The organism is Paenibacillus sp. S150, assembly GCF_019352175.1.
Lineage (GTDB): Bacteria > Bacillota > Bacilli > Paenibacillales > Paenibacillaceae > Paenibacillus_AQ.
This window is the reverse complement of the sequence record NZ_JACBYI010000029.1, coordinates 1-81,102: the sequence shown is the minus strand read 5'-3', so window position 1 is coordinate 81,102 and position 81,102 is coordinate 1. Positions and strand designations below refer to the sequence as shown.

Annotated in this window: 72 protein-coding genes, 1 tRNA gene, 1 pseudogene and 2 CRISPR repeat arrays; of the genes and pseudogenes, 45 read left to right on the top strand and 29 right to left on the bottom strand. The window is 52.0% G+C overall.

Going from position 1 to position 81,102, the window contains the following annotated elements; genetic code table 11:
* Window positions 1-910: 910 nt before the first annotated feature.
* Window positions 911-1,843, bottom strand: coding sequence for a glycosyltransferase family 2 protein (locus HYD27_RS22335; RefSeq protein WP_219218772.1), 933 nt, complete (start codon window positions 1,841-1,843; stop codon window positions 911-913).
* Between the two features lie 233 nt (window positions 1,844-2,076).
* On the opposite strand from HYD27_RS22335, the gene HYD27_RS22330 reads away from it, so the two are divergent.
* The 4 genes from HYD27_RS22330 to HYD27_RS22315 all read left to right on the top strand — a co-directional run bounded on the left by HYD27_RS22330 (window position 2,077) and on the right by HYD27_RS22315 (window position 3,696).
* Window positions 2,077-2,223 (top strand): hypothetical protein, encoded by a 147-nt coding sequence (locus tag HYD27_RS22330; RefSeq protein ID WP_219218771.1) that lies wholly within the window; start codon window positions 2,077-2,079, stop codon window positions 2,221-2,223.
* A 63-nt stretch (window positions 2,224-2,286) separates the two neighbouring features.
* On the top strand, window positions 2,287-2,535 hold the full coding sequence (locus tag HYD27_RS32475) for a glycosyltransferase (protein WP_219218769.1): 249 nt from the start codon (window positions 2,287-2,289) through the stop codon (window positions 2,533-2,535).
* On the top strand, window positions 2,516-2,860 hold the full coding sequence (locus HYD27_RS32470; protein ID WP_219218767.1) for a glycosyltransferase: 345 nt from the start codon (window positions 2,516-2,518) through the stop codon (window positions 2,858-2,860). Before HYD27_RS32475 ends, HYD27_RS32470 begins: the two co-directional genes overlap by 20 nt.
* Before the next feature lie 113 nt (window positions 2,861-2,973).
* Window positions 2,974-3,696: a DsbA family oxidoreductase gene (locus HYD27_RS22315; RefSeq protein ID WP_219218766.1), complete on the top strand. Its 723-nt coding sequence runs from the start codon at window positions 2,974-2,976 to the stop codon at window positions 3,694-3,696.
* 97 nt (window positions 3,697-3,793) lie between these two features.
* Here the strand turns inward: HYD27_RS22315 and HYD27_RS22310 are convergent, their stop codons facing one another.
* From HYD27_RS22310 to HYD27_RS22295, 4 genes are all read right to left on the bottom strand, one after another.
* A complete protein-coding gene (locus HYD27_RS22310; RefSeq protein WP_219218765.1) occupies window positions 3,794-5,374 on the bottom strand; it encodes an oleate hydratase in 1,581 nt (526 codons plus the stop codon).
* A gap of 150 nt (window positions 5,375-5,524) precedes the next feature.
* On the bottom strand, window positions 5,525-6,106 hold the full coding sequence (locus HYD27_RS22305) for a TetR-like C-terminal domain-containing protein (RefSeq protein WP_219218764.1): 582 nt from the start codon (window positions 6,104-6,106) through the stop codon (window positions 5,525-5,527).
* 59 nt (window positions 6,107-6,165) lie between these two features.
* A complete protein-coding gene (locus tag HYD27_RS22300; protein WP_219218763.1) occupies window positions 6,166-6,561 on the bottom strand; it encodes a hypothetical protein in 396 nt (131 codons plus the stop codon).
* 30 nt (window positions 6,562-6,591) lie between these two features.
* A complete protein-coding gene (locus HYD27_RS22295; protein ID WP_219218762.1) occupies window positions 6,592-7,107 on the bottom strand; it encodes a hypothetical protein in 516 nt (171 codons plus the stop codon).
* Between the two features lie 175 nt (window positions 7,108-7,282).
* Between HYD27_RS22295 and HYD27_RS22290 the strand changes: the two genes are divergently transcribed.
* On the top strand, window positions 7,283-8,488 hold the full coding sequence (locus HYD27_RS22290; protein WP_219218761.1) for a threonine synthase: 1,206 nt from the start codon (window positions 7,283-7,285) through the stop codon (window positions 8,486-8,488).
* Window positions 8,489-8,635: 147 nt separating this feature from the next.
* On the opposite strand, the gene HYD27_RS22285 is transcribed toward HYD27_RS22290, so the two are convergent.
* The 5 genes from HYD27_RS22285 to HYD27_RS22265 all read right to left on the bottom strand — a co-directional run bounded on the left by HYD27_RS22285 (window position 8,636) and on the right by HYD27_RS22265 (window position 13,945).
* A complete protein-coding gene (locus HYD27_RS22285) occupies window positions 8,636-9,661 on the bottom strand; it encodes an RluA family pseudouridine synthase (RefSeq protein WP_219218760.1) in 1,026 nt (341 codons plus the stop codon).
* Between the two features lie 121 nt (window positions 9,662-9,782).
* Window positions 9,783-9,968 (bottom strand): CLC_0170 family protein, encoded by a 186-nt coding sequence (locus HYD27_RS22280; protein WP_219218758.1) that lies wholly within the window; start codon window positions 9,966-9,968, stop codon window positions 9,783-9,785.
* Between the two features lie 14 nt (window positions 9,969-9,982).
* Window positions 9,983-11,209: a Ger(x)C family spore germination protein gene (locus tag HYD27_RS22275; RefSeq protein ID WP_219218757.1), complete on the bottom strand. Its 1,227-nt coding sequence runs from the start codon at window positions 11,207-11,209 to the stop codon at window positions 9,983-9,985.
* Window positions 11,206-12,303, bottom strand: coding sequence for a GerAB/ArcD/ProY family transporter (locus HYD27_RS22270; protein WP_219218755.1), 1,098 nt, complete (start codon window positions 12,301-12,303; stop codon window positions 11,206-11,208). Before HYD27_RS22270 ends, HYD27_RS22275 begins: the two co-directional genes overlap by 4 nt.
* Entirely contained in the window at window positions 12,251-13,945 is a 1,695-nt protein-coding gene (locus HYD27_RS22265) for a spore germination protein (RefSeq protein WP_309242110.1), read from the bottom strand. Before HYD27_RS22265 ends, HYD27_RS22270 begins: the two co-directional genes overlap by 53 nt.
* A 72-nt stretch (window positions 13,946-14,017) precedes the next feature.
* Here HYD27_RS22265 and recQ point away from each other — a divergent pair, with 72 nt between their 5' ends.
* Both recQ and HYD27_RS22255 read left to right on the top strand, forming a co-directional pair.
* Window positions 14,018-15,853 (top strand): DNA helicase RecQ, encoded by a 1,836-nt coding sequence (gene recQ / locus HYD27_RS22260; protein ID WP_219218753.1) that lies wholly within the window; start codon window positions 14,018-14,020, stop codon window positions 15,851-15,853.
* 15 nt (window positions 15,854-15,868) lie between these two features.
* Window positions 15,869-17,788, top strand: coding sequence for a B12-binding domain-containing radical SAM protein (locus tag HYD27_RS22255; protein ID WP_219218751.1), 1,920 nt, complete (start codon window positions 15,869-15,871; stop codon window positions 17,786-17,788).
* Between the two features lie 641 nt (window positions 17,789-18,429).
* Here HYD27_RS22255 and HYD27_RS22250 read toward each other — a convergent pair.
* The 6 genes from HYD27_RS22250 to mnmL all read right to left on the bottom strand — a co-directional run bounded on the left by HYD27_RS22250 (window position 18,430) and on the right by mnmL (window position 22,995).
* On the bottom strand, window positions 18,430-18,513 hold the full coding sequence (locus tag HYD27_RS22250) for a putative holin-like toxin (protein ID WP_020427365.1): 84 nt from the start codon (window positions 18,511-18,513) through the stop codon (window positions 18,430-18,432).
* Between the two features lie 168 nt (window positions 18,514-18,681).
* On the bottom strand, window positions 18,682-19,644 hold the full coding sequence (locus HYD27_RS22245) for an alpha/beta fold hydrolase (RefSeq protein WP_219218749.1): 963 nt from the start codon (window positions 19,642-19,644) through the stop codon (window positions 18,682-18,684).
* A gap of 383 nt (window positions 19,645-20,027) precedes the next feature.
* Window positions 20,028-20,996 carry a type I phosphomannose isomerase catalytic subunit gene (locus tag HYD27_RS22240; protein ID WP_219218747.1) on the bottom strand — a complete coding sequence of 323 codons (969 nt, stop codon included), beginning with the start codon at window positions 20,994-20,996 and terminating at the stop codon, window positions 20,028-20,030.
* A gap of 44 nt (window positions 20,997-21,040) precedes the next feature.
* Window positions 21,041-21,433 (bottom strand): VOC family protein, encoded by a 393-nt coding sequence (locus HYD27_RS22235; RefSeq protein WP_219218746.1) that lies wholly within the window; start codon window positions 21,431-21,433, stop codon window positions 21,041-21,043.
* Entirely contained in the window at window positions 21,434-22,039 is a 606-nt protein-coding gene (mnmM, locus tag HYD27_RS22230; RefSeq protein WP_219218745.1) for a tRNA 5-(aminomethyl)-2-thiouridylate-methyltransferase MnmM, read from the bottom strand.
* Entirely contained in the window at window positions 22,039-22,995 is a 957-nt protein-coding gene (mnmL, locus tag HYD27_RS22225; protein ID WP_219218744.1) for a tRNA modification radical SAM protein MnmL/YtqA, read from the bottom strand. Before mnmL ends, mnmM begins: the two co-directional genes overlap by 1 nt.
* A 335-nt stretch (window positions 22,996-23,330) precedes the next feature.
* On the opposite strand from mnmL, the gene HYD27_RS22220 reads away from it, so the two are divergent.
* Window positions 23,331-23,513 (top strand): hypothetical protein, encoded by a 183-nt coding sequence (locus HYD27_RS22220; protein WP_219218743.1) that lies wholly within the window; start codon window positions 23,331-23,333, stop codon window positions 23,511-23,513.
* A 319-nt stretch (window positions 23,514-23,832) separates the two neighbouring features.
* Here the strand turns inward: HYD27_RS22220 and HYD27_RS22215 are convergent.
* Together HYD27_RS22215 and HYD27_RS22210 are read right to left on the bottom strand one after the other, a co-directional pair.
* Window positions 23,833-25,133 (bottom strand): annotated as a pseudogene (locus HYD27_RS22215) (IS1380 family transposase).
* Window positions 25,134-25,703: 570 nt separating this feature from the next.
* Entirely contained in the window at window positions 25,704-25,889 is a 186-nt protein-coding gene (locus HYD27_RS22210) for a hypothetical protein (protein WP_219218742.1), read from the bottom strand.
* A gap of 426 nt (window positions 25,890-26,315) precedes the next feature.
* On the opposite strand from HYD27_RS22210, the gene trmB reads away from it, so the two are divergent.
* The gene (trmB, locus tag HYD27_RS22205; RefSeq protein ID WP_219218741.1) at window positions 26,316-27,032 is read left to right on the top strand and encodes a tRNA (guanosine(46)-N7)-methyltransferase TrmB; all 717 of its coding nucleotides are present in this window, start codon (window positions 26,316-26,318) and stop codon (window positions 27,030-27,032) included.
* Between the two features lie 94 nt (window positions 27,033-27,126).
* Here the strand turns inward: trmB and HYD27_RS22200 are convergent, their stop codons facing one another.
* Both HYD27_RS22200 and HYD27_RS22195 read right to left on the bottom strand, forming a co-directional pair.
* The gene (locus tag HYD27_RS22200) at window positions 27,127-28,242 is read right to left on the bottom strand and encodes an MGDG synthase family glycosyltransferase (RefSeq protein WP_219218740.1); all 1,116 of its coding nucleotides are present in this window, start codon (window positions 28,240-28,242) and stop codon (window positions 27,127-27,129) included.
* A gap of 55 nt (window positions 28,243-28,297) precedes the next feature.
* Window positions 28,298-28,825 carry a phosphatase PAP2 family protein gene (locus HYD27_RS22195; protein ID WP_219218739.1) on the bottom strand — a complete coding sequence of 176 codons (528 nt, stop codon included), beginning with the start codon at window positions 28,823-28,825 and terminating at the stop codon, window positions 28,298-28,300.
* A gap of 407 nt (window positions 28,826-29,232) precedes the next feature.
* Here HYD27_RS22195 and HYD27_RS22190 point away from each other — a divergent pair, with 407 nt between their 5' ends.
* The 4 genes from HYD27_RS22190 (at window position 29,233) to rplT (ending at window position 31,910) form a co-directional block, all read left to right on the top strand.
* Window positions 29,233-30,474 (top strand): glycosyltransferase family 2 protein, encoded by a 1,242-nt coding sequence (locus HYD27_RS22190; protein WP_219218738.1) that lies wholly within the window; start codon window positions 29,233-29,235, stop codon window positions 30,472-30,474.
* 288 nt (window positions 30,475-30,762) lie between these two features.
* On the top strand, window positions 30,763-31,260 hold the full coding sequence (infC, locus tag HYD27_RS22185; RefSeq protein WP_020427376.1) for a translation initiation factor IF-3: 498 nt from the start codon (window positions 30,763-30,765) through the stop codon (window positions 31,258-31,260).
* A 57-nt stretch (window positions 31,261-31,317) separates the two neighbouring features.
* Window positions 31,318-31,518 carry a 50S ribosomal protein L35 gene (gene rpmI, locus HYD27_RS22180; protein WP_019912828.1) on the top strand — a complete coding sequence of 67 codons (201 nt, stop codon included), beginning with the start codon at window positions 31,318-31,320 and terminating at the stop codon, window positions 31,516-31,518.
* 32 nt (window positions 31,519-31,550) lie between these two features.
* Window positions 31,551-31,910, top strand: coding sequence for a 50S ribosomal protein L20 (rplT, locus tag HYD27_RS22175; RefSeq protein WP_038587257.1), 360 nt, complete (start codon window positions 31,551-31,553; stop codon window positions 31,908-31,910).
* Between the two features lie 120 nt (window positions 31,911-32,030).
* Here the strand turns inward: rplT and HYD27_RS22170 are convergent, their stop codons facing one another.
* The gene (locus tag HYD27_RS22170) at window positions 32,031-32,573 is read right to left on the bottom strand and encodes an acyl-CoA thioesterase (RefSeq protein ID WP_219218735.1); all 543 of its coding nucleotides are present in this window, start codon (window positions 32,571-32,573) and stop codon (window positions 32,031-32,033) included.
* A gap of 306 nt (window positions 32,574-32,879) precedes the next feature.
* Here HYD27_RS22170 and HYD27_RS22165 point away from each other — a divergent pair, with 306 nt between their 5' ends.
* The 5 genes from HYD27_RS22165 to HYD27_RS22145 all read left to right on the top strand — a co-directional run bounded on the left by HYD27_RS22165 (window position 32,880) and on the right by HYD27_RS22145 (window position 39,305).
* Window positions 32,880-33,953, top strand: coding sequence for a BMP family lipoprotein (locus HYD27_RS22165; RefSeq protein WP_219218733.1), 1,074 nt, complete (start codon window positions 32,880-32,882; stop codon window positions 33,951-33,953).
* A gap of 177 nt (window positions 33,954-34,130) precedes the next feature.
* A complete protein-coding gene (locus HYD27_RS22160; protein ID WP_219218732.1) occupies window positions 34,131-35,669 on the top strand; it encodes an ABC transporter ATP-binding protein in 1,539 nt (512 codons plus the stop codon).
* On the top strand, window positions 35,662-36,738 hold the full coding sequence (locus tag HYD27_RS22155) for an ABC transporter permease (protein ID WP_219218730.1): 1,077 nt from the start codon (window positions 35,662-35,664) through the stop codon (window positions 36,736-36,738). Before HYD27_RS22160 ends, HYD27_RS22155 begins: the two co-directional genes overlap by 8 nt.
* Window positions 36,739-37,689: an ABC transporter permease gene (locus HYD27_RS22150; RefSeq protein WP_219218728.1), complete on the top strand. Its 951-nt coding sequence runs from the start codon at window positions 36,739-36,741 to the stop codon at window positions 37,687-37,689.
* A 1,280-nt stretch (window positions 37,690-38,969) separates the two neighbouring features.
* The gene (locus tag HYD27_RS22145) at window positions 38,970-39,305 is read left to right on the top strand and encodes a hypothetical protein (protein WP_219218726.1); all 336 of its coding nucleotides are present in this window, start codon (window positions 38,970-38,972) and stop codon (window positions 39,303-39,305) included.
* Here HYD27_RS22145 and HYD27_RS22140 read toward each other — a convergent pair.
* Window positions 39,302-39,763 carry a GNAT family N-acetyltransferase gene (locus HYD27_RS22140; protein ID WP_219218782.1) on the bottom strand — a complete coding sequence of 154 codons (462 nt, stop codon included), beginning with the start codon at window positions 39,761-39,763 and terminating at the stop codon, window positions 39,302-39,304. The two genes, HYD27_RS22145 and HYD27_RS22140, sit on opposite strands and share 4 nt — an antisense overlap.
* A 589-nt stretch (window positions 39,764-40,352) precedes the next feature.
* Here HYD27_RS22140 and ilvB point away from each other — a divergent pair.
* From ilvB to HYD27_RS22120, 4 genes are all read left to right on the top strand, one after another.
* Window positions 40,353-42,101, top strand: a complete 1,749-nt coding sequence (gene ilvB / locus HYD27_RS22135) for a biosynthetic-type acetolactate synthase large subunit (RefSeq protein WP_219218725.1) — start codon at window positions 40,353-40,355, stop codon at window positions 42,099-42,101.
* The gene (gene ilvN / locus HYD27_RS22130; RefSeq protein WP_219218724.1) at window positions 42,098-42,586 is read left to right on the top strand and encodes an acetolactate synthase small subunit; all 489 of its coding nucleotides are present in this window, start codon (window positions 42,098-42,100) and stop codon (window positions 42,584-42,586) included. Before ilvB ends, ilvN begins: the two co-directional genes overlap by 4 nt.
* A 220-nt stretch (window positions 42,587-42,806) precedes the next feature.
* Window positions 42,807-43,799, top strand: a complete 993-nt coding sequence (gene ilvC, locus HYD27_RS22125; protein ID WP_219218723.1) for a ketol-acid reductoisomerase — start codon at window positions 42,807-42,809, stop codon at window positions 43,797-43,799.
* A 111-nt stretch (window positions 43,800-43,910) separates the two neighbouring features.
* Entirely contained in the window at window positions 43,911-45,452 is a 1,542-nt protein-coding gene (locus HYD27_RS22120; protein ID WP_219218722.1) for a 2-isopropylmalate synthase, read from the top strand.
* 156 nt (window positions 45,453-45,608) lie between these two features.
* On the opposite strand, the gene HYD27_RS22115 is transcribed toward HYD27_RS22120, so the two are convergent.
* A complete protein-coding gene (locus tag HYD27_RS22115; RefSeq protein ID WP_219218721.1) occupies window positions 45,609-46,757 on the bottom strand; it encodes a response regulator in 1,149 nt (382 codons plus the stop codon).
* Window positions 46,758-47,130: 373 nt separating this feature from the next.
* Here HYD27_RS22115 and HYD27_RS22110 point away from each other — a divergent pair, with 373 nt between their 5' ends.
* The 4 genes from HYD27_RS22110 to HYD27_RS22095 are packed head-to-tail and all read left to right on the top strand — an operon-like array spanning window position 47,131 to window position 49,778.
* On the top strand, window positions 47,131-47,673 hold the full coding sequence (locus HYD27_RS22110) for an RNA polymerase sigma factor (RefSeq protein ID WP_219218720.1): 543 nt from the start codon (window positions 47,131-47,133) through the stop codon (window positions 47,671-47,673).
* The gene (locus HYD27_RS22105) at window positions 47,670-48,125 is read left to right on the top strand and encodes an anti-sigma factor family protein (protein ID WP_219218717.1); all 456 of its coding nucleotides are present in this window, start codon (window positions 47,670-47,672) and stop codon (window positions 48,123-48,125) included. Before HYD27_RS22110 ends, HYD27_RS22105 begins: the two co-directional genes overlap by 4 nt.
* 44 nt (window positions 48,126-48,169) lie before the next feature.
* A complete protein-coding gene (locus HYD27_RS22100; RefSeq protein ID WP_219218715.1) occupies window positions 48,170-48,667 on the top strand; it encodes a hypothetical protein in 498 nt (165 codons plus the stop codon).
* Window positions 48,668-48,686: 19 nt separating this feature from the next.
* Window positions 48,687-49,778 (top strand): LiaF transmembrane domain-containing protein, encoded by a 1,092-nt coding sequence (locus HYD27_RS22095; RefSeq protein WP_219218713.1) that lies wholly within the window; start codon window positions 48,687-48,689, stop codon window positions 49,776-49,778.
* 178 nt (window positions 49,779-49,956) lie between these two features.
* Here HYD27_RS22095 and HYD27_RS22090 read toward each other — a convergent pair whose 3' ends face one another.
* The gene (locus tag HYD27_RS22090) at window positions 49,957-50,937 is read right to left on the bottom strand and encodes an aldo/keto reductase (RefSeq protein ID WP_219218710.1); all 981 of its coding nucleotides are present in this window, start codon (window positions 50,935-50,937) and stop codon (window positions 49,957-49,959) included.
* Window positions 50,938-51,187: 250 nt separating this feature from the next.
* Here HYD27_RS22090 and leuB point away from each other — a divergent pair, with 250 nt between their 5' ends.
* The 5 genes from leuB to HYD27_RS22065 all read left to right on the top strand — a co-directional run bounded on the left by leuB (window position 51,188) and on the right by HYD27_RS22065 (window position 56,802).
* Entirely contained in the window at window positions 51,188-52,270 is a 1,083-nt protein-coding gene (gene leuB / locus HYD27_RS22085) for a 3-isopropylmalate dehydrogenase (protein ID WP_219218709.1), read from the top strand.
* A gap of 239 nt (window positions 52,271-52,509) precedes the next feature.
* Window positions 52,510-53,049, top strand: a complete 540-nt coding sequence (locus HYD27_RS22080; protein WP_219218706.1) for a peroxiredoxin — start codon at window positions 52,510-52,512, stop codon at window positions 53,047-53,049.
* A gap of 227 nt (window positions 53,050-53,276) precedes the next feature.
* Window positions 53,277-53,684, top strand: coding sequence for a hypothetical protein (locus tag HYD27_RS22075; RefSeq protein WP_219218705.1), 408 nt, complete (start codon window positions 53,277-53,279; stop codon window positions 53,682-53,684).
* Window positions 53,685-54,023: 339 nt separating this feature from the next.
* A complete protein-coding gene (locus HYD27_RS22070) occupies window positions 54,024-55,127 on the top strand; it encodes an ATP-binding protein (RefSeq protein ID WP_219218704.1) in 1,104 nt (367 codons plus the stop codon).
* A gap of 73 nt (window positions 55,128-55,200) precedes the next feature.
* Window positions 55,201-56,802 (top strand): leucyl aminopeptidase, encoded by a 1,602-nt coding sequence (locus tag HYD27_RS22065; protein ID WP_483874577.1) that lies wholly within the window; start codon window positions 55,201-55,203, stop codon window positions 56,800-56,802.
* Between the two features lie 132 nt (window positions 56,803-56,934).
* Here HYD27_RS22065 and HYD27_RS22060 read toward each other — a convergent pair whose 3' ends face one another.
* The 4 genes from HYD27_RS22060 to HYD27_RS22045 form a co-directional block, all read right to left on the bottom strand.
* On the bottom strand, window positions 56,935-57,072 hold the full coding sequence (locus tag HYD27_RS22060; protein WP_219218703.1) for a hypothetical protein: 138 nt from the start codon (window positions 57,070-57,072) through the stop codon (window positions 56,935-56,937).
* A 110-nt stretch (window positions 57,073-57,182) separates the two neighbouring features.
* Window positions 57,183-57,365, bottom strand: coding sequence for a FeoB-associated Cys-rich membrane protein (locus tag HYD27_RS22055; RefSeq protein ID WP_219218702.1), 183 nt, complete (start codon window positions 57,363-57,365; stop codon window positions 57,183-57,185).
* 45 nt (window positions 57,366-57,410) lie between these two features.
* Window positions 57,411-59,423: a ferrous iron transport protein B gene (gene feoB, locus HYD27_RS22050; protein WP_219218701.1), complete on the bottom strand. Its 2,013-nt coding sequence runs from the start codon at window positions 59,421-59,423 to the stop codon at window positions 57,411-57,413.
* The gene (locus tag HYD27_RS22045) at window positions 59,423-59,662 is read right to left on the bottom strand and encodes a FeoA family protein (RefSeq protein WP_228745253.1); all 240 of its coding nucleotides are present in this window, start codon (window positions 59,660-59,662) and stop codon (window positions 59,423-59,425) included. The genes feoB and HYD27_RS22045 overlap by 1 nt, the downstream gene beginning before the upstream one ends.
* Window positions 59,663-59,896: 234 nt before the next feature.
* Here HYD27_RS22045 and HYD27_RS22040 point away from each other — a divergent pair, with 234 nt between their 5' ends.
* From HYD27_RS22040 to HYD27_RS22030, 3 genes are all read left to right on the top strand, one after another.
* Window positions 59,897-60,859: an aldolase catalytic domain-containing protein gene (locus HYD27_RS22040; RefSeq protein ID WP_219218700.1), complete on the top strand. Its 963-nt coding sequence runs from the start codon at window positions 59,897-59,899 to the stop codon at window positions 60,857-60,859.
* Window positions 60,860-61,007: 148 nt separating this feature from the next.
* Window positions 61,008-63,131 carry a putative bifunctional diguanylate cyclase/phosphodiesterase gene (locus HYD27_RS22035; RefSeq protein ID WP_219218699.1) on the top strand — a complete coding sequence of 708 codons (2,124 nt, stop codon included), beginning with the start codon at window positions 61,008-61,010 and terminating at the stop codon, window positions 63,129-63,131.
* Between the two features lie 76 nt (window positions 63,132-63,207).
* Window positions 63,208-63,281, top strand: a tRNA-Gly gene (locus HYD27_RS22030).
* Window positions 63,282-63,603: 322 nt separating this feature from the next.
* Here the strand turns inward: HYD27_RS22030 and HYD27_RS22025 are convergent.
* Window positions 63,604-64,959 (bottom strand): dipeptidase, encoded by a 1,356-nt coding sequence (locus HYD27_RS22025; protein ID WP_219218698.1) that lies wholly within the window; start codon window positions 64,957-64,959, stop codon window positions 63,604-63,606.
* Window positions 64,960-65,378: 419 nt separating this feature from the next.
* Between HYD27_RS22025 and HYD27_RS22020 the strand changes: the two genes are divergently transcribed.
* From HYD27_RS22020 to cas2, 11 genes are all read left to right on the top strand, one after another.
* Complete coding sequence (locus HYD27_RS22020; RefSeq protein ID WP_228745256.1) at window positions 65,379-66,332, top strand: TRM11 family SAM-dependent methyltransferase; 954 nt, start codon at window positions 65,379-65,381, stop codon at window positions 66,330-66,332.
* A gap of 62 nt (window positions 66,333-66,394) precedes the next feature.
* The gene (locus tag HYD27_RS22015) at window positions 66,395-67,012 is read left to right on the top strand and encodes an NUDIX hydrolase (RefSeq protein WP_219218697.1); all 618 of its coding nucleotides are present in this window, start codon (window positions 66,395-66,397) and stop codon (window positions 67,010-67,012) included.
* A gap of 203 nt (window positions 67,013-67,215) precedes the next feature.
* Window positions 67,216-67,368: a hypothetical protein gene (locus HYD27_RS22010; RefSeq protein ID WP_219218786.1), complete on the top strand. Its 153-nt coding sequence runs from the start codon at window positions 67,216-67,218 to the stop codon at window positions 67,366-67,368.
* Between the two features lie 474 nt (window positions 67,369-67,842).
* Window positions 67,843-68,753: direct repeats of the CRISPR family, unit length 33 nt; unit sequence GTCGCACTCCGTATGGAGTGCGTGGATTGAAAT.
* A gap of 111 nt (window positions 68,754-68,864) precedes the next feature.
* Window positions 68,865-69,637, top strand: a protein-coding gene (locus HYD27_RS22005) for an IS5 family transposase (RefSeq protein WP_219218694.1) whose coding sequence is annotated in 2 segments (ribosomal slippage) — window positions 68,865-69,195 and window positions 69,195-69,637 — 774 coding nt in all. Because the reading frame shifts where the segments join, the coding sequence is not laid out codon by codon here.
* A 504-nt stretch (window positions 69,638-70,141) separates the two neighbouring features.
* Entirely contained in the window at window positions 70,142-72,571 is a 2,430-nt protein-coding gene (gene cas3 / locus HYD27_RS22000) for a CRISPR-associated helicase Cas3' (protein WP_219218692.1), read from the top strand.
* Between the two features lie 45 nt (window positions 72,572-72,616).
* The gene (cas5c, locus tag HYD27_RS21995) at window positions 72,617-73,336 is read left to right on the top strand and encodes a type I-C CRISPR-associated protein Cas5c (RefSeq protein WP_219218774.1); all 720 of its coding nucleotides are present in this window, start codon (window positions 72,617-72,619) and stop codon (window positions 73,334-73,336) included.
* Window positions 73,333-75,261: a type I-C CRISPR-associated protein Cas8c/Csd1 gene (gene cas8c, locus HYD27_RS21990; protein ID WP_219218690.1), complete on the top strand. Its 1,929-nt coding sequence runs from the start codon at window positions 73,333-73,335 to the stop codon at window positions 75,259-75,261. Before cas5c ends, cas8c begins: the two co-directional genes overlap by 4 nt.
* A 5-nt stretch (window positions 75,262-75,266) precedes the next feature.
* A complete protein-coding gene (cas7c, locus tag HYD27_RS21985) occupies window positions 75,267-76,127 on the top strand; it encodes a type I-C CRISPR-associated protein Cas7/Csd2 (protein ID WP_219218688.1) in 861 nt (286 codons plus the stop codon).
* Window positions 76,114-76,773, top strand: coding sequence for a CRISPR-associated protein Cas4 (cas4, locus tag HYD27_RS21980; RefSeq protein WP_219218687.1), 660 nt, complete (start codon window positions 76,114-76,116; stop codon window positions 76,771-76,773). The genes cas7c and cas4 overlap by 14 nt, the downstream gene beginning before the upstream one ends.
* Entirely contained in the window at window positions 76,770-77,801 is a 1,032-nt protein-coding gene (gene cas1c, locus HYD27_RS21975; protein WP_219218686.1) for a type I-C CRISPR-associated endonuclease Cas1c, read from the top strand. The genes cas4 and cas1c overlap by 4 nt, the downstream gene beginning before the upstream one ends.
* Window positions 77,802-77,810: 9 nt before the next feature.
* A complete protein-coding gene (gene cas2 / locus HYD27_RS21970; RefSeq protein WP_219218685.1) occupies window positions 77,811-78,101 on the top strand; it encodes a CRISPR-associated endonuclease Cas2 in 291 nt (96 codons plus the stop codon).
* 235 nt (window positions 78,102-78,336) lie between these two features.
* A CRISPR array of direct repeats spans window positions 78,337-80,922; the repeat unit is 32 nt; unit sequence GTCGCACTCCATGTGAGTGCGTGGATTGAAAT.
* Window positions 80,923-81,102 lie beyond the last annotated feature (180 nt).

The window sequence follows — 81,102 nt, the reverse complement described above, 5'->3', positions numbered from 1 at the left end:
ATGCGATGATTCGAATCATTTACGTGATGCTTCGGGATAAAGTCCCCTATACCGAACGGGGGACCGAATATGTGAACACCCCAGAACAGACTGCGAGTTACCTAATCCAAAAACTGCAAAAGCTAGGGTTCCAAGTGGAACTGACGCCCACCACGGGATAACCATTTTAAAAAAAAATGAAGTTCCACGATAGGACCTCTGACAGTCAATTATCCTTTCGAGCTGTAAAGCGATAAAGCCTTTTTTCGTATAAATTTGACAAAAAACAACCGATACCGATCAACTTGTACGGATTAGGTATACTTTTCCCACTAGCTGCCGACTGACAGCCCAAGATCTCTGATTAGTTTTACTATTTCCACCTAGCTTTGGGGGGATGGAGAGGTTGATAGGTTCTGCTATGATTTGTAGCAAGCAAGCTTATACCAACTCCCGGCATATAGTACATGCAGGCGAATAGGAGCACCCGCTGTCTGCTACACAACGAATACAGGCTTACAGGAGTATTGGGCGCACTGCCAACAGCGCATGCTTAGCATATGCCAGCTTAGAGGAGCACCCGGCACACAGCTTGTACAGAGCAACACGAGGATATGCCGTGTGCCGGAATACAGCAGTGGCAGCAGTATGCAGCAACATGTCGGCACACAGTAACCTGGCAGCATACAGCAACACGCAGCAACATGTCGGCACACAGTAACCTGGCAGTATGCAGCAACACGCAGCACTCAGCGACATGTCGGCACACAGTAACCTGGCAGCATGCAGCAACACGCAGCACTCAGCGACATGTCGGCACACAAGTAACCTGGCAGCATACAGCAAACACTCCCGCTCCCTATTAGGGAAGCGGGAGTGTTTGCATTTTTGAATCCTGTGGGATTGTATCCCCTGTCTGCCTAGGTTCAGCTTAGTCCAGCATATACTCGCGATACTTGTCCTTGCGGGGGTTCAATACAAAGAGGATGCCGCTGACATAGCCCGAAACCGCATTGAAATTGCGCTTCAGCGTTGATTTGCCGGTCAGGTAGGTCAGCGTCCAGAGCAGGGCGGCGTAATTTTTTACCTTGGCTTTGCGCAGATTCAGCAGGTAATAATGATTGACCGCCGTAGCCCGCGCCACCCGCCCCGCTTTGTCGCGGGAGCTGGGAGACTCGTGGTGGGTAATCTTCATCTCCGGGTTGATTACAAGCTTGCCGTATTTGCCGGCCAGATGGCACATGTAAATATCGTCAGCCACGGCATAGCTGGTCATCCAGGGATAAGGCTTCATATCCTTCAATGCCGAGGCCCGGAACGACATATTGCAGCCATGGAAGAAATCCGTTTCAAAGGTATCCTGCGTCTCTCCCCAGAGCAGCAGTGATCCTGCCAGGGTGCTGGCGGACAGCCTGCCCGGTGAAGCTGACATTTGACAGGTCAGCATGCCGAGCAGTTTGCCGGCCCTGCTGCTGGACATGCCTTTGGCAATGCCGCCTACACCGACAATCGACGGGTCGGCCGCATAGGTATCCAGCATCCTGCGGATGTACAGGGGATCATCCAATTCGGCATCGTCGTCGAAGCTGAGCAGGATGTCTCCATCAATCAGTCCCAACGCCTCGTAACGGGACAGCCAGACGCCGGGTTTGGTTTTGCGGTAATAGCGCAGCTCCGCCCGGGGCAAACGATTCAGCACCTTGCGGAAATCATCCAGCACATTCTCCGGAGTGTCGCCATCGTCAACGATCAGCAGCTCGATCGACACATCCTCCAGAGCGGCCTGCCTGCCGATGGACTCAATGCACAGTGTAAGATCTTTGATCCGGTTGCGTGTGGGAATTACTATAGACACATCATGCATGCCGCCGACTCCTTCCGGGACGCCTTGAGCGCCTGCTTAGCTAGAATAAGAAATTCACCGGGAAACTCACGTTAAACCTAGTGTACTCTCCCTAGGGAGAGCCGTATATACCACTTTTGTTTACTTTTTTTATAGAGTTTGCGTTTATAATAACCAGGAAATTAGTTGCAGTTATTTTTAAGCCATATGAACTATATGGACAAAGCTTAGGCTTAAGCATTCATAAATGGATCATGCCGATTAAAAAGCATACACTGCACAGGGCAGCTTTTCTGACAACGCTTAATGAGGATGAGCAGAAAAGCATGGTCGGCCATTTTCCGCATATGGCGGACCGGATCAGGCTGCTGCCGAACTTTGTGGGCTCAGCGGTTTTTTAGCGAAATAAAGCGCAGGCGCTGGCTGCGCTTGGGCTGGACCCGGGCAGCAGATATATTATCACCGTGGGGCGTTTGTTTGAGCATCAGAAGGGCCATTCTCTGCTGGTTCAGGCGGCGGAGCAGCTGAAGCATATTCGGGACCTGAAGATCCTGATCGCCGGCGGCGGACCGGATGAGCAGAATCTGAAGGCGATGATTGCCGAAAAAGGCCTTGCGGACCGTATCCTTCTTCTCGGCACGATCCTTGGCAAGGACATCCTAGGCCAGCTACTACAGCGTATCCGAGCTTTTTGTGCTGCCTTCACGCTATGAAGGGCTGCCGCTGGTGATTCTGGAAGCCGGTGCCTGCGGCCTGCCGGCGGTTGCTTATAATGTAATGGGAGTGCGCGGGCTGGTGCAGCATGGGGTGAACGGCCTGCTTGCGGAAAGGCTGGAGCCATCCGCGCTTGCCGCCTCACTGGATATGCTGCTCGGAAATCCGGAGCTGTGCGCAGAGATGGGGGCAGCCGCCCAGCAGATAGTCCGCTCTGACTATTCCGAGGAGATTATTGGCGCCCGGCTGTTCAATCTGCTCCGGGAAAGTCTGGGTGCGGATGCTTCGGCCGCCACATTTGGCGGCGGCGGCTTCACGCCGTAGCTGGGCAATCCGCTGTAAGCAGGCCTATTGAAAGATACTTGTAATTTCCGGTTTTTAACTATACAATTGTAAGTGAGGTATATTTAGTCAGTTAAGAATCAGGAGGAATCCCTATGAGAATAGATATATGGTCTGATTACGCTTGCCCGTTCTGTTATATCGGCAAAAGACGGCTGGAGCACGCGCTGAGCCAGTTTGAAGGCCGTGACAAGGTGGAAGTGGTCTTCCGCAGCTTCCAGCTCGATCCGAATGCCCCGGTGCAGGCAACCCGGGATATTTATGATATGCTGGCTGCCAAATTCGGAATGACCCGTGAAAAAGCGATAGCGACGAATGCTCAGCTCGCTGAGCAAGCCAGGGGAGCGGGTCTGGAGTTCAACTTCGATACCGTGAAGCCTACGAACACTTTTGACAGCCACCGCTTGAGCCACTACGCCGCTGCCAAAGGCAAAGCCGCCGAGATGTCGGAACGGCTGCTGCGTGCTTATTTTACCGACGGGCTTAGTCTGGGGGACCGCAGGCAACTGGCTTCGCTGGCTGCGGAGGCTGGGCTGGATGAAGCGGAAGCTGCGGCGATGCTGGAAACGGACGCTTACGCGGAAGAGGTCAACGGAGATATTGCACAAGGAGAGCGGCTGAACATTACAGGCGTACCGTTCTTTGTCTTCAACAACAAATATGCTGTTTCAGGCGCTCAGCCCGGTCCGGTATTCTCCGAGGTGCTGGACACGGTCTGGGCCGAAGAGAATAATACACCAGTGCTTCAGGCAGTCGGTAAACCCGGGTCCAAAGCGGCGGATGCCGAAGGCTGCGATGACGGTTCCTGCAGCATTTAGGCGGCACACAGCTTCCTGACGGCATACAACAAAGCCTCGCTCCTTGGCAATCCAATGGAGCGAGGCTTTTTATATTTCATGCCATACCCGGCTCATGTTATCTGAACGAGGTCACAAAGCTCGTAAACAACGTCCGCACATCGTAGTGATACTGCCTGATCGGTTCAATGGGACGGTTCACATCCATCAGCGTATACACGGCAATTCTGGCTGCACGCACGGAATATTCCTCGGTGAAAACCACGTCGTCCGGAATCTCGCAGTATTGGCCGACAAAGGCCAGGTTGGTGGAGCCTTCGGGAACGACCTGCGGTCTGTCGCTGTTCAGTCTCGGCATGAACTGGGAGGTGATGTACGGCATCATGCAGGGGATGCAGTTCGCGGCCGCCATGATCTCTTCCTGATGCGCTTCGAAATGAAGATGTCCGAGCAGCTCCTGCATGATTTCTTCCCCGGTACAGTCGCACATTCTCTTCTGCACGAAATCGCCGGCCTTGTCCGGATACAGTCCATAGCCCCAGAACACCTTGACATGCTCCGGCTGATTGCGGAAATGCGGCTGGAAGGCCAGCACGACGGACATGAACCAGCTGGAGTCCTTGAAGGTCACGAGGGCGCCTGTACCGGCACGGTTGCGCGTGAATTTTTCCATCAGGTCAAAAAATTTCGAGTCCTGGAACGTTACGGTGAAGGATTCCCATTTCGAGCCGTCCACATGGTCGTCGAAGGAGGAAGGGTTGCCGAGGCCCGGTTTTTTGGCGGCAATGTTCTCCCACAGCTTCCAGGAGCTGCCCTTGCCGTTCAGGCGCGGAGCCGTTGTCATGGAGCCGAGGCTGGAGCCTTCGGTCATGGAGCCGTTCGTAATGATGACCCGATCCTCTTCGTTGACCTCAATCACATCCGCAACACCCTGCCGCAGCACATGCAGCCTGGTAACCGTAATGCCGTCGCCCTCTTTGAAATCCAGATCGGTGACGGTGCATCTCAGAGTGAAATCTACGCCGAATGGCTCCAGATACCTGTGCAGCGGCAGAATGATTGAATCATATTGGTTGTAGGGAGTGCGGGTGACCCCTTCCAGTGTCTGGATACGCGGGAATTCATGTATGAAGCGGATCATGTACCTTTTGAATTCGACTGCACTGTGCCAGGGCTGGAAGGCAAATGTCGTTGCCCACATGTACCAGAAATTCGTCTGGAAAAAATGCGGGCCGAACCAGTCGTTAATCCGCGCCTTGCCCATTTTGTCCTCGGGCGTGATGATCAGCTTGCCCATCGCCAGGCGGTCCGCCATATCGAAGCCCATTGAGGTCACATCTTCAACTCCGCCCCGGCGGTTAACCAGACGCGCATTGGAGTGAGTGGGATTGGCATTGTCGAACTCCGTGATCTCTTCCCGCAGCGATTGCCCCGGATGGTCGATTGAAGGAATGGTGCCCATAAGCTCCCACAGGTTCTCGTACGTTTCATCATTCAGCATCCGCCCGCCCCGGATGACATAGCCCTGTTCGCCGCTGCCTGCGCCGTCGTTGCTGCCGCCGAGGATTTTCATCTCTTCAATAATGTGAATGTTCTGTCCGGGAAAGTCACAGTCTCTGACGAGGTAGGCTGCACCTGCAAGGGATGCAATACCGCCGCCGACAAAATATACCTGGCTGTTTCCGTACTCTTTTTTCACTGCGTGTCGCCTCCATAGGGTTGCTGTTTGCTCTTACTGTCCCTAATGTAAACCAAGGCCGCCACAGAGGGTATGGTCAAAAGTCCGCGAGTGTATGAATTTTGGTCACTTGGGGCAAAGTGTATGGTTTTTTGACAAGTTCTGAGGCATTTAGAGCACAGGGAAGCCGTCTCTGCGGACATATTGGCGCAGCGCTCTGGCAAAATTCCCTTCGATCAGCACACCGAGCTTCCCGATGACAGCCTTGGGCTCCTCCTTCATCCCGTCACGCATCCACTGGATCACAAGCCCCGTAAAAGCCAGCGTATAAAAATTGGCAATAAACCGTTTGTCCCCGTCACTAACCTCCATCTCACCGGCAAGCTCTTGAATTACCCCCATAATCAGATCGTTCGTCACATCATACAGATAGGCATCAAGATGCGTTCTGCCCAGAGAGTCCAGCGTATTGCAGCAAAAGGCCCTGTTGGCCCCGATATAACAAAAGATCCGGTAAAAACCGTCTGTCCACGTGTTGTAGCTGCGGTACTGTGCTATGCTCTCCAACGCTTCGGTCTGGTATACCCAGCCCAGCAGCTCATAAATATCCTGAAAATGGTAGTAAAACGTCTGACGGTTCAGCCCGCAGTCGTCCACCAAGTGCTTAACGGAGATTTTGTTCAAGGGGACATGCTCCATCAAGGCTTTCAGTGAACGGGCCAGGGCTTTTTTGGTCAGAAGGGAATTGGACATGGAGTGCCACCTCATTTTGTGATCATGGTTAAGCGGATTGTGTGTGGGTCAAAAAAGACTCATGCGCTGCGCCGGCGTCTGATCAGCCAATAAATGCCCTCCGCAAGCAAGCCGGCCGCAAATCCGCCCAGCGTGAACATTGCAAATGCGAGAAAGCCCGCCAGATCCTCCCAGCCTGACATTTCCCGGTAGGTGTAAGCCATCATCAGCCCCAGCCCGGCCAGGATTCCGGCCGTGGTGATCAGCCAGAGCAGCCTTGCGCCGAGCCAGCCCAAGGCATTCAGGATAATGGAGATACCGGTGGCCAGGGCGGCATACCGCGCAAGAAGCGGCAGGCTGTAATCCTTATCCAGCAGAGCAAACCGGTGCACAATCAGCAGCAGCCACAGAACGAGCGCGTATACAGGAGCCCAGATGTACCAGCGTTTGCTTTTGGCGGTTGGCAGGAAGCTCATGAACCCTTCACCTCATTTATTCGAATCAGCTTAGATATCCTCCAGTTCCCCGGCACTCTGCAGAATAAAATTCAGAAGGTTGGGAATATCCTCCATCTGCTCTTCGGCAATTTGCCTGTTGAACTGCAGCTCGATGCAGTTATTGCAAGTGTCATCTTCCTGGCCGAACAGGCAGCTCAGGGATTGAACAGGCTGGAAATCCGGTCCCCAAATTGTGGAGAGGACATTCTCAATTGCCGGACACTGGACGTTCACATCATCAATTTCCATATAAAAGCGCAATAGAAGGCTGCAGCCGGGATTGCTGTCCGGAGTCTCCAGAATCTCATCGCTCAGCTCCTTCACCGAGGACAGCAGCACCACCTCGGACGTCACATTCCTGCCGCCGGTCAGCTTGAAGGACAAACTGAACTCCCGGGACATCAGCGCCAGATTCAGTAAATCGGCCCGGTCCGTCACCACAAGAATCCCATCCAGATTATCATAGTCGTAAATCTGATTCTCAAAAGCGGTTTTAATATTGTCAAAGACAGTGGGATGGAACATGAATGGCACCTTCTTACGTTTCTCTATATTGTACCATGACGCAAATTGGAGAGAAAATGTTGCCAGGCGGGCGGTCAACGGACGGAAGGGAAACAAATTTTGCCACATTGCTCATTCTGATTTATTCTATAGGAGAAGTAATTATATAGTGAAGCCGAGGGAGTGGAAATGCAGGATGCGTTATAGTTATTTGTCACATCTGGAATGTCCGCAGTGCGGGGAGACTTACGGGGCCGATGCTGTCCGGCAGCTATGCGCCTGTGGATCGCCGCTGCTTGTGCGTTATGATCTGGAGCAGCTGAAGCTGGAGTTGGACCGTGCGGAGCTGAGCGGCAGACAAGCTGATCTCTGGCGGTACCATGAACTGCTGCCGGTAGTCGGGGAACGCCATGTAGTGACTCTGGGCGAGGGCATGACGCCGCTGCTTGAGCTGCCCCGTCTGGGCGGAGACTACGGCATCAAGCAGCTGCTGATGAAGGATGAGAGCCTGGTGCCCAGCGGCAGCTTCAAGGCGCGCGGGGCGGCGGTCGGGGTGTCCAAGGCCAAGGAGCTGGGCGTAGCCGGTCTGGCTATGCCGACCAACGGCAATGCGGGAGCCGCTTGGGCGCTGTACTCTGCGAGGGCGGGCATTGAGGCGACAATCGTAATGCCGCAGGATGCGCCTAAGATTACGCGCAGCGAAGTCGCGCTCGCCGGAGCGCGGCTGTATCTGGTTAACGGCCTGATCAGCGATGCCGGCAAGATCGTTGCCCGGGAGGTGGCGGACAAAGGGCTGTACGATGCCTCCACGCTGAAGGAGCCCTACCGCATCGAAGGAAAGAAGACGATGGGGCTGGAAATTGCCGAGCAGCTCGGCTGGGAAATGCCGGATGTCATTCTGTACCCGACCGGAGGCGGGGTAGGGCTGATCGGCATTTATAAGGCGCTGCAGGAGCTGCGGGAAATCGGCTGGGTGCAGGGCAAGCTGCCGCGGCTTGTCGCCGTGCAGGCGGAGGGCTGTGCGCCGATCGTCAAGGCGTGGGAAGCGAAGGCCGAACGTTCCGAGTTCTGGCCGGATTCCGCTACCGCCGCGTTTGGCATCAACGTGCCGAAGGCGCTCGGCGACTTTCTGGTGCTGAAGGCGGTCTATGAGACGGACGGGGCCGCCGTTGCCGTATCCGACGAAGAGATGGGCATCGAGCAGGAGAAGCTTGCCCGGCTGGAAGGCTCGTTTGTTTGTCCGGAAGGCGCGGCTGCTTTTGCCGCAGCCCGCAGGCTGGCCCGGACAGGCTGGATCAAGCCGGACGAGCGGGTGGTTGTGCTCAATACGGGAGCAGGCATCAAATACCCCGACTCCGTGCAGGTCAATCCGCCTCTGCTGGAAATCGGCGAATATATTTAGTGCTTTAGCAGCTGACAGCCCTTGCTGTCATCCGGCGGTTCATCCTATAGGTTACCGCCGCTTATTTGGCGGCTGCTGCGAAGTAAGCTCTACGTGAATCAGCCTCCTTTTGAAGAGCAGGATCAATTCATGAATAGTGCGCTGTTTCTAGTTGGTTGGCGCGGGCGCGGTATATTTAAGAAATGTCCTGGGAATCGGGCTCTCAAAGGTCAGCAGCTCTCCGGTGACCGGATGAATGAAAGAGAGCACACGGGCATGCAGGCCAAGCCGGCCCACGGTCTTCGTCTCCGCGCCGTATTTCTTGTCACCGGCGATGGGATGGCCGATATCCGACATATGCACGCGGATCTGATTTTTGCGTCCGGTTTCCAGATGCACCTCCAGCAAGGAGAAGTGGCGATTGGCTTGAATTAACTTGTAATGGGTCACGGCAAGCAGCCCGTCCCCTTCGTGAGGGCTGGAATACATTTTGAGTGTTGAGGTTTCCTTCAGCCAGGAACGGACAGTGCCCCCGGGCTTCTTGACCGCGCCTTCCACCAGGGCCACATAGGAGCGTTCCTGTACGGTATCCTTCCATGTGTTCTGCAACGTCTGCTGGAGCTGCTCGCTTTTGGCGAACATCATCACGCCGGAGGTGTCGCGGTCCAGCCGGTGCACCACAAAGATGCGGTTTTTCGGATTGCTGAGCCGCACATGCTCCATAAGCTGCCGGTAGGCAGTCAATTCATTGTCCTCTCCGGTGGCGATGGAGAGCAGGCCCGCATCCTTTTGAATGACAATCAGATCATTATCCTCATGAACAATTGTCAGACCTGTCATTTCTTTGGCCTGAACCGGCTTTTCCTGGTCGACCGTTACGGTGTGTCCCGGATGAAGCTGGAAGTTATGCCGGGTTACCGCCCTGCCGTTCACGGATACCTGCCCGCGGGAGAGCATGGACTTGATGGAATTGCGCCCCTTGCCGGTGATCGTCTTCAGCAGAAAAGCCAGCAGCTCGGCAGGCTCGGCCACCGTATACGCTTTGGCAGTTGCGGGTGCCTTGGCTGCCGCCCCCGGCTTGCCGGCCGGTTTGCGGTTAGATCCTTTAGTCCCGGAATTAGCTTGTGTACCGGCATTTATTCCAGGCTTGGCGCCGCGCTTGGCACTCTCTTTGGGATTTCGTCTTGTATTCATGGAAGCATTCTCCGTCCTTTGCTGATGTACTCCTCAATATACCATGGGCAGTAAAGAAATACTACGGACACTGCCGGAGGAAAAACCTTTGAGACTGCGCAAGCAGCCGCACGCGGGACCGCTACAGAAAAATAATCAGGAAGACAATAATCAAGAGGGAGATCGCGGCATAGCCCCACCCCAGCGCAGAGGCATAGTTCTTTTCCCGGACCCGGCCGCAGGCCTGGTAGATATTTCTGTCCACCGTCAGCAGAAGCAGCGCGGAGAACATTATAATAGCGGCGGTGCAGGCAAATAAACGGACCACCTTCTTCCCCCCCTTTACGTTTCTTTAAGCCCGACTCTCCGCAGATGCAGAGTGAAATTGATGTCTAAGGTTACGGTGCTGTAGATGTGATCCTCCCAGTCGTTTTTGCCGTGAACATTCTGCTTCCAATAAGCAGGGTGGTGCGCGCGGATGATCTCGCCCATTCCAAAAATATCCGCATGATCACGCTGGGTTTGCCGGATCAGCCCTTTGACTATACCCTCTACCTGTTCTTTGAACTCAAGCTCGATCTCATGCAGCCTGGCAGACGAATCGGCAGGCTTCCCGCTGTCGTAGTGCTCTTCCAAATCACCCTCCAGATAAATGTTATAGGAAACGTGAGGCTTCCCGTCCCGGATGGAGCTTCGGGTTTTCGTATAGCGTTCATTAATTTTGGTCATTACAATTCCAAGCTCTCTTGTTTTGAAAAGTATGGAATAGCCGCCCGGGTCCATTCCCTGGACAGCCATGAATGCGCCAATTTCCAGCGGCTTCGTGCTGTTGACCATCTTGCTGTCCTTGAAATAGGCCAAACCTTTAATCATAACATTTTCTTTGTCGCGCAGTGACACATAGGGCAGATACGCGCTTTGCCCCCATTTGGAATCCGCCGACCAGAAGGTGCCGACATAATCAGGGGGGAATTTACCGGAAGCCACCGCTTTCTCCATCATGGAGAGGATATAGAGCGTCGGCACCCGCTGCAGCGGCGGGGTTACATCCATAAATTCCGAAGCCCTGCCTTCAGAGACCAGCATCCAGGTTCTGCGCCGGACTTCCGGATTGCGCCGCAAGTAATCGTTGAGATCATCCATCCTTCCCCGGGCGATCGCTTCGCTGATGACGATCACCCGCAGATGCACGAGATAACGCGGGTCGGCAATCTGCTGCTGCAGATTGTTCATGGCATCATCCAGCGTATGCCCCAGCACAGTCACTACCCAGACGGGGCTGGTTTTCCCGCCCTCGCTGGTGCTGCCGCTTCCCGGACCAAGCGGGACACGGCCCGGTACGGCAATCTGTGCCGTAACACTGAGCATTTCTTTCGGAAGCTGATTATTTTTGAGATGGGTGACCTCTTCCTCCCTGTTTGCCGACTCCTCGGGCGCCATATCGATAGCTAATCCAAGCACCAGCGCACGATCCTCAATTTCAACCTGATCCCAGCATCCGGCAAGAAACAGGGTAATGACAGCAAACGGCAACAATACCAAGAGGAGCTTTTGAAGCAGCTTGTTCATGCGGAGCCCTTCTTTCTGTAGCGGCGTAACAGGTAAACTGCCCATAGCAGCAGCGGATATCCCATTATTAAAAGCATGGATGCCTTTCCCAAAAGGAGCGACCAGCTATAGGTCTGAAAAACATTGGCCGGAAGCATGGCGATGATAAAAAGCACAGGAAGCAGCAAGCTGGAAGTCATCCGCTGATCCTCGAAAGCAAACAAATTCTGCAGCAGGCAGGCGGCTATATAATAATTAGTGTAGATTGTGGTATACACTGAAATCACCCAGATCACAATGAACAGGGCATCCAGCCGTTCCAGGAAGCCCTCCCCAACGGCTGCCGACCGTGCTGTTTCAAGTGTGGGATAAATCAGCAGCTTGGTTTCTTCCGCACCGAACAGGCCTACTGAAGCAATAACAATCAGCAGATATACGGCACCGGATACAAAAATGGCTAAAGCCCCCGCATGCACGGCCTGTTTTGGCTTTTGCATAAAAGGGATCAGCAGTGTAATGACAAAATAGCTCTGAAACAGGTAACTGGCTTCCCTTGCGCCATTCCAAAAGGTCGCGGTGGGCACGGTCAGGACAGGCTGCAGATTCAGCAGATCGACATTCTTCATAGAAATCAGGATCGTTACAAGCACGGAGCCAATGATTAGCGGCAGATAAAAGAAATGGATATAGGAAAATTTGATCAGATTTCTTCTGGAGGACAGCTGGCAGATCAGCAGCATCAGGAAAATCGTAGCTTCTACCGGTGTTTTTTTGAACAAAACGGTGGTAGCTACATCGCCGAACTGGCGTGCCGACAGGCCGGTCAGTACAATGAAGACCAGCAAAATCAACAGATTAAAAAAACCGCCCAGCTGCCGGCCGACCAGCCGGCGGCTGAACACAAACAGCGATTCTTTGGGGAAACGCCGGCACAACGTGGCCAGGACCCAAAAGCTCAAAAAGGAAATAATGACGCCGCTGAAGGCGACTAAGGGAGCACTGCTGCCTCCGGCAACGGCCATATGGCGGGGAAAGCTCAGGATGCCCACGCCAATGATCGTACTACTGATTACGGCCGCCGCGCGCAGTGTCGTGATTTGCCGGGAGTGCTTCACCGTCCTCACCTCCCTGCTCAAGAATTTGATCCGCATAAGCCGCCGGCACAGATTTCTCAAGCCGGGTGTCATCCTGGGTGTGCAAAAAGCTGGGGCGGCGGCGCATCCACCAGAGCGGAGCTCTCACCAGCGTATCTTTCCAGTCGCGCCATTTGCCCGGTATGAACGGCGACATATACGGCACACCGAAGGATTCCAGAAACAGCAGGTGGTTGACGATGGGAATCGTACCGATCATGACACCATAGAGTCCGAACATGCCGGCCAAAAGTATCAGCGGGAACCGCAGCATCCGCAGAGCAATCGCAGCGTTATAGGCCGGAGTGGCGAAAGAGCCGATGGTCGTCAGCGCGACAATAACCACGGTGATCGGACTGGCCAGCCCGGCGGATACGGCAGCCTGGCCGATAACCAGCACGCCGACAATGGACAATGCGCCGCCGATCATCTGGGGCAGCCTTATAGTGGCCTCGCGCAGCACCTCCATGGACACCTCCATGATCAGCACCTCCAGCACTGCCGGGAAAGGAACGCCTGCCCGCCCTCCGGAGATGGCGACCGCGAAATCCGTCGGCATCAGCTCCGGGTTATAGGAGATCACAGACACGTACAAGGCAGGGAAGAACAGAGAGAAGGCCAGTGCGATCAGCCGGATAAACCGGATCAGGCTGCCCATTATGAAGCGCTCGGTGTAATCGTCGATGGTCTGAAAGAACTGGTTGAAGAGCGCGGGTACAATCAGGGCAAACGGAGAACCGTCGACAAGAATCGCTACCCGTCCTTCCAGTAAAGCTGCCACCGTCTTGTCCGGCCGCTCCGTATTTTGCACCTGCGGAAAGGGCGACAGCGGCTGGTCTTCGATGAATTGTTCAATATAGCCGGCATCGATTATGCCGTCGGTATTAATGATGGAAATTCTGCGCATGGCTTCGGCCACGAGCTGCGGGTCGGCTATGCTGTCCAGATAGCACAGAGCTACCCGCGACTGGGTACGGGTGCCGATCGGGCTGATCTCAATCCGGAAATCGGTGCTCTGCAGCCGGTAGCGCAGCAGGGAGAGATTGTTCTCCAGCTTCTCCACATATCCTTCCCGCGGGCCGCGGATCACCTGCTCCGTCTGCGGCTGCTCTACGCCGCGCATATCGACCTGCCGCATATCCAGCACCAGGGCTTCGGCAATGCCGTCGATCAGCAGGATCAGCTGGCCTTTGACAACAGCGTCAGGCAGGGAGGAAAGCTCGGCTGCAGTGATTCCCTGCGTTACCTGGATTGCCGCATTCCAAATATAGCGGGACATGTCAGCGAGATCTTCAGGCATGCCGGGGTGCTCGGAGGAACGGGCCATGAGCGGTTTGAGGATATGCTCCTGAATCTGTTCCTGGTTAACGAGGGAGGAGAAGAAGACCATGGCCGCCTCATGCCTGCCAAAGAGCAGGAAATCACGTACGACAAGATCGCCGTTCTGGCCCAGCCGGGCAAGCAGATTTTCCAGATTGGCTGTCAGGCTTAGGCTCAGCCCTTCTCCGCCGGGAACGGGCGGCGGGGAATTTGGCTGCCGGTGCTGCTCTATATATGAAGCATATTTCTCTTTCCAGGCTTGCAGACGGGCCGCCTCCTTCAGATAGACAGTTTGGAAGATCACTATAAAGTGTTGGTTAGAAGCGGTTTTTTTATGTAAAATAAAGATAGAAAGCCTTAAGGAGTTTTGATAGAGATGAAGATGCAAGCACCTACCATGGAACAAGCGCAGGCTGAACTGCAAAAATATTACGGCTATCCCGACTTCCGGGAAGGCCAGAAGAAAATTGTCATGAATCTGCTGGAGGGCCGCGACACGCTGGGCATTATGCCGACGGGCGGCGGCAAATCCATCTGCTACCAGGTTCCCGCACTGCTGCTGCCGGGGCTCACCCTGGTCGTTTCGCCGCTGATCTCGCTGATGAAGGACCAGGTGGACGCGCTGACCACAGCGGGAATTCCAGCTGCGTATATCAACAGCACACTCAGCGGCAAGGAAGTGAATGAACGCATCCGCGCCGCGCGCCGGGGAGAGCTGAAGCTGCTGTATGTGGCGCCCGAGCGGCTGGAGCTGGACTGGTTCCGCCTGGAAATGGCGGGCCTGTCCATCTCCTGTGTCGCAGTGGATGAAGCGCACTGTGTCTCCCAGTGGGGACATGATTTCCGCACCAGCTATCTGGCCGTCTCCCCTTTTGTGGAGGAGCTGCCGCAGCGGCCGATTCTGGCCGCCTTTACCGCTACGGCCACACCGGAGGTCATGGAGGACATGGTCCGGCTGCTGCAGCTGCGCCAGCCAGGCGTTTTCATGACCGGACTTGGCCGGGACAATCTGGCCATGTCCGTGCTGCGCGGCGAGAACAAACGCGAGTTCGTGCTGGACTACACAGCGCAGCACGCCCATCAGCCGGGCATCGTCTATGCCGCGACCCGCAAAGAGGTCGATGACCTGTACACCCGTCTGCAGGCCTCGGGCGTTGCCGCCGGGCGTTACCATGCCGGAATGAATGACCAGGAGCGGGCGGAGAGCCAGGAAGGCTTCCTGTATGACGATATCCGCGTCATGGTGGCTACGAACGCCTTCGGCATGGGCATCGACAAGTCGAATGTCCGCTATGTCATCCATTACAATATGCCCAAAAATATGGAAGCCTATGTTCAGGAGGCGGGCCGTGCCGGCCGGGACGGGGAACCCAGTGAGTGTATCCTGCTCTTCAGCGCGCAGGATATTATGACGCAGAAATTCCTGATCGAGCAGAACCCGCAGGACGCGGACCGCAAGGCCAATGAATACCGCAAGCTTCAGCAAATGATCGATTACTGCTATACCACCCGCTGCCTGCGCAGCGCCCAGCTGGATTATTTCGGCGAGGAGCACGGGGACAAGCCGTGCGGAATCTGCAGCTCCTGTACGGACGAACGCGAGCTGGTGGATATGACCGTGGATGCGCAGAAGATTTTTTCCTGCATTCACCGCATGCGCGAGCGCTTTGGCGTGGCGCTGGTGTCCTCGGTGCTGAAGGGCTCGCGCAACCAGAAGGTGCTGCAGTACGGCTTCGAGAAGCTTCCGACCCACGGCGCGATGTCCAGCCGTACGGAGAAGGAGATCACCGAGAGCATCAATGTGCTGATCTCGGAAGGCTATCTGGCCCTGTCGGAAGGCCAGTATCCCGTAGTGCGGCTGCAGCCGCTGGCGGCCGAAGTGCTGCGCGGCCGGCGCCAGGTGCTGCAGCGGGTGGCAAGGCCGCTCCGCACCGGAGGCTCATCCGGTGCGCGGGACCGCAGCCGCGTGCGCGACCTGTCGCCGTCGGCGGTCAATGAGACGGTGTTCGAGCAGCTGCGCCTGATCCGCCGCGAGCTGGCGGGGCGCGAGCATGTGCCGTCCTACATTATTTTCAACGATGCGACCCTGCGCGAGATGAGCGTGGTTTGCCCGCAGAGCGAAGCGGAAATGCTGAGAGTCAAAGGGGTTGGCGAAGTGAAATACAAGAAATACGGCAAGCCGTTCCTGGATTTTTTTCAAAATGAATTGTAAAGAGGGTTATCAGGCATGAAAATCATCCTGGCGACATTAAATGCCAAATATATTCATACCTCGCTGGCTATCCGTCTCCTGAAGGCGTACAGCGAGCATGAGTTCCAGGATATCCATTTGGCAGAATACACCATCAAAGATCCTGTGATGAATATCGTGTCCGACCTATTCCGGAAGAAACCGGATGTGATCGGCTTCTCCTGTTATATATGGAACATCGAGGAGACCGTCAAGCTGATCGGGATTCTTAAGCAAGTCATGCCGGAGGCTGCAATTGTGCTCGGCGGGCCTGAGGTATCCTATGAGCCGCTGTATTGGATGAAACGGGAAGCCGGCATTGATTTTGTAGTCAGCGGGGACGGGGAAGAGACCTTCCACCATCTGCTGCAGGAGCTGCGGGAGGAACGGAAGTTTCATTTTGTCTACGGGGCCGCTTACCGGAAGGGCGGGGAGCTGATCGTCAACCCTCCGCGTCCCAAAAGCGATCTGAACACCCTGCCGACGCCGCACCGGTTCGCGGATGATCTGCCGGAGCTGGGCAAGCGGATCGTCTATTTTGAGACCAGCCGGGGCTGTCCTTTCAACTGCCAGTTCTGCCTGTCCAGCATTGAGGTGGGCGTGCGGTATTACGATATTGAACGGGTGAAGTCCGATCTGCTCTATCTGATTGAGCACGGGGCCAGGGTCATCAAGTTTCTTGACCGCACCTTCAATATCAACCGCAATTATGCGATGGAAATGTTCCGGTTCCTGATTGACAACCATCAGGGCTGTGTGTTCCAGTTCGAAATTACGGCGGATATTATGCGCCCCGAGGTGCTGGATTTCCTGGCCGTGAACGCGCCTCCGGGCATCTTCCGGTTCGAGATTGGCGTACAGTCCACCAATGATGAGACGAACGAGCTGGTCAAGCGCCGCCAGAACTTTGCCAAGCTCTCCCGCACCGTCATGAAAATCAAAGCCAGCGGCAATATCGACCAGCATCTTGATCTGATTGCCGGACTCCCCCAGGAGGATTACGCCACCTTCCGCAAAACCTTCAACGATGTATTCGCCATGGAGCCGGAAGAGCTGCAGCTGGGTTTCCTCAAAATGCTGCGCGGCACCGGGCTGCGCGCCCAGGCGGCCAAATACGGCTATACGTATATGGAGCATGCCCCATACGAAATTCTGAGCAGCCACGTGATGCCGTTCTCCGACATTATCCGTCTCAAGCGGCTGGAGGATGTGCTGGAGAAGTATTGGAACAGCCACCGGCTGGATCATTCGGTCAAATACCTCATCCGTCATGTATTTAAGTCACCGTTCGATTTCTTCCAGGAGTTCGGCGATTACTGGGAGGAGCGGGGCTGGCAGAAGATCGGCCATCAGCTGGAGGATCTGTTCACCCGGCTGCAGGCTTTTCTCACAGACCGCGGAACGGCTTCCATGGATGTGATTACCGGGCTGATGAAGCTCGACTACTTCCTGGGCCACAAATACAAGCCGCGCAAGATCTGGTGGGATATTACGCTGGATAAGTCCGGCTGGTCGCGTTATATGAAGGAAATCACCGACCATCCGGAGCGCCTGTCTGCCCAATTGGCGGAAGCAGGCTTCAGCGGGCGGGAGCTGCAGAAGTTCACCGTGCTTGAAGTGCTGCCGTTCCATCTGGAAGCGGTGCTGGATTCCATCAGCGGACTGCGCTTTGATCCGGCAGCCGGTGATGAGGCGGAGGCTGGAACTGCTGACGGAACAACGGACAACCTCAGCGTTCCTGCCGGCAAGATGGCAGGAACGCCAGCTGCCACGGCTCAGACAGGGGCAGCCGCCGCGCTGCAAAGTCCGGCCGCTCTGGCGGAAATGCTGCCGGTTACCGGCGGAAGCACACTGCTGATCGTCATGTACCAGCAGGACGAGAGCCAGCGGGCGCGGTATTACGCGCTGCCTATATAATCAAATCTCTCGCATAATGCAGGCAGGGAAGGGGGATACAGGATGAATGCCAATGGCCCGATCCATGGTCTCTTTATGGGGATAAGTACATTAAGGGGCTGACCGGGAGCGTGGGCAGGGAAGTGGAGCGGAGCAGAGCAGATTGAAGTGGAATTAGTGTACTTAAATGGACTGAAAGGCTTGCGGTAGAGGAAATAGCGGGAAAAAGGCAACTTAATTTCAGCGAATTCCCCCGAAGGAGAGAGAATCGGATGATTTAGGTATCCTTTTTCCCACTAACGCTTCCGAAAAAGGAGTGGAAGGAGATTTAAGTTTACTATTTCCACTTGGGCTTACCGCCGGGTCTCAGCAGGCCATTCTACACCGCCAAGGCGCAGAAATGGAAAAGCAAATGGCCGGAGCTGGAGGTAGTTCCTTGGGAACAACGAGGCTCCGCTTTCTTGCTGTTTGAAGACGTTAGCAAAGAGCGGCATCAGGATTACTTGGACGGGGTTTATTTCTGTAATAAAATGGATTATGCTATAATAAAATGAAAAAAGGAGCTGCGTCATCAGCACAGCTCTGTTGTACAACCACTGCTGAAGAGCAGCCGGTCATCCTTGTCTTGTGGTTGGAGTAGACCGTTACCTTGGCGGGGCGGTCTATTTCTTTTTAATGTAGCCAAGCAGCGCCAATATAAACATACCGAACATGAACATCAGGGTAATAGCATCTTTTACGTCCATTACGGACACCTCCTCTAAGGGAGAGTACCTGCTGCTCAATAACATTGTTGTACAAGAGAATCATATCACATTTACTATGTTAAAAAATGGATCATTAGTAGATTTATAGCGGAAAAATACAAAGACAGGCTTTCCGGTACTGACGGAAAGCCTGTCTTTTATAGTATGCTAGTTATCTGCGGGTTGAAGCAGCAGCGATTCCGCCGGAAGATGGCGGACGAGCCAATCCAGAACATCCGCAGTCACTTCATCCCGGTTCACCTCGTTCAGCATCTCATGCCTGCCTTCCGGGTAGAGCCTGCATTCCACATCGGAAATTCCCCGCTCCCGGTAAATCGCGGCCAGGCGGAGCACGCCCTGACCGTTCATCCCTACCGGGTCTTTGGCTCCCGCAAACAAGTATACAGGCTTATCCCTGCACAGCATAAGCAGGGTTTCGCGGGAATGGATATCCCGCAGCAGCCGGAAGAAATCGCGGAAGAAACGGGTGGTGCAGATCGCTCCGCAAAATGGATCGGCGATGAAGCGGTCCACCTCCTGCGGATCACTGCTGAGCCAGTCAAAAGCTGTCCTGGCCGGGGAGAAGGAACGGTTATAAGGGCCGAAAACAATACCGTTCAGCAAGATACTCCGGTGGCGAATCCCCTGCAGCCTGAACTGGAGTCCCGCCAGCGATTCCCCGAACCGAAGCATGCCCCGCGGCCCGTTGGTGCCGCTGAGAATGAAGCCGGCGTATACATCCCGGCCCTCCTCGCACATCAGCTTCTGCGCCAGAAAGGAGCCCATGCTGTGGGCCAGGAGGAAGACCGGCAGGCCTTCATGCCGGGAGCGGGCGATATCTGCGAGCTGGAGCAGATTGCGACGCATCCAGTAGAAGCCGTCCTCGCCGGTGTCGCCGAGCAGATCAATCCGGCCTGCGGTTAAGCCGTGACCGCGGTGGTCATTGGCATACACCGCGTAGCCTGCCCCGGTGAGCGCCGCCGCAAATCGGGCGTAACGGGCAGCAGTTTCACACATGCCGTGGGCAATCTGGACTATCGCCCTCACCGGTGCTTCCGGCTCCGGCAGCCATTCATACACATGAACAGCGACCCCAAGGGGATCGGTCATCTTAAAGCTGTTTTCCCTCATACCGTTCCTCCTAAAAGTTTTGTGAGCATTACTTCTTGGAGATGACACCGTACAAAACTCGCTTCGGAAGCATAGGCTTTAAGTTTTGTGAGCATTACTTCTTGGAGATGACACCGTACAAAACTCGCTTCGGAAGCGTGGGCCAAAGCTAAATTTATAATTTTGAGGTCTGGCCGTACCTGCGGGAAATGTTTGGACTTTCGGCCGCTGTTGTCCCCTGTGATTACTTGAATTTAACCGCTAATAGCGGCCGAAATCCGGTGACAAAGGCGGACGCGTTCGCTCCTGCAGTTCCAAACCTCCCCTCCGTCACTTCTGCCCTTTTAATAATTATTCTGGTTCTCCTTATGTTTTATGGCCTAGCGGGCCGGCTCCGGCATGGCTTATGGCAAATATGAGCGGAGCACCGTGGAGTGTCCTTCAATTCCGTAAGCGCCGAGGCTTGACGGAAGGAGGTAGCATTCTCCGGCGGAATAAGGCTGGGAGCCGCCTTCCCAGGTCAGATGCCCGCTGCCTTCGCAGACCACGAGGATTGTGAAGCTGTCCGGCGTTGTGGATAGGTTCCATTCTCCGTTAACGACGCCTTTTTCGACAATAAAATAGGGGGAGGCGGCAATTTGCAGCCATTCTCCGGCTACAGCGCCATCTGTCTTCATGGAGGCTGCGCCTGCGCCTTCATAGGCGGTCACGTTAAGCGAATCCTCGATATGAAGCTCGCGCGGCTTGCCGTCCAGGCCCGGACGGTCGTAATCGTAAATCCGGTATGTAGTATCGGAGTTCTGCTGGATTTCCGCTACAACCACTCCGGCGCAGAGCGCATGAACGGTTCCGGCAGGGATGTAGAAGGCATCGCCGGCGGAGACTGTGATTTCCTGCATGCTGTCCATGACCGTACCGCTTTCCAGAGCTTCACGCAGACTTTCGCGGGTTACACCGTCCTTGAGGCCGTAGATAATCTTGGCGCCCGGTTTGGCGTCCAGCACGTACCACATCTCTGTTTTGCCCAGTTCTCCCTTTGGCAATCCTTCATAATCATCCGTTGGATGCACCTGCACGGACAGATTGTCGTTGCAGTCAAGGAGCTTGATCAAGAGCGGGAAGCGGCTGCCGTCCTTAGGACTGCCCTTGCTCCCGAACCATTCATGGCCGAATTGCTCACGGATTTGATCCAGGCCTTGTCCGGCCAGCTCGCCGTTCACCACCGAAGAGGTGCCGTTCGGATGATCGGCGATCATCCAGCCTTCGCCAATGCGGCCTTCCGGCAGCTCCAGGCCGAATTTCTCCAGAGCCCGGCCCCCCCAGACACGCTCTTTGAACTCCGGTTGAAATTTTAAAGGATAAGGCTTACTCATCACTGTATCTTCCTTTCTGATTTTAAAATAATGTGCTGCTCTGCTTACCTGCCCCGTGTTGATTCGAAGAACTCAAGCTTCTCTCCGTCCGGCCCCTCAAAGAAGAAAAAGCGGCTGCCGTTCGCCAGTAGGGAAATGCCGGTCAGCGCGGGGATGCCTAGTCCGGCAATCCTTCTATGCTCTGCCTCGATGTCATCCGCTGTGAAGGCCACATGGCTCACTCTTCCCTCCTGCGGCAGCTCCTTAAACACCCGTTCAATCAGTTCAACCTCTACGCTGGCCTGTCCGGGGAAGCTGAGAAATGCAAGACGCACCTCGTCTCCCGGTTCGCCCAGAATATCCTGCAGATTCAAGCCAATTACCTCCTGGTAGAATTGCAGTGATCGCTCGAGGTTGTCCACTTTAATGCCAATATGCTCCATTTTGGTTACAGCCATTTACAGATCAGCTCCTTTTTTCTTCTCGATGGCCAGCGTGTAAGGGGCGGTGGCCCGCTGCAGCTGGCGGTAGACTATTGCTTGTGCCCGGCTGGACGGAAGGCCCGCTGCCCAGGCTTCCACGGCGGCGGCTTCCAGGTCCCCGCCTTGATGGCCGGGATAGAGCACCGCCGTAATGATGCCGCCCGGCCGCAGCAGCAGCAGCGCTGCCTCCAGCGCGGCCAGCGTGCTCGCCGGCTCGGTGATGATGGTCTTGTCGGCATCGCCCGCGGGCAGATAGCCGAGATTGAACATCACCGCCGAGACCGTTCCGCACCAGTCCGGCGGAACGGCTTCCGCCATTGCTGCGTGGCTGCGCAGCAGCAGCGTTACGGGAGGCAGCGCCGGCCGCGCTGCCTCCCGGGCCAGCCGCAGGCGCTCTTCGGCAAGAGCCAGCGCCGCAGGCTGGATGTCGAAGCCGTACACCCCGCCGCGCGGCCCGGCCGCCTTGGCGAGGAACAGGGTGTCGGCACCGGTGCCGACGGTGCCGTCGATGGCCCGGCCGCCAGGCTGCAGGCGGTCTTCAATTAATTTATGAGCAAAGCTGAGGACGGACATAAAGCCCATTAGCCCTTCCTCCAGTATTTACCCTGCCAGGTATCGCGGGCAGCGAGTTCATCGTCAATGGCGTTCAGCACTTCCCATTTCTTAAGGCTCCACATCGGACCGATCAGCAGGTCGCGCGGGGCGTCGCCGGTCAGCCGGTGCACGATCATCTCCGGCGGAAGAATTTCCAGGGAATCGGCGATCAGCTTCACGTACTCATCCTGCTCCAGAAAGCGCAGCAGCCCGGCCTCGTACTGCTTCACCATCGGCGTTTTGCGCATGAGGTGCAGCAGATGGATTTTGATGCCCTGCACATCCATGTCCGCAACGGCGGACACCGTCTCCAGCATCATTTCATGGGTTTCCTGCGGAAGTCCGTGAATAATGTGGGTGCAGACGCGGATGCCATGGCGGCGCAGCTTCCGGACAGCCCCGATGTAGCACTGCGTGTCATGAGCCCGGTTAATCAGCTCGGAGGTGGAATCATGAATGGTCTGCAGGCCCATCTCAACCCAGAGATAGGTGCGCTGGTTCAGCTCCGCCAGGTACTCGACCACATCGTCAGGGAGACAGTCGGGACGGGTGGCGATAGCCAGGCCGACAACACCCGGCTGCTGCAGAATCACTTCATAATATTCTCTCAATTCCTCCACCGGAGCGTACGTGTTCGTATAAGCCTGGAAGTAGCCGATGTATTTGGCATTCGGCCATTTCAAGTGCTGTCTGTCGCGTACATTGTTGAACTGGGTGACCAGATCGTCGCGGCGGCTGCCGGCGAAATCTCCGGAGCCTCTGGCGCTGCAGAAAGTGCAGCCCCCCTTGGCGATGGAGCCGTCGCGGTTCGGGCAGGTAAAACCGGCGTCCAGCATTACTTTGAACACCTTGGTGTCCATTTGCCCGCGCATTTCGTAATTCCAGGTATGGAAACGTTTATCCCCCCACAGCAGTGGAGAGGAGGTCTGTAGAAGGTTAGACATGGGATGCTCCTTTCTTTAAATATAAGGATTTATAGGTTCCAACCTTTCGATCAGCCTTATATTTATCGCGGGAACGGGACTGTCCTTTGCAGGGACGGTACAGCCGTTTCTACTTAACCTGTCTATTGTATCAAAAATCAGCGGTGAACGTAACATTCAGGCTGCGGAATTGCCATGGAAAATAGGCAGGGATAACAGCGTTTTCAGCTTGCTAATGCTTACACATTATGTTATATTTAAAGTGTAAAAAAGCCGCTGCAGCAACCACAATTTCTATTTCTTGAATTCATAATTTCGTGTCGCAAGGTCAATAATAAACCCAAGAGGTGATCACGATGAATTCGCAAACGGCCTATGCCGAAGGAAAAGGCTCCATTGATGTGCAGCTGACTCCCGACGAAGCGCTTGCGCTTACGGGCGTTGAATTTAACGGCAATCCCAAGATCAAGACAGAAGCCCAGCGGAAGATCCGCAGCGCCTTCGAGAAGACATTTGATTTTAAATCTTCCGCAAGGTAGACTATGAACTGCACCAAGAAAAATGGACCCCAATTCCAAATACAACAAAAAAGGAATTCTCCGTCCGGCCGGATTGGCCAGGCGGGGAATTCCTTTTTTTAAAGAAGGACGGCGAAGCCTTTTCCACTTGAAATATAAGAATTTATCCTGAATTTCGAAAGCGCGTATTTACAAGGAAACCAGAGACTAAGCTTGCGGAAAAACTGTAAGAATCAGGGATGATTAACAAGGAAAATATACCAAAGTGAATTGCCTTCCTAGAGTTTCCCCCTCCCCGGAAGACCGGGCATCTGAATGTCCATGTTAAATTCTGAACCCCTCATTCCAGCTGGGCGATTTGGAATTCCATCCGTTTCCAGGTGTAGCGGTTGGCAAATTCTTTCGTCAGTTTGAGTACGGTGGTTCGACTGTCACTCACCAGTGTCGCTGCACAGTGAAAGAACTCCAGACGAAACCTGGCAATGGTATAACCGGAATGAACCGGTTTGCAGCAATCTCGTTTGAAGCGCTCATACAGGTTATATGCCAGCAATTTGACGAGCAGATCGGTTTCATTGGCTTCGAAGGAGCCCGTTGCGATTGTGTCCATGGCAAACCCGCGCTTGGCTTCCTTGATGTAGTTCTCCATACGACACCGCTGGTTGTAAAAGCGCCACAAATCGGTGGCTTCCCAATCGAGAAGGGTGACCATCGCTTCGTACTGCCAATCGGTATCCAGGAGCAGGCAGGCCTGGTCGTCCTGAACAATTTTTGCTTTGCGGATGACAGCGACCCGCCGGGGCGTTGTCCAAGACGTAGCCTGATACCAAAGGGCGATGCCTTCAATGATCCACTCCTCGTCCACGTATCGCTTCCAAACGCGACACTTAGCCGCTTCCGCCGCCAGACGTTTTGTCCATTTCATTTTGCCGGCATAGCCGATCTTCTGCTTTTCCAAGAGCGCATAGAACTCTTCGCCGCCAAAGCCTTTGTCAATCCGGGCATACTTCACCTTCTGCTCTCCCAGCAGTTCGAAGGCTTGCTCCAAAAAAGGGCCGGCATTGATGGAGGGATGAACATTCCCGGTGCGCAGCTGCGCATAGACACACATCCGGGACTGTCCTTCAAAAGCCAACAAAGGATGGAAGCTTGGGTGTCCGGGTTTATGCGAGTTGACGCCTTTGGCTGCCTTCTCCTGATGGCCGTACACCGTCTCCACGGTCGAGTCCAAATCGAGAATCAGACTCGGGGGCAGGCAGGGACGGATCCGTTCGATTTGAAGTTTTTGAAGGTTCCTTTTCAGGTTGGGGTTGGTCTTGCCCAGCCGATTCAGCTCTTTGTAGAGCGGCGAGTGATGCGGACAAGGCCCGCCAAGAAAGCGTTGGATGAGCGAATCCTGCTGCCACTTCCGAAAGTGAAAGAGCCGTTCAGCTCCCAGAATCCAGCCCACGATGAGGTACAGCAAATGCGGTACACGGGAAACAACGCATTCTTCGCTTTCGTGCCGGAAATCTGCTGTAGCGCAGAGCCGAGCTTAATTTTTCCGAGATAGTCCAGGAAGATCTTGCTGCCTCCAACCGTCGTGGCGTGCGGCAATGAAAATTCGGTCTTGATTTTATGAAAGGGTGTGGTAGACTTCACCTAAAAGGTGCTCCTCTCTTTGGGTGATTTTGTTTTCGCAAACACCATTCTACCAAAGGTTTGAGCCCTTTTTTTGTTTTTTATGAGAAGTTACTTTCGAAATTCAGGATAATTTATCCTGAATTGAACCGGCGAACCTGAACAAGCTGATGGAACGCAAGGAGGTTCATAGGGAACGGAAGCGAAGTGGAAAAAGTAACACTAATGGGCTGGAATTCTGGCTTTAACGGGTTTTAGCGGGATTTTGTACACTTCATGGAGGCCCGCTCCCCCCATACGGCTGATTTCAGCCGGATTAGTTGTACTTTTTCCCACTAGGGATGATCCAGTCTCCGAAGGCGGTGGATTTGTTATCCTTTTTACCACTAAAATGGCTGCCCTTTGGATGAATGGTTCAAGTTCATCTGAAATTTAGGCGTATTCCTCTGCAAGGGGGAGAAACGGATTGATTAGGTCTCCTTATCCCCACTAACGCAAGTGAAAAAGCGGCTGGGGGAAAATGAAGTGACCGTTTCCACTTGAAAGATCAGAATTTACATGTTTTGGGGGAAGCGAAGCTTATCCGTTATTTCACGGCTGCGCTGTAAATGAAAGAATGGATCGGGACTTCGGCCAAGCAAACTGCGCGATTGCGTTGGCTGCAGCGGGCAGGTAGAGGGAATCAAAGGCAGGAGTGCCTTTGAATTCGCCCGAAGCCGGCTGGACGAGGGAATCAGCGCGAAATGATTCTTCTCCTCCCCACTGAAATGGCAGCATTCTTATACAGGACGCCGATAGGCGTCTTTCTTGAAAGATAAGAATTTATCCTGAATTTCGAAAGTGAATTGAACCATTCCAGATCGGACAAGGGATAAACCCTCTTTTTCCTTTCCCCACTGGGTGCAAGCTGTTTTTAGCAAGAAATCCCTTCGTGTAGAGCTTTTTAGATGATTTGTGGATACTTACTTTCGAAATTCAGGTTTATATGTTTTGGGGTCCCCGCAAAGTACCCGAGTAACCATCGAAGCCAAGGCCCCACTTTGTGGGGTTATTTTGTGAAGCTGAAGAATGCCATGGCTCCGCCCGTCCATTATTTCACGGCTGCCGCGGCATTCCTGGTGAAATTCCTTTACTTTTGCGGACAAGTTCGGCACAATATTGCAAGTGACAGTGTTTGTATAAGAGAAAGCGGAGGAATACTTTATGCGTTTACGCGGAAGAAAAGGAATACGTGAAAGTCTGGAAGGGCAGACCGATATGGTCATCCTCGATCCACGCAGCCTGAAGGGGCGGTGGTCGGAACTGTTCGGCAACGATCATCCCATTCATGTGGAATTCGGCATGGGCAAGGGTCAGTTCATCAGCCAAATGAGCCTCAAATATCCCGGTATTAATTTTATCGGCGTTGATATGTACGACGAATTGATCCGCCGTGCGGCAGAGAAGGCCAGAGCGGCCTGGGAACCTGCAGGACAGGAGACGCCGCCCAATCTCAAAGTGGCGCTCGCCAACATCAACTATGCGGAGGAGGTGTTTGCACCGGGAGAGCTGGAACGGATCTACCTGAACTTCAGCGATCCGTGGCCGAAGAGCAAGCATGCCCGCCGCCGCCTGACACATCCGCGTTTTCTTGACAAATACCGCGGGCTGCTCAGCCCGCTGGGCGAAATCCACTTGAAGACGGATTCGCGCAGCCTGTTTGAGTTCTCATTGAATTCCTTTGCCGACTATGGACTGCAAATGAAGAATATATCCCTGGATCTGCATCCGGACGGCGTCATGAACGAGGAGCATGTCATGACTGAATATGAAACCAAATTTTTCGGCCGCGGCGTCAGCATCCACCGCTGCGAGGCCATTGTCGGCGCGGAGGCGCTGGAGCGTTATCAGGCCACACGCCTGGACAAGTACCGCCTGTAGCCGCACAGATGCCAAAAGGCAGCCCAAGGAGATATCCCGGGCTGCCTTTTGGTTTCTCATTTTAAAGGGCGGATGGGCTGCGTTCTAGCCGGTGCTATTCCAGCATATCAATAATGCTCTGGGCACTTTGCAGGGGATGAAAGCGGGCGATTTCCTCCAGATGCCTTTGCCGTTTGGCCTGCACCTCGTCATAGCGGTTCAGCAGCCTTTCCATCCAGCCTTCAACCACCTGAAGCGAAGAAATGGGCTCGCCCAGCCCTGCGGCCGTGAAGTAGCGGCAATTTTCTTCTTCCTGACCGGGCAGAGGATCGTAAAAGAGCATGGGGATCCCTTTGGCCAGCCCCTCACTGCAGGTCATTCCTCCCGGCTTGGTGACCAGCAGATCGGAAATTTCCATCAGCTTGTCAATATCACGGGTGAAGCCGGTCAAGGAGATGTTGGGGTGTCTGTAGAGCGGGTTTTCCTGCATTCCGCGCAGCAGCTTCTCGTTTTTGCCAAGGCAAAAAATAAGCTGCACCTTGTCCCGCCAGCCGGCCAAGGCTCCGCTTACGACCTCGTCGTTCATCAAGCCCCAGCCGCCGCCCATCACAAGGACCGTTGGCATATTCTGAAGGCCGAACTGCCTCAGGATATCCTCTTTGCCCGGGTGCTCCCAGAAGCTCGGATGGACCGGCATGCCGGTGACCCGGATTTTTGCTGCGGCTACACTGCGGCAGCGGAGCTTGGCTTTGACCTCCGGAGTAGAGACCAGATAGCGGTCCACTTCAGGGCTGATCCAGGTGGCGTGGGCGTCGTAATCGGTTATAACCGTTACCAGCGGAGCCTTGAAGGCCGGGTCCACCCGTTTCAGGCGGGAGACTACGGCACTGGGAATGAAGTGGGTGCAGACGATAATGTCCGGTCTAAGCTGCTTCACAATATTTTGTGTATGTGTATAAAATATGCGGTGCAGGGCAAGTGTGGTAAGACGATTGAATGATTTCTGGTGACGGTACACATACCCCATCAGCCTGGGCTGGGAGGTTACCGTCTTGCGGTATGCCGATACAATCAGAGGTGCCATCTTGGGGTTCAGAAAGCTCCCTAGCTCCAGCACCTTCGTTTGCACATCAGGCGACAATTTGCGCAGGCTGCTCGACAGCGCGTAAGCTGCTTGCGTATGCCCTGCGCCAAAACCTTCCGACAGCAATAATATTCTTTTTTTGCGCAATGTATAGTCCACCTGTTTTCGTGAATAGGATTCGCGGCTTAAGTATCCGCAGGCTTTAGAACCATAGGGCGATCGTACCTGCTGCGACTCCGGTACCTATTACCGCACCTGCAAATACATCTGACGGATAATGCAGCCCGAGATAAATCCGGGAAAATCCGACAATGCAGGCCAGCGGCAGCAATATGGCGGTCAGGGCAGGGAAGGACGCCATATAAGGAACCGTAGAAGCGAAGATAGCTGTAGTATGGCCTGAAGGGAACGAATGATCCTTTAACGGATTATGGAACGTATTCGTTCCCGGAAGCGCCAGATACGGCCGCATCCGCGGGTATAGCTTCTTGGCCACGGCAACGGGCAGATGGCTGACAGCCAGGGCGGCCAGCGCCTGCAGCCCTGCAGTTCTCCAAGGCTGGGGCGACAGCGCCCAGATCAGCAGATTGATGCCGATGGCGCAGGTGGCGCCGCCCAGATGGGTAAGATAAAAAAGCCAGAAGTTCAAAAAAGGGTTGTGCAATCGTCCGTTGATCCACTTGAACAGGCGCCGCTCCAAGAGATGCAATTTCATAAATAAATGTCTCATATCTTGTCCCTCCGATAGTCCGGCTGAAGATAATTGGCGCAGCTGCAGCAAACCGGTCTATGCCATAAAGCTGTCTTTATCATACTTTTTTAAGGCAGTCCATTTCAAGGAAAAGCTCGGTTAAACTCGGAAATTGCCAGTTTTGACTTGGCGGCACCTTAAGCCGTACAATGATTCAAGCAGGCGGAACGCGTTTAAAAGGTAACAGAGAAAAGAGGAGCCGCAACAGCGGAATCCGGATAACCTTTTAACGCTATAAACATACAGCCAAGCCTGCCTTCGCGAAAAAGGAAACACTTGGTCTTACGTAAGGGATGCAACAAAAGGGTCTGAAGGAACGTTAACAAAGCTACAGAGAGAAAAAAACAAAAGAACATCAAGAGTGAAAAAGGGGGCATCAAAAGGTCATGACAGACGCACTGTTTGTTACGCTCCAAGTGATCTTGGCGGCAATTGCAGTCTATCAGTTTGTGTTTTCATTATTCGGACTGCACAAGCAAAAGGACAAGGCGCAGTTTGCTCCGCAAAAATCATTTGCCGTACTGGTTGCCGCACACAACGAGGAAGAAGTCGTCGGGGCGCTGATGGAGAATTTGAAACAGCTTAATTATCCCCAGGAACTGTACGATGTATTTGTCATCTGCGACAACTGTACGGATGGTACGGCAAGGATTGTAAGGGAGCACGGCATGAATGCCTGCGTCCGCACCAACACCAACCTGCGCGGCAAAGGCTATGCCATCGAATGGATGCTGAAGGAGCTGTGGGCCATGCCGCGGCAGTACGACGCCGTGGTCATGTTCGATGCCGACAACCTCGCGCACACTGAATTTCTGATGGAGATGAACAAGGATCTCTGTACAGGGGCCCGGGTCATTCAAGGCTACATCGATACGAAGAATCCGGAGGATTCCTGGATCACCGCCGCTTACGGCGTGTCATACTGGTACATTAACCGGCTGTGGCAGCTGTCGCGCCACAATCTGAAAATGGCCAACTTCCTTGGCGGAACGGGCATGTGCTTCGAGACCCATCTGCTGAAGGAAATGGGCTGGGGAGCGACAAGCCTGGTAGAGGATTTGGAATTTACGATGCGGAGCGCCTCCAAAGGCGTCTACCCAAGGTTCAACTACGATGCCAAGGTTTTTGACGAGAAGCCGCTGACCTTCAAGGCTTCCTCAAGACAGCGGCTGCGCTGGATGCAGGGGCATTTTACGGTAGCCCGCCGATATTTCTTTCCTTTGCTGTGGCAGAGCATCAAAGAGCGCAGCCTTACAAAGCTTGACCTTGCCCTGTATGGCGCCAATGTCTACATCGTGCTGCTGACCTTCCTGATGACGGCTGTCATATGGATTGACAACTCCATGTTCGGAGGTCCGCATATTGCCAACATATATGGCAAGCTCCCGCTGTGGCTCAGCTATTTCGCGATTGGGGCCAATGTCCTGACCTTTCTGCTGGCAATGGCGCTGGAGAAGGTCAAGTTCAAGAAGGTTTATCTCTATTTGCTGGTCTTCCCGATCTACCTGATCTCATGGTATCCGATCACGTTCTATGCGTTTTTTACGCAGAACAACAAGCAATGGAGCCATACCAAGCATACGCGTGTCGTGCGGCTTGAGGAAGTCCAGAGCAAGCAGGTTTCTTAAAAGCCAATGATTCTTTGGGAAAAGTGCAGTTGCAGCTATTGACACAGCTTGTGCTGTGATGTATAGTATTCAAGTATGCAAAACATAGGGATTGCAAGCAGAAGCACCGGCTTCTCACCTGACTGGCCTAAGCCAGCTGGTTTTGATCTCAATGCTTTATGGATGTTATAATTCATGAACGTTGATCAAACGGGGTGTCGGGAGTTGCCGGCGCCCCTTTTTTATGGAGAACCGCAGAACTGATTTCCCAAGTAGATCCGGAGGTGGAGTATTATCAGTAAGGAACATATGATCAATGATGAAATTCGGGCCAAAGAGGTCCGGTTGGTTGGAGCGGAAGGCGAGCAAATTGGCATCAAGCCGATCCGTGAAGCGTTGCAGATGGCGATTGATCTTAATCTGGATTTAGTCAACGTAGCACCGCAGGCGAAACCGCCGGTATGCCGCATCATGGATTACGGCAAGTTCCGTTATGAAACACAGAAGAAAGAGAAGGAAGCGCGCAAGAACCAGAAGATCGTGGATATCAAGGAAGTCTGGTTCCGTGCGAACATCGAGGAACATGATTATCAGACGAAGTTCCGCAATGTTATCAAGTTTCTGGGTGAAGGCGACAAAGTGAAGTGCTCCGTGCGTTTCCGCGGACGTGAAATTACCCATGCCAGCATCGGCCAGAAAATTTTGGAACGTGTAAAGAGCGAAGTGGAAGATATCTCTGTTGTGGAGCGCCAGCCGAAGCTGGAAGGACGCAGCATGATTATGATCCTGGCTCCCAAAGCCCAATAAATTTGGAGCCACTTGCTCAGCAATTTGGCGCCGCATAATATTCAAGGAGGAAACACCATGCCTAAAATGAAAACCCACAGCAGTCTGAAAGGCCGTTTCAAGATCACCGGATCCGGCAAAGTACTGCGCTACAAAGCTCACAAGAACCACTTGCTTTCCCATAAATCCAAACGCGCAAAGCGCGTATTGAACGGCAATCCGGTTATGGCCCCCGGGGATGTAAGACGCTTGAAACAAGGACTCGCTAATTTGAAATAGTTTTATCACACATTTTTGGGAGGTTTATTAATATGGCAAGAGTTAAAGGCGGATTTGTAGTTCGTCGTAGACATAAAAAAGTATTGAAGCTGGCAAAAGGTTATTTCGGTTCCAAACACCGCATTTTCAAAACTGCCAATGAGCAGGTAATGAAATCGATGGTATATGCATACCGTGACCGTCGTCAGACTAAGCGCAACTTCCGCAGACTGTGGATCGTTCGTATCAATGCGGCAGCCCGTTTGAACGGTTTGTCCTACAGCAAGCTTGTATTCGGCCTGAAGCTGGCTGGTGTAGAAGTGAACCGCAAGATGCTGGCTGACCTGGCAGTGAACGACCTTAACGCATTCAACTCACTGGCTGTAGTAGCCAAAGAAAAGATCAACGCTTAAGTATCGGATGTAACCGAAAAGCACCGCCTGCGGGGTATCCCGTGTGACGGTGCTTTTTTTTGGCCCTGCACACGATATGCGTGACGGGAACTGTGCCAGGCTTCCGCTTTAGGGACCTTGCTATTCCCAGTACTTCGTCGTGCTCAGTTGGGATGCCAGCAGCTTGCTGCTTGTTCTTCTGATCTTGCGCAGTTCGGAACGCTGATCTGCGGAAGCGCTGATGAGCTTTTCTTCATCGGTTTCGGCGATGATCGCCGGTACCTGTGCCGGAGTGCCGTCTTCATGCACGGCTACAAAGGTAAGGAAGGAAGTGGCGGCAACAGCGCGTTCGCCGGTGTACAGGTTTTCCGATATGATCTTGACAAATACCTCTATACTGGTTCTGCCTGTCCAAGAGACGAAGGATTCGAAGCAGACGGAATCTGTGGGTCTGATGGGCAGGAGGAAGTCTACGGAGTCCGCAGAGGCGGTTACCACATTGGTGCGGCAATGGCGCATCGCAGAGATGGATGCCACTTCATCAATAGTGCTCATCAGCTTGCCGCCGAACAGAGTCATGTGATTATTCACATCGTTCGGGAATACGCGGCCTGTTTTGAACACGCGGGATTCCCGGCAGTATTTGAAGTCCGGCGCGGCTTGGGGTTGATTTTGATCATCCATTTTTCAGTACTCCCTTTTCATACAATATGTAAACATACATGATAATAGAAAACCAATAACTGTGCAATAATAATTGTAATGCGCCTAAGGCCTGACTGGAAATCAAAGGAATTCTAACATCATCCGAACGATTTATTGACATGTTGTGTGATGGTAAACGGTTTCTTGCAGAAAAATGCAAATTTTTATTGACCTGAGGTCATTAATAGGCTGGATTTTAGGTTTTTTACCAGTTATAATTTGATCTAATGGTATGTCCAAGCAGAACACAGAAGGCATCCAATTTCTTAAGGGGGATCATATTCAATGAAAAAGCTATACCAACTATCACTGGTTATGCTGCTTGCATTCACTGTCATTCTGGCAGGTTGCGGAAACAATAACAACAATTCCGGCAACGCGGCAGCCACTAACTCCGGTGCAGCAACCAACGCACCGACAGAAGCTCCAACCGATGCTCCAAAAGCTGACGTGAAGATCGGTCTCGTTACCGACGTAGGCGGCGTAAACGACAAATCGTTTAACCAATCTGCCTGGGAAGCTCTTGAAGCTCTTAACAAAGAAGCCGGAGTTGAAATCAAATATCTGCAAAGTAAATCGAATGCAGATTACGAGCCAAACCTGAACCAATTCGTTAAAGGCGGCTACAGCCTGACTTGGGGTATCGGTTTTGACCTTGGCGATGCTGTTTTGAAGGTTGCTACCGAGAATCCGGATGCCAACCTCGCAATCATCGACAGTGTGGTAGAAGCGCCTAACGTTGAATCCGTTACTTTTGCCGAGAACGAAGGCTCCTTCCTGGTGGGTGTAGTTGCAGGTCTGACTACCAAAACCAACAAAGTAGGCTTCATCGGCGGTATGGAAAGCCCTGTAATCAAACGTTTTGAAGTCGGCTTCAAGGCAGGCGTAGAAGCTGTTAACCCGAATGCAACAGTAACCATTACTTATGCAGGTGCTTATGATAAGCCTGATACTGGTAAATCCTTGGCTGCTACCCTCTACAATGACGGAAATGACATTATCTTCCCTGCAGCCGGCGCAACCGGCAACGGTGTTTTCAACGAAGCTAAGTCCCGTAACAAAGCAGGCGGCGCCAAAGTATGGGTAATCGGCGTAGACAAAGACCAGTCCCTGGAATTTGGCGACGATGTAACTCTGACTTCCATGATCAAACGTGTTGACGAAGCGGTTAAGAAGGTTTCCCAACAGGTGGTTGACGGAACATTCCAGGGCGGAACGACAACTGTTCTGAGTCTGAAAGACAACGGCGTAGGTCTTCCTGAGACTTCCAAGGCCAACGTATCCGCTGAAATCCTGGCTAAAGTTGACGAATACAGCAAGCAAATCATTGACGGAACCATTACTGTTCCTTCCGAATAATGAATTGACGTTTCTTGCTTTACAATAATAGACAAGGGACAAGGCCGGTTATTGAGCCGGCCTTGTCCCTTGTTAACGACATGCATCATGCAGGTTAACACAGCGGTACCGTCCTTCAGAGGGCGGTACAGCCGTGTCTAGAAGGCAATTATATATTCTGGTGATGAGGGTGATTCCATGAGTGCTGCGGCTCCTGTCGTAGAGTTGAAGCAAATCACAAAACGCTTTCCGGGTATCGTCGCGAACGACTCTATCAGTCTGACGCTCGAAAAAGGAGAGATTCATGCGCTGCTTGGTGAGAACGGGGCAGGCAAATCCACCTTGATGAATATCGTATTCGGACTGTATCAGCCCGATGAAGGCAGCATCGAAATCGACGGGAAACCGGTTGTTATCGATAACCCCAATAAAGCGATTGAGCTTGGCATAGGGATGGTTCACCAGCATTTCAAGCTTGTAGAGCCTTTTACGGTAACCGAGAACATCGTTCTGGGCATGGAGCCGAAGAAAGGTCTTAAAATCGACTATAAATCCGCTGCGGAGCAGGTTCGCAAGCTATCGGAGCAGTATGGCCTTCAAGTTAATCCGAATGCCAAGATTCATGACATCTCGGTCGGCATGCAGCAAAGGGTAGAGATTATGAAAACCCTGTACCGCGGGGCGGATATACTTATATTCGACGAGCCTACCGCTGTGCTTACGCCGCAGGAAATTACGGAACTGATGGCGATTATGAAGCGGCTCGTCGCAGAGGGCAAGTCCATCATCCTGATTACACACAAGCTTAAAGAAATTATGCAGATTTCCGACCGGGTTACGATCATCCGCCGGGGCAAGGTTATCGATACAGTTAAGACTGCGGGCACGAATCCCAATGAGCTGGCCGAAAAAATGGTTGGACGCGGCGTAACCTTCAAGGTGGACAAGCAGCCTCCCCATATTGGTTCCAGCGTACTCAAGCTGACGGATGTCAGCAGCAGGAGCAAAGATGGGGTGGCCGTACTCAATGGCCTCAGCTTTGATGTGAAGGCTGGCGAGATTCTCGGCATCGCGGGAGTCGACGGCAACGGACAAAGCGAGCTGATCCAGGCCATTACCGGCCTGCGCAAGATTGACTCCGGTTCAATTACCGTATCCGGGAAAGAGATCGCCAACTTAAGTCCGCGCAAAATTTCTGAAATGAATGTCTCCCATATTCCCGAGGACCGCCACAAGCACGGTCTGGTTCTGGATTTTACGGTCAGTGAGAATATGGTTCTGGAGTCGTACTATAAGAGTCCCTACAACCAGAACGGGTTCTTGAACAAAGAAATCATTGATCAGCATGCCGAGGGTTTGATTAAGCAGTTTGATGTGCGCACGCCTTCAATTGAGAACAAAGCGCGTTCCCTGTCGGGCGGCAATCAACAGAAAGCGATTATTGCGCGGGAAATAGACAAAAATCCGACACTCCTGATTGCGGCCCAGCCTACGCGCGGACTCGATGTCGGTGCGATTGAATTTGTGCAGAAGCAGCTGATTGCCCAGCGTGACCAGGGCAAGGCCGTCCTGCTGATTTCTTTTGAGCTCGATGAAATTATGAATGTGTCCGACAGAATCGCTGTTATTTATGAAGGTCAGATTGTCGGTGAAGTATTCCCGCAGGATACGAATGATCAGGAATTGGGTCTGATGATGGCGGGAAGCTTGAAGCGGGGAGGCCAGACGGATGTATAGACTCAAAAAAATATTTGCGACAGACAGCTACATCATTCCATTGGCCGCTATTGTGATGGGCTTCCTCGTAGGCGCTATCGTAATGCTGATTGGCGGATACGATCCTGTTGCCGCCTATTCCGCACTGTTCAAACGTGTATTCGGCAGCACGTATGACTTTGGTGAGGCCATCCGCGAGATGACGCCGCTTATGTTCACAGGTCTTGCCGTAGCCTTTGCCTTCCGTTCAGGAATGTTCAACATTGGCGCGGACGGTCAGGTGCTTATCGGCATGACAGCGGCTTCTGTTGTCGGCATTAAGCTTGCCGGGACCCTGCCGAGCTTTGTGCTGGTGCCGCTCGCTGTGGTTATCGCCGGAGTCTGCGGCGGCCTCTGGGCGGGCATTGCCGGTTACCTGAAGGCAAAACGCGGGATTAATGAGGTTATTACCACGATTATGCTTAACTGGGTTGCGCTCTTTCTGTCCAATTATATTGTCAGAACATTTCTTCTGCTGCAAGGGCAGAACCGTTCGGAGGATATTCCGGCCTCGCTCTCCATGACTTTCCTGAATTCGATGTTTGATAATGCCCGCCTTCACTGGGGAACAGCGATCGCGCTGGCCGCAGCTGTGTTCTTCTACGTGTACCTGTGGAAAACCAAACAAGGATATGAAATGCGCGCTGTCGGTCTGAATCCGCATGCTGCGGAATACGCAGGAATGAATGTGGGCCGCAACGTGATCAAGGCCATGTTCATCAGCGGTGTATTTGCCGGTCTGGCAGGAGCAGGGGAAGTGCTTGGCGTATTCCACTATCAGTCTGTGTTTGCGGCATCTCCGGGCTATGGCTTTGACGGTATCGCCGTTGCATTGCTGGGCTTGACTCATCCGCTCGGTGTGATTTTGGCCGCTATTCTCTATGGTACGCTGACCTACGGTTCCGCAGGCATGAGCTTTGGAGCGGATGTGCCTCCTGAGCTCATCCGGATTGTTATCGGTTCGATTATTTTCTTCATTGCGGCACAGGGGATTGTGCGCTGGGTGCTTAAGCCGTTTTACTTCAAGCGCAAGAAAGAGAAGGTGTTATAGATGGAAGTATTAGGCCAACTGCTCAATACAACGCTTGTCTTTTCCACAGCGCTGATCTTTGCCGCCCTCGGCGGCATCTTCTCTGAACGCTCCGGTGTCGTAAACATTGGACTTGAAGGCTTGATGATGTTTGGCGCTTTTGCTGCAGCCGTCGGCGGATACTATGCCCAGGATGCCGGCATGGGCGAGTGGGCTCCATGGGTGGGGGTACTGTGTGCTATGGCAGTAGGCGTGCTTGGCGCGCTGATTCATGCTGTGGCGTCGATTACCTTCAAGGCGGATCAGACCATCAGTGGTACGGTCATTAACTTTCTGGCCGCAGGCAGCACGCTTTATGTCGTGAAGCTGATCTTTGACGGAGCCGGCGAAACTCCGCTGCTGGATGGCTTCAGCAAAGTAGCCATACCCGGACTCTCCAAGATTCCGGTTATCGGTGAGGGGATATTCAATTCCTACCCGACGACTTATCTTGCGATTATATTGGTTATTGTGATTTATTTTGTGCTCTTCAAGACGCCGTTTGGACTCCGTCTGCGCGCGGTCGGTGAGCATCCAAGCGCGGCGGACACTCTTGGCGTCAACGTTAACCGCATGAGATATATCGGTGTAATGCTCAGCGGGCTGCTGGCCGGTGTTGGCGGAGCCACCATCACACTTACAACCACAGGAACTTTTGCGCATAACACCATTTCCGGCCAGGGCTTTATCGCCATTGCGGCAATGATCTTCGGGAAATGGAATCCGCTTGGCGCTTTCGGCGCTGCCGTATTCTTCGGCTTGTCCCAAGCGATCCGCAATTATGTTCAATTGTTTGAATGGTCCAAGAGCATTCCGCAGGAGTTTATCTTCATGATTCCTTATGTGCTGACCATCATTGTTCTGGTTAGCGCGGTTGGCCGTTCTTCGTCTCCGAAGGCACTGGGCGAACCCTATGACCCAGGCAAACGTTAATCTTGGCTTATTAGCCGCTGCCATAGATTGATTAAAAAACGCATTTCCGGATAAGACCGGAAATGCGTTTTTGTGCAAAGATAAGAATTTATATGCTCGCTGAAACGCCTCGTCCCTAATAAGGACGGCGTAGCCGTTTCTGCTTGAAAGATAAGAATGTATATGTTTTGGGGTCCCCGCAAAGTACCTGAGTCATCATCGAAGCCAAGGCCCCACTTTGTGGGGTTATTTTGTCGTTTGGGAAATTATGCTTCTCGTCAATTGTGGATAAGGCAGGTATGAAGTTAGGGCAAAATTATAATGCGTCTTAATCGTGCTGAATGGTGCGGAGTTTGCTGAGTTGCTGGGTCGTGCTGAGTTTGTTGAATGGTGCGGAGTCTGCTGAGCCGTGCGGAGTCTGAGGGTTCTATGTTTTGCAGGAGGAAGCGGGAATAGAGCGGGTCCAACCGAGGCCGCTACCGGGTCAGGGACGTGAAGTGGAGTGGAGTAAAGTGGAATTCGCAAGAATTAGTACACTTAAATGGACGGAAAGGTCTTAAAGGTATCGTGTGAAAAAGCTGGCTTAATCTAAAATTAGGGGCCGGCACTAAGTGCGGACACAGCGGAGGGTCAGAGGAATTTCGGAGAAACGATAGTGTTCGCCTTTAAAGACCGGTCTCAACCAGTAATCGTATACCAATCAGGAAACCGGGCTTTAGCAGCGGGATCGGAAGAACCCTCTGAACCCGCAGCGGACTTCATTCACCTCGTCAACCGCTGATTTTGGTGTTGAGCCAAAAAGGTAATTGAATGTATAGGAATGGAACCGGCGAACCTGAAAACGCTGATGAAACGCAAGGAGGTTCATAGGGGACGGAAGCGAAGTGTAAAAAGTAACACTAATGGGCTGGAATTCTGGCATTAACGGACTTTAGTGGGATTTTGTACACTTAATAGAGGCCCGCTCCCCCCATACGGCTGATTTCAGCCGGATTAGTTGTACTTTTTCCCACTAGGGATGATCCAGGATCGGAATGTGCTGCCTTAGTTATACTTTTTACCACTAAAATGGCTGCCCCTTTGATTAATGTGTTTCAGGTTCATCTTAATGTAGGTGTGTTTTCAGGGAAGGCATAGCCGCTTTGTGCTGCAGCACTGCTTGATACCGGCCGGGACAGGTGTACAGGCGAACTGCGGCACACTCGAATAGACTGTTGTGAAGATGAAACCTTAACGCAGATGGCATTGGGTTTTATTGAGTTATTTATTTGAGCGGCTATACAACTTTTAGGAGGGATAATATGGCACAGCCGGTAACGAAAAAGCAAGTGATGAAGCTGGTAGGCAAAAATATTGTCGCGGTGAAAAAGGATGGCACCAAAGTAATGGGCAAGCTGCTGCGTGTTTCGGGCAACCGTCTGGTTTTACAACGGATCAGCGGTAAAAAAGTGCAAACGAAGGCGTTGATCCCGCTGGTGCTGTTCGACCTGCTGGCCATAGGCACGGCTCCTTACGGATATGGCGGAGGATATGGCGGAGGTTACGGCTATGGCCCCGGACCTTACGGCGGCTACGGACCTGGATATGGACCCGGGTATGGACCCGGTTACGGTGTTCCGCCCATCGGATTCTTTTAAGCTCTGAATCTGCTGGCCAAAGGCTTTTCAAATTCATAGCAGAAATTTTGCGGCTGGTAACGGGCTACGCTGTAGCCCAATTTTTGATAAAAGGAAATGCCCGGCGCATTGCCGGTATCCACAGAAACCTTGGCCCGCTGACACCCGCGTGATAGTGCAAACCGCTCCGCTCTGTCCATGAGCATATTTCCCCAGCGTTTGCGCCTCGCGGCAGGGGCTATGGCCAGCATGTCAATGTACAGCAAATCTCCATGCAGCATAAAGTGTACAAATCCCAGCGGATCGCTCTCATAATCCGGACAAGCCACAAGGGTGACTCCTTGACCCAGACGCCGGGGCAGATCTTTTCTGACCTGGCTGATTACGGTCTGCGGAAGATGCGATAATGGAACCAGCTGTTTTTCGATCAAGTCAAGAATGACGGCGTCATCCTGCCTGGGCCTGCGGTAACGAATCATATAAGCGCTCCCTTCACGCATTGTCGTACATCATATGCCGGCAGGGGTGTGGGCGTTCCGGCAGGGTTAGAACAACGTTTTGTGACGATTGCAGAAAAGATGGGTATTGACTAACCGTGTGAGGAATCATATAATGTGTCTAAACATTTTAACGAATATACATGTATCGGCAATGATGAGGACGAAGTTTTAAGGGCTCTTTTGTTCAGAGAGTGAGAGGAATTGCTGCAACCTCCACCAGAATCCCTTATATACGAGCTCACCTCGGAGCTGTTTCCCTGAAAGGTCCACAGGCAAGAGCTGTGGAATTATTAGGGGGAATCGTATGGTCCGCGTTAGGGACTTCAGGTTACAAAGATTTGGGCCCTGCCTACATCGATGGATTTTTGTTACCTGATAAGGCGTTGCATCGCGAGATGCAATGCAAACATGGGTGGTACCACGGAAGAACAACCTTTCGTCCCTCACGCGCTTCTCTTCTGCGCGTGGGAGGCGGAAGGTTTTTTTGTTGCCCGGAACCTTAACAGCTGCATAAACGACGGTCTGTCATTTTCATAATGAATGTTAACTATCGAAGGGAGGATTACTGATGAGCGCACAAATACCGGAAGCGCAGTCTATAGAGCAGTTACGTGATAAATGGAAAAATCCCGAGGTGATTACGGGTTCCGAAGTGCTGCTGCGCAGCCTTGTAATGGAAGGGGTAGATACCGTCTTCGGATATCCGGGGGGTGCAGTATTATATATCTACGATGCTCTTCATGGCTTCACCGATTTCAAGCATATCCTGACACGCCATGAGCAGGGTGCGATTCATGCGGCTGACGGTTATGCCAGAGCCAGCGGCAAAGCAGGGGTATGCATTGCCACCTCGGGGCCGGGGGCTACGAACCTGGTAACCGGCATTGCCACCGCCTTTATGGACTCCGTTCCACTGGTGGTCATTACCGGCAATGTCTTTTCCAGCCTGATTGGAACCGATGCCTTTCAGGAAGCGGATATTACAGGCATTACGATGCCGATTACGAAGCACAGCTACCTGGTGCGCGATGTTGAGGATCTTCCGCGCATTATTCATGAAGCCTTCCATATCGCCAACACCGGCCGCAAAGGTCCGGTATTGATCGATATCCCGAAGGACGTATCGGCTGCCAAGACTTTGTATAGTCCGGTGAAACAGCAAGGCGTTAATCTCCGCGGCTACAATCCGCGTACGGTTCCGAACAAGCTCCAGCTGGATAAGCTGATCCGTGCCATCTCGGCGGCGGAACGCCCGATCATTATTGCCGGCGGGGGCGTTATCTACTCCGGAGCCCACGAAGCCATGTACGAATTCGTGAAGCGTACGGAGATTCCAATCACGACAACCTTGCTTGGGCTGGGCTGTTATCCAAGTGCGGAAGAGCTGTGGATGGGAATGCCCGGCATGCACGGGACATACACGGCCAACAATGCCATTCAGCAATGTGATCTGCTGATTAATATCGGCGCCCGGTTTGATGACCGTGTGACCGGCAAGCTGGACGGCTTTGCCCCAAAAGCGAAAATCGTTCATATCGATATCGATCCGGCGGAAATCGGCAAAAATGTATCGCCTGATATTCCGATCGTCGGAGATGTGAAGACGGTACTGCAATTGCTGATCCCTGAAGTGGGCCGTGCGGCCAACGCCGATGCCTGGAGAACGCAGATTGCCGAGTGGAAGCTGAGCTATCCGCTGCGCTATAACGATTCTGACACCGAGCTGAAGCCGCAGTGGGTGATTCAGATGATCAACGACACCACCAGGGGCGAAGCGATTGTGACTACGGATGTAGGACAGCATCAGATGTGGGCCGCGCAATATTATAAGTTCAATCATCCGCGCTCATGGATCACTTCGGGGGGCCTGGGAACGATGGGCTTCGGGTTCCCGTCAGCTATCGGAGCGCAAATGGCGCAACCGGAACGGCTGGTTGTCTCCATTAACGGCGACGGCGGCATGCAGATGTGTTCACAGGAGCTGGCGATTTGTGCGATTAACAACATCCCGGTCAAAATTGTCGTAATCAACAACCAGGTTCTGGGGATGGTCCGCCAGTGGCAGAACCTTATCTATGAGAAGCGCTACAGCTATACTGACCTCGCGGGCAGTCCGGATTTTGTGAAGCTGGCTGAAGCGTACGGGGTAAAAGGACTTCGGGCAACGAACAAGGAAGAAGCAGGCGCTGCGTGGAAGGAAGCACTGGAAACGCCGGGACCCGTTCTGGTAGAATTCGTTGTTCCTAAGGACGAGAATGTCTACCCGATGGTAACTCAAGGGTCAACCATCGATCAAATGCTGATGGGGGATGAATGACAGTGATGAGGCATACGATTGCTGTGCTTGTGAATGACCAGCCGGGTGTGCTGCAGCGGGTATCGGGCCTGTTCGGCCGCCGGGGCTTCAATATTGAGAGCATCACCGTCGGGCAGTCCGAAGAAGCCGGATTGTCCCGCATGGTGATTGTTACGCTGGGCGACCAGCACACCCTTGAGCAGATTGAGAAGCAGCTCTACAAGCTGATTGATGTGATCAAGGTAGTGGATCTTGGCTCCAAGCCCATGGTTGCGCGTGAGCTGGCCCTGATCAAGGTCAAAGCGGACCCGGCCGAGCGGCCGGAAATTATGGGCGTTGTCGAGACCTTCCGCGCGTCTGTAGTGGATATCGGCACAACAACCCTGCTGGTGCAGGTGGTTGGAGATACCCGGAAGATTGATGCCATGATTGAGCTGCTCAAGCCTTACGGCATCAAAGAGCTGAGCCGCACGGGCGTTACGGCAATGATTCGGGGAAATGCCTGATTGTTACGGAAGCCGCCTCTTTAGGAGGCCGGCTAAGTTGTTTCCACTTGCAGCTTTAACGGATTGCTGCTTGTTTGCATTAATCTGATAAGATGATGGTAAGGCTTTTCCCGCGAAAGAGCGGGGGCTTGAAGAGCAGCCGATCCAGTCTTAAGGCAATGGCGGCTCTTGAAGCACCCGCTCTTTACGATGGGTCCCAAATTAAAGGAGGATATTGACAATGGCAGTGACAACGTACTATGAACAGGATGCAGAACTCAGTGTATTAAAAGGGAAGACAATTGCAGTAATCGGGTACGGCAGCCAAGGGCATGCCCAGGCGCAGAACCTGCGCGACAGCGGTCTTCAGGTTGTCATCGGCCTGCGTGAAGGCAAATCCTTCGAAACCGCCAAAAACGACGGCTTTGAAGTCCTGCCGGTAGCTGAAGCGGTATCCCGCGCGGATGTAGTGCAAATTCTGATGCCGGACGAAACACAGGCATCCGTATATAAAAACGAAATTGAACCCAACCTCAAAAACGGTGCGGCTCTGATGTTCTCCCACGGCTTCAACGTGCATTTCGGCCAGATTGTAGCGCCTAAGGATGCGGATGTGCTGCTGGTGGCGCCGAAATCCCCGGGTCACATGGTTCGCCGCACTTATGTTGAAGGCTTCGGCGTTCCCGGCCTGATCGCCATTGAACAGGATGCCAGCGGCAATGCCCAGGCGATTGGCCTTGCTTATGCCAAAGGCATCGGCTGTACACGTGCAGGGGTTATCGAAACCTCGTTCCGTGAAGAAACCGAAACCGATTTGTTCGGTGAGCAGGCGGTTCTTTGCGGCGGCGTATCCGCGCTGATCAAAGCCGGCTTCGAGACGCTTACAGAAGCAGGCTATGCTCCGGAAATGGCATATTTCGAATGTCTCCATGAAATGAAGCTGATCGTTGACCTTGTATATGAAGGCGGACTCGCCACTATGCGCGATTCCATCAGCAACACTGCTGAATATGGCGATTATGTAACCGGTCCGCGCATCATTACAGATGAGACCAAAAAAGCCATGAAAGAAGTGCTCAGCGATATCCAGCAAGGTAAATTTGCCCGCGACTTTATCCTTGAGAACCAATCCGGCCGCGCCTTCCTGACGGCAACCCGCCGTAATGAAGCCGCTCATCCGGTTGAAGTAGTCGGCAGCCAGCTGCGCGAAATGATGCATTGGATCAAGAAATAGGCTCATATACTTGCAATTAGAAGCTACTATAGTGTGATTCTCGAATGCGGCCGTAACTTTGCGGGCCGCATTTGAGGGTTTAAGCACAATTTTTTTCAGGAGGTGCTCAGCTTGCGGAAAATATATGTGTTCGACACGACGCTGCGTGATGGAGAGCAGTCGCCGGGAGTAAACCTGAACACACGTGAGAAGGTAGAGATCGCATACCAGCTGGAGAAGCTGGGAATTGACCGGATGGAAGCGGGCTTTCCCGCTGCTTCACCCGGAGATCTCGCTGCGGTGAACGCGGTGGCGAGAGCCGTGAAGAATGTTACGTTGATTGGCCTCTCCCGTTCCAGGGAGAGCGACATCGATGCGGTTAGAGAAGCGCTTCAAGGAGCGCAGGACCCTTGTATTCATATTTTCCTGGCAACTTCACCGATTCACAGGCAGCATAAGCTGCGCATGGAAAAGGCCCAGGTGCTGGAAACCGCGCAGGCGGCGATCCGCTATGCCAAGAAGTATTTCTCCAAGCTGGAATTTTCGCTGGAGGATGCCGGACGCACGGAGCGTGACTTCATGGCTGAAGTGGTCGCGATGGCGATCCGTGAAGGGGCAAACGTGGTTAATATTCCGGATACCGTAGGATACCTGAACCCGTCCGAATACGGGGCGATCTTCAAGTTTCTTAAGGACACCGTGCCGGATATTGAGAAGGTTCAGCTTAGCGCGCACTGTCATAATGACCTGGGAATGGCTACGGCGAATACGCTGGCAGCGATCCAGAATGGCGCGGATCAGATCGAAGGCACGATCAACGGCATCGGGGAACGCGCCGGGAACACGGCTATTGAAGAGGTGGCGCTGGCGCTGGAGACACGCAGCGAGTTTTTTAATGCGAGGACCTCGCTGGTGCTGTCCGAGATTTCCCGCACCAGCCGTCTGGTCAGCAAGCTGACCGGCATGGTCGTCCCCGGCAATAAGGCGATTGTCGGTGCCAATGCCTTTGCCCATGAGTCCGGGATTCACCAGGATGGCATGCTGAAGGAGAAAACCACCTATGAGATCATGACACCGGAAACCATCGGACTCAAGGAGAGCAAGCTGGTGCTTGGCAAGCACTCCGGACGCCATGCGTTTCGCGATAAGCTGGGTGATCTGGGCTATGCTCTTACCGAGGAAGAGCTGAATACAGCTTTTGCCAAATTCAAGGATCTGGCGGATAAGAAGAAGGAAGTTTCCGACGAGGACATTCTGGCCTTGCTGGAAGAAAAGCTGATTGATACACCTGAAGTGTTCAGCTTGCAGACGATTTATGTCACTTACGGCAATGAGGCTGTTCCAACGGCCAAGGTTATCATTAACGGGCCGGAGCCGCAGCCGATTGTTTCCGTTGCCGAGGGCAACGGCTCGGTAGACGCAATCTATAACGCCATTGATCAGGCCACCGGTGAGGAAGTTACGCTGGGAGACTACTCCATTAAGGCGGTAAGCCGGGGCAAGGACGCCCAGGGTGAAGTCCATGTTGTTTTGTCTCAGGGCGAGGTTGCCGCGCAGGGCCGCGGACTCAGCACGGATATCCTTGAGGCGAGTGCCAGAGCCTATTTGAACGCACTGAACAAACTGCTGGAGAAACGTAAAACCTATACCAGGCGTGATCATGCCAACCTGTAGAATCATGTGGCATGCCATGTAGCATGTTTTGATGAATAGAGCCATACCCCGCCAAAAAATCGCCAGCCCCAAAGCATATAAAGAGAATGCAAAGACACCCGCAGCCCGCGGGTGTCTTTGGCATGCACTATTGAACTGTGGCATGTGGAGGCCAGGTTATAGGCTTCGCAGATTATGCTGCTTCCATTTGTCATACCAGCGCTTGATATTGGCCGGCAGCTCGATGTTGAGCTCCCGGTTCAGGAGATCCGTAAGAATGTGATACTGCTCCTCAACTGCCGAGCGTTCGCCGATGCTGTCATAGACCTTCATCAATCCCAAATGGCCCTGTTCAAAATAGGGCTGGAGCTGTACAACCCGCTGGTATACCGTTACAGCTTCAGCAATTCTCCCGCTGGCAGTATAGAACTCGGCGATGCCCATCGCATGATGCAGCCAAATGGTCCGCAGCCGCTGCCTTTCCCCTTCAGCCCACAAATAATCGTAGTCGCTCAGGTAATCGCCCGAATAGAAATCGAACAACCGCTGATGTTCCCCATAGTTGTCCGGATTGATAGCATTCAGGGCAAGAATGTCCTTCTCCCATTCGTAGCTGTCAACCAGCAGAGCGCCAGTTTCCAGAGTATATCCTTCTCCTCCGCTGACATTGCTGATCTGCAGCTCAATCCCCCCCTGCTTCAGGCATTGCCGCACCTGATAGACAGTCGTATAGAGATGAGTGGAGGCTTTTTTGAGATTAAAATCCGGCCAGAGGAGCTCGATCAAGGTATCCTTGCTGACGAACCGGTTGCGGTTATGATACAAATAGGCGAATAATTCCTGGGCCTTGGAGGTGCGCCAGCGAATGTTGGGCAGCGGCTGGCCGCCGCGCTCAAAGCGCAAGGACTGAAAGCTGCGGATCATGATCTTATCCGCAGTCTTGCTGCTGTTCAACTTCGACTGGTTCAGCCGGTCTTCCAGCCGCCGGATGGTCTTGAGCAGGCGGTCCCGTCGTACAGGCTTCAGTACATAATCGAGGGCATACAGCTCAAAGGCCTCCACGGCATAGCTGTTATATGCGGTCACGAACACGATGCTTGCCCTTGGACACAGGCTTTGCATTACCTCCGCTGCCTGCACCCCATTCATTTCAGGCATATCAATATCGAGGAAAATAACATCCGGGTCCAGTCTTGAAGCCGCACTGACCGCCTCTGACGGATCAGTGTAGGCAGCGACCACATTTACAGTTTTCAACTCTTCCAGCATCAGCTTCAGCTTCATGAGGGCAAGCCGTTCATCGTCCACCAGCAGGGCTTGAATCATTTTTATCCCACCACTTCATTAAGGTTTGTTGTCTTCTCGGGTGATATTAAGCTATCCAGGGGAAGAATAAAGCTGGCCGCAGCGCCTTGATTCAGCCGCCTCTGCCTCTGCAGCCCTTTGCCGCCGCACGAGGCGCGTCTGGTGTTCAGCAAGCCGGCTGCTGCCTCTGGTAGGGTTGAAAATGCTATTTTTAGCCATAATCTTAGCTAAATTCGACACAAACGCCGGTTTTCCTTCTAAGCGGTGTGTTCCTGCTGTAGGATATAGTGGTTGGAGCAGTTATGAGGCAAACTCAAAAATTAATCGAAGCAGCTGCAGGGGATGCAGGATGTCCGGCGTCTAACATTATGAAGCTGAAGGAGGGGAGTACTACTTGGAAGAGGCGGAGTGGATTTCTGCCGTGCTGAACGGACAGCATCAGGCCTTTGGGCATTTGGTGTCGCGTTATCAAGGCATGGTATATCGGATATGCGTCAAGATTACAGGAGAAGCCGAGTCGGCCAAGGATATGGCCCAGGAGGTCTTCATCAAAGCCTATAAGGCGCTCCCTTCCTTCAGAGGGCAAGCATCATTCTCCACATGGCTGTACCGGATTGCTTACCGGACCTGCCTGGACTGGAAACGGGCCAATGACAGGGAATGGCGGCACCGCAGTATGGCGGATTATACCGAGAATGACTGGGTGACATCGCAGACGCCTGAGCATGCGCTGCTTCGCAAGGAAGCCTCGGAGGAGCTGGGCGAGAATCTTAACAATCTCACGGAACCGTACCGGTCGGTCGTGCAGATGTACTATTTTCAGCGGCACTCCTATCAGGAGATTGCCGAGCAGAAAGGCGTTTCGGTAAAAACAGTAGAATCGCAGCTGTATCGGGCCAGACAGATGATGCGCAAAAACGGGGAGGAATGGCGATGAATTGTGCAACAGTAAAAGAATGGATGCCGCATTATATCGAAGGCCTGCTGTCTCCTGAAGCGGAGCTGAGAATCCGTCTGCACACCGAGTCTTGTCCCGATTGCGCACGGTGGCTGGAGGAAGCGAGAGAAATGTCTGCCCTGTGGAATGAAATGGAGAGCGGACAGGACCCCTTGGCAACACTGGATGTTCCTGATATTACCGCCGGTGTGATGGCTCAAATTGAAAGGCTGGAGACAGGGCGCCGGGAACAGGCGGCAAGGGCGACAATGGCCAGACGCCGTACAGCTCCCAAAACCTCCTGGGTGCACTATGGAGTCGCTGTCGGACTGACCTTTCTGCTGCTGCAGCTTGGCGTGTTCAAGGATATGGCATACGGCATTACTGAGATTAACGGGCATATGTCCACATCGGTCAGCGCCTGGCTTAACCCTGACGGCTTAAATAAATGAATAAATCGGCAATTTCAAAGCAATTTCAAATAGGAGGATATTACATGATTAAGAAAAGACGCTGGCTCACTTTTTTTCTGGCTATGATCCCTGGACTCGGACATCTGTATTTAGGCTTCAAAAAAATGGGGCTGGAATATATGATTGGAGCATCACTGTGCATTATATTTATTCCTTCCATGCCTACGGTTTTTCCGTTCGCGCTGGCTGCCCTGTGGTTCTATCAATTATTTGATGCCCTTCAGAAAGCGGCCTGGATGAAAATATCCGCCGAAGAGCATGAACGCATGATGTTCCACCCGGACAGCTACGGGGTGCCCTGGAGCATGGGGATGCCTGCCGGTCCGGCTTATCCGAACGATGATGTGAATCCGGTCTGGGTAGGTTTCGGCTGTGTGGCTGCGGGAATACTGCTGCTGATTATTACCACCTTCCCGGGACTCTGGGATTTGCTTACCGACATGAATATCGGATCGATTCTGCTGTCGCTGGCCCTGATCGGCTATGGGCTGAGAATGCTGAAGAAAAATCCAAAAGTATAGAGAAATGGGGAAATGAACAATGGCGAGATGGAAGATCGGCAGTTTTACCGCAGCCTTGGGCTGCATCATCTTGGGAGTCATTATCGTACTGGCCCAATTTGATGTGATTAATTACGGGGCGCTGGGTTATCTCTGGCCTGCACTGCTTATATTGTTCGGGCTGGAGACACTGCTGCGGATATTCATCAAATCAGATGCCAAAACCCGGGTCAGCGGCTGGGCTATTGTCCTGATAGTGGTACTGGTTGCCGCCAGCGGGGCACAGACTGTGCTGGCCGGAGGCTCGCTCAGCGGGATTTTCGGGAACAGGCAGCTGGTTCCGGTGGAAGGAACAGCAGAGGTGCAGGCGGGGATCAAAAAGGTGAAGATTGAATTGCCGAACGGCAAGGTGAAGGTTGAAGGCGCGGATGAAGGCATATTGAAGTATGAGGGAAATCTTGAGCAGCCGGGCAGTTCCGCCGCCGAGGCCTCCAGCGCACTTGAACGGAATTGGACAGTTACTGCCGAAGGTGACACTTTGACTATGAAGCTGGATGGGCCTTCGGGCTGGCTGGCGAATATTCATATTGGAATTAATATCAATAATCCTTATCTGAACGTCACTCTCCCCCGGAATTTGGAGGTGGAGGTCGAAACCAGCGACGGATCAATAGAAGCCTCCAACCTGGAGTCCGGCATTGAAGTGGATACCAGCAATGGCAGGCTGGACATTCACGATGTGGCCGGCGGCGTGGATGCGCATACGAGCAACGGCACGCTCACTGTACAGAATGTGCAAGGGGAAGTGAAGCTCGTCACCTCCAACGGTGCACTCAACCTGGGCAATATCGATGGCTCATTGTCGGCCAAGAGCAGCAACGGCAAGATTACGATTAACTCGGCGGTCACAGGCGACTGGGAATGCGCATCCAGCAATGGCAAGATCGAGGTTGGCCTGCCGGCGGTAACGGATGCGACAATCACTGCAGACACCAGCAACGGTTCCCTGAAGGGCAATGTCAGCTGGGATGGCGGCGATGATAACCACGGAACCGCCGTACTTGGCAGCGGAACACATAAGGTGTCCCTGTCCACCAGCAACGGGTCGGTGACCGTGGATACGGCACAATAAAGACTGCCGCAGGCAGAGGGATAGTTTATGGCACGAGTTATATGAATTCTTATAAAATAAGGAGCGGCGGCCCCTGGCAGTATTACTGCCCCGGGCTTCCGCTCCTTTAGACTGTGAAGAAATGCAGCAGCGAATTAATCTGCAGCATCAGAATTCCTGATCGCGCCTGTTATGGCTCTTACCAGGCATACGCTTTAGGCGCTGCTCCCCCCGGACCGGGGAAGATCTCATCCAGACGCTTCAACACGGACTCGTCCAGCACGGTCTCCAGGCTGCGCAGTGCGCTCTCGAGCTGCTCCAGCGTACGCGGTCCGATGATCGGCGCCGTAACCGCGGGATTCGCCAGCAGCCAGGCGAGAGCGATGCTGTCCTGCGGTTCGCCAAGCTCAAGGCTCAAATCGGCAAAGGCCTCAAGCTGGCTTTTATGCTGTTCTACGCGCTCAGCGTTGCCGCCGCTGCGGCTGCCCTCGATTTTTTTGAGCGCATTGCGGCCAAGCAGACCTCCGTCGAGCGGGCTCCAGGGAATAATCCCAAGCCCGAGATTCTGGGAGGCAGGCAGCACCTCAAGCTCCGGCAGGCGGCAGGTGAGGCTGTATTTATGCTGCTCCGATACAAGCCCAAGGAACCCGCGGGCCTTGGCTTCCTGCTGGGCAACGGCGATATCCCAGCCGGCGAAGTTGCTGGAGCCGGCATAGCCGATTTTGCCCTGGCTGACGGCAAGCTCAAAAGCGCTCCACAGCTCGTCCCAGGACACGCTGCGGTCTACATGGTGCATTTGATACAGCTCGATATGATCGGTCTGCAGGCGCTGCAGCGAGCCCTCCAGGTGGCGGCGGATAATATAGGAAGAGAGACCGCTTTCATCATTCGGACCGTCAAGCTTGTCGCTCATGGCGCCATAGACCTTGGTAGCCAGCACGACCTTTTCCCGCCGTCCGCCGCCCTGCTTGAACCAGCGGCCAATAATCGTCTCCGTAAGCCCGGAGTTCTCCCCCCAGCCATAAACGTTAGCGGTATCGAAGAAGTTGACTCCGGCATCCAGTGCGGCGTCCATAATGCGGAAGGCTTCCTTCTCGTCCGTAATCGGACCGAAATTCATCGTCCCCAGACAGAGCCGGCTAACCTTCATACCAGATTTGCCAAGCTTAGCATATTGCACCTCATAACCACTCCTTTAAGTATAATGGCCAAGCCCCTAGCCCAACACTTGCATACTAATTGTAAACAACTTGAGAATGAAGAGCAAATTACCCGGAATGGCCGGCCGTTCCGCCGCTGAAAGCTTGTTTATAGGCTTAACCTATCACTTCCATAGAATCTATATCTTTGTCCTTTGCCCTTGGTTATGATACAACAGTATACAGAAGAACTATGTCTGCGAGCAGCAGTAAATCAGAGGAGTGACGGGAATGAGCGAGGTCAAAAAAATCGCCGTGATTGCCGGGGACGGCATCGGGCCTGAAGTTGTGGATGAAGCGCTAAAAGTATTGAAAAAAACAGAGGAGCTATTCGGCTACGCCTTCGAAACGGAGCGGGCGCTGTTCGGCGGAATTGCGATTGATGAACGGGGAACACCGCTGCCGGAGGACACGCTGGAAATCTGCCGCAGTGCAGATGCCGTGCTGCTGGGTGCGGTCGGCGGACCGAAATGGGATAACAATCCGAAGGAACTGCGTCCCGAAACAGGGCTGCTGGGTATCCGCAAGGCGCTGGGACTGTTCTCCAATCTGCGTCCGGCTGTTGTATTTGACTGCCTGAAGGATGCTTCGACACTGAAGCCGGAAGTGCTTGAAGGCACTGATCTCATGGTGGTGCGCGAGCTGACAGGCGGCATTTATTTCGGAGAGAAGCTGCGCCGGCAAGGTGAATCCGGCGAAGAAGCCGTGGATACGTGCGTCTATAACGTAACGGAAGTGGAGCGCATTGTGCGCCAGGCCTTTGAAATTGCCGGCAAACGCCGCAATAAGCTGGCGAGTGTCGATAAAGCAAATGTTCTGGAAACCTCCCGTCTCTGGCGCGAGGTTGTGAACAGGGTTGCCCCGGAATATCCGCAGGTGGAGCTGGAGCATGTGCTGGTGGATAACTGTGCAATGCAGCTGCTGCGCCGTCCATCCAGCTTTGATGTCATAGTGACCGAGAACATGTTCGGCGATATTCTGAGCGACGAAGCTGCAATGCTGACCGGATCGATCGGCATGCTGGCTTCGGCATCTCTGGGTGAAGGCAGCTATGGCCTGTATGAACCGGTGCATGGCTCTGCGCCTGACATCGCCGGACAAGGCCTGGCTAACCCGATCGCAACGATTCTGTCGCTTGCCCTGATGTTCCGTATGACCTTTGGCTATGAGGCGGCCGCGGCGGCGATTGAGACCGCTGTGGCTGAGGTGCTGGATGCGGGACACCGCACGAGCGATATTGCTGTAGACAAGAGCAAGGCCATCAGCACCACTGAGATGGGCGATCTCATTGTGGCGGCTATCCGCAAAGCGTAGGCCAATAACACAGCGGTTCTTGCTTTGACGCAGAAAAACAAAAAACTTCACAAAAAATTGCTTATTTATAATAATTATAAAAAAGTAATGAATGTAATATTGACTTTGATTTTGTACGATGATACCATTTGGTTTGTAGCAGCAAGCTAGTACCATTCATCCAAATCAAGAAAAGCATATTGCCCTGAAGTGTATTCTAACAATTGTTTTTCTTACATACTCAAAGGAGGATTTAAGCAATGGCAGAACGTTTGGTAGGTAAACCAGCCCCAGATTTCACGATGGAAACCGTAACGGGCGACGGTAAGGATTTCGGTAAGGTAAGCTTGTCCGACTATCGCGGCAAATGGCTTGTATTCTTCTTTTACCCGCTTGACTTCACGTTTGTATGTCCGACAGAAATCACAGCGCTGAGCGAGGCTGCAGCTGATTTCACCGCGCTTGATACCGAAATTCTTGGTGTGAGCATTGACTCGGTCCACAGCCACAAAGCATGGATCACTACACCTAAGGATTCCAACGGCCTCGGCCCGATCAGCTTCCCGCTGGCTTCTGATATTACGAAGAAGGTTGCCAGTGATTATGGCATTCTGATTGAAGAAGAAGGCGTGGCACTGCGCGGCTTGTTCATCATCGATCCTGAAGGTGAGCTGAAATACCAGGTAGTCAACCACAATGACGTAGGACGCAGCGTAGAAGAAACGCTTCGTGTTCTGCAAGCCCTGCAATCAGGCGGACTGTGCGCCATGAACTGGAAACCGGGCGACAAAAATCTGTAAATCCGGGCTGGCATAAACAGCGATCTTTGATATACTAAGAGAACCTCCTTGCGGGAGAAATTCCCGCCGAGGGGGTTTTTTGCACCAAACAGCCCGTAGTTAACGGCTTCCCGGTTTGAATTTGGGCATACAGGTTAATTATAGCTTCAAGGGAGAGGAATCTCTTCTGTCATTTTGTAATACACTAATACGAAATCAATGTAAAATGCCAAGGAGGGTGAACAAAAATGAGCTTTTGCTGTGGAGCGAGTATGGTTGGAACGAAGGGAACCCTAAAGCATTATCGCACGCAAGTCCATAATGTTCCCCTGCTTTTTTGCCCGGTCTGCCATCGGGTGGAGGTGCATTATAAAGTCGAAAACGAATATGAAATCCTTGCTGAATATGCCCATGGCGACGGTGTTACTGATGTTGATTTCCAGGATTATGTGATGGAGGACGAGGAAGCCATTTTCGAGAACGTGATCAATGTGGAGAGCGAAGATCCGCTGAGCATTATACGGAGCCAGATTGATATGGCTCTTGATCTGCTGGCCGTCGCCAAGCAGATTGAAGACACCAAATGGGAGCGTGAGCTGAAGAAACGGCTGGCAGTAATGAGCCAGCGCCGCCACCGCTTACAGCAAAAAGCCTGAACCACACAAGCTGCTCCTTAAAAAGCCTGTTAGGCTGAGCCTTCGCCATAGCGGAGGCTTTTTTTTGCAGCGTGGGGAGCCAACAGCGGAGGGAAACTGGTTTCACCGGATTTTTCAGTGTGCCTTTTGAATCATTTTAATAATATTTTTATGATTCGACAGTTTCTCTGATTGCGTTGTCTGCTTCACTTGGATATGATTGGAATATAGTTGAAACGGTTGGATAATATAAAACGATTTCCGAATGTTCTGGCGGCTTCGTCATATACTCAAATACATAGTAATTTGATGTCGCTTAAGCGTCTTCGTCAAATGCAGTAAAAGGGGGAACTTCGTATCGTGATAAGCCAATATCAGGAAAGCTTGCTTTTGCCGGCGAGAACGTTTCAATCTGGACCGATGAACACTACATATGAGGATGTACTCGAGCATATTGACAGCGGAATTTTGCTTTTTGATGAAGAGGGTGTCCTTACGTTTGTGAACAAGCAAATGTATGGCATTCTGGGATTGAGCAGGCATTCGCTTCTGGGCTGCACCTTGATTCATCTGTTGTCCCATATCCAGTTGAACCGTTTCAAGAAGAAGCTGGTGCTGCGCGGGTATCGTGAAATGATGAAGAAAGGTAAGCCAAGCTATGAGTTTGTAGATGAATACGGTCGTTATTGGAAGGTAACTCTGTGCAGCGGCGAGCAAATGAAGGGCTGCTACCTGTTCACGTTCAAGGAAATCTCCGATTACAAGCTGATTGAGCAAACTGCATATCAGAACGACAGTCTGGCGATGCTTGGCAAGCTGTCCGCTTCCATCGCCCATGAAATCCGTAATCCGCTGACGGCGATCCGGGGATTTATTCAATTGCTGCATCCCCATCTTCATCAACTGGGCAAAGAGGAATATGCGAAGATTATATTAGCGGAGATTGATCGTGCCAATGACATTATTCATGAATTTCTGACCTCCTCCAAACCTTCAGTGCCTCAGGTCGCAATGATCCCTGTATCGGCACTGCTCAAAGAAGTGGTGCTGCTTACAGAAAGCGAAGCTTTGATGAAAGGCTGTGAGATCAATCTTCATCCGCTTCAGGAGGATATGATTATTTCAGGCGATATCAAACAGATGAAGCAGGTAGTTCTCAATATGATAAGAAATGCGATGGAAGCGATTACCGAAAAGGTTGATGATTCCATGGGCAAGATTGAACTGGAGGCACGCAGAGAAGGTGCCGAGGTTCGTATTTTTATTACCGACAACGGCAAAGGAATGGATATCTGTACCCTGGACAGGTTGTTTAATCCTTTTTTCACCACGAAGGAAAACGGGACGGGGCTTGGATTGTCCGTCAGTGAGCGGATTATCAAGAACCATGGAGGCTACATTTCCGTCAGCAGCCGGCTTAACGAGGGAACGCGCTTTGTCATTTCACTGCCGCTGATTCATTAATACAATAACATACTAAACTGAGCTATAATGGTTCATGAGAGGCTGATTCCTGCGCAGCAAGTCTGTGCAGGAGATCGGCCTCGCTTGCGTTATTGGGAAGGAGCCATCATTTGAATTACAGCCAGGAGGGATTTCTATCGACATTCATTGGAGCAGCGGCAGCTCGTCAAAGACATTAAAGGGTGATGCACTATGTGTGATTATAGCCGAGACGGAACTTGAAGGTGGCAAGCAGGCTGGTGAATGGACAGGGAAAATAAATCTGCTCGCTCAAGCGGGGCTGTTTGCCGGCAAGCTGAACCAGACCTATGTTCTTCCGGCAGAAGGGCAGCCCGGGCCTGCGGCAGTTATTCTGGCAGGCAGCGGGAGCGCCCTTCTGGGAGCGGAAGAGCTTCGTGTTATAGCTGCCCAGGCAGCCCGCGCCGCACTCCGGCTGAAAGCAGCCAGGCTCATCATCCGGATTCCGGACAGCCTGAGCCTGCTGACCGCTATAGGAGCCGAAGCGGCCGGGCAAGCACTCGCGGAAGGTCTTGTTCTGGGAGCTTACCGCCGGACACACTACAAACGGGAACAGCCGGTTTATACAGGCCTGGAGTCTGCCGTATTTCATCTGGAGCGGAATGCCGTGGAAGCAGAGTCGAAAGAATGGACGCAGGGAATCGTACGGGGGAAGGCATTTGCCGAAGCAACCAATCTGGCGCGCAATCTTACCAATCTCCCCGGCAATCTGCTTACGCCCTCAGAGCTTGCGGTGGCAGCGATTGAAGTTGCCGAGCGGCATGGATTTCCGGCAGAAGTGCTGGATGAGCTTGAAATTGAACAAAAGGGCATGGGCGGCCTGCTGGCCGTCGGCAAAGGAAGTGCGCATCCTCCGCGCATGATCGTTATCCGTTATCAGGGTACCGCACGGTGGGAGAATGTCACGGCAATTGTCGGCAAGGGCATTACCTTCGACACCGGCGGTATTTCGCTCAAAAGAGCGCCGGGCATGGAAGAGATGATCAGCGATATGGGCGGGGCTGCTGCTGTGCTTGGCGTAATGGAAGCCCTGGGCATTCTGCGCCCGCAGATCAACGTGGTGATGCTAATTCCTTCTGCAGAGAATATGCCGGCAGCCAATGCCTTCAAGCCGGGAGATATAGTCACCTCGTTGAGCGGGAGAACGATCGAAATCCTAAATACCGATGCTGAAGGAAGGGTTGTGCTGGCCGATGCGCTCACCTATGCCCGGGAGTGGGGCGCGGAACGGATTATCGATGTGGCGACGCTTACAGGAGCCGTGCTCTCGATTCTTGGGGATATCGCTACGGGAGCCGTAACCAATGACGAGGGAATGATGGAAGCGTTCCGGGCAGCCTCCATAAGGTCCGGAGAGAGAATCTGGCAGCTGCCGGCCTATCCTGAGTTTCGGGAATTGCTGAGAAGCGAGGTTGCGGATCTTCGCAATACGGCGGGGAGATACGGCGGCGCCGCTACAGCAGGATTGTTCATCGGTGAGTTCGCGGATGGTCTGCCATGGATTCATCTGGACATTGCCGGGACAGCCTTTCTGCCGAAGGAACGCGGAGTGAACCCGAAGGGAGCAACCGGTGTCATGGTGCGTACGCTGCTCGAATATTTGCTGCATTTAAGTCCCGGCGAAGAAGCCGGAGCTGCAGATGAAGTTGAAGGCTGAAGCCATTTTGAAAGAGATTTCAAGCAAAAGCCGCAAGGCCCGGGTTGCCGGAGCCTTGCGGCTTTTGTATGGAGATATAAGAAATTCTATGCTTCAGCATATGCGTACGGCTCAAAATGCCTGCTGTTCCGGTTAGCTGTTCTTTTTAGCTCTCACTTGGGAAGCAAAAGACTGAATGCCGTTCATAACCTTGTCACGCGCGTCTTTGTTTCTGAGCAAGTAGGCTGCTCCAAGCGCTGCCGTAGTAAATAACGTCTTTTTGGTATTCATGTGTAATTCCTCCTTGGGTTGGTCTGGCTGCAGTTGCTTATAACTAACATACCCGCATCCCCGGGTTCTTAAACGAATGGGTTCACAATGGCGGCCTGTCAGGCCTTGGCTTAATGCTTGGGCTCTGCCGGTTCTCCGCAGCAGGAAAGAGGGGAAGCGGAGGAGGCGGATGCACAGCTCTTCCCCTTGTCACAGCCGGCGCAGGCCCCTTCTCTTCCCTTTTGCACGTGACGGCAGATCATCCAGCCGGAATAGCCGAATACAAGTGAGATAATCAATACGTTAATGACCATTGCAGTACCCCGCCTTCTCTTCAGAAAGTTTTGCCCATTACCATTCTATGCCAATCCCAACAATCGGCCGCCCTGAAATATGAATAACGCAACCAAGTACGCCAGCACCAGCGAGTAGCCCATGGAGAAAAAGGTCCATTTCCAGGCTGCAGTTTCTTTCTTGATAACCCCGACAGTAGCCAGGCAAGGAATATAGAGCAGGATAAAAGCCATGAAGCTGACCGAGCCCAGCGGTGTGAAGACCTGCGAGATTTGACTTTGCAGTCCGGCGGTATCCGGAGCATGGTAGATAATATTCATGGTGGACACCACCACCTCTTTGGCCAGAAAGCCGGGAACCAGCGTGGAGCCGGCCTGCCAGGTTCCAAATCCAAGCGGCTGCAGCAGCGGTGCAATCAGTCCGCCGAATTTTGCCAGGAAGCTGTGGTCCATATCCACATTGTAGCCGGCAGGACCCGCATAGGACATCAGCCAGATAATGACCGAACCGGCAAGAATGATTGTACCTGCTTTGCGCAGGAACCCTTTGCCTTTTTCCCAGGTGCTGCGTCCCAGTGTCTTAAGCTGCGGCATGCGGTAAGGAGGCAGCTCAATGATGAAGACGGAGGACTCGTTCTTGAACAAATGCTTGGAGAACACTTTGCATAAAATAAGTGCGAACACAACGCCCAGCACATACATCGCCATTACAGCGGTGGCTTGCCGGGCCGGGAAAAAGACAGCTGCGAACAGCAGATACACCGGCAGCCGTGCGGAACAGGACATTAGCGGCATAAGCAGTGTCGTCAGCATGCGGTCCTTGGGCTGTTCAATACTGCGGGCGGCCATAATTGCCGGAACGTTGCAGCCGAAGCCGATAATAAAGGGAATGAACGCTTTGCCATTGAGGCCCATACGCTCCATCGTGCTGTCCATCAGCAGGCAGACACGAGCCATATAACCGGAGTCCTCGAGGAAAGAAATCATCAGGAACAGGATGAAGATCTGCGGAACAAAGACCACAACCCCGCCAACCCCGCCGATGATTCCGTCAACGATGAGTGCATGTGTGAAGCCTGATGCCCCGATTGCCCCAAGCAGGAAATTGGCCCCGTCACTGGCAGGTCCGGAAATCAAGCCATCCACAAGATCCGATAAAGGTCCGCCGATCCAGTCAAAGGTTGTCTTAAACATCGCGTACATAAAGACGATGAACAGCGGCAGACCCAGAAAACGGTGGGTCAGTATGGAATCCAGTCTTTCCGTTAAATTATGCGGCTTCAGCCTTGCCGTATCCATTGCGGCTGCACAGAGGGAACGGATGTAATCCATCCGTACCGAACGAATCCATTGAGGCAGCGTCAAGGCCAGCTTGCCGCTCTGCAGCGCGGTCTGGCAGGTATCGCAGATCAGCATAAGACGGGAGGTGTCCATACGCTTCTTCAGCAGATCAAGAACGACCGGATTCTGCTCCATCAGCTGCAGGGCAACCCAGCGAAGATTAGGCAGCCCCTGAATTGACTTCAATTCTGCTTCAATGGAAGAGACGGCCTCCTCGGCCAACTCTCCGTAATCCAGCCTGAAGCTGACTTGCGGAATCCCTGAGGGCTGCTTCAGAACGCTGAGAACTTGTCCGGCGCCTTTCCCGGTTCTGGCAATCAGCGGCAGCACGGTGATGCCAAGGCGTGACTGCAGCACCTCATGATTGACAGCGATACCGCGGGCACTGGCAACGTCGATCATATTCAGTCCCAGAACAGTGGGTTTGCCATATTCGAGCAATTGCAGGGTAAGCAGCAGGTTGCGCTTAAGCTGAGAGGCGTCAACAATGTTAATGAGGGCTTCCGGAGATTCCTCAATCAGATATTGTGTGGCCACGCCCTCATCACGGGAGAGGGGATGCAGCGAATAAATACCCGGGAGGTCGATCAGCTTGCCGGCGCCGTTCTTGAGGCTGCCGACTTTTTTCTCCACCGTTACGCCAGCCCAGTTGCCCACATATTCATAGGAGGAAGTCAGTGTATTAAAAAGCGAGGTTTTGCCGGTATTCGGATTGCCTACGAGTGCTATGGAACTCATCAGACGTTCACCTCGATTTTGGAGGCTTCCTTCCTGCGGATGGCGAACAATTGACCGTTGCATTCCAGGGTAATGGGGCCTAAAAAAGGCCCTTTACCTTTCAGACGGACCCTGACGCCTTCAGACACCCCAAGATCAGCCAAGCGGCGCCGCAAGATGGGGTTCATTCCTTCAATTCGCACGATGGAGCCGGTTGAGCCCGGTTGTAAGCGCAGTAAGGAGCAGGATGCAGAAGCCATTTAAATCCCTCCGGGAGATATTGATAATCAATCTCAATATTTTCTTGTACTGTAGCATTTTGGCTTGTTTTTTTCCATGATTTTTATCATTGAATGCCCCGTGTGAAAAGAGTTATGTAAGAAATCTGAAATTTTCTTTACAATTGTTTCTTGGCTACAGTATTATTGAACGATAATGACTATGGAAGTCCGTCCAGGCGGCAAAATGAGGGTTATAGTTGAAAGGAGAACACAATGGTGAAGAGTAACCAGAGCAAAATTGTCGATTGCACCATACGCGATGGGGGACTGGTGAACAACTGGGATTTCAGTGTTGAGTTTGTGCAGAATCTGTATGCCGGCCTGAATGAGGCCGGTGTTGATTATATGGAAATCGGGTATAAAAATTCACCCAAACTGCTCAAGGGTGCAGAGGGTGCCGGACCCTGGCGGTTTCTGGATGATGATTTTCTGAGAAAAGTCATTCCGCAGAAGGGGCACACCAAGCTCTCCGCGCTTGTGGATATTGGCCGGGTGGATGAGAATGACATTCTTCCCCGCAGTGAAAGCATGCTGGACCTGATCCGCGTAGCCTGCTACAGCAAAGATGTGGACAAGGCCCTGCAGCTGGTGCAGACCTTCCATGACCTGGGCTATGAGACGACTCTCAATATTATGGCTTTGTCGAATGTCATGGAGAACGAACTGCTGGAGGCCTTCGAGCAGATCCGCGAAAGCGTTGTGGACGTTGTGTATATTGTAGACTCATACGGCAGTCTGGACCATAACGACGTTCATTATCTGGTGGAGAAGTTCCAATCCCACCTGCCGAATAAGCGCCTGGGCGTACATACCCATAATAATCTGCAGCTGGCCTTCTCCAATACGCTGATCGCTGCCGAAAAAGGCGTAGAACTGCTGGACGCTTCCTGCTACGGGATGGGGCGTGCCGCCGGTAACTGTCCAACCGAGCTGCTTGTTACTCATTTGAAGAATACCAAGTACACGCTCCGGCCAGTGCTCGATATTGTTGAGCGGCTGATGATTCCTTTGCGCGAGAAGGAAGAATGGGGATATATCATTCCTTATATGATTACAGGCACGCTGGATGAGCACCCGCGCTCCGCAATGGCGCTGCGTTCATCGGAGGAGAAAGACAAAGCGGTTGAATTCTATGACAAGCTCACCACGCCTGAAGTGAATTTTGGAGATAAATAAAGGCTTCACAAGAAGCACTGAACTCTAAAAACAGGGGGAGGTGCTTTTTTCTGTAACTTTACAGGGCTGTCCAGCCGATATTTATACATAGGACATAAATATATCCATCCACTTATTATAGATATCATTTTCAGACGCGAGGGACCTAATGAGAGAAGAAGAGAAAAAGACCATCTATGCGGCGGTTACAGGGGCCGTGCTGTTCCTTCTGAGTCAAATTTTTCGTACACCGCCGGGAAATATAGAGGATAAGGATTTGCTGTCCGCCCTTTTCCTCATCGCCGGGTGCTGCAATGCCGCACTTGGTTTTGCGATTTTTGCCCAGGGCTGGCTGTTCTTCGCCAATCGGTTATCCAAGGCAAGGCTGTACACCTCTGCTCTCTTCTTGGGCGTATGCATTTTTGATTTTTTACATACGCTAAGCTTTGCGGGTATTCCTGAGATATCTTCCTATGTTAATTCTGCGCAATCCCTGTGGCTGCTTACCTTCTCCCGCTTGGCCGGCGCATTGGGGATTTTGTTCATTTTTGGCAGAGCGGACAAGCCGGTAGCCGCCTCCGGCAAAAATAAAGTATTCCGGAAATCCTTTGTGCTGACTCTGCTGGCTCTGGCCCTGTTCATTTTCGGGTATGCGGCTGCTCCGCAGATGGCGGGATATGCCTGGGTAGCCGGGCTGAAGCATATGCTGGATCTGACCGTGCTTTTTATATATCTGCTTGCAGTAGGCCTTATCGTATATCCCGGCAAAAGGGAAAAGTCGGCTTCCCTGCTGATCATTATCCGTTCATTGATCTTTCTCGCTCTTGGCCAGGTATTCTTTATGAATCCGCTTGGTGTTGGGGATATGGATTATTTGTTCGGGCTGCTTAGCAGCGGGGCAGCCTATTACCTTCTGCTGACAGGAGTGTACCGGCTTACAATCGAAGAGCCTTTTCAGGAAAATGAGCAGGCTGAAGCCCGGATTAATTATCTGGCATACCATGATGATCTGACCGGCCTGCCGAACAGGCGCCGCCTGATGCAGCGGGTGGAAGAGCTTGTAATTCAAAGCGAACAGGACAAGAGCTGCGGATTCGCTGCGCTGGTGATTATGAATATTAATCATTTCAAGAATATCAACGACTCGCTTGGACATTACGCCGGGGATCTTCTGCTTCAGCTGGTTTCGCAGCGCATTGGAAATGAAGCGAAGCTGAATGAAGAGCTGTACAGCATGGGTGCGGATGAATTTGCTTTTCTTATGACCGACCGGACGGGCGTAGAGAACTGCCTGATTCGGGCGGGAGAGCTTCTGCAGCTGTTCGAAACGCCGGTACAGCTGGAATCGGGAGAATATCATATCTCGCTCAGCCTGGGTATGAGCGTCTACCCTGGCGACGGGGAAACGGCGGAGCAGCTGATTCAGAATGCGGATACAGCCGTTCACAATGCCAAGGACCAGGGGGTTGAAATCCGCCGCTATATCCCGGCAATGCAGATGAAAGCAAAGGAGCGCCTAAAGCTGGAGAATGATCTTCGCCGGGCGCTTGAGCGGGACGAGTTCTATCTGGTCTATCAGCCGCAGGTACAGCTCGACACTGAGAAAATTGTGGGCATGGAGGCGCTGCTGCGCTGGAATCATCCGAAGCGCGGCCTGGTGTCGCCGGTGGAATTCATTCCGATTGCCGAGGAGAGCGGCCTGATTGTTCCCATTGGAGAATGGGTGCTCAAAACGGCATGCCTGCAGAATAAAACGTGGCAGAACGCCGGTTACCGGCCGATCTGCGTCTCGATTAACCTGTCCATGCGCCAATTTCTGCAGCCGGATCTGGCAGGCAAGATCGACGATATTCTGCAGGAAATCGGCCTTGACCCCTGTTATGTGGATCTGGAGATCACAGAAAGCATGACGCTGGATAAAGAGACTGCGTTCGATCAATTGAACCGTTTGAAGAGACTGGGCGTTTTTATCAGTATTGATGATTTCGGCACAGGCTACAGCTCCTTGCATTACCTGAAGAATATGCCGATAGACCGGCTGAAGATCGACCGCTCCTTCGTGTCGGAAGTCATGGAGGACAGCAATAACGCAGCCATTGTATCAACAATAACGTCTATGGCCCATCACTTGAAGCTGAAGGTAACGGCGGAAGGGGTGGAGAATCAAGAGCAGCTCCATTTCCTGCGCCAGCAGCACTGCCATGAGGCGCAAGGCTATCTGTTCAGCAAGCCCGTCCAGGCTGCCGAATTCGAATTGTTTTTTCTGAAGCCTTCGCTGGGAATGCCATCTTAAGAAAAGTGAATAAAACCCATGGGGTTGCATTTTATTCATGGGGATGCTACAATGAATTTTGTCTTCACTTTGCATTGCGGGTGTAGTTCAATGGTAGAACTTCAGCCTTCCAAGCTGATAGCGTGGGTTCGATTCCCATCACCCGCTCCAAACTTTCAACTCTGAAATCCTTGTTGCGCAAGGGTTTTTTTATTTTTCAGGAAATTTTTTTATTGCAGATAAGGCGGGTAGAAAGCAGGAGGGCGGTTAAGGATGTGGTAACCGTACTGAACCTGCGGGCTCTGCTTTTCAGGAGGATACTGGTCTGAAAAGCTTGCGCCTGTGGAAACGGCGATAGGGCGGATTTAAGTTTACTTTTTCCACTTGGGTTTCCCGCAGCGTCTCAGCAGGAAGATCTATAGGTGCTAAAAAAGCCAGGGCCTCCGCATGACGCGGAAAACCTGGCTTTTACTACGCCGGTATGGCCTGTTTCCTAGACAGTCTTCAGGAACTCGACAAGGGTCAGCAGGCCTTTATCAAAATTCTCAAGATTGAAATGCTCATCCGGGGCATGAAGGTTCTCGTCATTCAGGCCAAAGCCCATCAGCACCACCGGCGCCTTCAGAATGCGGGAGAAGCTCTCCATGATCGGGATGGACCCGCCGTCTTTGGTGAAGAGGGCACGGGTGCCGTATACCTTGCCGTAGGCATCCGCCGCCGTTTGCAGGATAGGATTCGCAGGGTCGATGTTGAAGGCGCGGGCTTTTTCCATCTGCTTCACCTGTACCTTCGCTCCTGCCTGGATGTGGGCCTTTAGATGAGCTTCAATGACATCCAGAATATGCTGAGGGTCCTGGTCGCCTACAAGGCGGCAGGTGATTTTGGCATGGGCTTCCTTGGGGATCACTGTCTTGCTGCCTTCACCCTGGAAACCGCCGTAGACACCGTTCAGCTCAAGCGTTGGCCGGGCACCGACCCGCTCCACGAAGCTGAAGCCTTCTTCCCCGTACAATTGCTCCAGGCCAAGACCCGCTCTGATCTTGTCTTCATCCACGCCCTGCTTCGCAAATTCTTCACGCAGCAGCGGTGAAATCCCGGGAACGCCGTCGTAGAAGCCCTCAACGGCAACGCGGCCTTTATCGTCATGGAGCGAGCTTAGCAAAGAGACAAGCGCATGCAGCGCATTCGGCACGCCTCCGCCGTAGGAACCGGAGTGAAGATCTGTCAGTGCAGTGTTTACGCTGACCTCCAGGGAGCACAGACCGCGCAGACCGGTGCAGATGGCCGGGCGTCCGCGTTCCAGCAGGGCGGTGTCCGAGACAAGAACAGCATCTGCTGCGAGCTTGTCCTTGCTGGCTTCCAGAAATGGCGGCAGATTGGCGCTGCCGATTTCTTCTTCGCCTTCAATGCACAGCTTGATATTGACCGGCAGTGTGCCCTCCTGCTTAAGGATGGCCTCAATGGCCTTGATGTGCATAAATACCTGGCCTTTGTCATCGGTTGCACCGCGCGCGTACAGCTTGCCGTCACGGATTTCCGGCTCGAACGGCGGTGTTGTCCAGAGGTTAAGCGGATCGACCGGCTGCACATCATAGTGGCCGTAGACCAGAATGGTCGGCTTGCCGGGTGCATGCAAATAATCGGCATAGATTACAGGGTGGCCTGCGGTGGAATGAAGCTCAATATTCTCCAGCCCGGCACGCTTCAGGGTGTCCAGCAGCCAGTGGGCTGCGGACAATACATCTTCCTTGTGGGCAGAGAGAGCGGAAATGCTGGGGATGGCCAGCCATTGCTTCAGTTCGGCCAGCTGAGCTTCACGCTCAGTCTGAAAATAAGCTTCATAAGACATAGTGATATGTACCTCCTTGGTGTTTCGCTGCGAAAAACCGGCTGAATCAGCCGGCACGGCATAGCGGCAATGCGCCGCAGTCTTTTTTTGGCAGTGGAATGCCTCCATTATACTGGAGAACTCGTGATGGATCAAAAAGGATTGGTGAAACGGCCTATCCTTATTCTACCCATCGGCTGGAAATGCCGTTCCCCTCAGGTTGTTGATTACGAACAGCAGCCATGATAGACTTAGTTAGCTTAAGCGGCAAGAAGGCACTGTCACATGTCTGACCGACATACAGGCAACCATCTTGTGCTGCCGCTGAGCGCGCCTACAGAGTGGGTTAATTGGGCAGATTTTCCGCATATGGCGGAAGCGACAGGAGCGGAATAACGGTGTCATTGAATTCCAATACAAGCCTCGATTCCGGGGCGCAATTGCCGGAAATAAAGATACAGCCATCATATATATATACCTGGGCCTGCACTGAGGATGAAGAATCACTATGCAGAATGGAGCTGCGCTGTCTGTTTGACCGTGAAATTCGAGCCGCCGTCTTTCAGAGCGGGGTTGAAGTGGATGTGAGCCGCAGCCCGTTCATCAAGGAGCGGATTGACGTCAGGTATGCCGGGAACAGCCTGGAGGACATCTACAGGCAGACCGGGCAGGTCAAGGTGGAGGGGCAGACGTTCAAGGTGATTTTTGTGAAGACCAACGATTTGTCCCCGGAGAAAAAAATAGAGTACGACGAACGCAGAGCGATTGAACGGGAAATCGGCATGCGCATCGAGGGGGAGGCGGATGTGAATCATCCGCAGCTGGTGTACGGCATAGTAACCCTGGGCGGCCGCTGGTATTTCGGTACATATCATAAAAACAAGGCGACCTGGTTCCGGCAGATGAAAAAACCGCGCAGCTACTCGATTGCCCTCGGCACGCGTGTAGCCCGGGCGGCAGTCAATATGGCGGTTCCCCATCCGGCCGGTGTCAGAGCCATAGATCCCTGCTGCGGCATAGGCACGGTAATGGTGGAGGCGCTGTCGATGGGCGTTGATATCGCCGGCCGTGACATCAATCCCCAAATTGCTGCCGGGGCGCGGACAAACATTGCCCATTTCGGGTTCAGCGGCACCGTTACGCTGGGGGACATCGCGGATATAGAGGAGCATTATGATGTTGCCATTGTGGACATGCCCTATAATTTATATTCACGGATTACGCCTGAGGAGCAGCTGTCGATCCTGGTGCATACACGCCGTATCGCCGACCGGGCCGTCATTGTGGCGATTGAAGCGGTGGACGGGATGATTGCCGAAGCGGGCTTCACCATTATCGACCGCTGTGTGGCGAAGAAAGGCGCGTTCTCCCGCCATTTGATGCTCTGTGAGTAGACCGGTGCAAATTTGTTATATAAGAGCCGGAGTATACAAAACTAATTGAAGGCGGTGCAGCTGTGGAAGAGAAATGGTTAACCTGGGCCAAGCAAATTCAGGCGATTGCCCAAACGGGGCTTACATACGCCAAGGATGTCTATGATATTGAACGGTATGAGGCGCTGAGGGAGCTGAGTGTGGATATTCTGGCCAATTACACCTATGAGAGCAAGGAGAAAATCCGGCTTGCCTTTGCGGGCGAGGAGGGCTACAGTACACCCAAGGTGGATGTGCGCGGCGTGATTTTCCGCGGGGAGAAGATTCTGCTGGTTCGTGAAAAGCTGGACGGCAACTGGGCGCTTCCCGGAGGGTGGGCCGATATCGGACTGTCACCCAGCGAGGTTGTCGTCAAGGAGATAGCGGAGGAGTCGGGCTTCCGGGCTGAGGCGGTCCGTCTGCTGGCTGTGCTGGACAAGAAGTTCCATAACCACCCGCCGGAGCCATATCATATATATAAAATGTTCATCCTCTGCCGGATTACCGGCGGTGAGGCTGCGGAAGGCGTGGAGACGAACGGAGTAGCTTTTTTTGCCGAGGATGAGCTGCCGGAGCTGTCGGAAGAACGAAACACACGGGAGCAGCTTGCGACGATGTTTCAATACCTGCGGAATCCTGAAAAACCGGTCATTTTGGACTAGAAGTATGCATATGATGTATGACTAAGCTAACATATAAGTTTTAAATAAGACAAAAACTGGTTAATAATAGTTATGTAAGCCTTTGCAATGAATTGCCGCTGAGCCTTTATATCTAACAAAAAACCAGAAATCCAACCTTTTGGGCCAGGCGGTCTACATTTTTTCCTCTACTGTGACGATAAGATATTTTAGGAGGGGATCGCATGGAACAAGAAGAATTGAGACTTCCGATTAAGCAGGAGGGCATGACACGTCCTGCAGAAGGCAATATTGCCTCTGGTTTGGTATGGGGCATCCTCATCAGCATTCCTTTATGGATCTCGGTTATAGGCTGGGTTATGGGCTTCTGGCGCTAGAGCTCGCCATGGAGATGCCAATTTCCACTAATTTGTACTATACAATGAAGGCTGCCTCTTCGTGATGAAGGAGCAGCCTTTTTGAAATTATAAAATTTTCGCAGACCACCCGCATGCCGGGATTAAAGTATTCATCCGTGGCGATGCCTGGAGCAAGCATTTCGGTATCAATGGAGCCGAGCTGCTCTTCGGCTGCGGCAATCTTCTGCTCCCAGTAAATCAGTCTCCGGGCAGTTTTGATATTTTGGCAATGAGTGTAGCAAAAAACATTTAAGCGCAAACGGTCAAATATTGGTGCGAACCCCAAGCTCCCATAAAAACCCCGGGAGATTCGCACCTCGAAACTTGATGAAAATTGTCGAAAAACTTGAACATGGCAAAATGTCAAGAGTTGAGTTATACTTTTTTTGAAAGAATGGATGAAAGAAAGGTAGAGTTTTATGCACATCAGGCATGAAAACGTCCTTTTTCGGGGTCGCACTCCGTATGGAGTGCGTGGATTGAAATACAGTGGATCTGTCCAGAGACGGGGAAGTGCTGGCGTCGCACTCCGTATGGAGTGCGTGGATTGAAATCTTGGGAAATCGGAGCGGTAAGAGGCTTTCAGGTGGGTCGCACTCCGTATGGAGTGCGTGGATTGAAATAACATGCCATTTCTGATGATGGCGATTGCTTTACGTCGCACTCCGTATGGAGTGCGTGGATTGAAATTTTGATAAATGGTTTTAGAGGGGGTACGGATATGGTCGCACTCCGTATGGAGTGCGTGGATTGAAATGAAACGTCTCCGATTTTCCGGCGCTTGGCGCTCAACGTCGCACTCCGTATGGAGTGCGTGGATTGAAATTTTGTAGCTTCACCGTCGCAATTGGCGTGATCCAGTCGCACTCCGTATGGAGTGCGTGGATTGAAATCGTATAGAACTTGAGTTCTGTTTTTTTGCATGTTGTCGCACTCCGTATGGAGTGCGTGGATTGAAATTCTGGCAAATTTTCGAATGGCGTTGGCCGAATTAGTCGCACTCCGTATGGAGTGCGTGGATTGAAATATCTTTGGTTGTTTTGCCATATCGTCTATCTCTCCGTCGCACTCCGTATGGAGTGCGTGGATTGAAATCCGATACGCGAGATTTGTTATCGCAAGCGAAAATAGTCGCACTCCGTATGGAGTGCGTGGATTGAAATTGTTTCCCGGTTTGATTCAAGATAATCGATACATGTCGCACTCCGTATGGAGTGCGTGGATTGAAATGTAGCTATAAACGTACCCATCATAGCGTGTTAGTCGTCGCACTCCGTATGGAGTGCGTGGATTGAAATACAACGATGACTGTCAACCACCCGTTAGCTGTCGTCGCACTCCGTATGGAGTGCGTGGATTGAAATTCCTAAATCAATATAATTCCCCTAGGGCGTGTCTGAAAACTATAGATTGCTTCCAAAGCGAAACTATAGCATAATTTGGCAAGGACGAAATCAAAAGGAGCCTTGACATAGATGCTAAGACGCCACGAAATTAGAGACCCGCACTGGGAGCGGATAGAAGCGCTGCTGCCACCCGAAAATACAGGAGAAGGCAGACCCTCGAAGCCCAATCGAATGATGCTAAATGGAATGCTTTGGAAAGTAAAAACAGGCGCTCCTTGGCGTGATTTGCCTGAACGTTTCGGCCCTTGGAAAACGGTATATTCCCGATTCCGTTTGTGGAGCAAAGACGATGTTTTTCAAAAGATATTTGAGTCCTTGAGCAGCGATGCAGACTTACAGGAAGTCTCCCTGGACAGCACTTCCTGTAAAGTTCATCAGCACGCAGCAGGGGCTGAAAAGGGGCTGAAAATGCCGAAACCAACCAAGAAATCGGACTTTCGCGAGGGGGGCGCAACACCAAAATCCACGCCGTAGTGGATGCTCTAGGGAATCCTGTTCATCTGGTTTTAACGCCTGGAAATATCAATGACTGTACGGTGGCGATTGAAGTTCTTGCTGGCGTAACGTTATTGGGAAGTGCAGTTTTAGCGGACAAAGCCTACGGGACTCAGACCATTCGAGCGTATATTGAATCGCAAGATGCAGCGTACTGCATCCCACCCAAGTCCAATGCGGTAGAGCCCTGGGACTGTGATTTCCACCGTTATAAAGAACGCCTTGCGGTGGAATGCTTTTTCAACAAACTCAAGCAATTCCGTGGGATCGCAACACGCTATGACAAGCTTTCACGAAGCTTTTTGAGCTTTGTCTTTCTGGCTTCGGCGATGATTTTATTGAAGTAGATCCTTAAAACTTAGTTTTCAGACACGCCCTAACGAACACTCAGTCGCACTCTGTATGGAGTGCGTGGATTGAAATAAAAGATTTGAGCGATAAATGGCGTTTGAATTTTGTCGCACTCCGTACGGAGTGCATGGATTGAAATCCTAAGCGTCTGAAGGACAATGGATTCGTATGGAGTGCGTAGATTAAAATATATTTCTCCCCTGGGTTTATTGGATTTGAGTCGCGCTCCGTATCGAATATATGGATTGGAATTTGAAATGAATTATGAAGTTGATTATACGTTTGTCTCTAGATATCTCTGCGGAGATATCTTTTTTTCTGTGTTCCGGACTTCCTTTATCACATTCAGACAAAATAGTAGAAAAAATACAAAGATTATTGTTATTTCGGCAGGAATAGAGTTTGGGTCTATGGAAATAGTTGAAGGTCATCCTTTTTTAGGAGAAATAATGCGATTTGTGTATAAAGACCTATAATCATGTTTTTTTAGGAGGTTACATATGAGATACATTGCTCACATACGCGAAAGTGACCATGAAAACCAGTGGGTAGATGTGCATTTGCGGGGTGTCCAGCGACTGGCGGAATTGTTCGGGGCCAAATTGGATATTGTCCATATTACGGGATTAGCCGGCTTGCTTCATGATATGGGGAAGTTGACCTCGGCTTTTCTGAACTATATTACACAAGCTGTGCTCCATCCCGAAAAGCCTGTCCAGCGCGGGAGTGTTGATCATTCAACGGCTGGCGGCAAGATGTTATATCAGTTTTGTCATACCGGTAAAATTGAACGGGAAAAAGGGCTGCTTGCTGAAATTGTAGGCAACGCCATCATATCGCATCATTCCTATCTGCATGACTATCTGGACCCGAACCTGGATTCCCCTTATTTGCGCCGTGTCAGGGACAAGGAGGATATTTCTGATTTCGAGCGAAGCATAGCCTTGTTCTTCGAGCAGGTGATGCCAGAACAAGAATTTCTCCATTATGTCGAGTTGGCCGCTCAGGAACTGAAACGTTTTTTTGAATTGCCTTCTTCGTTTAGCATGGAGCTTAAGTGTATGTTTTTGACTAAATTTGTGTTCAGCGCACTGATTGATGCCGACCGGACTGACACGAGACGGTTTGAAGAGAAGGCTTACGATGAGGAAGAGGACGGAAAATGCAGAAATGAACTCTTTCAAAATTACTACAGCAAATTAATGGATGAAATCCAGAGATTCTCGCAAAAGGGGGATTCAGAATCTGATATAAACAAATTAAGAAGCGCAATGTCAGAACAATGCGATGCTTTTGCTGACAACCCTTCTGGCATCTATACCTTATCCATCCCCACAGGTGGAGGAAAGACGCTGGCCAGCTTGCGCTACGCCTTGAAGCATGCCATTGCCCGTTGCAAAAAACGCATCATTTATGTTCTTCCGTATACCACGATTATTGAGCAAAATGCGGCTGAGGTACGCAGAATTTTAGATGACGAGGCTCATATTCTGGAGCATCATTCCAATGTGATAGAAGAAGTTCAAGATGATGAAGCGGACGATGGACTTGTAAATATTCAACAAAAGCTAAAGCTGGCCAAGGACAATTGGGATTCGCCGGTTGTCTTTACGACAATGGTTCAGTTTCTGAATGCCTTTTATGCAAAGGGCAGCAGAAATATTCGCCGGCTCCACAATATATGCGAGTCCGTCGTTGTGTTTGATGAAGTGCAGAAAGTTCCGGTTTCCTGCGTAGCACTGTTTAATCAAGCTCTTAATTTTCTTAAGGACTATGGTCGTTCCAGCCTTGTCCTGTGTACGGCAACTCAACCTGCGCTGGATTTTGTGAAGCACCGATTACATATAAATCCTGAAGCTGAGATGATCTCCGATCTCTCACAAGTGATTAACGCCTTCAAGCGGGTAGAAATTATGGATGAAGCAACAAAAGAACCGTTTACCAATGAAACGCTGACAGCCTTTATAGCCGACAGGCTTGAAACCAAACGCAGCCTGTTAATCATCCTGAACACCAAATCAGTAGTCAAAGACTTGTATCAACTGTTGCAAGGGAGCTTGGATACGGCCGTATATCACCTAAGCACCTCCATGTGCGCATATCATCGCAAGCAGATTTTGGCTGAGATTCGAGATCGTCTTAAGAACCAAGAGAAGCTGGTATGCATCAGCACACCGCTAATCGAGGCGGGAGTGGATGTCAGTTTTGAGTGTGTTATCCGTTCGTTGTCCGGGCTTGATTCCATTGCCCAAGCGGCGGGAAGGTGTAACAGACATGGTGAAGACCCGCTTCAACAGGTCTATGTCATTGATCATGCGCAAGAAAATCTGGTTCATCTGCAAGAAGTCCGTAAGGGAAAAGAAATCACAAGGCAAATGCTGGTCGATCTCAGGCACAAGGAAACGGCCCATGGCGGACATCTTTTGTCGGTAGCAGCCATGCAGTATTACTTTCAACGCTTCTATCAGGAGGTTGAGCCTTTGTTGGAGTTTAATATTAAAGAACTTCGCCTTCGGATGACCGACTTGCTGTTCGCAAGTCCTCAAGATAATCGTTATTTTCAAGAATATTGTCAAAACAAACCGCCAAGGCCCCCCATATTTCTCGTGAACAGTTACCGGACAGCGGCGGAGTACTTTGAGGTCATTGATAATAGAAGCATCTCTGTGGTGGTGCCGTATGGCGAGGGAAAGGACATTATCGCGGCGCTTAATGGTGCGGAACGAATCGAGGATTTCGGAAGATTGCTGCGGAAGGCACAGCAGTTTACGGTTAATCTGTTTCCATATGAGGTTGAGGAACTGGATAACAACGGCGGCCTTGCCACATGTCTGGACGGTCAAATGCGTGTTTTGAAAGAAGGGGCGTATAACGATGAATACGGGGTGAATGTAAACAACGACAGTTGGGGGGGAGGGTTCTTTTCGTAGCGGTAAAAAAACCTGTGTCAAAGAATGAAGGGAGGTGAATCTATGATTCGAAATTCGGTAGAGTTTTCTGTATATGGTGACTATGCCCTTTTCACCGATCCTCTGACGAAGCTGGGAGGAGAGAAGTTAAGCTATCAAATTCCTACGTATCAGGCGCTCAAGGGTATAGTGGAGAGTATTTATTGGAAACCGACATTGATCATGATTGTGGATGCCGTTCGCATTATGAATCCGATCCGAATGGAATCCAAGGGAGTGCGGCCAATCGAATATGGCGGCGGTAATTCACTGGCCAATTATACGTATCTTAAAGACGTGCATTATCAAGTAAGATGCCATTTCGAGTTTAATCTGAACCGTCCCGATATGGCTTTCGACCGAAATGAAAACAAGCATCACCATATATTGAGACGCAGTGTCCGTGCAGGTGGACGCAGAGACATTTTTCTGGGAACGAGGGAATGCCAGGCATACGTGGAGCCTTGCGTGTTCGGAGAAGGAGACAGCTTTTATTCAAATTATGAGGAACTGCACTTCGGGACAATGGTACACGGCATTAACTATCCGGATGAAACGGGAAGAAGCCAAATGGAGGTTCGTTTGTGGAATCCCGAAATGAAGAATGGAGTCATTGAGTTTAAACGGCCGGAAGATTGTACGCAAATTCGGGTTGTTTCCGAGATGAAGCCAAAGGTATTTAATGAAAGCAATGTGGAGTCGGCCGAGCAGCTGCTGGCCCGTTGGGGAGAGGGGGTAAATGGATGAGTTGGCTGTTGAATCTTTATGAAACCTATGAATCTAATTTGGGTCTCGTCGGCGAGCCGGCGCTGAGGAACGAACGTGAATATACGCTTCTTCCCGTCTCGCATACCACGCAAAATGCCCATATTGAAGTATCAGTTACGGAGAACGGTGAATTTCATTCCGCCAGAGTGATTGATAAAGGCGATACCAATACGTTAATTCCATGTACCGAGAAGTCTTCCAGCAGGGCTGGGGCAGTAATTGCTCCCTATCCGCTGCATGACAAATTAAGTTATGTTGCGGGAGATTTCGTTGCATTCGGCGGCAAAGTAAAGGGAGAAGAGCCTTTTGAAACATACATACAGGAATTGCAGAATTGGGCAGAATCTCCGCATGCTCATCCTAAAGTAGTCAGCATATACCGCTATCTTCGTCAAAGAACGTTAATCCATGACCTGGTATACCGCGAGTCCATATTGGCTGTAGATGAGCATAATCGAATGATCGAGAAGTGGGACAAAAAGCATGAAAACCGCTATCCCCTGAAACCGGCTATATTTGGCATTATTGCCGGTGATCAGACCAGCGCTTTCATCCGCTTCAATGTATATTCGCCGGATCGGCCGCTTACTTCCGTGTGGAAGGACCGTGAAGTATACAATTCCTTTATTGCTTATTATTCAGAACGTTTGGGTGATGAAGATTACTGTTACGTCAAAGGAGAACGTTTGCCCGCTACGGAACGTCACGCCAACAAAATTCGGAACGCCGGCGACAAAGCAAAGCTGATATCGGCCAACGATACGAGCGGCTTTACCTTTAGAGGGCGTTTTGTTCAAAGCAGAGATGCGGCAAGCATCAGCTATGAGGCATCGCAGAAAGCGCATAATGCGCTGAAATGGCTGATTAACCGTCAAGGCAAAACAATGGATGACCGGGTGTTTCTGGTATGGGGCAATGATACTTTGTATATCCCCGATCCTGTTGAAGATACATTTGCCCTTGACCCCGAAGCGGCGCTTACCGTAGTGAACAAGTCCAATACAAATGAAGCATTGGCGGACGAAATGGCGAAGGCTCTGGATGGTTATAAAAATAGACTTGCGGATGAGAATGCAGACCCTTTCAAGTCAAACGTCAATATTATCGTGCTGGACTCGGCGACCACCGGACGGATGGCGGTGCTTTATTTCCGCAATATGAACAAGGAATTGTATTTGAACAGGCTCGTGAAGTGGCATACCACATGCGCTTGGCTGCATCGTTATCGCAAGAACAAGGAGAATGAATTTGTTTCCTTTTATGGTGCTCCAGCCACTCGGGATATCGCTTTTGCCGCCTATGGCCCTCGCGCGGGAGATAAAGTGGTAAAAGGCTTAATGGAGCGTATGCTGCCTTGCATTGTAGACGGGACAAGGGTTCCGTTGGACATTGTCAGGAGCGCGCTCAACAGAGCGTCCAATCCGGTTGCGTTAGAACACTGGGAATGGGAAAAAACGCTAAGCATTGCGTGTGCCTTAATGAATAAACATTATACAGACCGGCAGGAGGGAATGACATTGGCGCTTGATGAACAGAACGATGACCGCAGTTATTTGTTTGGCCGTATGCTTGCTGTGGCAGACGTATTGGAAAGACGCGCACTTGGGGACGAGAAGCGGGCAACCAACGCCATCCGCTACATGAATGCATTTGCCCAGCATCCCGAGCGGACGTGGGTCACTATACAAAAGGCATTGCAGCCGTATCAAGCCAGGTTGGGGTATGAAGCAAGGTATTGGAATGAAAAGATCGATGAGATCGGATTTATGTTTAAAACGGAGGATTTTAACAACAAAGCTTTGTCCGGTAAATACTTGCTCGGTTTTTATAGTCAAAGACATGAGCTTTACCAAAGCAAGAAGAAAGAAAAAGCTGCTGAGGCGCAATCAACTAATAAGGAGTGACTTTAATGAGTTTAGATCATAAAATTGATTTTGCTGTCGTGTTGTCTGTTACAAATGCCAATCCAAACGGTGATCCTTTGAACGGAAATCGGCCTCGGCAAAACTACGATGGCTACGGAGAGATATCGGATGTGGCCATTAAACGTAAAATCAGAAACCGATTGCAGGATTTGGGAGAGTCTATTTTCGTCCAGTCCAATGACCGCAAAACCGATGATTACGGAAGCCTGCGCGAACGGGCGGACGGAAATGCCAAGCTGAATGAAATTTTGAAATCAAAAAATGCCTCTAACGATGAATTTGCCCGGATCGCTTGCGAAGAATGGATAGACGTGCGCGGCTTTGGCCAAGTATTTGCTTTTAAGGGAGCCGGAAATGGCAATGGAGTTTCGGTTGGCGTACGTGGACCCGTTTCCATACATACCGCCCGAAGCGTGGACCCGATTGATATTACCAGTATGCAGATTACGAAAAGCGTTAATTCCGAGCCGGGCAAAGACCGCGGTTCCGATACGATGGGCATGAAGCACCGGGTTGATTTCGGCGTATATGTATTTTTTGGAAGCATTAATACGCAATTGGCCGAGAAAACGGGGTTCACCAACGAAGATGCCGCTAAATTCAAGGAAGCGCTGCGCACGTTATTTGAAAATGATTTGTCTTCGGCCAGACCGGAAGGCAGCATGGAGGTGCATAAGGTTTTCTGGTGGGAGCATAATTCCAAATTGGGGCAGTATTCTTCTGCCAAGGTGCATCGTTCGTTGCAGGTGAAATCGAAGGCAGAAGAACCTAAGTCATTTGACGATTATGCAATTGAGTGTTTCCCGCTTGAAGGCCTGAAAGTGGAAGAGTATGACGGCCTATAACGAAGAAGATTTCCTGCTGTTGTCCGGCATTCAGCATTTCAATTTTTGCCGGCGGCAGTGGGCGCTCATTCATATTGAACAGCAGTGGGAGGAAAACGTCCGTACGCTGGAAGGAAGCTATGTGCACCGGGTGGCGGATCGGCCTTTAATGCGTGAGAAAAGAGCAGACAAGCTGGTAGTGCGTGCGTTGCCGGTGCAATCGCGCGAGCTTGGGGTGAGTGGAATATGTGATGTGGTCGAGTTTATCCGCGACCCGGACGGAGTGCCTCTTGCCGGTGAAGAAGGGCGGTATTTGCCATATCCGGTGGAATATAAACGGGGCAAGCCCAAACTTGGCGACTCGGACCGTTCTCAGCTGATTGCGCAACTGATGTGTCTGGAAGAGATGCTGGTTTGTGAGTTGTCTACCGGTTTTCTTTTTTATGATGAGATCAAGCATCGGGAAGAGGTTCCGGTAACGGCAGCGGATCGGGAACGGGTAAAGGCGGCTTTGCAGGAGATGCACGGTTATTTTCGCAGAAGCTATACTCCGAAGGTTAAAACCGGCCCCCATTGTAAGAGTTGCTCGCTTAATCTGGTTTGTTTGCCGGAGATGCTGAAGAAGCGGGGCGTGAGCAGTTACATTGAAAGCAGGTTAAGCGAATGAAGAAGATGCTGAACACCTTGTTTGTCACGACACCGGATACGTATTTATCTCTGGACGGCGAGAATATTGTCATTAAAGGAGAAGAGCGGGTGCTGGGGCGGTATCCGCTGCACAACTTGGAGGCGGTGTGTACATTTGGCTATGCGGGAGTCAGTCCGGCGCTGATGGGCTCATGTGCAGAGCGTAACATTGCCTTGACGTTTATGACCCGCAGCGGACGTTTCCTGGCACGGGTTATCGGAGAGAGCCGGGGTAACGTGATCCTGCGCAAGGAGCAATATCGCATTTCGGACGATGAGCGCCGCAGCGCGCTGGTTGCCCGCAACATGATTCTAGGCAAAGTCTACAACAGCAAATGGATATTGGAGCGGGCCACACGTGATTATGCGCTTCGTTTGGATGCTGGCCGGATGAAGCAGGTTTCGGCAGGGCTGACGGAAATTATGAATGTTGTGCGTTACGTGGAGGATCTGGAGATTTTGCGGGGACTGGAGGGCAGCGCTGCTGCTCAATATAACTCGGTATTTGACGAGCTGATTCTGCAGCAAAAAGACGATTTTTATTTCCGGGGCCGCAATAAGCGGCCTCCGCTGGATAACGTCAACGCGCTGCTGTCCTTTACGTACACATTGCTGGCCGGCGACGCCGCAGCGGCGCTAGAGACGGTTGGATTGGACGCTTATGTTGGCTTTTTGCATCGTGACCGGCCGGGGAGAGTCTCGCTCGCGCTTGATCTGATGGAGGAACTGCGCGGGGTATATGCGGATCGTTTCGTGTTGTCGCTCATTAACAAGAAAGTGATTACCGCTAAAGGGTTTTATCGAAAAGAAAATGGAGCGGTCATTATGGAGGACGATATACGCAAATCCGTTTTGAAAGCGTGGCAGGAGCGGAAGCAAGAGGGGATTGTACATCCTTATCTCGGTGAAAAAATGTCCTGGGGACTTGTTCCCTATGCCCAAGCGTTATTGCTTGCCAGACATATTCGCGGTGATTTGGAGGAGTACCCGCCATTTTTGTGGAAGTAGGTGTTGACTGTGTTAATCTTAGTTACCTATGATGTTGCAACTACGACCGCCGAAGGAAGGCGCCGTTTGTCCAAAGTATCCAAGAAATGTCTGGATTATGGACAACGGGTGCAAAACTCCGTATTTGAGTGTATCGTCGATTCCACTCAGTTTCGCAAGTTGAGATATGAACTGGAGGAACTGATTGATACGGAGACGGATAGCCTGCGCTTTTATAACTTGGGAGACAAGCACAAAACCAAAGTGGAGCATATCGGCGCCAAAGCTTCCTATGATATGGAAGCTCCGTTAATTCTGTAAAGGGAAATTTGGTAAGTTCGGTCAAAAAAATATTGCCAAAGCTATTCCAAAAGTGGTGCGAACCCCAAGCTCCCATAAAAACCCCGGGACATTCGCACCTCAGATTTTGTCGAAATCCGGTCGGATTCAGGCGAATCAGTAAAAGTCAAGAGTTCAACCATATTTTTTATAACCAACATGAAAAAGAAAAAGTCGGAATTCATATCTTTGTGAGATCATTCTGTGTTTTTTCGCTGTCGCACTCCATGTGAGTGCGTGGATTGAAATCAAGCAGATGGGCTTCGATCGTCCCATCGTCGAGTCGCACTCCATGTGAGTGCGTGGATTGAAATCTTCTGGATTTACTGAGGATGAGGTTGAACTGCTTGTCGCACTCCATGTGAGTGCGTGGATTGAAATTACAATGCTGTGCGAGCTGCCCGCAGCGTGTGGCGGTCGCACTCCATGTGAGTGCGTGGATTGAAATACATATGGGAGGTATAATTCTTTTTCGGCAGCCTCCGTCGCACTCCATGTGAGTGCGTGGATTGAAATCGGCATCATGGATATTCTACCGAATGGGGTATGGTGTCGCACTCCATGTGAGTGCGTGGATTGAAATTATACCTGTCTTGTCGCTCATACTGGTTATGCCTCGTCGCACTCCATGTGAGTGCGTGGATTGAAATGCTTGAGCAAGGGTAATTGCAAAATCATCGACTATGTCGCACTCCATGTGAGTGCGTGGATTGAAATCTGGTTACTATGATGCCTCGATGCGCATCAGTCTGGTCGCACTCCATGTGAGTGCGTGGATTGAAATTGTACCCGTTCTGTCCGCACGGCCCGCTGGTAGTAGTCGCACTCCATGTGAGTGCGTGGATTGAAATTCGTAGAGACAATGCTGCAGTTCGATAGCCAATTGTCGCACTCCATGTGAGTGCGTGGATTGAAATCAAAATGTTCAACTCCATTTCAAATTTGATAGAGTGTCGCACTCCATGTGAGTGCGTGGATTGAAATATTGGTAAAATATAATTCCTGATAATAATCATGACGTCGCACTCCATGTGAGTGCGTGGATTGAAATTAACTAAGAAAGCATACATATTGCGTGAAGTTTCGTCGCACTCCATGTGAGTGCGTGGATTGAAATCATAAAAAATGCTACCAACGCCAGAATACATGAGTGTCGCACTCCATGTGAGTGCGTGGATTGAAATTAACGTGCACCATGGGTCGCCCCATGCCCCATATGGTCGCACTCCATGTGAGTGCGTGGATTGAAATTATGCATATTCACCGTCCGTGCAGCATCCCATTGGGTCGCACTCCATGTGAGTGCGTGGATTGAAATCCAGCAAGTCAGCCGAAAGCAAGAAATATCAAGCCGTCGCACTCCATGTGAGTGCGTGGATTGAAATCGGTTCTTTATAGAGGGCTACAATTAAGCGTTCGACCGTCGCACTCCATGTGAGTGCGTGGATTGAAATCAACAGCGCCATATTGTCTGCAAGCATGATAGTTGTCGCACTCCATGTGAGTGCGTGGATTGAAATTGGTTTAAAAAGGTCGAAGGATGTGGGATGAACTTCAGTCGCACTCCATGTGAGTGCGTGGATTGAAATGTGATACTCTTGCAGCTCAAGCAATCGCTGTTGTTGGTCGCACTCCATGTGAGTGCGTGGATTGAAATATCTCAACTGCCCGGCACATCGGGTACGGCGGGGCGGTCGCACTCCATGTGAGTGCGTGGATTGAAATCTTCTGCAAGTTCTCTTGTTGTAATGTCGCCTGTTGGTCGCACTCCATGTGAGTGCGTGGATTGAAATCGCATGCCCTTGGTGACTTCTTCTCCCAGGTTTTCCGTCGCACTCCATGTGAGTGCGTGGATTGAAATACGAAATTTGGTCCGCAAGAGTCCCAAGATTATTTTGTCGCACTCCATGTGAGTGCGTGGATTGAAATTTGTTGTCATAGTTTTGCTGGAGCGTGGCTGCGGTGGTCGCACTCCATGTGAGTGCGTGGATTGAAATCCCTGGAGCCTGACGCCGCGGGCCATTTGCGCTTTGGTCGCACTCCATGTGAGTGCGTGGATTGAAATCCTTTCCCCCACACTCCGGCATGATCCGCACAAGTCGCACTCCATGTGAGTGCGTGGATTGAAATCTGTCCACACACAGCAAAATAGCCCTCGATGACCATGTCGCACTCCATGTGAGTGCGTGGATTGAAATGCGAGCAGCAAGGCAGGATGCAGACCCAACAGAACGTCGCACTCCATGTGAGTGCGTGGATTGAAATCAACGCTGTTCCAAGTTGTCTTTTTATAGTGATCGGTCGCACTCCATGTGAGTGCGTGGATTGAAATCTTTGCAAAAGTGAGCCAGACCATGAAAGTAACAATGTCGCACTCCATGTGAGTGCGTGGATTGAAATCGCACAAGATATTGCAATGGTGTTACCAGCATTTGTCGCACTCCATGTGAGTGCGTGGATTGAAATTATTTGTGGTAAGGGAAAGGAATATGCGAGTGTTGCGTCGCACTCCATGTGAGTGCGTGGATTGAAATAATCTTTTGGCTGTCCGTATGGGTCCGCACTGGACGTCGCACTCCATGTGAGTGCGTGGATTGAAATTGACGAGTGCTGCGGGTTACACCGTCTCCCTGACCGTCGCACTCCATGTGAGTGCGTGGATTGAAATTTCGGACAGGAACTGTATTGGAGACGCCACGAGATGTCGCACTCCATGTGAGTGCGTGAATTGAAATCGCGAGGTCAATTACGAAGCCGGTCCGCTCGATATTGTCGCACTCCATGTGAGTGCGTGGATTGAAATTGGAAGGTCACCAATACTGACGGTGATATTAAATGTCGCACTCCATGTGAGTGGTAAGCGTCAAACAGCCCACACCTTGACACCAAGATGAGGGCTCCATATTTAGAATGAGATTAGGATTTCAACACTCGACAGATCGGTGGCAACGCGGCTGACCACGGCAAGAACGGGTCCAGCACT

What these genes read in the sequence shown, in the direction of transcription:
- HYD27_RS22335 (WP_219218772.1), bottom strand. Translation starts at nt 1,843, where the DNA reads ATGCATGATGTGTCTATAGTAATTCCCACACGCAACCGGATCAAAGAT.
- HYD27_RS22330 (WP_219218771.1), top strand. Translation starts at nt 2,077, where the DNA reads ATGCCGATTAAAAAGCATACACTGCACAGGGCAGCTTTTCTGACAACG.
- HYD27_RS22315 (WP_219218766.1), top strand. Translation starts at nt 2,974, where the DNA reads ATGAGAATAGATATATGGTCTGATTACGCTTGCCCGTTCTGTTATATC.
- HYD27_RS22305 (WP_219218764.1), bottom strand. Translation starts at nt 6,106, where the DNA reads ATGTCCAATTCCCTTCTGACCAAAAAAGCCCTGGCCCGTTCACTGAAA.
- HYD27_RS22300 (WP_219218763.1), bottom strand. Translation starts at nt 6,561, where the DNA reads ATGAGCTTCCTGCCAACCGCCAAAAGCAAACGCTGGTACATCTGGGCT.
- HYD27_RS22295 (WP_219218762.1), bottom strand. Translation starts at nt 7,107, where the DNA reads ATGTTCCATCCCACTGTCTTTGACAATATTAAAACCGCTTTTGAGAAT.
- HYD27_RS22290 (WP_219218761.1), top strand. Translation starts at nt 7,283, where the DNA reads ATGCGTTATAGTTATTTGTCACATCTGGAATGTCCGCAGTGCGGGGAG.
- HYD27_RS22285 (WP_219218760.1), bottom strand. Translation starts at nt 9,661, where the DNA reads ATGAATACAAGACGAAATCCCAAAGAGAGTGCCAAGCGCGGCGCCAAG.
- HYD27_RS22275 (WP_219218757.1), bottom strand. Translation starts at nt 11,209, where the DNA reads ATGAACAAGCTGCTTCAAAAGCTCCTCTTGGTATTGTTGCCGTTTGCT.
- recQ (WP_219218753.1), top strand. Translation starts at nt 14,018, where the DNA reads ATGAAGATGCAAGCACCTACCATGGAACAAGCGCAGGCTGAACTGCAA.
- HYD27_RS22255 (WP_219218751.1), top strand. Translation starts at nt 15,869, where the DNA reads ATGAAAATCATCCTGGCGACATTAAATGCCAAATATATTCATACCTCG.
- HYD27_RS22250 (WP_020427365.1), bottom strand. Translation starts at nt 18,513, where the DNA reads ATGGACGTAAAAGATGCTATTACCCTGATGTTCATGTTCGGTATGTTT.
- HYD27_RS22245 (WP_219218749.1), bottom strand. Translation starts at nt 19,644, where the DNA reads ATGAGGGAAAACAGCTTTAAGATGACCGATCCCCTTGGGGTCGCTGTT.
- HYD27_RS22240 (WP_219218747.1), bottom strand. Translation starts at nt 20,996, where the DNA reads ATGAGTAAGCCTTATCCTTTAAAATTTCAACCGGAGTTCAAAGAGCGT.
- HYD27_RS22235 (WP_219218746.1), bottom strand. Translation starts at nt 21,433, where the DNA reads ATGGCTGTAACCAAAATGGAGCATATTGGCATTAAAGTGGACAACCTC.
- mnmM (WP_219218745.1), bottom strand. Translation starts at nt 22,039, where the DNA reads ATGGGCTTTATGTCCGTCCTCAGCTTTGCTCATAAATTAATTGAAGAC.
- mnmL (WP_219218744.1), bottom strand. Translation starts at nt 22,995, where the DNA reads ATGTCTAACCTTCTACAGACCTCCTCTCCACTGCTGTGGGGGGATAAA.
- HYD27_RS22220 (WP_219218743.1), top strand. Translation starts at nt 23,331, where the DNA reads ATGAATTCGCAAACGGCCTATGCCGAAGGAAAAGGCTCCATTGATGTG.
- HYD27_RS22210 (WP_219218742.1), bottom strand. Translation starts at nt 25,889, where the DNA reads ATGCTGCCATTTCAGTGGGGAGGAGAAGAATCATTTCGCGCTGATTCC.
- trmB (WP_219218741.1), top strand. Translation starts at nt 26,316, where the DNA reads ATGCGTTTACGCGGAAGAAAAGGAATACGTGAAAGTCTGGAAGGGCAG.
- HYD27_RS22195 (WP_219218739.1), bottom strand. Translation starts at nt 28,825, where the DNA reads ATGAGACATTTATTTATGAAATTGCATCTCTTGGAGCGGCGCCTGTTC.
- HYD27_RS22190 (WP_219218738.1), top strand. Translation starts at nt 29,233, where the DNA reads ATGACAGACGCACTGTTTGTTACGCTCCAAGTGATCTTGGCGGCAATT.
- infC (WP_020427376.1), top strand. Translation starts at nt 30,763, where the DNA reads ATGATCAATGATGAAATTCGGGCCAAAGAGGTCCGGTTGGTTGGAGCG.
- rpmI (WP_019912828.1), top strand. Translation starts at nt 31,318, where the DNA reads ATGCCTAAAATGAAAACCCACAGCAGTCTGAAAGGCCGTTTCAAGATC.
- rplT (WP_038587257.1), top strand. Translation starts at nt 31,551, where the DNA reads ATGGCAAGAGTTAAAGGCGGATTTGTAGTTCGTCGTAGACATAAAAAA.
- HYD27_RS22170 (WP_219218735.1), bottom strand. Translation starts at nt 32,573, where the DNA reads ATGGATGATCAAAATCAACCCCAAGCCGCGCCGGACTTCAAATACTGC.
- HYD27_RS22165 (WP_219218733.1), top strand. Translation starts at nt 32,880, where the DNA reads ATGAAAAAGCTATACCAACTATCACTGGTTATGCTGCTTGCATTCACT.
- HYD27_RS22160 (WP_219218732.1), top strand. Translation starts at nt 34,131, where the DNA reads ATGAGTGCTGCGGCTCCTGTCGTAGAGTTGAAGCAAATCACAAAACGC.
- HYD27_RS22155 (WP_219218730.1), top strand. Translation starts at nt 35,662, where the DNA reads ATGTATAGACTCAAAAAAATATTTGCGACAGACAGCTACATCATTCCA.
- HYD27_RS22150 (WP_219218728.1), top strand. Translation starts at nt 36,739, where the DNA reads ATGGAAGTATTAGGCCAACTGCTCAATACAACGCTTGTCTTTTCCACA.
- HYD27_RS22145 (WP_219218726.1), top strand. Translation starts at nt 38,970, where the DNA reads ATGGCACAGCCGGTAACGAAAAAGCAAGTGATGAAGCTGGTAGGCAAA.
- HYD27_RS22140 (WP_219218782.1), bottom strand. Translation starts at nt 39,763, where the DNA reads ATGATTCGTTACCGCAGGCCCAGGCAGGATGACGCCGTCATTCTTGAC.
- ilvB (WP_219218725.1), top strand. Translation starts at nt 40,353, where the DNA reads ATGAGCGCACAAATACCGGAAGCGCAGTCTATAGAGCAGTTACGTGAT.
- ilvN (WP_219218724.1), top strand. Translation starts at nt 42,098, where the DNA reads ATGACAGTGATGAGGCATACGATTGCTGTGCTTGTGAATGACCAGCCG.
- ilvC (WP_219218723.1), top strand. Translation starts at nt 42,807, where the DNA reads ATGGCAGTGACAACGTACTATGAACAGGATGCAGAACTCAGTGTATTA.
- HYD27_RS22115 (WP_219218721.1), bottom strand. Translation starts at nt 46,757, where the DNA reads ATGATTCAAGCCCTGCTGGTGGACGATGAACGGCTTGCCCTCATGAAG.
- HYD27_RS22105 (WP_219218717.1), top strand. Translation starts at nt 47,670, where the DNA reads ATGAATTGTGCAACAGTAAAAGAATGGATGCCGCATTATATCGAAGGC.
- HYD27_RS22100 (WP_219218715.1), top strand. Translation starts at nt 48,170, where the DNA reads ATGATTAAGAAAAGACGCTGGCTCACTTTTTTTCTGGCTATGATCCCT.
- HYD27_RS22095 (WP_219218713.1), top strand. Translation starts at nt 48,687, where the DNA reads ATGGCGAGATGGAAGATCGGCAGTTTTACCGCAGCCTTGGGCTGCATC.
- leuB (WP_219218709.1), top strand. Translation starts at nt 51,188, where the DNA reads ATGAGCGAGGTCAAAAAAATCGCCGTGATTGCCGGGGACGGCATCGGG.
- HYD27_RS22080 (WP_219218706.1), top strand. Translation starts at nt 52,510, where the DNA reads ATGGCAGAACGTTTGGTAGGTAAACCAGCCCCAGATTTCACGATGGAA.
- HYD27_RS22075 (WP_219218705.1), top strand. Translation starts at nt 53,277, where the DNA reads ATGAGCTTTTGCTGTGGAGCGAGTATGGTTGGAACGAAGGGAACCCTA.
- HYD27_RS22060 (WP_219218703.1), bottom strand. Translation starts at nt 57,072, where the DNA reads ATGAATACCAAAAAGACGTTATTTACTACGGCAGCGCTTGGAGCAGCC.
- HYD27_RS22055 (WP_219218702.1), bottom strand. Translation starts at nt 57,365, where the DNA reads ATGGTCATTAACGTATTGATTATCTCACTTGTATTCGGCTATTCCGGC.
- feoB (WP_219218701.1), bottom strand. Translation starts at nt 59,423, where the DNA reads ATGAGTTCCATAGCACTCGTAGGCAATCCGAATACCGGCAAAACCTCG.
- HYD27_RS22045 (WP_228745253.1), bottom strand. Translation starts at nt 59,662, where the DNA reads ATGGCTTCTGCATCCTGCTCCTTACTGCGCTTACAACCGGGCTCAACC.
- HYD27_RS22040 (WP_219218700.1), top strand. Translation starts at nt 59,897, where the DNA reads ATGGTGAAGAGTAACCAGAGCAAAATTGTCGATTGCACCATACGCGAT.
- HYD27_RS22035 (WP_219218699.1), top strand. Translation starts at nt 61,008, where the DNA reads ATGAGAGAAGAAGAGAAAAAGACCATCTATGCGGCGGTTACAGGGGCC.
- HYD27_RS22025 (WP_219218698.1), bottom strand. Translation starts at nt 64,959, where the DNA reads ATGTCTTATGAAGCTTATTTTCAGACTGAGCGTGAAGCTCAGCTGGCC.
- HYD27_RS22010 (WP_219218786.1), top strand. Translation starts at nt 67,216, where the DNA reads ATGGAACAAGAAGAATTGAGACTTCCGATTAAGCAGGAGGGCATGACA.
- cas3 (WP_219218692.1), top strand. Translation starts at nt 70,142, where the DNA reads ATGAGATACATTGCTCACATACGCGAAAGTGACCATGAAAACCAGTGG.
- cas8c (WP_219218690.1), top strand. Translation starts at nt 73,333, where the DNA reads ATGAGTTGGCTGTTGAATCTTTATGAAACCTATGAATCTAATTTGGGT.
- cas7c (WP_219218688.1), top strand. Translation starts at nt 75,267, where the DNA reads ATGAGTTTAGATCATAAAATTGATTTTGCTGTCGTGTTGTCTGTTACA.
- cas4 (WP_219218687.1), top strand. Translation starts at nt 76,114, where the DNA reads ATGACGGCCTATAACGAAGAAGATTTCCTGCTGTTGTCCGGCATTCAG.
- cas1c (WP_219218686.1), top strand. Translation starts at nt 76,770, where the DNA reads ATGAAGAAGATGCTGAACACCTTGTTTGTCACGACACCGGATACGTAT.